The 115343-nt window shown below is 41.9% G+C and carries 99 protein-coding genes, 9 pseudogenes and 1 riboswitch (1 of these 109 cut by a window edge); of the genes and pseudogenes, 70 read left to right on the plus strand and 38 right to left on the minus strand.

The window, feature by feature from the left end; genetic code table 11:
* The first annotated feature begins 305 nt into the window (after nt 1-305).
* The 5 genes and pseudogenes from tnpA to AC1S8V_RS16160 all read left to right on the plus strand — a co-directional run bounded on the left by tnpA (nt 306) and on the right by AC1S8V_RS16160 (nt 7372).
* A pseudogene (gene tnpA / locus AC1S8V_RS16140) lies at nt 306-739 on the plus strand (IS200/IS605 family transposase).
* A 494-nt stretch (nt 740-1233) separates the two neighbouring features.
* The gene (gene licT, locus AC1S8V_RS16145) at nt 1234-2073 is read left to right on the plus strand and encodes a BglG family transcription antiterminator LicT (RefSeq protein ID WP_145325385.1); all 840 of its coding nucleotides are present in this window, start codon (nt 1234-1236) and stop codon (nt 2071-2073) included.
* A gap of 146 nt (nt 2074-2219) precedes the next feature.
* Entirely contained in the window at nt 2220-4085 is a 1866-nt protein-coding gene (locus AC1S8V_RS16150) for a beta-glucoside-specific PTS transporter subunit IIABC (RefSeq protein WP_482069890.1), read from the plus strand.
* Nucleotides 4086-4201: 116 nt separating this feature from the next.
* Nucleotides 4202-5500 carry an IS110 family RNA-guided transposase gene (locus AC1S8V_RS16155; protein ID WP_482069891.1) on the plus strand — a complete coding sequence of 433 codons (1299 nt, stop codon included), beginning with the start codon at nt 4202-4204 and terminating at the stop codon, nt 5498-5500.
* Between the two features lie 411 nt (nt 5501-5911).
* The gene (locus tag AC1S8V_RS16160) at nt 5912-7372 is read left to right on the plus strand and encodes a glycoside hydrolase family 1 protein (RefSeq protein WP_482069892.1); all 1461 of its coding nucleotides are present in this window, start codon (nt 5912-5914) and stop codon (nt 7370-7372) included.
* A 177-nt stretch (nt 7373-7549) separates the two neighbouring features.
* On the opposite strand, the gene AC1S8V_RS16165 is transcribed toward AC1S8V_RS16160, so the two are convergent.
* Nucleotides 7550-7807, minus strand: a complete 258-nt coding sequence (locus AC1S8V_RS16165; RefSeq protein ID WP_074095306.1) for a GlsB/YeaQ/YmgE family stress response membrane protein — start codon at nt 7805-7807, stop codon at nt 7550-7552.
* A gap of 199 nt (nt 7808-8006) precedes the next feature.
* On the opposite strand from AC1S8V_RS16165, the gene AC1S8V_RS16170 reads away from it, so the two are divergent.
* From AC1S8V_RS16170 to AC1S8V_RS16210, 9 genes are all read left to right on the plus strand, one after another.
* Nucleotides 8007-9659, plus strand: coding sequence for an extracellular solute-binding protein (locus AC1S8V_RS16170; protein ID WP_482069893.1), 1653 nt, complete (start codon nt 8007-8009; stop codon nt 9657-9659).
* 74 nt (nt 9660-9733) lie between these two features.
* Nucleotides 9734-11572, plus strand: coding sequence for a sensor histidine kinase (locus tag AC1S8V_RS16175; RefSeq protein WP_482069894.1), 1839 nt, complete (start codon nt 9734-9736; stop codon nt 11570-11572).
* A gap of 3 nt (nt 11573-11575) precedes the next feature.
* Complete coding sequence (locus AC1S8V_RS16180; RefSeq protein ID WP_482069895.1) at nt 11576-13135, plus strand: response regulator; 1560 nt, start codon at nt 11576-11578, stop codon at nt 13133-13135.
* Between the two features lie 213 nt (nt 13136-13348).
* A complete protein-coding gene (locus tag AC1S8V_RS16185) occupies nt 13349-15397 on the plus strand; it encodes a glycoside hydrolase family 16 protein (RefSeq protein WP_482069896.1) in 2049 nt (682 codons plus the stop codon).
* 263 nt (nt 15398-15660) lie between these two features.
* Entirely contained in the window at nt 15661-16431 is a 771-nt protein-coding gene (locus AC1S8V_RS16190) for an AAA family ATPase (protein WP_482074500.1), read from the plus strand.
* A 156-nt stretch (nt 16432-16587) separates the two neighbouring features.
* Complete coding sequence (locus AC1S8V_RS16195; protein ID WP_482069897.1) at nt 16588-16848, plus strand: hypothetical protein; 261 nt, start codon at nt 16588-16590, stop codon at nt 16846-16848.
* A 787-nt stretch (nt 16849-17635) separates the two neighbouring features.
* Nucleotides 17636-17875, plus strand: a complete 240-nt coding sequence (locus AC1S8V_RS16200; RefSeq protein ID WP_482069898.1) for an Imm26 family immunity protein — start codon at nt 17636-17638, stop codon at nt 17873-17875.
* A gap of 510 nt (nt 17876-18385) precedes the next feature.
* Nucleotides 18386-19189, plus strand: a complete 804-nt coding sequence (locus AC1S8V_RS16205; protein ID WP_482069899.1) for an undecaprenyl-diphosphate phosphatase — start codon at nt 18386-18388, stop codon at nt 19187-19189.
* A 252-nt stretch (nt 19190-19441) separates the two neighbouring features.
* Nucleotides 19442-19804 (plus strand): GNAT family N-acetyltransferase, encoded by a 363-nt coding sequence (locus tag AC1S8V_RS16210; RefSeq protein WP_482069900.1) that lies wholly within the window; start codon nt 19442-19444, stop codon nt 19802-19804.
* Here AC1S8V_RS16210 and AC1S8V_RS16215 read toward each other — a convergent pair.
* Complete coding sequence (locus AC1S8V_RS16215) at nt 19775-21136, minus strand: TolB family protein (RefSeq protein WP_482069901.1); 1362 nt, start codon at nt 21134-21136, stop codon at nt 19775-19777. The genes AC1S8V_RS16210 and AC1S8V_RS16215 overlap by 30 nt on opposite strands.
* A gap of 21 nt (nt 21137-21157) precedes the next feature.
* On the opposite strand from AC1S8V_RS16215, the gene AC1S8V_RS16220 reads away from it, so the two are divergent.
* The 7 genes and pseudogenes from AC1S8V_RS16220 to AC1S8V_RS16250 all read left to right on the plus strand — a co-directional run bounded on the left by AC1S8V_RS16220 (nt 21158) and on the right by AC1S8V_RS16250 (nt 28144).
* Nucleotides 21158-22219, plus strand: a complete 1062-nt coding sequence (locus AC1S8V_RS16220) for a stalk domain-containing protein (protein ID WP_482069902.1) — start codon at nt 21158-21160, stop codon at nt 22217-22219.
* A gap of 447 nt (nt 22220-22666) precedes the next feature.
* Nucleotides 22667-23089, plus strand: coding sequence for a VOC family protein (locus tag AC1S8V_RS16225; RefSeq protein ID WP_482069903.1), 423 nt, complete (start codon nt 22667-22669; stop codon nt 23087-23089).
* 186 nt (nt 23090-23275) lie between these two features.
* Nucleotides 23276-23587, plus strand: coding sequence for an ArsR/SmtB family transcription factor (locus AC1S8V_RS16230; RefSeq protein WP_482069904.1), 312 nt, complete (start codon nt 23276-23278; stop codon nt 23585-23587).
* A 101-nt stretch (nt 23588-23688) separates the two neighbouring features.
* A complete protein-coding gene (locus tag AC1S8V_RS16235) occupies nt 23689-24870 on the plus strand; it encodes an MFS transporter (RefSeq protein ID WP_482069905.1) in 1182 nt (393 codons plus the stop codon).
* Nucleotides 24871-25086: 216 nt separating this feature from the next.
* A pseudogene (locus AC1S8V_RS16240) lies at nt 25087-25410 on the plus strand (flavoprotein); the annotation flags it as partial.
* Nucleotides 25411-25956: 546 nt separating this feature from the next.
* Nucleotides 25957-27147 (plus strand): glycine C-acetyltransferase, encoded by a 1191-nt coding sequence (locus AC1S8V_RS16245; RefSeq protein WP_482069906.1) that lies wholly within the window; start codon nt 25957-25959, stop codon nt 27145-27147.
* 37 nt (nt 27148-27184) lie between these two features.
* The gene (locus tag AC1S8V_RS16250) at nt 27185-28144 is read left to right on the plus strand and encodes an L-threonine 3-dehydrogenase (protein ID WP_482069907.1); all 960 of its coding nucleotides are present in this window, start codon (nt 27185-27187) and stop codon (nt 28142-28144) included.
* Between the two features lie 105 nt (nt 28145-28249).
* On the opposite strand, the pseudogene AC1S8V_RS16255 reads toward AC1S8V_RS16250, so the two are convergent.
* Nucleotides 28250-28413 (minus strand): annotated as a pseudogene (locus AC1S8V_RS16255) (transposase); the annotation flags it as partial.
* A 589-nt stretch (nt 28414-29002) separates the two neighbouring features.
* On the opposite strand from AC1S8V_RS16255, the gene AC1S8V_RS16260 reads away from it, so the two are divergent.
* On the plus strand, nt 29003-31678 hold the full coding sequence (locus AC1S8V_RS16260) for a hypothetical protein (protein ID WP_482069908.1): 2676 nt from the start codon (nt 29003-29005) through the stop codon (nt 31676-31678).
* 629 nt (nt 31679-32307) lie between these two features.
* On the opposite strand, the gene AC1S8V_RS16265 is transcribed toward AC1S8V_RS16260, so the two are convergent.
* A complete protein-coding gene (locus AC1S8V_RS16265; RefSeq protein ID WP_482069909.1) occupies nt 32308-32490 on the minus strand; it encodes a hypothetical protein in 183 nt (60 codons plus the stop codon).
* A gap of 194 nt (nt 32491-32684) precedes the next feature.
* On the opposite strand from AC1S8V_RS16265, the gene AC1S8V_RS16270 reads away from it, so the two are divergent.
* The 13 genes and pseudogenes from AC1S8V_RS16270 (at nt 32685) to AC1S8V_RS16330 (ending at nt 43767) form a co-directional block, all read left to right on the plus strand.
* Nucleotides 32685-32945: an AbrB/MazE/SpoVT family DNA-binding domain-containing protein gene (locus AC1S8V_RS16270; protein ID WP_482069910.1), complete on the plus strand. Its 261-nt coding sequence runs from the start codon at nt 32685-32687 to the stop codon at nt 32943-32945.
* A gap of 579 nt (nt 32946-33524) precedes the next feature.
* Nucleotides 33525-33674 (plus strand): LexA family protein, encoded by a 150-nt coding sequence (locus AC1S8V_RS16275; protein WP_482074501.1) that lies wholly within the window; start codon nt 33525-33527, stop codon nt 33672-33674.
* A gap of 95 nt (nt 33675-33769) precedes the next feature.
* A pseudogene (locus AC1S8V_RS16280) lies at nt 33770-34169 on the plus strand (recombinase family protein); the annotation flags it as partial.
* Nucleotides 34170-34406: 237 nt separating this feature from the next.
* On the plus strand, nt 34407-34832 hold the full coding sequence (locus AC1S8V_RS16285; protein WP_482069911.1) for a MarR family winged helix-turn-helix transcriptional regulator: 426 nt from the start codon (nt 34407-34409) through the stop codon (nt 34830-34832).
* 525 nt (nt 34833-35357) lie between these two features.
* On the plus strand, nt 35358-36326 hold the full coding sequence (locus tag AC1S8V_RS16290; RefSeq protein ID WP_482069912.1) for an NAD(P)H-dependent flavin oxidoreductase: 969 nt from the start codon (nt 35358-35360) through the stop codon (nt 36324-36326).
* A gap of 72 nt (nt 36327-36398) precedes the next feature.
* Nucleotides 36399-36728 (plus strand): serine aminopeptidase domain-containing protein, encoded by a 330-nt coding sequence (locus tag AC1S8V_RS16295; RefSeq protein ID WP_482074502.1) that lies wholly within the window; start codon nt 36399-36401, stop codon nt 36726-36728.
* Nucleotides 36713-38071 (plus strand): NtaA/DmoA family FMN-dependent monooxygenase, encoded by a 1359-nt coding sequence (locus AC1S8V_RS16300; RefSeq protein ID WP_482069913.1) that lies wholly within the window; start codon nt 36713-36715, stop codon nt 38069-38071. The genes AC1S8V_RS16295 and AC1S8V_RS16300 overlap by 16 nt, the downstream gene beginning before the upstream one ends.
* A gap of 862 nt (nt 38072-38933) precedes the next feature.
* The gene (locus AC1S8V_RS16305) at nt 38934-39104 is read left to right on the plus strand and encodes a hypothetical protein (protein ID WP_482069914.1); all 171 of its coding nucleotides are present in this window, start codon (nt 38934-38936) and stop codon (nt 39102-39104) included.
* Nucleotides 39105-39119: 15 nt separating this feature from the next.
* A pseudogene (locus AC1S8V_RS16310) lies at nt 39120-39359 on the plus strand (MarR family winged helix-turn-helix transcriptional regulator); the annotation flags it as partial.
* 394 nt (nt 39360-39753) lie between these two features.
* Complete coding sequence (locus AC1S8V_RS16315) at nt 39754-40887, plus strand: NtaA/DmoA family FMN-dependent monooxygenase (RefSeq protein ID WP_482069915.1); 1134 nt, start codon at nt 39754-39756, stop codon at nt 40885-40887.
* A gap of 44 nt (nt 40888-40931) precedes the next feature.
* Nucleotides 40932-41117 carry a DUF896 domain-containing protein gene (locus AC1S8V_RS16320; protein ID WP_482074503.1) on the plus strand — a complete coding sequence of 62 codons (186 nt, stop codon included), beginning with the start codon at nt 40932-40934 and terminating at the stop codon, nt 41115-41117.
* Nucleotides 41113-42576, plus strand: a complete 1464-nt coding sequence (locus tag AC1S8V_RS16325) for a DHA2 family efflux MFS transporter permease subunit (protein WP_482074504.1) — start codon at nt 41113-41115, stop codon at nt 42574-42576. The genes AC1S8V_RS16320 and AC1S8V_RS16325 overlap by 5 nt, the downstream gene beginning before the upstream one ends.
* Nucleotides 42577-42735: 159 nt before the next feature.
* Nucleotides 42736-43767 (plus strand): aldo/keto reductase, encoded by a 1032-nt coding sequence (locus tag AC1S8V_RS16330; protein ID WP_482069916.1) that lies wholly within the window; start codon nt 42736-42738, stop codon nt 43765-43767.
* A gap of 494 nt (nt 43768-44261) precedes the next feature.
* On the opposite strand, the gene AC1S8V_RS16335 is transcribed toward AC1S8V_RS16330, so the two are convergent.
* On the minus strand, nt 44262-44672 hold the full coding sequence (locus AC1S8V_RS16335) for a TetR/AcrR family transcriptional regulator (RefSeq protein WP_482069917.1): 411 nt from the start codon (nt 44670-44672) through the stop codon (nt 44262-44264).
* A 235-nt stretch (nt 44673-44907) separates the two neighbouring features.
* Between AC1S8V_RS16335 and AC1S8V_RS16340 the strand changes: the two genes are divergently transcribed.
* Together AC1S8V_RS16340 and AC1S8V_RS16345 are read left to right on the plus strand one after the other, a co-directional pair.
* Nucleotides 44908-45669 carry an SDR family oxidoreductase gene (locus AC1S8V_RS16340; RefSeq protein ID WP_482069918.1) on the plus strand — a complete coding sequence of 254 codons (762 nt, stop codon included), beginning with the start codon at nt 44908-44910 and terminating at the stop codon, nt 45667-45669.
* Between the two features lie 248 nt (nt 45670-45917).
* Nucleotides 45918-46769, plus strand: a complete 852-nt coding sequence (locus AC1S8V_RS16345; RefSeq protein ID WP_482069919.1) for an aldo/keto reductase — start codon at nt 45918-45920, stop codon at nt 46767-46769.
* A gap of 609 nt (nt 46770-47378) precedes the next feature.
* Here AC1S8V_RS16345 and AC1S8V_RS16350 read toward each other — a convergent pair.
* From AC1S8V_RS16350 to AC1S8V_RS16365, 4 genes are all read right to left on the minus strand, one after another.
* Entirely contained in the window at nt 47379-48242 is an 864-nt protein-coding gene (locus tag AC1S8V_RS16350; protein ID WP_482069920.1) for an IS3 family transposase, read from the minus strand.
* Nucleotides 48243-48253: 11 nt separating this feature from the next.
* Nucleotides 48254-48571 (minus strand): transposase, encoded by a 318-nt coding sequence (locus AC1S8V_RS16355; protein ID WP_482069921.1) that lies wholly within the window; start codon nt 48569-48571, stop codon nt 48254-48256.
* Nucleotides 48572-48676: 105 nt separating this feature from the next.
* Complete coding sequence (locus AC1S8V_RS16360; RefSeq protein WP_482069922.1) at nt 48677-48973, minus strand: DDE-type integrase/transposase/recombinase; 297 nt, start codon at nt 48971-48973, stop codon at nt 48677-48679.
* 401 nt (nt 48974-49374) lie between these two features.
* Nucleotides 49375-50526 carry a glycosyltransferase family 2 protein gene (locus AC1S8V_RS16365; RefSeq protein ID WP_482069923.1) on the minus strand — a complete coding sequence of 384 codons (1152 nt, stop codon included), beginning with the start codon at nt 50524-50526 and terminating at the stop codon, nt 49375-49377.
* A gap of 335 nt (nt 50527-50861) precedes the next feature.
* On the opposite strand from AC1S8V_RS16365, the gene AC1S8V_RS16370 reads away from it, so the two are divergent.
* The 12 genes from AC1S8V_RS16370 to AC1S8V_RS16425 all read left to right on the plus strand — a co-directional run bounded on the left by AC1S8V_RS16370 (nt 50862) and on the right by AC1S8V_RS16425 (nt 61195).
* Nucleotides 50862-51323 carry a hypothetical protein gene (locus AC1S8V_RS16370; RefSeq protein WP_482069924.1) on the plus strand — a complete coding sequence of 154 codons (462 nt, stop codon included), beginning with the start codon at nt 50862-50864 and terminating at the stop codon, nt 51321-51323.
* Between the two features lie 147 nt (nt 51324-51470).
* Nucleotides 51471-51860: an MFS transporter gene (locus tag AC1S8V_RS16375; protein WP_482069925.1), complete on the plus strand. Its 390-nt coding sequence runs from the start codon at nt 51471-51473 to the stop codon at nt 51858-51860.
* Between the two features lie 940 nt (nt 51861-52800).
* Nucleotides 52801-53067: a CD3324 family protein gene (locus AC1S8V_RS16380; RefSeq protein ID WP_482069926.1), complete on the plus strand. Its 267-nt coding sequence runs from the start codon at nt 52801-52803 to the stop codon at nt 53065-53067.
* Nucleotides 53068-53192: 125 nt separating this feature from the next.
* On the plus strand, nt 53193-54167 hold the full coding sequence (locus AC1S8V_RS16385) for a phosphotransferase enzyme family protein (RefSeq protein WP_482069927.1): 975 nt from the start codon (nt 53193-53195) through the stop codon (nt 54165-54167).
* Between the two features lie 281 nt (nt 54168-54448).
* Nucleotides 54449-54592: a hypothetical protein gene (locus tag AC1S8V_RS16390; RefSeq protein WP_482069928.1), complete on the plus strand. Its 144-nt coding sequence runs from the start codon at nt 54449-54451 to the stop codon at nt 54590-54592.
* A 582-nt stretch (nt 54593-55174) separates the two neighbouring features.
* A complete protein-coding gene (locus AC1S8V_RS16395; protein ID WP_482069929.1) occupies nt 55175-55429 on the plus strand; it encodes a hypothetical protein in 255 nt (84 codons plus the stop codon).
* A 754-nt stretch (nt 55430-56183) separates the two neighbouring features.
* Nucleotides 56184-57467: a gluzincin family metallopeptidase gene (locus AC1S8V_RS16400; protein ID WP_482069930.1), complete on the plus strand. Its 1284-nt coding sequence runs from the start codon at nt 56184-56186 to the stop codon at nt 57465-57467.
* Nucleotides 57464-58072, plus strand: coding sequence for a histidine phosphatase family protein (locus tag AC1S8V_RS16405; protein WP_482069931.1), 609 nt, complete (start codon nt 57464-57466; stop codon nt 58070-58072). The genes AC1S8V_RS16400 and AC1S8V_RS16405 overlap by 4 nt, the downstream gene beginning before the upstream one ends.
* 449 nt (nt 58073-58521) lie before the next feature.
* Nucleotides 58522-58917: a VOC family protein gene (locus tag AC1S8V_RS16410; protein ID WP_482069932.1), complete on the plus strand. Its 396-nt coding sequence runs from the start codon at nt 58522-58524 to the stop codon at nt 58915-58917.
* A 29-nt stretch (nt 58918-58946) separates the two neighbouring features.
* Nucleotides 58947-59480 carry a DinB family protein gene (locus AC1S8V_RS16415; RefSeq protein ID WP_482069933.1) on the plus strand — a complete coding sequence of 178 codons (534 nt, stop codon included), beginning with the start codon at nt 58947-58949 and terminating at the stop codon, nt 59478-59480.
* Between the two features lie 153 nt (nt 59481-59633).
* Nucleotides 59634-60206, plus strand: a complete 573-nt coding sequence (locus AC1S8V_RS16420; RefSeq protein WP_482069934.1) for a histidine phosphatase family protein — start codon at nt 59634-59636, stop codon at nt 60204-60206.
* A 230-nt stretch (nt 60207-60436) separates the two neighbouring features.
* Nucleotides 60437-61195, plus strand: a complete 759-nt coding sequence (locus AC1S8V_RS16425) for a formylglycine-generating enzyme family protein (RefSeq protein WP_482069935.1) — start codon at nt 60437-60439, stop codon at nt 61193-61195.
* Between the two features lie 1933 nt (nt 61196-63128).
* Here AC1S8V_RS16425 and AC1S8V_RS16430 read toward each other — a convergent pair.
* Nucleotides 63129-63992 (minus strand): LysR family transcriptional regulator, encoded by an 864-nt coding sequence (locus AC1S8V_RS16430; RefSeq protein ID WP_482069936.1) that lies wholly within the window; start codon nt 63990-63992, stop codon nt 63129-63131.
* 114 nt (nt 63993-64106) lie between these two features.
* On the opposite strand from AC1S8V_RS16430, the gene AC1S8V_RS16435 reads away from it, so the two are divergent.
* The 6 genes and pseudogenes from AC1S8V_RS16435 to AC1S8V_RS16460 all read left to right on the plus strand — a co-directional run bounded on the left by AC1S8V_RS16435 (nt 64107) and on the right by AC1S8V_RS16460 (nt 67988).
* Nucleotides 64107-64421 (plus strand): PhzF family phenazine biosynthesis isomerase, encoded by a 315-nt coding sequence (locus tag AC1S8V_RS16435; RefSeq protein ID WP_482069937.1) that lies wholly within the window; start codon nt 64107-64109, stop codon nt 64419-64421.
* Nucleotides 64414-64947, plus strand: coding sequence for a DUF1572 family protein (locus tag AC1S8V_RS16440; RefSeq protein ID WP_482069938.1), 534 nt, complete (start codon nt 64414-64416; stop codon nt 64945-64947). The genes AC1S8V_RS16435 and AC1S8V_RS16440 overlap by 8 nt, the downstream gene beginning before the upstream one ends.
* A gap of 16 nt (nt 64948-64963) precedes the next feature.
* Nucleotides 64964-65476: pseudogene (locus tag AC1S8V_RS16445) on the plus strand (GNAT family N-acetyltransferase).
* 495 nt (nt 65477-65971) lie between these two features.
* Nucleotides 65972-66548, plus strand: a pseudogene (locus AC1S8V_RS16450) (helix-turn-helix transcriptional regulator); the annotation flags it as partial.
* A gap of 122 nt (nt 66549-66670) precedes the next feature.
* Complete coding sequence (locus AC1S8V_RS16455) at nt 66671-66850, plus strand: hypothetical protein (protein ID WP_482069939.1); 180 nt, start codon at nt 66671-66673, stop codon at nt 66848-66850.
* 226 nt (nt 66851-67076) lie between these two features.
* Nucleotides 67077-67988: a patatin-like phospholipase family protein gene (locus AC1S8V_RS16460; RefSeq protein ID WP_482074505.1), complete on the plus strand. Its 912-nt coding sequence runs from the start codon at nt 67077-67079 to the stop codon at nt 67986-67988.
* A gap of 157 nt (nt 67989-68145) precedes the next feature.
* On the opposite strand, the gene AC1S8V_RS16465 is transcribed toward AC1S8V_RS16460, so the two are convergent.
* From AC1S8V_RS16465 to AC1S8V_RS16475, 3 genes are all read right to left on the minus strand, one after another.
* Entirely contained in the window at nt 68146-68475 is a 330-nt protein-coding gene (locus AC1S8V_RS16465) for a hypothetical protein (RefSeq protein WP_482069940.1), read from the minus strand.
* A gap of 404 nt (nt 68476-68879) precedes the next feature.
* Nucleotides 68880-69335 carry a zinc metalloprotease gene (locus tag AC1S8V_RS16470; protein WP_482069941.1) on the minus strand — a complete coding sequence of 152 codons (456 nt, stop codon included), beginning with the start codon at nt 69333-69335 and terminating at the stop codon, nt 68880-68882.
* Nucleotides 69256-69492 (minus strand): hypothetical protein, encoded by a 237-nt coding sequence (locus AC1S8V_RS16475; protein ID WP_482069942.1) that lies wholly within the window; start codon nt 69490-69492, stop codon nt 69256-69258. Before AC1S8V_RS16475 ends, AC1S8V_RS16470 begins: the two co-directional genes overlap by 80 nt.
* Before the next feature lie 208 nt (nt 69493-69700).
* Here AC1S8V_RS16475 and AC1S8V_RS16480 point away from each other — a divergent pair, with 208 nt between their 5' ends.
* The 11 genes from AC1S8V_RS16480 (at nt 69701) to AC1S8V_RS16530 (ending at nt 85457) form a co-directional block, all read left to right on the plus strand.
* Complete coding sequence (locus tag AC1S8V_RS16480; protein WP_482069943.1) at nt 69701-70696, plus strand: S8 family peptidase; 996 nt, start codon at nt 69701-69703, stop codon at nt 70694-70696.
* Nucleotides 70697-70759: 63 nt separating this feature from the next.
* Nucleotides 70760-71671, plus strand: a complete 912-nt coding sequence (locus AC1S8V_RS16485) for a trypsin-like serine peptidase (RefSeq protein ID WP_482069944.1) — start codon at nt 70760-70762, stop codon at nt 71669-71671.
* Nucleotides 71668-73167, plus strand: coding sequence for a S8 family serine peptidase (locus AC1S8V_RS16490; protein ID WP_482069945.1), 1500 nt, complete (start codon nt 71668-71670; stop codon nt 73165-73167). The genes AC1S8V_RS16485 and AC1S8V_RS16490 overlap by 4 nt, the downstream gene beginning before the upstream one ends.
* A gap of 57 nt (nt 73168-73224) precedes the next feature.
* Nucleotides 73225-74460, plus strand: coding sequence for a histidine phosphatase family protein (locus AC1S8V_RS16495; RefSeq protein WP_482069946.1), 1236 nt, complete (start codon nt 73225-73227; stop codon nt 74458-74460).
* A 498-nt stretch (nt 74461-74958) separates the two neighbouring features.
* Nucleotides 74959-77355, plus strand: a complete 2397-nt coding sequence (locus AC1S8V_RS16500) for a hypothetical protein (protein WP_482069947.1) — start codon at nt 74959-74961, stop codon at nt 77353-77355.
* Nucleotides 77342-78397: an NAD(P)/FAD-dependent oxidoreductase gene (locus AC1S8V_RS16505; protein WP_482069948.1), complete on the plus strand. Its 1056-nt coding sequence runs from the start codon at nt 77342-77344 to the stop codon at nt 78395-78397. The genes AC1S8V_RS16500 and AC1S8V_RS16505 overlap by 14 nt, the downstream gene beginning before the upstream one ends.
* A 47-nt stretch (nt 78398-78444) precedes the next feature.
* The gene (locus AC1S8V_RS16510) at nt 78445-79350 is read left to right on the plus strand and encodes a DNA/RNA non-specific endonuclease (RefSeq protein ID WP_482069949.1); all 906 of its coding nucleotides are present in this window, start codon (nt 78445-78447) and stop codon (nt 79348-79350) included.
* 419 nt (nt 79351-79769) lie between these two features.
* Nucleotides 79770-80924, plus strand: a complete 1155-nt coding sequence (locus AC1S8V_RS16515; RefSeq protein ID WP_482069950.1) for a hypothetical protein — start codon at nt 79770-79772, stop codon at nt 80922-80924.
* 12 nt (nt 80925-80936) lie between these two features.
* Nucleotides 80937-82631, plus strand: coding sequence for a Dyp-type peroxidase (locus tag AC1S8V_RS16520; protein ID WP_482069951.1), 1695 nt, complete (start codon nt 80937-80939; stop codon nt 82629-82631).
* A gap of 46 nt (nt 82632-82677) precedes the next feature.
* Nucleotides 82678-83985 carry a S8 family serine peptidase gene (locus AC1S8V_RS16525; RefSeq protein ID WP_482069952.1) on the plus strand — a complete coding sequence of 436 codons (1308 nt, stop codon included), beginning with the start codon at nt 82678-82680 and terminating at the stop codon, nt 83983-83985.
* Nucleotides 83982-85457, plus strand: coding sequence for a hypothetical protein (locus tag AC1S8V_RS16530; RefSeq protein ID WP_482069953.1), 1476 nt, complete (start codon nt 83982-83984; stop codon nt 85455-85457). Before AC1S8V_RS16525 ends, AC1S8V_RS16530 begins: the two co-directional genes overlap by 4 nt.
* Nucleotides 85458-85563: 106 nt before the next feature.
* On the opposite strand, the gene AC1S8V_RS16535 is transcribed toward AC1S8V_RS16530, so the two are convergent.
* From AC1S8V_RS16535 to AC1S8V_RS16570, 8 genes and pseudogenes are all read right to left on the minus strand, one after another.
* Nucleotides 85564-87885 carry a heavy metal translocating P-type ATPase gene (locus AC1S8V_RS16535; RefSeq protein WP_482069954.1) on the minus strand — a complete coding sequence of 774 codons (2322 nt, stop codon included), beginning with the start codon at nt 87883-87885 and terminating at the stop codon, nt 85564-85566.
* A gap of 19 nt (nt 87886-87904) precedes the next feature.
* On the minus strand, nt 87905-88102 hold the full coding sequence (locus AC1S8V_RS16540) for a cation transporter (protein ID WP_482069955.1): 198 nt from the start codon (nt 88100-88102) through the stop codon (nt 87905-87907).
* Between the two features lie 251 nt (nt 88103-88353).
* Nucleotides 88354-88683 (minus strand): four-helix bundle copper-binding protein, encoded by a 330-nt coding sequence (locus tag AC1S8V_RS16545; RefSeq protein ID WP_110821631.1) that lies wholly within the window; start codon nt 88681-88683, stop codon nt 88354-88356.
* 242 nt (nt 88684-88925) lie between these two features.
* A complete protein-coding gene (locus AC1S8V_RS16550) occupies nt 88926-89162 on the minus strand; it encodes a glutaredoxin family protein (RefSeq protein WP_079350240.1) in 237 nt (78 codons plus the stop codon).
* A gap of 57 nt (nt 89163-89219) precedes the next feature.
* Nucleotides 89220-89423: a cation transporter gene (locus AC1S8V_RS16555; protein WP_482069956.1), complete on the minus strand. Its 204-nt coding sequence runs from the start codon at nt 89421-89423 to the stop codon at nt 89220-89222.
* A gap of 70 nt (nt 89424-89493) precedes the next feature.
* A pseudogene (locus AC1S8V_RS16560) lies at nt 89494-89592 on the minus strand (metal-sensitive transcriptional regulator); the annotation flags it as partial.
* A 149-nt stretch (nt 89593-89741) separates the two neighbouring features.
* Nucleotides 89742-90882 (minus strand): IS630 family transposase gene (locus AC1S8V_RS16565; RefSeq protein ID WP_482069957.1). Its coding sequence is split into 2 segments (ribosomal slippage): nt 89742-90435 and nt 90434-90882, totalling 1143 coding nucleotides; the frame shifts between segments, so codons are not numbered across the junction.
* A gap of 207 nt (nt 90883-91089) precedes the next feature.
* Entirely contained in the window at nt 91090-91410 is a 321-nt protein-coding gene (locus AC1S8V_RS16570; RefSeq protein ID WP_079350242.1) for a metal-sensitive transcriptional regulator, read from the minus strand.
* Between the two features lie 148 nt (nt 91411-91558).
* Here AC1S8V_RS16570 and AC1S8V_RS16575 point away from each other — a divergent pair, with 148 nt between their 5' ends.
* Entirely contained in the window at nt 91559-93157 is a 1599-nt protein-coding gene (locus AC1S8V_RS16575; RefSeq protein WP_482069958.1) for a multicopper oxidase family protein, read from the plus strand.
* 558 nt (nt 93158-93715) lie between these two features.
* Here the strand turns inward: AC1S8V_RS16575 and asnB are convergent.
* The 15 genes from asnB to AC1S8V_RS16650 form a co-directional block, all read right to left on the minus strand.
* Nucleotides 93716-95611 carry an asparagine synthase (glutamine-hydrolyzing) gene (asnB, locus tag AC1S8V_RS16580; protein WP_482069959.1) on the minus strand — a complete coding sequence of 632 codons (1896 nt, stop codon included), beginning with the start codon at nt 95609-95611 and terminating at the stop codon, nt 93716-93718.
* A gap of 208 nt (nt 95612-95819) precedes the next feature.
* Nucleotides 95820-96293, minus strand: coding sequence for a C40 family peptidase (locus AC1S8V_RS16585; protein ID WP_482069960.1), 474 nt, complete (start codon nt 96291-96293; stop codon nt 95820-95822).
* A gap of 5 nt (nt 96294-96298) precedes the next feature.
* Nucleotides 96299-96432: riboswitch (cyclic di-AMP (ydaO/yuaA leader) on the minus strand.
* A gap of 169 nt (nt 96433-96601) precedes the next feature.
* A complete protein-coding gene (locus AC1S8V_RS16590; protein WP_482069961.1) occupies nt 96602-97309 on the minus strand; it encodes a response regulator transcription factor in 708 nt (235 codons plus the stop codon).
* Between the two features lie 89 nt (nt 97310-97398).
* A complete protein-coding gene (locus tag AC1S8V_RS16595; RefSeq protein WP_482069962.1) occupies nt 97399-98790 on the minus strand; it encodes a sensor histidine kinase in 1392 nt (463 codons plus the stop codon).
* Between the two features lie 184 nt (nt 98791-98974).
* Nucleotides 98975-99595 carry a nitrite reductase gene (locus AC1S8V_RS16600; RefSeq protein ID WP_482069963.1) on the minus strand — a complete coding sequence of 207 codons (621 nt, stop codon included), beginning with the start codon at nt 99593-99595 and terminating at the stop codon, nt 98975-98977.
* 232 nt (nt 99596-99827) lie between these two features.
* Complete coding sequence (locus AC1S8V_RS16605) at nt 99828-100742, minus strand: WD40/YVTN/BNR-like repeat-containing protein (RefSeq protein WP_482069964.1); 915 nt, start codon at nt 100740-100742, stop codon at nt 99828-99830.
* Between the two features lie 245 nt (nt 100743-100987).
* Nucleotides 100988-101980: a stage II sporulation protein P gene (gene spoIIP / locus AC1S8V_RS16610; RefSeq protein ID WP_482069965.1), complete on the minus strand. Its 993-nt coding sequence runs from the start codon at nt 101978-101980 to the stop codon at nt 100988-100990.
* Between the two features lie 411 nt (nt 101981-102391).
* The gene (locus AC1S8V_RS16615) at nt 102392-102949 is read right to left on the minus strand and encodes a YdhK family protein (protein ID WP_482069966.1); all 558 of its coding nucleotides are present in this window, start codon (nt 102947-102949) and stop codon (nt 102392-102394) included.
* Nucleotides 102950-103284: 335 nt separating this feature from the next.
* A complete protein-coding gene (locus tag AC1S8V_RS16620; protein WP_482069967.1) occupies nt 103285-103728 on the minus strand; it encodes a protein-tyrosine phosphatase family protein in 444 nt (147 codons plus the stop codon).
* A 1-nt stretch (nt 103729) separates the two neighbouring features.
* Nucleotides 103730-104155, minus strand: a complete 426-nt coding sequence (arsC, locus tag AC1S8V_RS16625) for an arsenate reductase (thioredoxin) (protein WP_482069968.1) — start codon at nt 104153-104155, stop codon at nt 103730-103732.
* A gap of 2 nt (nt 104156-104157) precedes the next feature.
* Entirely contained in the window at nt 104158-105603 is a 1446-nt protein-coding gene (locus tag AC1S8V_RS16630) for an arsenic transporter (protein ID WP_482069969.1), read from the minus strand.
* Nucleotides 105600-105929: an ArsR/SmtB family transcription factor gene (locus AC1S8V_RS16635; RefSeq protein WP_482069970.1), complete on the minus strand. Its 330-nt coding sequence runs from the start codon at nt 105927-105929 to the stop codon at nt 105600-105602. Before AC1S8V_RS16635 ends, AC1S8V_RS16630 begins: the two co-directional genes overlap by 4 nt.
* Before the next feature lie 95 nt (nt 105930-106024).
* On the minus strand, nt 106025-107053 hold the full coding sequence (locus AC1S8V_RS16640) for a flavin-containing monooxygenase (RefSeq protein WP_482074506.1): 1029 nt from the start codon (nt 107051-107053) through the stop codon (nt 106025-106027).
* 77 nt (nt 107054-107130) lie between these two features.
* Nucleotides 107131-108543 (minus strand): NAD(P)-binding domain-containing protein, encoded by a 1413-nt coding sequence (locus tag AC1S8V_RS16645; RefSeq protein WP_482069971.1) that lies wholly within the window; start codon nt 108541-108543, stop codon nt 107131-107133.
* 68 nt (nt 108544-108611) lie between these two features.
* Complete coding sequence (locus AC1S8V_RS16650; protein WP_260871138.1) at nt 108612-109028, minus strand: MarR family winged helix-turn-helix transcriptional regulator; 417 nt, start codon at nt 109026-109028, stop codon at nt 108612-108614.
* Nucleotides 109029-109200: 172 nt separating this feature from the next.
* Between AC1S8V_RS16650 and AC1S8V_RS16655 the strand changes: the two genes are divergently transcribed.
* Complete coding sequence (locus AC1S8V_RS16655) at nt 109201-109689, plus strand: arsinothricin resistance N-acetyltransferase ArsN1 family A (protein ID WP_482069972.1); 489 nt, start codon at nt 109201-109203, stop codon at nt 109687-109689.
* A 191-nt stretch (nt 109690-109880) separates the two neighbouring features.
* On the opposite strand, the gene AC1S8V_RS16660 is transcribed toward AC1S8V_RS16655, so the two are convergent.
* Nucleotides 109881-110210, minus strand: coding sequence for an ArsR/SmtB family transcription factor (locus tag AC1S8V_RS16660; RefSeq protein WP_482069973.1), 330 nt, complete (start codon nt 110208-110210; stop codon nt 109881-109883).
* Nucleotides 110211-110490: 280 nt separating this feature from the next.
* Nucleotides 110491-113143 (minus strand): annotated as a pseudogene (locus AC1S8V_RS16665) (heavy metal translocating P-type ATPase).
* A 207-nt stretch (nt 113144-113350) separates the two neighbouring features.
* On the opposite strand from AC1S8V_RS16665, the gene AC1S8V_RS16670 reads away from it, so the two are divergent.
* Nucleotides 113351-114388, plus strand: coding sequence for a flavin-containing monooxygenase (locus tag AC1S8V_RS16670; protein ID WP_482074507.1), 1038 nt, complete (start codon nt 113351-113353; stop codon nt 114386-114388).
* Nucleotides 114389-114702: 314 nt separating this feature from the next.
* On the plus strand, nt 114703-115343 hold the 5' portion of the coding sequence (locus AC1S8V_RS16675) for a cupredoxin domain-containing protein (RefSeq protein ID WP_482069974.1). Its footprint extends 223 nt past the window's final position; 641 of the gene's 864 nt are visible here — the first part of the coding sequence; its start codon is at nt 114703-114705; its stop codon lies off the right edge, out of view.

The raw sequence follows: 115343 nt of genomic DNA on the forward strand, positions 1-115343 counted from the left end.
GGTACCTCTTGTTGTATTCAGGCAAATGCCCCATCAAGGTTAATTTTATTAGGGTTAGTGATGGAAAGAATGTCAGGAACAAGAATATGCTCCCGTTGAGTCGCTATTATAGCGGCTTTTTTTATTTTATGGCTTTAGCCAGTTGAGTGCGTGTAACACGCGAAACAAAAAAACCCCGCTATGCGGGTGGAGGGACCTGAGGTTTGAGCACCAAGACCGTTCCGATAAAATTAGATGTTCAGGCTGGGTGAAAGGAATGGTCTAGGGTGGCAAACAAGAGCTGCAGCCTAGCTCACACAAAGTGGATGTGCAAATACCACATTGTATTCACCCCGAAGTATAGACGGAAAGAAATCTATAATCAAGTCAGAAAAGATTTAATTGAAATATTCAAACGTCTATGCAAGTACAAGGGAGTAGAAATTATAGAAGGTCATATGATGCCCGATCATGTCCACATGCTGGTAGCGATTCCACCGAAGATTGCAGTCTCAACATTTATGGGCTATCTAAAGGAGAAAAGTTCGCTCATGATCTTCGAAAAGCATGCCCAGCTCAAGTATAAATACGGGAATCGAAAGTTTTGGGCAGAAGGATACTATGTAAGTACAGTGGGGTTAAATGAGCTACGGTAAAGAAGTATATTCGAGAGCAAGAAGCACATGATCAAGCGTTAGATAAGCTGAGTGTAAAAGAATACGAAGATCCATTCAGCAGTAATCGGAGTAAAAAGAAGTAAAACCAGTTTAACTGGTAAGTGAAAGTGACAAATAACACTGAGCCTGAACAGCCCTGTTGTCAGGCTAGCTTCTTTAGGCGCAGTTTGGCAACAGGGGGTTATATCCCAAGAGCAAACCACCCGTTGGACGGGTGGTTCTGATTATTTATTGACAAACACATGTAGTTAAAACTTGAATAGGCAGCATTGGAAGAGACCAAGCCTGCGAGTTAGTCCAGGTGCGAGCGGATTTCCACACTAACGTCAATATTTGGGTGATATAGCATCGTTTTGAGTTATAGAAAGTACTCTAAATGACTATATTGACAAATTTAACGCCTTCCACTAAGATAATCGTACAAGTAAATAATGAATATAATCAGGATTGTTACTGATCAGCAGGCAAGACCGATTAATATGCAAACATGTAGAGTATAAATACCATGTGTGCACTATTAATGGTCTTTTTTTATTTGCTAAATTCTGTTAACGTTTCATTTTAAAAGGAGATTCGTATGAAAATCACGCGAATTATTAATAATAATGTCGTCTGCGCTGTAAATGAAAGACGTCAGGAGATGATGCTTCTAGGAAGTGGCATTGGTTTTCAGAAGAAAAAAGGAGACGATGTGGACACAGAGAAGATTGAGAAAGAATTTTTCCTGAAGTCCAAAAATGTAACTGGCAAATTATATGCCCTGCTCGCGCAGATTCCGATGGAGTACATCCGTGTGTCCGATAGTATTATTCAATATGCCAAGCAGTCCTTGGATAAAGAGCTGAATGAAAATATATATTTGACGCTAACAGACCATATTAACTTCGCCGTATCACGCTATAAACAGGGAATGAACTTCAACAATGCGTTATTGTCTGAAATTAAAGCATTCTACGCCAATGAGTATCGAGTGGCTTTGAAGGCTTTGGATATGATTAATCAAGAATTCAACATTACGTTGCCTGAAGATGAGGCCGGCTTTATTGCGCTTCATATTGTCAATGCAGAACTCGGATCTGAAATGGAAGATACCATGAAGATCACGCAATTGATTCAAAAGGTCTTAAATATTATTCGTTATCAGTTCAAAATTCACTTTAACGAAAGCTCCCTTCACTACTCCAGACTGATCACGCATCTAAAGTTTTTTGCCTATCGTCTGTTTAACAATACGGTGATGAAAAGTAATGATAGCGATTTCCTCAATATTATTAAAGAAAAATATAAGCTAGAGTACCAATGTAGTCTAAGAATTGCGCAGTTGATTCGGGTAGACTATGGGAAAGAATTAACCGAAGACGAATTGGTATATTTAACTGTTCATATCAAAAGGGTGACTGATGAAGAAAGGGATTGACCCATCATCGCTCCATAATGACTATACTAGGATTGTTACTGGTGATGCAGGCAAGACCTAGAGTTCCATCGTGTATAGAGCATATCTATATTCGATAGAACTCTAGGTCTTTTTTTGTAAAAGAATACTTTGAAGGGGGAACAAAAATGAAACATGAACAAACGGCTACCGACATTCTAAAACTTGTTGGTGGTGAAAAAAACATTGAAAGTGTTACACACTGTGCTACCAGGCTGCGCTTTAACTTAAAAGACGAGTCGATTGCAAACAACGAAGCACTGAAAAACGTACAAGGAGTTGTGGGCGTTGCCAGTAGTGGAGGTCAGTATCAAGTAATTATTGGTAATGAGGTCAACAACGTCTATAAAGCCCTTGCGCAACTAGGGAACTTTACAAGCAAGAATGATGCTCCAACTGTGAAAAAAGGAAAAGTCTCCACTGTCCTGGACACGATTTCCGGAATCTTCACACCCATCCTACCGGCGATGATCGGTTGCGCCATGATTAAGGCAGTTCTTCTTATTTTGAAAACCTTTGATCTCGTTGACCTTGACGGTCAATTTAATACGATTATGACTTTCGTCGGGGATGCGGCTTATTACTTCTTGCCAATGCTGCTCGCTTGGAGTGCTGCTGTTAAACTTAAAGCTAATGTGGGCTTTGCGTTAACAATTGCGGGTATCTTGTTACATCCTAGCTTTTCGGCGTTGATGTCTGCGGGTGAGCCTGTTACGTTCTTCGGTCTGCCTGTCACACAAGCGACGTATTCTTCTTCCGTTATTCCAATTATTCTAGCTGTATGGATCCTGTCATATGTGGAACGATTTGCTGAAAAGTATTCTCCTTCCGTGATCAAATCCATTTTGAAACCTTTAGTTGTAATACTTGTTATGGCACCTCTAACATTAATTATTCTAGGACCATTGGGTGCGATTGCCGGTAACTACCTTGCTTCTGCTGTATCCTATGTCAATACACACGCAGGATGGTTAGTGTCTGGTATTATTGGCGGCGCATTCCCTTTCCTGATTCTGACGGGGATGCACTATAGTTTGGGACCCGTTGTCCTCACTGCTTATGCACAAACAAAAACCGATGGCATTGTTGGCCCAGGTATGCTCGTACACAATATTGCTCAAGGTGCAGCTGCGCTCGCGGTCGCATTAAGAACCAAAAATAAAGCGTTTAAACAAGTTGCTTACTCTACTAGCGTAACTGCGCTGTTAGGAATTAGCGAACCTGCATTGTTTGGTGTAAATCTACGGTTAAAAAAACCACTGATCGCTGTTGTCATTGGTGGTATTGTAGGCGGAATATACGTTGGCTTGTTCGGTGTAGCTCGATCTGCTCTAGGCATTGCCGGCTTGGCTACGTTACCAGCATTTATCACAGATAATCCATGGAACCTAATCCATGCAGCAATTGGTCTGGTCATTGGCTTTGTTGTTACCTGCTTGATGACGCTTATTTTAGGATTTGAAGATGTGCCTGAGGATGGAGAGGATCAACGAACACCAGCCAATTCATCTTCAACAAACCGTGTGCCTGTTGTTAGTGTTTCTGAACATGTACTCACAGCACCAATGACTGGTCGAGTTCTAGAGTTATCAACAATAAAGGACGAAGCCTTTGCAACTGGAGCTATGGGAAAAGGGATCGCCATTGAACCTACAGTTGGAAAGCTTGTTTCACCAGCCGATGGTGTAATATCCGCAGTATTCCCTACCTTCCACGCAATCGGTATTAGCTCGAATAATGGCGCTGAACTCCTTGTTCATATCGGCATGAACACGGTGAAGCTGAAAGGTGAACATTTCAAGGTGCATGTACAAGAAGGTGATGAAGTAAAAGCTGGGGATTTACTTATCGAATTCGATACAGATGCAATAGCCGCCAAAGGTTATGATCTGACTACACCTATTATTGTTACGAATTCAGATGACTTTACAGATGTAATTGGTATAGACAAACCATCGATTACGATCGGGGAAAAACTAATTAAGATCATATAAGGAGCCATTCCTGTAATGAAGTAATTTGAGCTTTGAATGAAAAATGCGCCTTTAGTATACTGGGAATCGTTGTTCCGACCAAAGAACAATACCCACATACGAAAAGAGGCGCACAAATGAAGTATAAGATGAAACAGAAACAGAATCAACGTATTACGCGAATTACAGAAGATACGCTAGTCATTGGAGCAGACATTGCCAAAAAGATTCACGTAGCTAGAGCGGTAGATTTCCGTGGCATTGAATTAGGAAAAGACTGCGTGTTCTACAACGATCAGGAAGGGTTAACTAGGCTAGTAACATGGATGAAAGAACTTCAGGAGGTTCATCTGAAAACGGACATTGTTTTCGGAATCGAGCCTACCGGGCACTACTGGTTTCCGCTAGCCGCTTTTCTGGAAGCTCGAGATATCAAGATCGTCATTGTGAACCCGCATCACGTAAACAAGAGCAAGGAACTTGAGGATAACTCGCCGACGAAGAGTGACTATAAGGATGCCAAAGTCATTGCAGATCTCATTCGAAACGGGAAGTACTCGGAGCCCAAATTGCCGGCGATGGAATATGCCGAACTACGCATCCTCATGAATTTCCGTGAGAAGGTTATGGTGAGTTTAAACCAAGTCAAGGCGCGTGTGCATAACTGGTTCGACCGCTATTTTCCAGAGTATTTGAGCGTGTTTAAAGATTGGGAAGGCAAAACTTCCTTGATGACAATACGCCAGTTTCCGACACCGGAAGAGATCGTCTCTACAGGCGCCAGAGGCGTTCTCGCACACTGGAAAACGGAAGTGAAGCGTGGAGTCGGTATTAAGAGAGCGGAAAAGCTCTTTGCGACAGCCGGGATATCCATCGGGCTTACCGAAGGGTTACGAGCTGCGAGACTGGAGCTTCTGAGCTTGCTCGACCAGTATGAGCTTTTCTCTAAACAGGTGGAAACGACCATGAAACAGGTCATGGACATCTTGAGTGAGATACCGGGAACGACGCAGATGTTAAGTATCCCAGGCGTTGGCGCGGTTACCGTTGCAGGATTTCTGGCTGAGGTTGGCGATCTGAGTCATTACGACCACGGGCAACAAATCATCCGGTTGGCGGGCTTGAATCTAAAAGAAAATAGTTCTGGTAAGCGTAAGGGTAAAACTGGCATTACCAAGCGTGGACGATCTCGACTAAGAGCCCTATTGTTCCGTTGCGTCATGCCAATGGTAGCTAAGAATGAGGAGTTCAAGGCCCTTCACAAGTATTTCACAACACGAAGTCAAAATCCGCTGAAGAAAAAACAGTCGCTAATCGCGCTCTGCGGCAAACTGATACGCGTCCTGCACACGCTGGGGACGAAGGAAATAGAGTACAACGCAAACGAAGTTCTTGGTCCTGTACGACAAGCGCAGTTACAACAGATTGCAGCTTAGTTCAAAGAATCAATAGCCTGAAATCTCGACTCGTTCACAGATGTATAACGAGACAATTGAAGCACCGGAGAAGCCGAAGAATACCATTCCATAAGGGCAACGACCCCGTTTAGGAGCAAGAATCGGCCTCCACCCCTTGGCAGGTAGAACGAAGGAATGTAAGGGCAATGACCCCGCGTGACATGGGAGGGTGAACCCCGAGGGAGATGTGGAGATCCACTGTGCGATCATAAGCATGACCACAGTTTGGATAAAAAATGGAGTCCAAGCTCTGTTCCCGTCACCGGTCATTACAGCAAAATCTGGTTCTGAACCAATATTCCTCCATCAAGCCAAGATGTCGAAGTTGTAAATCTACGAATGGACGAGAAAACAGGCGAAAACATTACTTTATAGTGGGAGGAATTTCCAATGAAGAACACAACTGTATTCCCAGACTCTTTTATGTGGGGCGGCGCAACAGCGGCGAATCAATACGAGGGTGCCTGGAACATTGATGGTAAAAAGGCAAGTACAGCAGATATGATGACGGGTGGAACGCATACTACTCCAAGACGGATCACTAAACACATTGAGGAGGGCGTAAACTATCCTTCCCATGAGGCAGTAGACTTTTACCATCATTACAAAGAAGATATCCGTCTGTTTGCAGAGATGGGCTTTCGATGCTTCAGAATGTCCATTGCTTGGTCCAGAATATTCCCCAACGGGGACGATGTAACGCCAAATGAAGCAGGACTTCAATTTTACGACAAGGTGTTCAGTGAACTGAAAAAGTATAATATTGAACCCATCGTTACGATCTCACATTACGAAGCTCCGTTTGCGCTAACTGAGAAATTCAATGCTTGGGCTTCCAGAGAAATGATCGACTGCTACGTACGGTATTGTGAGACCATTTTCACCCGTTACAAGGATGTCGTGAAGTACTGGATTACATTTAATGAGATCAATAGTTTAATTGTTCCAGCAGGTGCATATATAGCAGGGGCATTATTAGTTGATGATAGTGGTGTATTTAACAATACGGTTGTGGATAGTACGCAATTAAGATTCCAGGCTTTACATCATCAATTTATAGCAAGTGCAAAAGCTGTCAAGCTTGCTCATGAGATTAATCCTACGTTCCAAATCGGTTGTATGATTAATTATAGTCATGGTTACGGAAGTACATGTAAACCGGAAGATATGTTGAAGGCTCTGAGAATGGATCAGATTAACAATATGCTGAGCAGCGATGTGCAAGTTAGAGGGGAATACCCTGACTTTGCCAAGAGATATTTTAATGAGAACAATATTCAGATTGAGATGGCAGAAGAAGACGTAGAGGTGCTAAAACAAGGCTGTGTTGATTTCTATAGCTTCAGCTACTACAAATCTCATGTAGTGGGTACCCGCCCAGAGGGTGATGAGACCCAGGGGAATGTCTTTGGTGGATTCAAAAATCCTTATTTGAAGGCAAATGATTGGGGATGGCAAATCGATCCAGTTGGACTTCGTTACGTACTCAATCATGTGTACGATCGGTATGGAATCCCTATAATGATCGTTGAAAATGGTCTGGGAGCGGTTGATGTCATCGAAGAGGATGGCTCTATTAATGATACGTATAGGATCAATTTCCTGCGAGATCATATCGAACAAATGAGAGAAGCTATCCTCGATGGCGTTAATCTTATCGGCTACACGGCTTGGGGTTGCATCGACATCGTTAGTGCCTCAACTGGCGAAATGGAGAAACGCTACGGATTCATTTATGTAGATAAGGATAACGAGGGCAGTGGTACCCTGAAAAGAAGTAAAAAGAACAGTTTCCACTGGTATAAAAAGGTGATTGAATCCAACGGGGAAAGATTGAATTTGGAAATATAAGGTCTGTTTGAATTCGTTTTAACAGACCAAGACAGAAGGATATGCGCCATGAACATTCGAGGAGGCCGCCGATCAACAGGATCGGCGGCTTTATTCGACTACCGGGCAGTAAAGTTTAGCGTAATCAACTTGTATCACCACAAAATAAAGTTTACTTGGTAAAGTCGTCTCCGCCTGTTAACGTCTTCGGAACGCTCCACCGCGCGCCAGAGCATAGAAAATCAAGAGAGCAATGATCGACCCGACGATCGCGGGTATGATATGAAATCCACCCACCACCGGCCCCCTCGGTCCCAACAGTTCATACCCTAACCACGATCCAACAAAGCCAGCAATGATATTTCCGAGTACGCCTCCCGGCACGTCCCGTCCAATCAGATTTCCACTTAACCAGCCAATTAGCCCACCGACAATAAGTATCCAGATTAGATACACGAATTAGTCTTCCTTCCATTGATTTATTACAAGTTATGTTTCGTTAGGGGGAATGTTGCGGATCATCTGCGAATCGACCATTAAACCATTTTCATTTTAATCCAAGGGTAGTAAAATCGGTTGTACCACCACTAGTATGAATGCTGATGCAGATGGGGATTGGAGATCGCCAGTATAGAAAGGAGGCGCTTAGGTGTTCATGTTTCGAAGTCTTTTTATTTTAGCCTTGTTGATGATATGTCTGATGTCAGGCTTGGCTGCTTGTTCTGAGTCAGAGCAATCGGAAGATAGGAGTGCTTCGACAAGGGCTGACTTCACGGAGCAGATACAGAGCCTTAATCTGAATCTGGAAGAACCGTCATGGAAGCTGGATACTACCCCCGTGAATCTAACGTGGTTCGTTGGAGCCGAATGGTACGGGCACACTTGGGGTGAGAGCCTGTCTTCCAAATATGTCACCCAAAAAACAGGGGTCAATATCGAATTTGAAGTATCAACTGGTGAACCAAGCGAGATGTTATCACGGATGTTGACGACCGGTAGTCTGCCGGATTTGATAACCATCGGCTCCTGGGAGAGTGCGGTTAACAAACTTCGGGAGAGTAATCTCATCTATGCCCTGGATGAGTTAGCCAATCAGTATGATCCTTACTTTTACAAGGTAGCAGGTGATGGTGCTCTACAATGGTATCGGCAGGAAGACGGCCATACCTATGTCATCCCCAATGATGCGTACAGTCCCGAACAGATGCGTTCAACCGGCTTGACGGGAGCGAACCAAACCTTTCTCGTACGTAAAGATCTGTATGAGTCGATGGGCAAACCGGACCTTACCTCACCGAAAGGTTTTCTAAATGCATTGCAATTGCTGAAGAATCAATATTCTGTTTATAAAGGCAAGCTGATCAGTCCGTTTTGGGCACAGGGGAATGCATCCTATGGGATGACCGAATATTTGCAAAATCTGCTTGCGATCCCCCATGAACAGAACGGTAAAGTATACGACCGAATGACAGATCCCGATTATATTGAGTGGCTGAAAACATTTCGTATCGCTTACGAGCAGGGCCTGATTAATGTTGATTTTCTGGTCGACTCCAGTGCACAGGTGCAGGAAAAAACCAACCATGCCCAATATTTTATGATGATTCGGGAATGGACAGACATATCGGACCTCAATTCGAAATTGGAAGTCCTTACGAATCAGAGTTCATACTATATTGCTGTAGATGGACCCCGGAGCAGCAGGGGAGAATCCGCCAAACTGTTTCCTGGCAGCATGGATGGCTGGATGGTCACGATGATTAGCAGATCCACGGAAAACCCTGAACGGGCCATCCGATTTTTGACCTATCTGGCCAGCGAAGAAGGCCAAAGGGATTTATTTTTGGGCAAAGAAGGTGAAACCTGGGCGATGAAGAACGGCAAACCGCAGTTGACGGCGGCAATGGTCCAGTTGCATGACACGGATCGGGAGCGGCTGGAAAAGGAATATGGCATTATGGATACCTACTGGATGCTGCGAAACCCTGCTTTCGTTAACAAGTGGAGACCAGAGAATGCCCCATCCATTAAGCAAATGGAGGAGTTCGCCAACCAACAGGCCGATCTGGACAGCGGCATCTATAAGGGACTAGATCCTATAGGGGATTCCGATATAGCGTTAGCCTGGTCACGTATTTCTCAGAATTGGGAAGAAGTGCTGCCAGAACTGATTACAGCGAAGGATGAAGCTGCCTTTGACAAAATTTTCGAAAATTTTCTGATACGTCGTGTAAACTACGGCTTTAACCAGGTGATGGAATATCGCCAGGCTGAACTGGAACTGCGGAAAGCCAAGATAGCCAGATAACCACTCCCTACTACATTGTTAACTATTGGCTAACTAGTGATATATGGTATAACAAAGGTGGTGAATACTTCAGAATGAAATACCTGCTAACGAGATTGAGGAAGCTTTATCGCAATGCCCGTATATCCCAAAAGCTGTTTCTGGCATTTAGCCTGATGATTGCCATACCTGTTATTTTGATATCCTTTGTATATATCCGCATGCAAGAAACCCAGCTATATAAGGATGCTATGGCAACGGGCAACAGCCACGTTACATGGCTGAATGAACAATTGCGCAGAAGAATGGACATGATTGAGAACGCTTCCAATACAGCCCTCACTCAAAAGTCATTTGTGGATTTTATTCATTCCAATATGCTTGTGGATGGACTGCGTCTGGTGAAGTTTAAGCAAAACCAGTTTGAGCAAATGCTTAATATCATTCAAAGCAATGCGATGATCAGTGAGCTTAGCTTTTACGTCGATAACCCAAACTTGTACGAAATCTGGCCGGAAATCTATCATTATAAGAAATTTTGGCCGCAGGATTATTGGGTAAAGCTTCGGGACGAAGGTGGTGCGGCTTACCGTTTATTTTCTTTTAGGGATGGTGAACACACATTATCCTACTATCGTCTGGTTCGCCTTCAAGGGCAGGAACAAAAACGCCCTAGTATTATGGAAGTGCGAGTCCCGCACAGCATGTTTTTCAGCGATTTGCTCCAGGAGAGCAAGGGGGACTTCTTTTCGGTGTTGATGAACGCAAGCGATCCTCCCGAGTATGTTTACAATCCCCAGCATGAGTTTTCTGAGAAGTACGGGCAGAGAATGGAGGAAATCCTTGGCAGTATTCACCGCCAGCTAGATATATTGCCGCAGGAAAGCCCGCTTCAGGTTAAGGTGGGAGATCAGAGCTTCTATGCATTGTATCGATACATCGCCCCGTTGAACACTTATGTGGTTGATATTGCTTCCCATCAGGCATTGATGAAGGGGCCGCGCAGTTGGTATGCATTTGTGGTAACGATTACAATATGTGTATTGCTGCTGATTATGTTACTCGTATCCCAAACGACGCGGCGTATTTTCCGGCGGTTGGACAGCGTACTGGTATCCATGCGTCAGGTACGGAAAGGCGAGCTGGATGCAATGATTGATACAGGCCTTGATGAGAACGAAAGAGGGGATGAAATCGATGAGGTGGCGGTGAATTACAATAAAATGTTACATGAGGTCAAACGTCTAATGACACAGGTCGTGGATAAGCAGTTAATTGCCAAAAACGCACAGTTGCACTCCTTGCATTCGCAGATTAATTCTCATTTTTTATATAACGCCCTGGAATCGATCCGTATGGTGGCAGAGGTACAGAGGCAGCCTGCTATAGCCAATTCATTGGTGTCGTTGGGCTCCCAACTACGTTACAGCATGCAGTGGCGTAGCGATACCGTTGCTTTTCGTGAGGAGCTTGCCAATATCCAAAGTTATATTGAATTTATCAACTTTATGGAAGGCGGCAGTATCGTTATGACGGCGGATCTTCCTCAGGAGATACTTCGCTACGCCATTCCCAAGATGTGTATGCAGCCCATCGTTGAAAATGCAGTTCATCACGGGGCACCTTCAGGCGGCAGGGTAACTATAGAGATTACCTTTTCTGTGGAGAATGACAGTCTGCTTTTCATTAACATAAGAGATGACGGAAAGGGGTTAGAGCATGAGATGTTACACCGTCTTCAGGCAGTACTGCGGAGCGAATCGGATACACCGATGGTTACTAGCAGGAGCGGACTTGGTTTGGAAAACGTGAATAAGCGATTGCAGCTTCATTATGGCCAGAATTGCGGTCTTTGGATTGATAGTGTGCAAGGTGCATATACCTGCGTAACGATACGTTTGCCTTGGGAAAATGGAAATCTTGGAGGGTGGTAGAGCATGATTAATATCCTGATTGTGGACGATCAAAAACACATTCGTGACGGCCTGCAGGCCATGCTGCATCAATTTCCTCTGGAGCTGAACAACATATACTCTGCCGCGAGTGGGATTGAGGCGCTGTCCCTATTGCGGCAGCATTGCATTCACATCGTTATTACCGATATTATGATGCCCGATATGGATGGGTTGACACTCATGGCTCAAACCAAAGAGGAATACATGGATGTGGAATACCTCATTATCAGCGGTTATAGTGATTTTACATATGCCCAAAAAGCTATCGGGCTTGGTGCAAAGGGCTACTTGCTAAAACCTTTGAAGCGAGAGGATCTGCAACATTCCCTGGAGCATGTATGGCAAGAGATCCAGACACGACAGGCACTTACGCATAATATGCAGCGTGTATCCCGTCTCGCCCAAGAGACCGATCGTAAAGAATTAAGAATGTTTATGCAAGGTGCGTTAAGTGATGACGCATGGATTTTTCAGATTGAGGAACAAAATGATGCGTTATGGCGTAATTATCGCCTAGCTCTGCTGCGGGAAGAAGTTTGCATGAACCAGCCCGGAGCCAGCAGCGCCCATAGCATGGAAGCCATTGCTTATCGTGTGTTTGGCAGACAAGGTTGTATTTGCCTGCAACATCGCCCATACCTGATCCTTGCGGTGGATGCGTCCATAGATCCAAGTGTTTTGCCTGCAGCGCTCAAGGAAGGAAAGATCGATGCCATAACGGCCATGACTAACCCGATTCAGGGGTTAAAAGAACTACCAGACAGCTATACCCAAGTGCTTGAGCTCTATCGCCACAGTTACCTGTTTCCTGATCAGTATAGTATCTTCCCAGCACATATTGAGCATATGGAACAGCAATGGCAACTTCCCTATGAAGACTTATATGAACTGTTCCAGTCGGTTGGAACAGATAACAGCGGAACAATTACTCAGGGTATTTCTGCAATATTTCACAAAAAGGTGCTGCAACGCTATCCTATTCGCTATACCCAACAGCTCTGCGCCGCCACCGTTCAGATGATGGAGGAATACGAACGAGTTATCCACCCTTATATGGGGGAAGAAGTGCTGGACCTTGAATCATTGCGTAATCTCTTTGATTATCAAGGGATGCGTGATTATATACAAGCACTGCAACAGCAGCTGCTTCGGCTGAATCAGTTATATTATGACTATAAGTGCAGCTATCGCAATTCGCAGGATCTAAATGAAGCCATTCGTTTTATACACGAGAGTTACCACAAACCGCTGGACCTCGCGATGGTATCCAATCATGTATCGCTTAATTATGCTTATTTTTCAAATCTGTTTAAGAAGAATATTGGTAAAGGTTTTGCTGAATACCTACGAGATGTGCGTCTGGATAAAGCGCGCAAGCTTCTCGCCGAAACCGATCATAAAATTGTTGAGGTGGCTGCTATGGTTGGATATGAAAGCTACAAAAGCTTTACACGCGCGTTCCGACTTGTGATGCAGATCCAACCCACAGAGTACCGACAGATGATGCGGCAGAAGGCAGAGGCACGAAGCTCATTACTATAACGCTATACCATGAAACAGCATAACCAAACGGACAATCTCCCTTGTTAAATATGCCAATTGAATCAAAAGCCAAAAAAATGGGATACCACAAAAACAATTGTACCTTTTCAGCAAATTAACCTATTCGATAGAATAAAGATATCCCCTATGTAAGCGATTTCCTTAATGCGCATGGATTGGGAGAAGCTATTATTCTATTAAAGGAGGGCAATTATGAAACCATCTCACTTTACGGCGAAACGGTTTATGAAAAAGGTACTCGGTATGTTCCTTGTGGTTGTGATGCTGGCTAGTATTGGCATACTGCCAGCTTCAAAGGTTCAGGCAGCGGGAACTACCATAACCTCAATGGAGTACTTCTCACCCGCAGACGGGCCTGTTATTTCAAAATCAGGGGTTGGCAAGGCCAGCTACGGATTTGTTATGCCTAAGTTCAATGGAGGCTCCGCGACATGGAATGATGTTTACAGTGATGTGGGCGTTAATGTAAAAGTAGGCAACAACTGGGTTGATATCGACCAGGCAGGCGGTTATATCTATAACCAAAACTGGGGGCACTGGAGCGATGGCGGCTTCAATGGCTATTGGTTCACCCTCTCCGCAACAACCGAGATTCAACTGTACTCCAAAGCGAATGGTGTTAAGCTGGAGTATCAACTTGTATTCCAAAACATCAACAAAACAACCATCACAGCGATGAATCCGACACAAGGTCCACAAATCACAGCAAGTTTCACAGGCGGTGCAGGCTTTACATATCCAACGTTCAACAATAATCCTGCGGTCACTTATGAAGCTGTTGCGGATGATTTGAAGGTGTATGTCAAACCTGTAAACAGCAGCACCTGGATTGATATTGACAATAACGCAGCCAGCGGCTGGATCTACGATCACAATTTTGGCCAATTCACTGATGGCGGCGGTGGGTACTGGTTTAACGTAACGGAGTCGATCAATGTCAAATTGGAATCAAAGACTTCTTCGGCTAATCTTGTTTATACGATTACGTTTAATGAACCTACAAGAAATTCATATGTCATTACGCCATACGAAGGAACAACCTTCACAGCAGATGCGAATGGTTCCATTGGGGTTCCACTTCCGAAAATTGATGGGGGGGCGCCAATCGCCAAGGAACTGGGCAATTTTGTATACCAAATTAACATCAATGGGCAATGGGTTGATTTGAGTAACTCCAGCCAGAGCAAATTTGCATACTCCGGTAATGGGTACAATAATATGTCCGATGCCAACCAGTGGGGATACTGGGCCGATTATATCTATGGCCTTTGGTTCCAGCCGATCCAAGAGAATATGCAGATTCGTATCGGCTATCCACTGAACGGTCAGGCGGGTGGGAATATTGGCAACAACTTCGTCAACTATACCTTCATCGGCAATCCAAATGCCCCGCGTCCAGATGTATCCGACCAAGAGGATATCTCAATCGGAACGCCAACCGACCCGGCAATCGCGGGCATGAACCTCATCTGGCAGGATGAGTTTAACGGAACTACGCTGGATACAAGCAAATGGAACTATGAAACAGGATATTATCTCAACAACGATCCCGCTACTTGGGGATGGGGAAATGCAGAACTGCAGCACTACACAAACAGCACTCAAAATGTATATGTACAGGACGGAAAGCTGAATATCAAAGCCATGAACGACAGCAAATCTTTCCCGCAAGACCCGAATCGGTATGCACAGTATTCTTCTGGAAAGATTAACACCAAGGATAAACTGTCCTTGAAGTACGGCAGAGTCGATTTTCGTGCCAAGCTTCCTACCGGTGATGGTATATGGCCAGCACTGTGGATGCTTCCACAAGACTCGGTATACGGCACTTGGGCTGCATCAGGTGAAATTGATGTTATGGAAGCGAGAGGCCGTCTGCCTGGATCAGTAAGCGGTACCATACACTTTGGTGGACAATGGCCCGTGAACCAGTCTTCGGGCGGCGATTATCACTTCCCGGAGGGGCAAACTTTTGCCAATGATTATCATGTATACTCGGTAGTCTGGGAAGAGGACAACATTAAATGGTATGTAGACGGCAAGTTTTTCTATAAAGTCACTAACCAGCAGTGGTATTCCGCAGCTGCACCGAATAATCCGAATGCACCTTTCGATGAGCCGTTCTACCTCATTATGAACTTGGCAGTCGGCGGAAACTTTGACGGCGGCCGTACTCCAAACGCCTCCGATATCCCGGCGACTATGCAAGTGGATTATGTACGCGTGTATAAAGAACAGTAATTTGCGATTTCGGATAGAGCGAATGAAGATCAGATGGAACAGACCCTGGGCAAACCGGAGAACCTGAAATCTCATACTCTAAAATAGGCTTACGACCGATTCCCAATATTTCTACCTGGGAATCGGTCGTTTAAATTTAGACTTGATAATTTAGTTCATCGGTTGCAACTCTTGTCGAAAGACAGGAACATGGTCCCGTTTCCGATTAGGTGTATATTTAAAGGTAAGCATAACGATCAAAGGCTTAAAAGGGAGTGAACTATATTAATATACTGCATCCCTATTTACGACAAATTCAGCTTAATCGGCAAAAAGTACCAACCTATAATCGTTACCCCTTTGATTTGGCGGTCATTCGAAACCTGAACACTCTTGATTTCCACCCCAAAGTAACCTACATCGTAGGTGAAAATGGGATGGGCAAATCAACACTGATGGAGTCCATTGCTATCGCATGGGGATTTAACCCGGAGGGTGGGACGGTCAACTTTTCCTTTTCAACCCAGGCTACTCACTCGAGCTTATATGAATATATACAATTGATCAGAGGTCCGCGACGCCCGAGGGATGGCTTCTTCTTCCGGGCAGAAAGTTATTATAATTTAGCCACGACGATCGATGAGTTGGACAGCCAGCCTTCATTCGGTCGCCCTATTCGCCCTATTAAAGATTCGTACGGTGGCAAGTCCTTGCATGAGCAATCGCACGGAGAGTCGTTCTTTTCCACTTTCATTCATCGGTTCGGGGAGAATGGATTATATATACTGGATGAGCCTGAGGCTGCACTGTCTCCCCTTCGCCAAATGGCGATGCTGACACGAATCCATGAACTTGTTTTGCAAAACTCTCAATTTATAATTGCGACCCATTCCCCAATCCTTATGGCATATCCAGATTCGATTATTTACAATCTAAAGCCGGATGGTATCGAAGTCCAAGTATTGGAAGAAACCGATCATTATATGATTATGAAAGAGTTTGTGAATAACAAGGATCGGATGCTCAGAGAGTTATTCGAAGAAGCTCAAGATTAAGCTAACGGGAAACGTTAGCCCAATAAAACCAAGGAGACAGCCGGCCATAGTTTGCTGCTGCTTTTGTTAAAGTAACGGGCAGGTTAGTTCAACTTTTATTGTTATATAATATAGCGACGGAGAGCTATATTAGTCAGTACGAATGGAGGACTTTTAATGAAGAAGGTATTAATAGGTGGAATATTATTGTTTACGGGGTCATTGATATCTTTAGCTATTATACTGGCTGCTGCTTTATATGTACCAAGTATCACTGCTTGGAGTGGATCAAAGTTATGGTATGCAATCTTCGGTGCAAAACAGTATGGAAACGAAGTGGTACAGAGTTTATCTTTGGGTTTCCCGTTCATTGTGGGTGTTATATTGTTTGTTATTGGCTTGATAGTGTTGGTAAATGAGTACTTTATTAAGGATTAATGACAAGTCAGAGTACAACTCGTTACGCTAACGGGAAACGTTAGCTTAATCAAAACAAGAAGGCAGCTGATCAATGTGATCGGCTGTTTTTATTATGCCGAAAATCAATAGCATACAATGGTTAGACTGATTGCCTTGTCCATTCATTAAAACACTGAAGTGCTAATCACGTATTGGAAGCATAAGTTTGCCATAAGTCGAAAGGGCAGGTTAGTTTAATGAATGATATCAAAAATATCACCAAAGAACCGTTTTATATTTTGCCGAAAAGCTTGCTAAAGTGTTCAGCCCGCCAGCTGATTTTTGGCTGGAGCTAGATAAGAACTACCATGATTCTCTAAAAAATGTAGGAACTCAGTGATTAGTCTTTTCATAAAAGGTGTTGGATTGGAAAAAACCACTCTACACCTTTTTGCTAATGATGTTGGAGTCTTAGCCAAAAGGCAGCTAGCAATGACAATAAATTACTGCTCGTTTACGTTGCGTAGAGTTACTTGGAATATGGATGAATCTTGTACTTTAATTAGATATACATCTAATTAATTCATATAGAAAGTCAGGTTTTATAATAACAATGGGATAAAATACCTATTTATAATCTGTAGTACAAGGTAAAATATTCTTACTATTTCCAAGTTTGTTTGAGATTTAGGATTTGTTAGACCTATGCAAAGAAAAAGATACTGGGAAGTGATAGTGAGAAACGAAGTACATATGGAAAGCAGAGGGATTTAGATAATGAAGAAACTGTTATTAACAGTATTAGCAAGTATATTGACTGTAAAGCATGATAGGTACGGGAAACGTAGCAGTTGCAGCTGCAAGCACTCCGAAGCAAGATACGAAACGTAAACGAATTAAATTGGGTGATATCTACGCTATCCCTTTGCCTAACGGTAAGTTTGCCTTTGGGAGAAGGCTTAAAGATGCCAGCATTGCAATCTACGATCGTATAAGTGACTCTATAGAGGAGTTACCGAAGAAGAGGAATATCAGTTTATCGTGGGCGTGTATGATGATGTTCTGAAATCAGAAAATTGGCCAGTCGTTGAGAATCGTCCTTTTCTGGATGAAAATGAGGCTTGGCCCCCCTGCATGCATTATTGCTAGGATATCAGGAGAGTATTCAATATATCATTTGGGAGAGATTAGACCTTCTGATCGCAAAGAATGTGAGGGATTAGAGATGGCGGCTGCTTGGGATGCTCATCATATTGTTGATAGAATAATGGGAGATGATAAGTTGCACCGAGACCCGAATAAATAGTGTAAGAGTATATTGTCGAGGGATAAGAACATGGTCCGCTTACCGATTAGACATATAACTAATCGATTCTTTTCCTTGTTAATTCATAAGCTAACGGGCAGGTTAGTTTAACAAGATACATCAATATGATCTGTATATCATTTAAATGATGTGACAATAATGTCACACTGAAATGAATATTGTTATGCTAATCGATGGGAATATATAGTCATTTACTCTTATACTTGAACTTGTTAAGCGAGTTTATTTTCGTAAAGGGGATATCTTCTAATGACTGATGTAATAAAAGCAATAATACTTGGCATAATAGAAGGCTTAACTGAATTCTTACCAGTATCGTCTACTGGACATCTTATTTTAGCAGGCAATTTACTTAACTTTGAGGGAGACGCGGCAATAACCTTTAAAATTGTTATACAGTTGGGTGCAGTGATGGCAGTTCTAATTCTTTATTGGAAAAGGTATATGGAGATTGGGTCAAACTTAATTAAAATGGATTTTTCAAAAAGTAAAGGATTAAACGTAATACATATGATTTTGGCTATGTTACCAGCATTAATCGTATATCTTCTACTAAAGGAGACTATAAAAAGTCAATTATTCGGCCCTACACCTGTCTTAATTGGTTTAGTTGCTGGTGGTTTGTTAATGATCATCGCAGCACAGAGTAAGATAGCTACCAGCGTTGATACAATTGATATGATTAGTTACAAACAAGCTTTTGGGATTGGCTTATTCCAATGTCTAGCTTTGTGGCCAGGTTTTTCGAGATCGGGTTCGACGATTTCAGGTGGCCTTTTGCTCGGTACTAGCCAAAAAGCTGCCGCAGATTTTACGTTCATTATTTCTGTACCTGTTATGTTTGGTGCTACCTTGTTGGACTTATATGATAGCCGCGATTTACTTAGTTTAGACGATTTTTATCTAATGTTAATTGGCTTTATGACATCCTTTCTTGTGGCTATGATTGCGGTAGTAACGTTTATTAGACTGATCAAGCGACTTCGATTGGAGTGGTTTGCTCTATACCGTTTTGGATTAGCAGCCCTTTTCTATTTAATCGTCATACTGTAACTGTAAACTATAATTTATAAACTCTCATTTCAACTAACGGGCAGGTTAGTTGAATACAATTAAAAGTGGGCGCAGGAAACTTTATTTAACAGATATCTGGAGAATATGGTTTAAGCTAACGGAAAACGATAACTCAATAAACCAAGAAGACAGCCGACCAACATGATCGGCTGTTTTTGTTAAAGGGCAGGATATCTTCATCAATTGTCGAACCCTATCTTTGCGAGTGTTTTTTACAAACGGAGGTAGGGTATGGGAATTAAGGTGCGAGAAATTGTATCAAAAGATTATACTGAAGTTGTTATCTTATGGAACGATGTACTGGGCGTAAGTACTGTTACAGGTGAGAACTTTCGCGTTACGATGGACCAGATGATCAGAGCCGGCAATTACAAAACGTTTGTAGCGTTATTTGAGAATCATGTTGTTGGTTTCATATCTATAGTCCATGCATTAGCTGTAGGGTCTGCGAATGGTTATCTGCATATAACCGGACTTGCTGTTCACAATGATTTTCAACGTCATATTAACTCTCAGGTAATCTTATCATCTCATAGCCCAGCGATCATTAAGAGAATAGACCCCTTAAATAAAAGTAAGTGTCTTTCCCAGTGAAATCAAGTGATTTTGATCAGCCCATAAGATGAAATATGAATACGTATTTCCTTGAATCTCAACAGGAGCAGGATATTTTACAATAAGTGCCGCCTGATTTCTCATTTCCATGGGTTGGTCTTCCGAAGGAAATATGAAACAGGCTTCTTGTGCTTGAATAAAAGCAGGGAAAATTCGGGGGTTTGCCCCATAGGGTTTCAACATATGAAAAGCTTCCGCTCTGCATACCTCGTGAATTCCTTCCTCAGAAGAGATCGCGGATATCTGAAAAAATCCGTCCGCTCCTTCGAATCGTTCTTCGGTAACTTTGTGCCAGCTTCGCGGATAATAGAAAGATACCTTGTATACCTGATTGAGATATAATCCATACGGATGAACATCATGCACTCGTGGGGACCATCTAAGAGCTGTAATCCACCGTGCTTCAACAATTTTGATCGGATTATTAGGGTTTCTTATATCAATAATCCAAATTTCAGTTGCTTGTTCTTGATTATTGCACCCTGATAAGTAAGCGATTCGGTTCCCATCCGGCGACCAACTTAAAGGGGTAAAGAAGCAGGAGGAGACCGCCCATGTTTTTTGTTGCCCTCCAACTCGGCTGTCGGTCTGGATTAAAGAAACATATTGATTATCCACGAAGTCGGTGGCACTGTATGCGATGAGGGAAGAGTCCGGGGACCATTCGGGGAAATAGTTTTTCGCCTGAGGGCCACCATTAAGTTGGTAGCTCGCTCCTGTTGTCAGGTTCACCGTAGTGATCAACGAAATGCTGGCTCCCGGGGATGTATATAGGACAAACTCTCCGTTAGGTGATATTCTGACATTGTGGAGAGGCCCCTCAGTATTTTGAGTTAATTGCTGTTTGTTCATTCCATCTCGGTTAATTTTATATAGTTGGGTATTGCCTGCTTCATCCGGAGCTGCAAACAGGAGAGCCTCTCCTGAAGGAAACCACTGGACATCGGTGGCTCCTTGTTGAACGATTGAACCGCTGGCATGGGAGTTGATATTGTAGATCACAATCCGTCCGTTTTTTACATAACTCAAGTATAGACTATCCGGCGACCAGCTCAGTAAAGTATAAGGGTCTATCTGATCAATTTGTGCCCATGCCCTGCTGTTTAGATTGAATACATACACGATATTTTTCTTGCCGATAAAGGCGATGTTCCGGACATCTGGCGACCAATATGGAATTGTAAATGCCTCACCAAGATCCTGGGTTAGCTTAATGGTCTGACCTGTTAAAGGTTGATATAGCCAAATGTCGTACGAACCACCCCCAACATTTGAAGTAAAAAGGATCGCTTCACGATCAGCAAAATTCATATTTGATGCCGCCCTTCAGGTTTGATTTCACTACAATGTATTCAAGAAAAGGAGATAGGCGAATTATTCGTAAAATTCCTATCAGAAAGTATTTATTCTGCCGATAATGAAGGAGCATATATTTTTTTACTTCAGGAGGAATCTTCAATGAAAAAAACAGTCATCTTGCTAACCAGTCTGGCGCTAATGCTTGGTACCGCCGCAGGCACAACCTCAGCCAAACCGGGAAACACTCCAGCCGGACAATCAGGTAAAGAGGTATCGTCAAAAGCACCCAAAGACAAAGAAACTCAAATTGAGGAGAAACAGACCGAGAAAGTCGAGTCTGCTGACACGGTCAGCACTGATGAAGACAAAGTTAAGGATCCCTCAACATCGGAGACAGAGAATACAACCAACAATACAACCGATCCAACCGAATCCAAGAAAAAAGGCTCCAAAGGATACAAAGGTTTGCTAAATGCTATTCAACATGTGGAAGATAAACCGGCAGGTGCTGTACTAGCCGATATTTTGCTTACAAAATATGCGACTGAGCTGACGGACGAACAAATCAAAGAACTTGAAGCCATCATTGAAAAGGACAAGGCGTTGGAAACTGCAGCAGAAATGCTCGAAAAAAACGGTAGTGTGACTGACGCGGTGTATTTGCAGGAAGAGGCCATTAAAGCCAATTTTAAAAACCTGGACCTGTACAAAACAATGGGAAAACTCAATGAAAAGGCGGGTAAAAAGAATGGGGTGAAGCTGTATGTGAACGGGGAAGCTTCTGACTCCGAACCTTTTGTCAAAAAGGGCAACACGTTTGTTCCTTTTCGCGCCATAGCTGAGTCTTTGAAAGCCGAAGTGGCATGGAATCCCGAAGAACACTCCATCATTGTCACGAAGGATGGGGTGAGCATTAAACTTGTGGTTGACAGTAAGACTGCAACAGTTAATGGCAAAAACGTCTCTTTGGATGCGCCAGCCACTATTACAAAAGGCAGTACTTATGTACCCGTACGTTTCATAAGTGAGGCATTGGATGCAACCGTGCAATGGGAAGAAGAAAGTAAAACCGTCGTTGTTTATGAAGAAGAATAATATTGGATGATTGTATTAAAATTCGACCAGAGAATCATATACGCTTAAGAAGCCGCCAAAATGGCGGCTTTATTTTATCGGTACATGTTCTTGTCCCAAGCTAAGGACAAAAACATTGTGTCATTTCGGATTAGGTAATTATCTAAATAGTACCATGATGGAGATCATGTGGCTAAATAAAAGCATATGAATATAAGATTTGGCTTAGATAACGTTTTTTTGTTTCACGAACTAGATTTTTTCTCCCAAATGCAAAGAAATAGTTCATTGTTGAAAAGATTAAGAATATGGTACCAAGGTTGATAAGATTCTTTATCGGTTTCATTAAGCTAACGGGAAACGATAACTCAGTAATACAAAGAAAGCAGTTGATCAAAGTGATAGGTTTATCAAATGTAATAGAATGTTAGGTGTAACAATCCAGTTCAAATTTTAAGGAGGAACTACATGAAACCAAGAATTAATGTTATTACGCTGGGGGTAGACGACTTGGAGAGATCTTTGGAATTCTATCGAGATGGTCTTGGATTTACGACTGAAGGCATTATTGGAAAGGAATATGAACATGGTGCCGTCGCCTTTTTTGACATGGTAGGAGGCTTAAGGCTTGCCATTTTTGAACGTAATAATTTAGCACTTGACGCAAATATTTATCAGAACCAACCTAATCCTGCTGAATTTACTCTAGGTCATAATGTAAGTAGTAGGGAAGAAGTTGATAAGGTGATGAAAGAAGTGAAGAATGCTGGGGCCTATATCACAGTACCGGCACATGATACTTTTTGGGGTGGTTATTCTGGCTACTTCCAAGATCCCGATGGTCATACATGGGAAGTTGTTTGGAACCCGCAATGGGAAACCAATGAGTAATCGTCACAGTCTAGTCTCTCGCCGTTTTGTAAAACCCGTAGTATTGCCCTCTTACTTAAACAATTCAGATCGACAGGTAGTACAAACAGATTAAGAACACAGACAACTTAGGCAATAGCAGTGAGCCTGATAATTAATACATGTCAGAAGGTTGAAATATCTAAATAAATAGATATAATGATACGTATGGAGAAACTACTACTTTTCAAAGCGTTATCAAATGAAACTCGTTTGCAAATTTTAGAATGGCTTAAAGAACCGGAAGCAAATTTTGGGCCTCAATTGTATTTGCCGCCGGATGCTGATTTTAAAGGAGGAATATGTGTCGGAAGCATTCAGGAAAAGACGGGAATGGCTCAATCCGTGATTTCCAATTACTTAATTCTGATGAAAAAAGCTGGACTTCTTGAATCCAGACGATTCGGTCAATGGACGTACTACCGACGAAACGAGGAAACGATCAGACAATTGGCCGATTTGATTAAAACTGAATTGTGAAGTAGGCAATCGTAAGCATAAGGATTGCCTACTTATCTCATTTAAATATCTACAATTACAGATATTTATATAATCATAAAAAGGGATGGGAGTGAAGTCATTTGAAAAAAAGCGGTTCTCTATTTTTTATTGCACTCGGCATATTTGGAATTATTAATACTGAGCTTGGTGTAGTTGGTCTGCTTCCAGCTATTATGGAGAAGTATGGTGTATCTGCTCCCCAAGCTGGTATGCTTGTCAGTTCATTCGCTCTCGTTATTGCTCTCTTTGGACCATTGATGACACTGCTAGTGTCCAAATGGGATCGAAAAAAAGTGCTGATAGCTATTCTCTTGCTGTTTACTCTCTCCAACCTGGCTTCAGCTTTTGCGCCGCTCTTTCCTATACTCCTGGTATCTCGGGTCATTCCCGCCTTCTTTCATCCGGTATACTTCTCGCTCGCTTTCGTGTTAGCTGCTTTATTATCGGAGAAAGATAGTACCGCACAAGCCAGCGCAAAAGTATTTCTTGGAGTTAGTATGGGGATGGTGCTTGGTATTCCGATAACATCCTATATTGCCAGTCAGTTTTCTCTTGAGACTGCCTTTGTCTTCTCCGCAATTGTGAATGGGATTGCTTGCATTGGGATTATTTTGAGGTTGCCTCCTGTAGAGAATAATCAGAATTCTACTACGATTAGATCGCAGCTAAGTGTATTGCGCAGGCCCACCGTATGGCTGAACATTGCAACAACTTGCTTCATTTTCGCTACAATGTTTGTCGTGTACAGCTATTTTGCCGAATATATGGGGCAACATCTGAGCATAAACGAAAAAATCGTGAGCTTACTTCTGGTCGTATTCGGTCTTAGCGGTGTAGCGGGCAACTGGTATGCCGGCAAATTATTGGACAGACGCCTGACCAGAACCACTCTGTTATACCCAGTTGCGTTGGCGTTATGCTATCTTGTCCTTCAATATACAAGCGCGTCACTCATTTGGATTATCGGAATTGTGGTATTATGGGGCGCCGTACACACAAGTGGACTTATCGTCGGCCAGCTCTGGCTAACAACGGAAATTCCAGAGGTACCAGAATTTGCAAACAGTCTGTATGTTTCCTTTTCCAATCTCGGGGTTACAATCGGTACGGCTATAGGTGGTCTACTTATCACCCATTCAGGAACTGGAGAAATCGTATGGGGAGGATATTTGTTTGCCGTTATGGCCTTGATCTGCATATCCGTAAGTTCCATATTACAAGCAAAATTGAAGTCACCATCCGTAATGAACAGTAAACAGTGAGAAAAGTATAGTTGAATTTAAAAAATCCTGGAGGATTCACTTCCACATAATTTCCAAATTCACAAGACTTTCGCACGTATGTTCCTTACCAGTACTGTGCTGTGGCAACATGCATTATGGTGAACAGATGCAGGTTTCCGGAACCATTCGAAATGAAAAAGTGTTTATTGATCACATCAATGAAATTGTAGGTAACACAGGTTCTTGTCTTGACGTACAGTACGACCACATGGTGAAAAAGAACTGCGTCAACCTGAAGAGGACTTTTATATCGTGGGTGCCAAAAGTTATGGAAGAGCGCCAACCTTCTTAATGGCAACGGGATATGAGCAAGTCAGATCCATCGCAGCAGCTCTAGTGGGAGATATTGAGTCAGCACAAAAAGTAGAGCTGGAACTGCCGGAGACGGGGGTTTGCAGTCTTGGTGCTAATGGCAAGGACAGCTGCTGTGACCCAGTTCAAGTGGAGGAAGCATCTTCGGATTGCTGCTCTCCTTCAAAAACGGAAAAGGCAGCATCAAATTCTTGCTGCGGATGCTAAGGACTGATGCCGATTAGAATAAGGTTAACTTCAATAGCTCCTAAAGAAAAAGGAACTGGAAGAAAACGATCCATTCGGATAAGAACTTGTACCAATAACCGAAATGGACAAGAACATAGTCCGATTACCGATTAGATATTTATCTAAAAAAATGAGTGCATTGCACATAAAACCTCACTAGGGAGAGCCTAACCTCGGCAAGCGCTTCCTTACGGGGTCATCGCATTGCGTTTGCCGTGGAAGAATCCCGTTTGAAGCGAGGTAAATCGATTGATTTAAAGGAATAAGCAAAAGAAATAATGGCTGCACAAGAAGTTACCGAGCAGCAAAAGATATAAGCAAAGTTTTAGTAGCGATTGCTTCCGGGAATGGGGGAAGTAATCGCTATGTTTTTTTGCGGATATTTTTATTTTTTGTCCGCCACATGTGTACAATAAATACAAAAGATGATACATTGAAATTAAATTAATTCCTTTTATAACAGGGTTTTTTGGAGAATACTATGTCTCCTGTACGAGGACATACGTATATCGAGGAGGGAATGGAATGTCAAGTCAAGCATTGGACCAATTTTTAAGTTCGAACATCGAAGATCTAAAGACTAAAGGTCTATATAACGTCATCGATACGCTGCAGGGTGCAAATGGTCCTGTTATTCGTATCGACGGAAAGTCCCTAATCAATTTGTCTTCCAATAACTATTTGGGACTGGCAACAGATTACCGCCTGATTGATGCTTCAGTTAAGGCGTCGCAGACATACGGGGCAGGCGCAGGGGCTGTGAGAACAATTAATGGTACGATGGATCTTCATATTGAGCTTGAAGAAAAACTGGCCCGTTTCAAAAAAACGGAAGCCGTTATCGTGTATCAATCGGGATTTAACTGCAATATGGCTGCTATATCCGCGGTAATGGACCAGCATGATGCGATTTTATCAGATGAGCTGAACCACGCTTCGATTATTGATGGCTGCCGCCTGTCGAGAGCCAAGGTGATTCGCTTTAAGCATTCGGATATGAATGATTTAAGACAGCAGGCGAAAGATGCCAAGGAATCCGGTCAGTACCATAAAATTATGGTCATCACCGACGGGGTTTTCTCCATGGATGGTGATATAGCAAAGCTGCCCGAAATCGTGAAAATAGCAGAAGAATTCGATCTGATTACTTATGTGGATGATGCCCACGGTTCGGGCGTTCTCGGAGCAGGTGCGGGAACCGTGAAGCATTTTGGATTGTCCGACCGCATTGACTTTCAAATTGGTACTCTTTCCAAGGCGATCGGCGTTGTCGGCGGTTATGTGGCGGGTAAAAAACAACTGATCGAATGGTTGAAGCTGAGAAGCCGTCCGTTTCTGTTCTCGACATCGCTGCCTCCGGCTGCAATCGCTTCTTGCAGCGCTTCTGTCGACATTTTGATGAATGACAAAGAGCTGATCGAGAAGCTGTGGGAGAACGGCAATGATTTGAAAAATGGCTTGAGCCGGCTTGGATATGATGTAGGCCAAAGCGAAACGCCGATCACACCTTGTATCATTGGCGATGAAGTAACTACCCAACAGTTCAGCAAACGGCTCTATGAAGAAGGCGTTTACGCCAAGGCAATCCTGTTTCCGACGGTTCCGAAAGGAACCGGAAGAATACGCAACATGCCGACAGCTGCCCATACCAAGGAGATGCTCGACCAGGTGATCTCCGTTTATGAGAAAGTTGGCAAGGAAATGAAGCTGATTTAGCTGCATTCGCGGGAGTATATTTCGGGAGGAATGTCTTATGAACAAGATTTTGGTGACCGGAGCACTGGGCCAAATCGGTTCTGAGTTAGTTGTTAAATTACGTGAAATTTATGGTGCGGATCACGTCGTTGCTACGGATCTCAGGTCATCAGCCCACGAAATTACCCGATCCGGGCCATTCGAGCTGCTGGACGTGACGAATGATAAGGCGATGTTCGAAATCGCCAAGCGGTACGAAGTTGATACCGTCATCCATTTGGCTGCGCTGCTGTCGGCTACCGCAGAGGAGAAACCGCTGCTTGCCTGGAATTTGAATATGGGCGGATTGATGAATGCACTTGAAATATCCAGGGAGCTCGGCTGCCAATTTTTCACTCCAAGCTCCATTGGATCTTTTGGTCCTTCGACTCCGAAAGACAATACCCCGCAGGATACGATCCAGAGGCCCAATACGATGTACGGCGTGAACAAAGTGTCCGGCGAACTGCTTTGTGATTATTATTTTCACAAATACGGCCTGGATACTAGGGGGCTGCGATTCCCGGGTTTGATATCTTATATGACGCCTCCCGGCGGAGGAACGACGGATTACGCGGTGGAAATTTATTACGCAGCCGTGACGGCTGGCCGGTATACATCTTATATCGCCAAGGACTCAAACATGGACATGATGTATATGCCGGATGCCCTGAACGCTATCATCGAATTGATGGAAGCGGATTCTTCCCGGTTGATGCACCGAAATTCATTTAATGTCACCGCAATGAGCGTGGATCCGGAGGCGATCGCTGCAGCGATTCGGGATGAGTTTCCCGGCTTTATCCTCGATTATGACGTTGATCCGAAGAGACAGGCGATTGCCGATAGCTGGCCGCATTCCATTGATGCGACGGCAGCGAAAACAGAATGGGGATTTCATGCCCGCTACGACCTGAAGGCCATGACGAAGGATATGCTTTTACAGCTAAGCGAGAGACAAATGCTTCGCAAGGCTTAAAGTTATTATGAATTCGCTGTGCAAAGCGAGTAGAAATACAAAAGAAGCTGCATCAAGAGGTTTGGCGTTACCCGGACCTTTTGTTGCAGCTTCTTTTTTCATCCTCCAGTCCAGACATTTCCGTGGTCTGTGGCTTATCAGATAAAGAACACGGCATAAAGCTTCGTCTGTCATTTGAGCGAAATCCGTGCCTTTAGGAAAGAATTCTCGCAAAAGACCATTGGCATTCTCATTTGAGCCTGTTGCCAGGAGGAATAGGGGCTGCAAAATACACCGTATAACTGTCGAGGGACAAGAACATGGTCCCATCGAAAGTCGCTAAAATAACGGCTTTTTTTGTTTTATCGGTACAAGTTCTTGTCCCGATTGCCGTATTGGACAAGAACATAGTTCGATTACCGATTAGATGAATATCTAAGGAATTCCCAATGCTACTTCATTAAGCTAACTGACAGGATATTTCAATAATTTTGCGATATATATGGGGTTTTTATGAAGTTAGTAGATAAGATGCAGTCAATTTTATAAAATAATTGGATTTGAAAAAATGGCCTACGTAAAATGAGGGCACTGAAAAACTACCTCTATTTCGAAAACACCAAAACTTTAGGGGGTCAAATATGACTCCCTGAACGCGAAACGAGCCTTAGAAGCGATTCTAGAGGCTCGTTTTTTTTGACGTTTTTTTAAAGGAGACTTTTTCAGCGGCCTGACGTAAAATGGGCCATTTTCTTTTGGTTACTTCATAAACGCAAACAGCATGTTATTATTCGTTCACTACCCCTTAATCGGAAAATTTCGAAATAAATTGTGATTAATTGGGTATATTAAGATCAAAAACATGAGTGGGGTTTCAACATGAATGATTACAAGCTGTTGGCTAGAAACGAGTTGGTAAGACAAGGCACTGGCATATGCTTTAGAGATCATTATGGGTTTGTGGTCGATTATAACGAAGAAACCAAAGGAAAACTCACTCCAACAACTCTTGGGGAGGCCTGTTTACATACAGCAATAGCAGGCATTGCAATTGCCACAGGAAACTACAGCCAGGATGAATGGGAAAAAGCAAACGCTAATCAACTCCTTATCGAATTGCTCAATACCTTGCTTGATCATGGATGGGGAAATAAAGACAATCTTGGCCGTGAGCAACCGATCCGGCATCCGGATTGGCTCGATTTTAATAAAGAAGGGGTGGCTTTTCGAAGAAGACCACTATCTCGGGATAGTTTTGCACCCATAATTGCTGCAATTTATTATGCGTTTAAATGCCCGAACAGTAATGAAGAAGTAAGATCCGTCGCTCGTAAGTTGGCAATAAAATGGGCAGAGTATTTGGTTCAGTTCCAATGGAAGTTACACTCACTTTATATCGAAGGTGAATTCGATGAAGATGGCGATCACTTCAAGAATATCTTCAGTGATGAGAAGCAAGCACCGACAATGTATCTTGGTCCCGATGCCTTCTTATTGTGGCCGCATGATATTTTCGCCTTTCAAAACGTAGCTTCGGCGATCGGAATTCCCGCCGTAGGTTGGCAGCCTTGGGCGAATCTAACGAAAGAGATCGAAAGTCTTTTCGTGGATTTTGTAGCCCCATATTTGGGGGATTTGGCTAAACAAAGCATGGAAGGGTTTTTGGATCTATTGGATATGTCCATCCCTTACAGAATCCCTTTGGGTACAGAGGACTGGAATTTAGGGATTATCAAAGGAAGCCTAGATATATCCATTCCAGAGGAAATGCGTAAACAGATCTCAGATCAAACGTATGAAGTTGTAACGCCGGTGCTTCGTGAGATATACAGGTTGCGATCGTACTTTAATGATCAAGCGAATGACATTATAGCGCTAATTATCAATCGTATACTTGACCAGTTACCCGAAGTTCTCGGGAAGGACACGTGGCGAACCATATTTACCGATGCTTTACAAAAGGTCGTCCCGTGGTTAACGGGAACGATTTGGGCCGAAGCGGGAACGTTTCTCGTAGCTTTAGTTGTAGTAAAAAAACAGGAAGTCAGTGCGATAAGCTATACGTGCTGGGCTACTGCAGCCGAGTGTGAGACAAGAATAGAGGTTAGGGAGTTAATACGACCGGCTATTGAGAAATTTTTCAATGAAATTAGTCAAGATGGGAATCCAAACGGCTTATGGGCGTGGCTTGCAGAGGCTACTGAGGCTGCAGGTGAGCAACTTGAGCTTTTTGAATCCAATGATCATCGACACTGGGATAGTTTTGCCTATGGGTCAACGACATTTGATAAATGGGCAAAGGAATCCAATGACCAGAGTTCGAAAAAATCCCCACGAATCGATTATTTGGTCATTGATGGTCTCTTGGAAAAAGGATCACCACCAGGACTAGCGGAGGTTGCAGAAGATTGGTTAGAAAAAATCAAACAGTTTATTATTGAGGGGATTATTAATAAGGCAAAGGACGAGTTCAATAACCTCGGATACTATACCATTGAGACGTTAAACGAAGCCGGCGAACTCTTACGCAAGACATGGACTAAAGCCTTGGATTATACCGAAGACCTTCTCAAGGACGGGAAAATCGTTGATCAAAAGGTTTTCAATCAAGCTGGTAAAGCGATATCTCACTGGGCTGAAAGCAACGGTCAGACGGTCCAGGAGTATTGGAACCGATCAACAGAGAAGTATTGGAAAGGTGTATGGAAAGACGTGGGAGATGCGTCTGAAATGATAGAGCGAAAGATTACAGGTCTAGATGATCTCGTCACCGAAGAATACTGGAACCGAGTCAATGAAAAGTATTGGAAGGGTACATGGAGAAAAGTCGGTGAAGAGTTTGAGATGATATCACGAAGTATAACTGGCCTCGACGACCTCCTAACAGAAGAGTATTGGAACCGGGCCAGTGAAAAACATTGGAAGGGCACATGGAAAAAGGTAGGTGAAGGCTTTGAGCTCATTGAGCGTGAAATTAAGGGATTGGATGATCTGTTAACACAAGAATTCTGGAATCGTGCAAACGAGAAATACTCGAAGACGATCTGGAAACAAATTGGCAATGAGTATGAGAAGCTTGAGCGTACCGCTAAGGGGCTCGATGATCTGTTGACCGAGGAATACTGGAACCGTGCCAATGAAAAGTACTGGAAGGGTACGTGGAAGAAGGTTGCGGATGGGTATGATATGATCGAACGAAAAATCACTAAGTTAGACGATGTACTAACAGAAGAATACTGGAATCGCGGGGCTGAAAAGTATTGGAAGGGTACGTGGAAGAAAGTTGCGAATGAGTACAAAATGATCGAACGCGTCATAAGACTTGATGATCAATCAGTGAAAGAAGTGTGGAACGACGCTGGGGAATGGGGGAAGAAAGTATTCGATAAAGCGGGTAAGATCATTGAGGAATCTGGCATTTTCAAACCGAGCATTGATTTGCCGGATTGGTTACCGAATCTCCCTATATCTGGCCTGCCTAAAATTGATTCGCCGGTCATTAAGATGCCAGAGGTTAAAACACCGAAAATTAAGATGCCTAAATCTCCTTTCTAAGGTTTCAAATTACTCGACTTCGGCACGGGGAAACGACAGTGTTTCGGCAGTTCACCTAGGTCCTGGCCCCCACGATGTTAACCAAGTGGGTTCGATTACCTAATAATCCCCCCACTTCAGGCGTTAGTTAGGTGGGGGATTATTCAAAACTATAAAAATAATTGTGTCGGGGGACAAGAACATAATCCCATTGAAGTTGCTATTATAGCGGCTTTTTTGTTTTATCGGTACAAGTTCTTGTCCCGAGCCAAGGACAAGAACATGTTCCTATTGCCGATTAGGCGGATATCTAATCGGTATCTTGCCCTTCGATTCACTAAACTAACGGGCAGGATACTCTAAGATCAATCGTGGTGAACCTTATCATAAGTAAGGCCATTTTTTTTGTTTGGAGCTACTGTAGAGAGTGCTGAAGACCGCCCGATTCGGATGTTGGAAGAAACAAGAACAAGCTCGCCTAGGAGTTGCTGTCCATCAACAAAACTGAGGCTCAAGTGGATGAGATTGTCGTATATTCAAGCTGGTCAACAAAAAATTGCTATACGAAAAAAAGCACCGGCCGTCTATAGGCCGGTGCTTATACAACATTTCCGCTTATTGCTTAACCGTCGTTTCCTCCGCGAGTTGGGCTAGGCGTTCAGCCGAGCCGTCTGCAGATCAGGCGTATAAGCATGCAGGAACTGCCCGCTTCCGTTCTGAACTGGCAAGACAAGCGTTGACAGGTTCAGCAATCCAGCCCGCGGATGCGTAATCGCTTGCGGGTGCTTGCTCGTGCAACGAACCTCGTAGTTCAATTTATGCTCCGTCGCCAACTTCTACGCAGATGATCATGACCCCCTCCTTAGTTTAAATACTAAGATTATTAGGGCTGAGGAGGAGTTTTGTATACGAGCTTATCTTTTAAATCACACCTCTGGAATATCCCTTTTAATAAGGTGATTGTTGTAATACTGAATAATCTTTCTTACAATAAACAATAAATCTAATATTGTTGGGGTAACCTCTGATGAAACGAACCGGAATGAAGAGAGCATTAGACCGACTTGGACGTATTGTTCTTCCCAAAGAAATGAGGGACACTATGGATATTCATATTGGTGATCCACTCGAGTTCTTTATTGAAGGTAAAGAGTTGATACTAAGAAGGTACAAGTCAACAATGTGTGTGTTTTGTGGTGATCCAGGTACAAAAATGTATTTCAAAGAGCAATTTATATGCCAGGCTTGTGCACTTGAATTAAAGCATCTAATTGACATTCCTCAATAGTTCCCCCCTCAGCAAGAAGAGTCTCCTGCACCTGAGGACCTTTCCGTTCCTAATACTAACGATACTAACGAAGAAAAGGCATTTGAAGAGAGAGCTAAGGCACAGTATCCAAAATTCAATACAAAAACTGCCAGTAAACTATTAATATTAAAAGAAATTACCGAGCAGCAGCCATTTCTTTCACAACAACAAATTGCAGAAAAACTGGGCATTAGTTAAGGCCGTGTCTCTCAGCTAAAAAAGCTACTTTGATGTTAAATCTTTAGACGTTCATAAATAAAAAAAATCCTTTGAATAAGTAGAATTTATGATTCACGAAATACTTTTTCAGACAATATTCTTTTTTAAGAACATAATGCTCTGCGATCCATATTAATATCTACAACTGCAAGAATTATTGTAGACAGGAATAACGGGCTTGTTCATTGTTATGGTTATTGATATAAGAAATGGATATCGTTTATAATACAAACAAACATTCTTAGTGAGTTTGTTCATTACTTAAGGGGGATTAAAGAATGAATCAGCTTACTACTAGAGAAGAGGAAGCCTTGCAAGCCATCAAAGTTTACTTTCAAGATACGTTATCCTCCAACAACGCGTGAGCTCGGTGATATGATGGGTCTGGCCTCATCTTCCACTGCATACAGTTATTTAGATCGACTTGAGAAAAAGGGTTTTATTACTCTACAAGAAAGCATCCCACGTAGTATAAAAATCCTGGGATAGATTTTTACGCTATTAGATTCTACTCATAGGGGTCCCGTCGGGAAAATGCGGATTTACAACGCTAAGCCTATTTTCCAGACGATTCTCCAGTTTTTCAAAAAATGTTAGAGGATTTACAGGAAGGTGACATTATTTATGTTACAGATTTAACTCGGATCACTCGAAGTACGCAAGATTTATTTGAATTGATTGATTTAATACGAAATAAAAAGGCAAGCTTAAAATCACATAAGGATTACATGGCTAGATTCATCAGAAGATAATCCATACAGCCAATTCTTCATTACGGTAATGGCTAGTGTTAATCAATTAGAGCGAGACCTTATTCGTATGCGTCAGCGTGAAGGAATTGAGCTCGCAAAGAAAGAAGGGAAGTTTAAAGGACGGTTAAAGAAATATTATATAAATCACGCAGGAATGAATTATGCAGTAAAGCTATATAAAGAAGGAAATATGACTGTAAATCAAATTTGTGAAATTACAAATGTATCTTGAGCTTCATTATATAGAAAGCTGTCAGAAGTGAATAATTAGTCAATCCTTATTCCATATAAGGCCCCGATTGTGGAGTTCTCTAATTACGTAGCAGACTAAATACTGTGCAGCAATCAAAAAAAAACTGTAATCTAAAATTTACGATTGTGAGGAGGTATGTTTAATAAATTGACAACTAGATTTAAACCGTGATATAGTTAGCTTGCTAAATACATTTTAGTGGGTGGAGGAATATCTATGAATGATAAGGTTGATTGCGATATTCGTCAGTCGCTAGATAAAATTTCATTTCAAATGCGTCGAGATTATAGTGAAAGTCTAAGAGAACTTAATCTTTATGTAGGCCAAGATAATTTACTCTCTCGTCTGTGGTCAGGTGATGGGGTAACACAAATGCAACTATGTGAACATTTAAAATGTGAACCGCCTACGGTCACAAATATGGTTAAATCATTGGAGCAAAACGGTTTTATTTACCGTCAACGTGACAAACAAGATGCAAGGGTTATGCGAATTTATCTAACGCACAAAGGCAAAAAATTAGAGGAACCGGTTGAGTTCATATGGAAACAACAGCGAGAAAAACTACTCCATTCAATCTTACCGGAAGAACGTTTATTATTGAGGGATCTTATGAAGCGCATGGAGAGAAACTTGCTCTAGGTTTTCTCTGTTCAAATATTTAGTATACTAAATAACTAATTTCAACCTAAATATATTAAATAGTTATAATATCGTTTATCAAAGGGATTTCTAAAGGCGCATTGAACCCTTCTTTACAACTAATATTTATTTAAACCATGAGGATACTAGTAGTATTCGAGATATTAGAAATAAAAAGAAGAACTGTCAGAAGATAAACCTCCATCAATTAGTTAGTAGGCTAAATATCACCTCCCATTTGTTTAAAGGGATTCAACCCAGGTTCTTTTAGTTACTTGGAGAAATAAAGGAGAAGAGATACATGGAGAATAGAAAAGAGATGCAATTAGCACTACAAATGGTTTCGTTTCTGGATACGGAGCTGAATTCAGCGCTTGGAGGATGCCTGGGACCGACCTAGCAGCACAAATACGGATAGTTATGTGGAGCGGGCTAAATTAGCTGAAAAGGAAAACTTTCAAATGATCTTTATCGCCGATACTCCAGCATTAACCGTTATTCTATAATAGAAAGTGAGGAAACGCAATGAAAAATCGTGTAACAGACATTTTAGGGATTGAAAAACCTATTATTCAAGGACCAATGAGCTGGCTAACAGACGGTAAGTTTGTAGGAGCTATTAGTAAAGCTGGAGGACTGGGTGTGCTTGGCATCAATGCTGGACAATCAGAACCTGCCAAGACCGTTGAAGAAACGGTGGAGAATATGCGCCGTGAGGTTCGTATTGCTAGAAGTATCACCTCAAATCCTATAGGAATCAATGTTATTCCTACGGTGGCAGGTTTTGACCTCTATACACAACCCATGCTAGACATGATGGTAGAAGAGGGGGTCGAAGTGGCTGTGATGGTAGGGGCATTTTCAAAGGAATGGACTCAAAAATTTAAGGCCAACAATATCAAAGTCATTTATCGAGGGGCACCAACTGTTGAAGTGACAGAGGAAGCTATCAAAGGTGGTGTGGATATTCTGGTTGCCACAGGTTTTGATGAAGGGGGACAAGTTCCAGCAAACGTTATTGGTACCTTTTCTATTGTGCCCATGGTGGTAGACGCTGCAAAAGGTCGTGTGCCAGTATTAGCCGCTGGCGGGATTACAGATGAACGCACTGCCAAAGCTGCAATGGCTCTAGGAGCGGAAGGGGTGTTTGTCGGGACTGCCTTTCTTGCCTCAAAAGAGTCTCGTATGGCTGATAATATTAAAGATGCTTTAATTAAATCAGATGCTAATGATATGTTGCTTTATCGCACGCAACCTGCCTATTACCGTTCTCTACCGGGGGAACTCCCAAATAAATTGGCAGAAATGGATCGCAATTTAGCCACAAATGAAGAGATTTACCAAGCATCGAATCCAGCATCAGGGATGAGAAATGGCATGCTATACGGTGATTTATCAAAAGGTTTCGCCTCATTGGGGCTTGGCATTTCAATGATCCATCAAATTGATTCGGTTGAAATCATTATCGATCGTTTAATGAGTGGCATTGAGTGAAAATATATTCTGGTAGATGCTTTAAGATAAGAAAGGACGATTTAAAATGAACAACAGAGAAATACTACAGAACTGGTTGCAGGATATGATGGTTTAAACCTTTATCTAACCAGAGATTATGGTGTTAAAGAAGGCGCGCAATACCTCAAAGCTAATGCTGACAAATTTATCGCACCTGTTTTACTGGTAAGCGGTTGTGATGATGTTTATGTTGTGTCTAAAGATGCCATTGATTTTTATCAAGAAACGGCTTCAAAAGATAAAAGTTTGAGACTTTATAGCGGACTTGGACATTATTTGATGTTTGAACCAAACGGAGATGTAGTAGTTGATGATATTGTGGGATGGATCAATCAGAGAGTGAAAAAAAATAAAGGAGGAAAACGATGCACGACTATTTAGATAATTCAAACAAGCAAATCAAGCTGGCCATCATGTTTGTAACAGGCTATGGTGGTGAGGGTTATTCTTGGCGATTTAATGATAGTAATCCAAAGGCTTACACCGACATCAATGCCTATATTGAGCTTGCCAAACTTGCTGAACAGGGTAAAATTCACACGCTGTTTATTGCGGATACACCTGGGATGGTGGGAGCTGGGGTAAATGGTGATATGGCTCGAAAATCACCGATGTTTGTAATGGAACCGATGACGATGCTAGCTGCTGTTGCCACGCATACCCAGAAAATCGGTTTGGTAGCAACCTATTCTACCACTTACAACTTACCGTATAATTTGGCTCGCCAACTTAAAACGCTGGACCTCATAAGTGGTGGGCGTGTCGGTTGGAATGCGGTAACAACAGGAACTCGTGAGGTTGCTTATAATTTTGGAGCTAGTCCTCTGCCTGACACTACCACTCGTTATGAAATGGCAGATGAAATGGTAGAAGCAGTGCAGTCTCTTTGGGGAAGTTTTGGCGAAAATGCCTACATTACAGACCAACAAACTGGCGAATTTATCAAACTGGATCAATTAACCCCTGCCAATTTCAATGGTCAATACTACCAGACCCGAGGCCCACTTCCCCTTCCACCAAGTCCGCAAGGGCAACCGCCTATTTTTCAGGCAGGTCCAAGTTTTGAAGGGGTGGAAATGGCAGGTAAATTTGCCAGCGGTGTTTATGCTAACCCTTTTACGATTGAAGAAGCTCGTCATTACCGTAATTTGTTAAAACAAAGTGCGATAAAATACGGTAGAAACCCTGATGAAATCAATATGTTTTCTGGTTTTATGGTTACGGTGGGCGATACTTATGAAGAAGCACTTGCCCGCCGTCATCAGTTACTGGATTTTATGGGAAAAGATGCATTTGAAGGACAAATTCGCTATTTATCAGCGATGATTGGCGTAAATTTACATGACTTGAATTTGAATGAACCTCTACCAAAATCTTTACAATATCAAGCCACGCCGAATCCAGTCGACCCACGCTCACTAAGAGCAGTAGAGCTAATCAAACAAGGGCTAAGTCCAAGAGATGTATTGGCAAACGGAATCATCAACTATCACCCTGTAGTGGTTGGCACGCCTGACGATGTGGCGGATTTCATTGAAGAATGGTTTAAAGCAGGGGCAACGGACGGTTTTTCCATTGTGCCAGAAAGTCAAAAAGGTGTAAAAGATTTTGTGGAAAAAGTTGTGCCCGTGTTGCAAAAACGAGGCTTATATCATCTTGATTATGAGGGAAATACTTTGCGTGAGCACTTGGGTGTGCCGAAGCAATATGGAGTGAGAAAGTAGATTAATTTCTTGATACTGCTGATAATTATTCAGAAGGTGAAAGTGAAATTATTCTTGGACAATCCTTCCGATCATTTGTCACCTAAATAACGAATCATATGTTTTACTTGGATCTCAAGGCAAGCGTTTGTCCATGAGGCTGAGATCTGATGACTGTGAACGATTATCCAAATTTGCTTATTCACTTGATGTTTTAGTTCAGGGAGCAGCATCCGCATCGATCATAACCGAATTGCTCAAATAAAGAAGGTTATGATTACGTCATGGCTCAACTGATAAGAGTAACCTGGATGAAACGTCAGAAGGACAGATACGGAGATTAGCAAGCCACATCGATGCAAAGAGTCCATACGACTATGTTACCTTGAGCATGGTCTTGGGCTAAGCATTAGGAAAGATCATAGAAGAGCAGAAGAAGGTACGGATGGTGTTAGAGGGATGGAAGAGAAGCCTGAGAGTATAAAGGAGTGCTTTGAATAAAACCGTTCACAAATAAACCGGCTGAAAGCCAGTTCCTTGTTAGTTGGCTAGTTTGATGTTTGAAACATGGACTAAGACCTAGACTGTCGCTGTTTCATTGACTAACGCGCTTCCATTCTGCGGATCGTACGGATACATCTATACTCTTTCGAAAATACGATATGTTACACTGTAACCTCCATTCAGATAGTTAACTCAATCCAAAAACACCTTATACCTGCTAAAAATTATAATGAATAGTCGGAACTACAAGAAAGGACAATAATATATAGATAATGGGTATGACTTTCTCTTACGGACGAACGATAAGTTGACGGCTGAATAAACCCGTGATATATTTAGCTTGCTAAACAATTTCAATAATAAAGGTTGGGAGAGCAACATGGAGAAAGAAATTGACTGTGAGATCCGTGAGCTGTTCGATAAACTTTCGGCAAGAATGAGACGAGATTACGGCGAAAGTCTTAGGGAACTAAACCTGCATGTCGGACAAGATAATCTGCTCTACCGTTTATTCTTAGATGATGGAGTAACACAAATGCATCTAAGTTAACAATTAAACTGTGAACCTCCCACTATAACCAACATGGTTAAATCACTTGAACAAAACGGATTCATCTATCGTAAGCGTGATGAAAAAGATGCACGAGTCATGCGGATTTATTTAACCGATAAAGGAAAGGAACTTGAGGAGCCCGTTCGTATTATATGGAAAAAGCATCAAGAAAAGTTGCTAAAATCGATCTCAATGGATGAACGACTCCTCTTACGACGGCTTATGAAGCAAATGGAGAGTAATTTGTTTTAAGCACTCTCCACTTTCTGAATATTATTTAGCAGGCTAAATTAATATTTAGCACACTAAATAATTTTATGTTTGAAAGTTTATCTAATTGGTTAGTGGGCTAATGATCTATGTCTCTTTCATACAAACGGACAAAGGAGATATATTCATGACGACTTGAGCGGCCATTAGCAGCATCCCATGTGTATTCATATGAAGAAGAAAGAGCCAAGGAATTCAACCGTGAACGATTTGTTATCGGAAGTATTGTAAATGTGGCCAAAAGACTAAGAGAAAAAGCAAATGAAGCCTGGGTGGATGAAATTATGATTCCGATTTTTAACCCGAAAAGGCTACGAGATTAAAAGCCATTGGGTTATTGGCTAGAGAGTTTGATCTTACAGAAAGAGGAGCAAAAATGAAAAGTAAAAAACAGCTTAAGATCGGCGTTATAGTTGAAGGGGTTGGTTGGAGTTACTGGGCATGGCGCCACCCTAATATGCCTGCCAATGCAAGCGAAAGTGTAGATTTCTATGTCAAGATGGCGAAACGAGCAGAAGAGGGCAAGTTCGATATGGTTTTTTTAGCAGATGTAAGCCATATAGGGCCTGGAAATATCCCGCATTTTCTAAGCATGTTTGAAGGTGTAACGATACTATCCGCATTAAGCATGGCCACTAGCCACATCGGGCTTGCTGCGACTATAGCCACGTCTTACGCTGATCCATTTACAGTGGCTAGACAGATGGCCTCTCTCGATAAAATTAGTAACGGGCGAGCGGCATGGAACGCTGTTACATCTAATTCTGGGGGGTTGGCTAACTACAGCAGAAGGCATTTGTCTAAAGAAGATTTATACCCTTTGAATAAAGAGTTCATCGAAATTGTAGAAGGCCTGTGGGATTCCTATGAAGATGATGCTTTTGTTCGTGATAAAGAGAGTGGTATCTTCCTCAATCCAAGAAAGATGCACCAACTGAATTACAGAGGCAAGTACTTTTCTGTTGACGGTCCGCTTAATATTAGTCGTTCTCCACAAGGAAGACCCGTCATCTTTCAAGCGGGTACGTCTGAAGCGTTTATGAATATCGCATCCAAACATGCTGAAGGTGTGTTCATAAATGGGGATGATTACAATTACGCCAAGCAATTTAGTGAGGAATTGAGAAGAAGAGCAGTCCTTGCTGGACGAGCTCCGGAAGACCTGTTGATTATGCCGTCACAACACATCATCGTTGGAAGAACAGAAACGGAGGCGAATGAAAAGTTTCTGGAGTTACAAAGGTTATCGCCCCCAGGATACCGTACTCCTAAACCCCCATTTTTCGGATCCGCAGAGACCGTAGCCGATAGGATTGAACATTGGCATCAAACGGGCACAATGGACGTATTGCTTCTAAGACAAGAACATCCTTCGGGAATTGATGATTTTATTGATTTGGTCGTACCGATCCTGCAGGAAAAAGGAATATTCCGAAGTGAATATGAATCCCGCACGTTGAGAGGTAATTTAGGTCTTCCTTTCCCGGAAAATAGGTATGCAAAAGTATAATAAACAACAGTGGAGATGACAATAGGATTCCTTTTCTCGATAGAATAAACGAACTGAGAAGGAAACAAGCCAAAGAAGGACTGACTGATAACGAGAAAACAAAACAGTTGAAACTACGGCAAGTTTATTTGAAGTTGATTCGTGGACAGTTTCTAACAACGATGTTAGGGATCTCCGTAGTAGATTCGAAAATGATGCAGGTAGGGCAAAAAAATAAACGATTATATTGATTTTGAAGGAGATAGTGAAATGAAGAAGCAATACAATACACGTGCCATCTTGGCATCGCTGCTTATCTGCGGTTTTGTTGGCATGTTTAGCGAGACCGCTCTAAACATAGCAATAACTAATTTAATGGAAGTATTCCAAATTAATGCCGCTACAGCGCAATGGTTGACAACAGGTTACTTACTAACACTTGGTATTCTAATGCCGTTCACTGGTCTATTATTGCAAATGTATACAACAAGACAACTTTTTATCGTGTCAACAGCTGGTTTAACGGCAGGTACATTCTTAGCGGCTGTATCCTTAAACTTTGAAATGCTCATGTTTGCACGTGTTATACAGGCAATTGGTATGGGGTTATTATTACCGCTCATGTTTAACACATTGCTTGTGATTTTTCCTCCAGAAAAGCGAGGCGCAGCGATGGGCTATATGGGGTTAGTCTTATCGTTTGCACCCGCACTGGGGCCAGCGATTAGTGGGATGATAATCCAGTATTTATCTTGGCACTTTATTTTCTGGCTCTTACTACCATTCATAGTGATTGGTATGTTGTTTGGGATGAAGTATTTAGAAAATGTAACAGAAGTAAGTAAGCAACGTATTGATGTTCTTTCAGCAGTTTTATCAACGATTGGTTTCGGAGGTATCGTATTTGGTTTTGGTCAAGCTGGTGAAGGAGGCCATGGGGGGGGGAGTTCCGTCGCTCTGACGTTGATTATTGTTGGTGTGATTGCACTTATCTTGTTTGTATTGCGACAAAATAAGGATCAGCCGTTACTAAATTTACGTGTATTCAAATATCCGATGTTCGTTATCGGGGTTTTCCTTGTGATGATGTGTATAGTAATTTTTATGACGACAATGATTGTGTTGCCAATGTTCTTGCAAACAGGGGCAGGGCTATCTGTATTTGTTACAGGCTTGATATTATTGCCGGGTAGTGCGCTAAATGGTATTTTCCAGATGGTTGCAGGGCGCTTATCCGATAAGTATGGACCGAAATGGGTTATAATGCCAGGTTTAGTCATTATAATGTTGGTTTTATGGTTCTTCACAACATTAACTCCAGCTTCATCAGTTGGATTAATTATTGCATTGCATATGGTTCTAGCGGGAGGGATTGGACTCATTTGGCCAGCCTCACAAACAAATGCCTTAAACTCACTGCCACCTGAATTATATCCACACGGTTCAGCTGCCCTGAACACGTTGATGCAAGTCGTTGGGGCTATGGGAACAGCTGTAGCGATTAGTATTTTAACAGGTGGAAAGAATAAGTATTTAGCTACCTCATCTACACCAACAATGCCGAATGAAATCGCAAATGCGATAACTGCGGGGGTGCAAAACGTGTTTTGGATTTTGCTTTTAATTGCTGTTATTGGCTTTATTATTGGCTTGTTCGTGCGCCGCTCCGTTATCAACCGCGGAACAGTAGAGAGCATGAATATGCATTAAATATGAAAGTTCATTTACACGTATTCACCATGCTTTTATGACTATCTATAAAAAAGAAGAGGCACATAATAACGGATGTAGCGGACAGTTACATGCTGATTGCAAAGCGAGTATGATTGTCATGCTATAAAATGCCCAATATTAAGGAGGATATACAGAATGAAGTATAAGCAGCTTGGAAATACAGGACTTTTAGTTTCACAACTTGCGTTAGGCACAATGACGTTCACGAGTGGAAAGGATAACCATAAAATTCTCGGTTTAGTTGGGCAGGAAGAAGCCGACAAGATGATAAAAAAGAGTGTCGATATCGGAATTAATTTCTTTGATACTGCTGATAATTATGCAGAAGGTGAAAGTGAAATTATTCTTGGACAATCCTTCCGCAATCTTGGTATTGCGCGGGAGGAAGTTGTAATTGCTAGCAAAGCCGCCGGACGAACAGGTATGGGACGTAACGATGTCGGTGCTTCAAGAGGACATATTATGAATGCAGTGGAAGCAAGTTTACAGAGATTGAAGATGGATTATATCGATTTGTATCAGATTCACGCCGATGATTTCTTGACACCTGTAGAAGAAACTTTAGGTGCTTTAAATGATCTGGTAACACAGGGTAAGGTACGATATATTGGCGTATCGAACTGGCATGCTTGGAAAATTGCTGATGCTCTTGGTATTTCTGAACGCAAAAATCTGGCTCGCTTTGAAACGGTTCAGGGGTATTATTCTCTTGCCAGCCGCGATGTTGAACGAGAGTTGGCGCCTTTGATGGAAGCAAAGAAGATGGGACTTCTGGTGTGGGGTCCGCTTGCTGGCGGTCTGCTGTCAGGGCGTTACGATCGACACAATCAAAAGGCAGAGGATTCGCGCCGCTCAGCGGTTGATTTCCCGATTGTAGATAAAGAGCGAGCTTGGAATATCATTGATAAGATAAAACCGATCGCTGAAGCACATGGGACAAGTATAGCAAGTGTGGCGCTCGCTTGGCTGATGACAAGACCAGTTGTAACCTCTGTTCTTGTTGGCGCGAAACGATTGGAACAGTTGGAAGAAAATCTGGAAGCCGCAAATTTAGAACTGACGGATGATGAAATTCAGCAACTTGACGAAGTGAGTACACTGCCTCCTGAATACCCAGGTTGGATGGTTGACTATCAGAAAAGAGATCGCCTGGAACCGCTTTTTTGACAGAATATTCAGTCCAGAGTATCGTGAGCTTAGGTTATAACGAAGGAATGTAAAGGCAATGAACCGTTGAGATATGGGATGGTGAACCCCAAGGGAATTAGTGGAGTATGTGCAGAAGAAGTAAACTGGGGAAATTTTTCTAGCTATTCCAGATGCCCAGCCCAGCCTCTTTAGCAAAGGAAAATTTCAAATGATATTCATCGCTGATACTCCAGCTTGATGGTTCTCAGGACCACAGTCTCCTATGTTCCCTCTATGGATCCTATGTTGGCACTATTGGCTGTGCAAGAGAAACGAAACATAATGGGCTTGTTGCTGCACTCTCAAGCAGCTGTTACCTAACTATGGCTCACTTTTTCGATTAGTCCAGGTTCATCATTTGAACAATATGCTCTGCTATACTTTGTTCTGTTAGTTTAATTTGTTCAGCAGTATGCAAAGTAACTGCTTCATTAATCATGTTGGCATAGATTTGTACGTACAAAGTACGTTCATCAGAGGATATTTCCTGTATACAAAGATTCAAATAATGCTTTAGTGCATTGACATTTTGAAGAGAGTAGAGGAATAATTCTGTTATAGTTACGGCGACATTTCTTTTTGACTTGTTGATGATACTCAAATGCTGCGAATACTAATTGCATCATATTATCTTTTGTAAAAGTACACACACCATTAGTATGTTGTTGAATAAGTTCTTCCGCTGATTTTTTTATAATCTCATCCAACAATTCATATTTATCTTGGAAATGAGCATAGAAAGTTGCCCGATTGATTTGGGCCCGTTCCGTTAAATTTTGTATTGTTATTTTATCAAAATCTTTTTCTTCCATCAGTTCAAAAAGTGACTCAAAAATGGATTCTCTTGTTCGAGTTGTACGAATATTTCTTACTTTAAGTCCCATGGATCTAACTCCTTTTTTTAAACCAACAAATGGCCCGCATTGTTGGTTGTTCCTCAATGATGTTCCGGATACAATTGAACTACTAAAGCAACTATTGTTGTAATAGTATACTGCTTAGAAGGTGGTTAGTCCATTTTGAAACCTTAAAGTGCAAGATTAATAGTTAATACCGATTTCATCGAACAATGTAATACAATTTCAAAATAATTATAACCAAATATTGGAGGGATTTAAAATGAAACTTACAGGAAACACGATCTTCATTACAGGTGGCGGTTCAGGAATTGGACGTGCATTGGCAGAAGCTCTACACAACCTTGGAAACAAAGTAATCATCTCGGGTAGAAGAAAAGAACGTCTGGAGGAAGTGATTAGTGCTAATCCCGGAATGTCTGCAGTTGAACTGGACATACAGGATCTTTCCAGTATTGAGGCAACCGCTAAGCAACTTATTCAGGACTTTCCTGATTTGAATGTCTTATTTAATAACGCCGGCATCATGCTTTTCGATGAGGCTGCGGGTGTGATTGACGAAGAGATTCTGGTTTCAACGGTCTCAACAAACTTGCTTGGACCAATTCGAATGACGTCTTCATTAATTGAACATTTGAAGTCTAAAGAAGAAGCTGTGATCATTAATACGACTTCTTCAGTCGGGTTTATTCCGTACGCAGCGACTGCGGTGTATTCGGCGACCAAAGCAGCGCTCCATTCCTATACCTTATCACAACGTTATTTGTTTAAAGATACAACAGTAAAAGTATTAGAAATCATACCACCTGGGGTTCAAACGGAACTCATGGGAGATATTAGTAACAATCCGCATGCGATGCCACTTGAAGCATTCATTGAAGAAACAATAAGATTACTCGGTACGGATGCTGAAGAGGTTCTCGTGGAACAAGCGAAAATGATTCGTGATCATCAAGGTCCGAATGAAGGAGCTTTTGTAACCCAACTTAACGATATGGCGAGCCAAGCGCCAACAGACCATTAATTTCATCCATCTATGACTATCGGTTCCATTGTTACCAAGCTATGCCTCATTTAAAGTCTATAGCAAATAAAAATATCGTTGGGAGAGAGTCAATGCAGAACAGCAATGACCCTTGAATTCGTGTAACACGAAGGCGGTAGGCTTATTATAATGCAAATCGGACGTAAGTGGACTCCCTGCTTCAGTGCCCGGTTCCAGGGATACGCGCCGTTTGCCTTTTATACAGTTAAACACTGGGAGGAATTACAATGCAAACCGTAACATTGAACAATGGTGTGAAAATGCCGATCATCGGCTTTGGTGTCTTTCAAGTGCCGGATGCTGAAGAATGCGAGAACGCCGTATATGAAGCGCTGATGGCTGGTTATCGCCTGATCGACACCGCGGCTGGTTATCTCAACGAGGAAGCAGTAGGACGCGCGATCAAGCGTAGCGGCGTACCACGCGCAGAGCTGTTCATCACGACCAAGCTTTGGGTTCAGGATGCCGGTTACGAGAGTGCCAAGCTGGCGTTTGCCAAATCTTTGAAAAAGCTGCAGCTCGACTATCTCGATCTATACCTTATTCACCTGCCGTTCGGCGATTACTACGGCGCTTGGCGTGCGATGGAAGACCTGTACCGCGAAGGCAAGATCAAGGCGATCGGTGTCAGCAACTTCCTGCCCGACCGTCTGATGGACCTCATCGTGCATAACGAAATTGTGCCCGCAGTCAACCAGATCGAAACGCACCCGTTCTACCAGCAGACTGAGAACGCCGCTTTTATGAAAGAGCAGAGAGTGCAGCACCAGTCGTGGGCGCCGTTCGCTGAAGGACTGGGCAACATGTTCGGCAACGAAGTACTGGCTTCCATCGCAGAAAAACACAACAAGTCCGTCGCCCAGGTCGTGCTGCGCTGGCTTGTTCAGCGTGAAGTCGTTGTAATTCCAAAATCGGTGAGAAAAGAGCGGATCATCGAAAACATCGACATTTTCGATTTCGAATTGAGTGCAGACGATATCGAACAAATCTCCACCCTTGATACGCGGGAGAGTTTATTCTTATCCTTCCACGATCCGAAATCTGCCAAGATGCTGGGCACCTCGAGAGTCGAGCTGTAATCCTTGATCCAACAGTAAACTCATCACGCGTTTATCCTCATCTATTAGAAAGGACAGGGTGCCCCTGTCCTTTCTTTACTTGAACATCGAATTCTATTGTAGAATGACATAAAGTCGCCAACCAAGAAACCTCTAATAAATCAAGGGGTTTTAACGTAAAATAATATCAGCTGTCGAGGGACAAGAACATGGTCCCATTGAAGTCGCTTATTTAGCGGTTTTTTTGTTTTAAGGAACTAAGTTCTTGTCCCTTGTTGAGGACAAGAACATTGTACCATTGCCGAAAAGGACAAAAACATTGTGTCATTCCCGATTAGGTAAGTATCTAAATTGTTTCAAGGCTGGAAATTATGTCGCGGGACAAAAGCAAAGAACATAAAACGTCGCGTAAATAGCGTTTTATTTAAGGAACCAAGCTTATTTCCCGAACTGAGGATAAGGACATCGTGTCATAGTCGATTAGACAAATAGGTAATTATAATATAATATCTGCTTCATTAAGCTATACCAGCTAATAGCTTGTCAACATTACCAGCAAAACAACTCGAGAACTTGTGTTATATTATTAATGAGCATGCCAAACTGGACCTCTGTCAAGAAAGTAGACACTTACGCTACGGATTTTTTCGTAAATTGCTTCGCAAAGCGGACAGGGGAAAGGTACCCCAGCGCGCCATGCATTCGCTTGCGGTTGTAATAGAATTCAATGTATTGGTAGATGGCTGTATAGGCCTCTTCCGGTGTTTTGAAGCGGGGGTTACAGTAAATGAGTTCCTTTTTCAAAATGCTGTGCCAAGACTCGATACAGGCGTTATCGTAGCAGTTTCCCCGGCGGCTCATGCTGGATTCCATACCGTAAGCCTTCAATTGCTCCACATACTCTTTCGAGGTGTATTGAGACCCGCGATCCGAGTGATGCAGCAATCCCTGACCAGGTCGTTTGGCGGTGTAAGCAGACTTCAATGCATCCAGCACTAAGCTGGTTTCCATGTGGTTGTACAGACGCCAGCCCACAATTTCACGCGTACACAAATCCAGGACACTTGCGAGATACAAACGCCCTCCTCGGCATGGAATGTAAGTGATGTCGGTAACCCATACGGTGTTAGGTTTGAGCGTTTTAAACTGTTGATTCAGCGTGTTGGGCGCAATCGGATGGCTATGCCTGGAGTCGGTGGTCTGGACACGATACGTCCGACTAACGACGGAGCGGAGCTTCATTTGGCGCATGTATACACTCACCGTGCGTGCAGTGATCCTAAAACCTTCCAGATGGAGCAAGCGGGTTATTTTGGGACTGCCATATCGCATGTTATGGTCAAAAAAATGGTACCGAATTCGCTTCATGATCTGGGCTTTCCGAATCTGTTGTGTGCTTGTTTTGTTCATCCGCCATTTGTAATATCCGCTCCGTGAGACTTGCAGGGTTTCGCACATCTTCTCCAAGGGAAACTCGGAGCGATGGTTTTTCACAAACAGAAATCTTAGTTCTTTGGTTTGCTGAAGATGTGCACCGCTTTTTTTACAATGGCCAGTTCCTCTTCCGTATCGGCAAGTTTATGTTCTTTCTCTTGGAGCATACGACGCATCTCTTTCAGCTCTGTTTCGAGTTCCCTTACTCGATCCATACTGGCTACTGGCTCGTTTTTGAGCTCACGATATTGGCTCATCCATTGATGTAACGTACTTTTCGGGATGTTGAGCTCTTCTGCCAGATCACTGAGTGTCTTCGTCTGTTCTTGAATAAACTTGACCGTTTGCTTTTTAAATTCTTCGTTGTACCGTTGCCGTTGTTCTCCCATGTGGACACCTCCGTTAGTCTTATTATCCTTCTGTCCGTTAACGGGTGTCCACTTTTTATTCTAGCTGCACTTGCTGCTCATCCTCCGCTTTGTTTGCTGCCTCATTCAAGTATTATTATCTCGGTCTTTAAATGAGAGAAGAAAGACTGGATACAGGCATTGTCCATGCAATCCCCACACCTGGAGATGACTTCCTAGCATGCCGAGTTGTTCCAGTTTACGGTTAAATGGCTTCGTGGTGTATTGAAATCCTGGATCCGAGTGTAGGATTACGCCACTCAGATCCGTGTGCTGATTGAGTCTATCCAGCGTTTCATGAACCAAAGCGAGATCATTTCGTTCGGAAAGATGCCAAGCTACAATCTCGTTAATATACAAATCCTGAATGACTAACAGATACACAAACTGTTCTCACGGGGACGTCCCTTCAGTGGATTCGGGATACTGTTTTTTCGCTCATCGAACGCTTCCCCGTTTTTCCACTTTTTCACCCACACTTTCAGTTGTGAACAGTTTCGAATCCCCTCGCGCTCAGCAATCACCTTGTAACTTAAAGAACCTTCGACATATGATTAACTGTATTCAATTTAAATTCTTCGGTATACGTCTGAAATGTTTGCCCTTTTTTCGACATAAAAATATCCCCTCGAAGTGTCACTTGACCCCCATGATAACATGAAAGTTTTTTTAAGTGTCTAAAGGGGATAATACCACAAAGATGTAGATAGGGGGCTTTTTGTTGTATTAAAAAGTGAATGCAATTGGAGCAGGAGTAGTATGGGCGAAGTTATTGATACAGCTAACTACTCCACCAGTTTTTCAGACCTCTGCGCCATATCCTGTAAAACGCGAGCCACCCGACTTTTTCTGCCTTTTGCTTTTCTCTGTATTCTTGCGAGAGATTTTTTATATGCTTCCACATCTGTTTGAAGCACGAAGTGTTTGGCGGCAATCCGTAATGTTTTTTTTAACAATCGTGCGGAAGAACGTGTTGTTCTGGACCGGAAGCCTCTGCGCAAGATTCGCAGCGTTTTTTTGTAGGTTTCGAGGTCAGCTGATGGTGGTACAACGCAGAATAAATTGAGTGCGGAATCATTGAATCCATAGGTTTCGAGCATGATTTTCAGATTCTCTGTATTGAGCACTTCCCCTCGGAAATGAGTGGGATGTTCCTGATGATAACCTACGACCTCTTTCATACAGTAGAAGGGCACTTTCAAACGATGCAGCCTGTAGCCCAGATCCCAGTCTTCAAGCCCATAGAGTACAAACCGTTCATTGAAACCACCGACCCGATTCAATAGGTTACGCCGGATGGATACACACCGAGTAACAAGCAACATCCAGGGAGCAACATCGGTGCTGGCAAATTGCTTGCTGACACCAGGCGGTATTTTGGTTGGGAAAATCACTTTGGACAATGCATCTGTCTGATGAATGATATCTTCCGTTGTGACCAGTGGAATAATTTCATTCGCTGCATCAAAATCAGGATGCCATAAGTTTGAAGGGGTAAGGATCGAACAGCAATGTTCTTTTTCTGATGGCGAGAAGTCTGGATAGTAGTGGGTATAAGCATCGGCAAAAGAATGCGGAAAACCCGAAACGACGGCTCTGGGATTTTTACGATGATATTGACGCACTGTTCGGATAAATTCGGGTAATGCCAGAAAGTCAGCATCACAGAAGATAATATACAGACCTTTGGCATGCCGAAGCCCCAAATTCCGAATCGCTGACCTGCCACGTTGCTCCGTTTGGGATACGTAGGTCAAAGAATATGAAGACTGGAATGCCTGGACCTGTTCTTTCGTTCCATCAGTGGAACCATCATCAGCTACGATGACTTCGAAAAGGTGCTTCGGATAGGTTTGTGTCTCAAGGGCTGCCAGTGTAAGCGATAACTGATGGGCCCGATTATAGGTTGGAATAATGACGCTGTAGCGAATTGCCATTCCTGTTTCCTCCTTCACGTTGTTGGACGCTCCTTATGAAAAAGATCGAACACGTTCAAGTAAGAAGTGATATTAGTTTATTCCATATATGTAGCAGCGACTGGTCAAACACCCTATGATTTCGGAAACGGGCTTGATCGATCTCCTTCTTTTGCTTACCGTTCAATCTGGAAAGGGGATCCTGATCTCTTGCATGGATGTGCAAATTCTGTGCTGCGCAAGGGAATATCAAATTTTGGATATATAGGGCAATAATGAAGGATAGCCATTATAACGAGCAAGCGGTAATTTTATGAGGAGCGATGACAAAGTTGCTTTTCAATGATACGAATTAAATGGGGCGACGTGAGGCGATGAAACGGTCATGGAGAAAACGACTGACAATTGGAATCTGCCTGATGATGGGCATTACTGCTCTTGCAGGTGTTCAGGAGATAACGGTAGTAACGATTAAGGAATGGGAAAAGAAAACCAATACCAAAATCGAATTCCAGCATCCCACTATGGGTGCCGAGACCGAACAGTTCAATGTCATGATTGCCTCGAGTCAGCTGCCTGATGCAATGTTTGTAAATGGAGATTACGCCAAGCTATTCAATGATGGTATCATCATTCGATTTAACGAACTCATTGATGAATACGCTCCCAATTTGAAAAAGATCCTAGAGGAGAATCCCGAGGTTGCCAAACAGTTAAAAGCCGACAGTGGGGATATCTATGCGATACGCATCTGCGTCTGGGGGAATACAAGACCTTCGGCGGCACGTTCATCCGTCAGGATTGGCTTGATGAGCTGAAGCTGGAGAAACCGGAAACGATTGAGGAGTGGGAATGTTCAGTAATTTTTTTCATTAAATCCTTCAATTGGGCAGTAATCTGAATATGAAAATCGATATATATAGTTTTTTCGTAGCATCCTTGACTAAACTAACGGGAAACGATAATTGGACAACAGCAGCGGCCGTCTAAGACTCTCCTCTCGGTCTTGTTGGATCGATTTTGCAATCCTTTGGTATCGTTCCGCTAATGATTGTACTCATGCCACTGATAACAGATACGATGAGTACGGGGAATGGAAATACGGACAGCGTATTGTAGGTCACACGAATAGTATCAATAGCTTTGAACAGAAGATTGGTACTGTGATCGGAACTGCCTTACTTGGTTGGATGTTGGCATGGGGGAACTACAGGGAAGGCGCAGCTGAACAAGGTCACTCAGCCATACAAATGATCATTGGTTTTAACATTTATATTCTGATTGTTATATATTCTTATAGCTATTCTTCTACTCAACTTCTCGCTGGACAAACAATATGTTCAAATTTTAAATGATTTGGAGAAAAGAAGAGACCCTAAGGTCTAAATCTGTTAATGAAGGGATTTTTCGTCTTTGTCGTTTTAAGGCCAGCCAATAGGCTGGCCTTTCTGAGGTTTTGTCGAGGGACAAGAACATTGTTCCATTCAAAGTCGCTAATTTAGCGGCTTTTTTGTTTTAAGGAACCAAGTTCTTGTCCCAGGCTGAGGACAAGAACATAGTACCATTGCCGAAAAGGACAAGAACATTGTGTCATTGCGGATTAGATGGTGAACTAAATATAATCTCAATTTAAAGCAGCTTCTAATATGTAGAAAGCAAATTCTTATCCTGAGTAAGGATTAGAACTTGTTCTACAACCAATTCGATCTCTTTGTATATTGATGTCACCGGCAGTGATTGACATGTAATTTGGGAAAGCTTAGTGCGTGGCCTGCATACGTTCATCGAGACGAGCGGCATTTGCCTCTTATATTGATCAGTCTTCATCAGAAGCTGCTGGGCGTGTTGGAAAAGGGCAGATCCGCATGATGCAAAATGACAATGTACTGCTTCGTTTTGATGATTCTCAATCTACCTACCTCCTGAAAAAGAAAATAACCCCTCGAAGAAGGGGGCGTAGTTCTAGGTCACGAATATAGTATATGTCCCAAAGTTCCCCTGAACCGGTTTTGAGTTATCGGGGTATTTGTGCGGTGCCGGAAATAGTCGAGAACTAGTAATCACAAATATTTGGGAATGCGTTACATTTATAATTTTGGGAGGGAGGGTTTCAACTGATGGGAAAATCCACAATCTGCTCCATGCAAAGTCTGTTCTATAAACAACGGCGGTTGTTTGTATGGAGCAAGAACGAACGAAATTTAACCGCTGAATCATCTCTGGTATGATGGTTACTGTTTATAGAATGACTTTGCTCCCTTAAATTTTAAAAAAACTTTAAGGAGCAGAGCTATCATGAAATATGTAAATGCAGACAATATCTTTCCGGAAGAGTTGCTAAAAGAAATTCAGAAGTACATTCACGGCCGCATGGTGTATGTCCCGACCCCTGAAAAATTGCACAAAAAATGGGGAGAAAAATCGGGGAGTAGAGAACAGCTAAGTCTAAGAAACGAAACGATCCGTCAAACATATTTCAATGGAAAGTCGATCGATGAACTCTCGAATGAATTCGGTCTTCCCTACGAAAGCATTAAGAAAATCATTTACTCTAGAAAATAGATTCACTTGTAAGTCACATCGTGCTTTCTGATGTGGCTTTTTGTGTAGAATTTGATTCTGAATCAAATTCAGTATATTTTCAATCAGCACCTTTTGTTACCATGAAAATAAAGGGGAGAGGTTATATGGATAAAAAGATTAAACTACTATACACACAAGATATATTGAGACAGTCCGCACAATGTTTTGGAATACGTGAAGACTCAATTTTCGAATTAAATGGATTTCAAAATTTCGTTTATTCCGGGGTAGTTGGAGATCGAAAAGTTATTTTAAGAATTGCCCATGTCACACATCGAAATGAATTATTAACAAGAGCGGAACTAGATTTTATCATGTTCCTGGCTGATTGCGGAATGAAAGTAGCGAGGCCCATTCAGTCTTTATCAGGGGATCTTATTCATATCATTGACGAGTCCTTTGTTGTGACAGCTTTTGAGAAAGCACCCGGCAAAAATGCAGTAATAGCCGAGGAGAGCAATACGTTTTATGGGAATATCGGTCAAATGGTCGGGAAAATACATAAGTTTTCACTTCATTATTCGTCCCAACATTCACGCTATGAATGGAATGATAATGCCCTATTAGCCTCATTTAAGAAGTATTGTCCGTTAGAATTACACGATAACTTTGATCGTTTAATTACTGAAGTTAGCGCTCTAGCCAAGGAAAAAGATACGTACGGTCTTATTCATGGGGATATCAGCCCTGGCAATTATCTTAATGGTGGGGACAATGCCTTTATTATTGATTATGATGATGCGGAATATAGCTGGTTTGTTTCTGATATTGCTACTCCATTATTCTATGAAATCCCTATTCCGTGGGTTGTGTCTGGAGATGTAAGAAAGGAGATTGCAAAGCGTTTCTATTGCAACTTCTTAAACGGCTATTGTAAGGAAAATACTGTGAGTCAAGGTTGGTTAAACAAAATCCCATTATTTATTAATTTAAGGCAAGCTAGAGTTTTAGCCGCGTTCTATAGAAGCAGAGATTTTAACGCTCCTGATTGGAGCGAATGGGATGAGCAAGCCCGACGCTTCTACTATGAAAATTTGTTAAATAACACTCCCTATATTGATATGGACTTTTTGTGTTAACGGGAACGATACTAGAAAAGGAAGGGCCATCCCACAAAGGATGGCCTTTAAACTTGTTGTTGAAGCATATATTTGATATATATATGAACACGCCTTCAGACATAAATGCATGAAAGTAAGGTACTTTGACGTTCTTATTTTAAACAGGAAGAGAAGAGCAAAGCTGACCCGACTCAAGGTATCAAATTTATTTCTGTAATAGAGATGATCCATTAGAAGGAGACGAATATGAGGCAGCAGGTGGAGACGGATACAACGATCCGTTTGAAACGGAGGTTTCATTGGATGCCACTAGCGATCAGGATGAAGAATATCACAAAGAAAGTGATCCTTCAATTGATTATGACCCTAACGAAGAAGATTCAGAAGCGCGCTGGGATAAAATTCTGCGTGACCGCTTGAAAGCAAGTGAGCGGGCAGAATAATGGTTACTTACATGCAGATTCGTGTCCCTCAAGCCAGAAGAAGATGATTATCAAATACTATTGTATAAAAATCTGTCTATGGGGCATAATGTCCCTAGAATGATATAAGAGCGAAGGTATGTATGCGGCAGCACTGAAATATGAGATAAACTCCCAATGATAATTTTTTTATCTGAGATGTATAATTAATCAAATGTCGAGGGACAAGAACATATACCCATTGAAGTCGCTATTTTAGCGGCTTTTTTATTTTATCGGTACAAGTTCTTGTCCCGAGCAAAAGACAAGAACTTGTACCGATTACCGGAATGGACAAGAACATAAACCGATTACCGATTAGATGCATATCTAAACATTAAGCACACCCACTTACAATTTCATTTAATTCCATAATTCATAACAATGTTTAAATAATTAAGGGGAAACTGACCCACGGTTAACGGGAGAAACAAAGCTCTGTTGAAAGTTGATAATTATGTAGCTTTTTAATTCGGAAGAAACTTATCATCCAAATCAAAGATAACAATTTGCTATAAAGCATTATACATTTTTAGTTGAACCTGTACATGAAGGAGCGTTCTTATGGAAATTTGTTTATGTGGAAGTGAAAAAAGTCCTGATCAATGTTGTGTGCCAGTTTATCCTCCAATGCTCATGAAAATCCCCCCGTTTATTCGCTCGTCCAAGATTCCCATTTTTGTGAAACAATACAGAGTAAGATATAGTCTTAAAAGTGGGCCAGGTATCCTAGCACAAGTAGATCCTGTGATTGCCGAAGTACTTGGCTTTGATATGAGTAAATCGCATATTAATAATACAACAGAACGAATCGGTTAAGCTTTATCCAAAGGGAATTATCTAACTTGGTGGAAAGTAAAGCATATGATGCAATGATTGAAGTAATTCAGTGCGAAGATGTGCCTTTACGTTGTGAGTTTGAGGCTTATATATCACGTATAGCATCTTACTTAGACATATGGAAATTTAACGATACTATGATTAGTTATTATATACATAGTGGGCACTATAGGGCAGCTGATTTGGCATATGATCTTTGTATTGAACCTTATTATGTTAACTTTACTATTGATCAATTTCGATCCTTGTTGAAAGGATCTCATTCAAATGAGCAATGTCATGGTAATATGTATTCAAACTCGAGGTACCAGAGGTTATTAGAAGAAGTAACAAGTCACTATGGTAAAATTTGTCGGGGGACAAGAACCTTGTACCATTCCAAGTCGTTATAACAGCGGCTTTTCATATTATCAGGTTATCGTATCTGAAATCTTCGAACGTTAAATGGATAGCTTGATAAAGAAAGAAAGAAATGGTAACCAATATTGCTAGTTACCATTAGAAAACCAAGAGACCTATACATGCCCTAATATTAGTTCGGGTCTTTAAGATATTGCTGAAGGAAGTGAGTTTGTGATCTGAGCTGGTAAGGAAGCCTTTCACACTGTCATTCTAAGGCCCAGAATTTAGCACAGGACAAGTGTAATGGAAAGAGGAATTAAGGGAATAATTTCACAAGCGGTTATTCCTCAAGTGAGTTACCGTGAATACTTAAATAAAGGAGTTATGCACTGTGTCCAGACAATTGGATCGGAAAGTGAGAGAGCAGGGGACTAGATTTCTGGTATATCCGCAATTTAGAGGTATTCAAGGATTTCAGAAGCCTGAGGTTATTTATTTAAATGCTCAACCAGGTTCCATTCAAGCTGGCCCGGAGGATGACCGGCAGTACGTCATTGACGCAATCGGAAAGCGACCTTATCGCAATGGAGAGGGCCCTCCCTATACCGGAAGACGTAATCCGCCGCTTCAGCCGGACGCGCAGGGGCATTTCGATCATGTGCAGCCCGGATCTCGTGAGTTCTCAGCTGCTGCAATGTTTGCTACCATCAGAAGAACGCAGGATATATGGGAAGATTATTTTAAGATTAAAATTACTCCGCCGCAGAAACTACTTCTTATTCCGCTGGTTGATTGGAACAATGCACAGGCCGGCTCCAATTTTCTTGAATTCGGTTACGCAGAGGATGCGGGACAAAGATATCCATATTGTGAGAACTTTGATGTGCTTTCGCATGAAGAAGGCCACTTTATCAAGGATCAAATCATTGGATATCCAAGCAATGGAAATGATACGGAGGACTATCATGGTCATCATGAAGCCTTCGGGGATCTAGTCGCAATCGTGGCTTCGCTGCATTTCAACACTGTGCTCAACGAGCTGCTTGAGCATACAAGCGGCAATCTGTTTACAGAGAATGAATTGTCCAGGCTGGGGGAATTCGGGTTAAACCGCTTTATCCGGCTGGCATTTAATGACCGCAAGCTGTCCGATGTTAGAGAGAGAAGTGAGCACGATCCTTGGAGACGGGAAGAGCATGCATTATCGGAACCTTTTACCGGAGGTGTATTTGATATTCTGGTTGAGGTCTTCCAAATTGCTCTGATCGAGCGGAGTCTGATATCTGCGGATTTGGGCAGACGAAGTTATAATACCCACCACAATCCAAGTGAAGCAGCAGCGATCCAGCAAGAATTTGAACAATTGTATGCGGGCAACGAGGAGCAATTTAAGGACTGCCTGATTGACGCGCGGGACTTCTTGGGCACCTTGATGGCCGAAGCCTGGAAGCAGACTAGCCCGGATGAGTTGACCTATAGTAAAGTGCTGCAGAACATCCTTGATGCTGATCGGAAGATCAGCGGAGGCAAATACCAACAGACCATCATCGGCTGCTTCGATTGGCGGGAGATTCTGGCTCCTACAGTAGCGGCTAACTCACTGGCCTGGACGAAGCCCCATATCATTGAAGAACTGGCTTACGATCCGGCCAAGGTGGGAGTTACATTTCAGTGACTCTGAAAACTTCCATATTAAGACTGTATGTCGTAAGACATGGCGAGAGCATCGCCAATGCAAACGGGATTCTGGAGTCTCGTAATGACTCTCCCCTAAGTGACTTAGGCCGTGAGCAGACAGATAAGCTTGCCGTGAAGCTTAGGGATGTGCAGTGGCGTAAAGTATTTTCCAGCCCCAGTCTCAGAGCACGCTCGACGGCTGAACTTATCGTCGGACCTGTGGCTGTGGAGACCTTGACAGATCTTGCCGAGATGGATGTCCCGTTATGGGAGGGGCTTACTTGGGAGGAAATTAAAGTTAAATTCCCAGCGGATTATGAGACATTCCGTAATGACCCGGAACATTACAAACCCGCCACAGGGGAGACCTTTCAAGAGGTTGCGTTCCGAACAAACAGGCTTTTAGCAAAGATACAAAGGGATTTCGCTGGGGACGGGGGTGACTTTCTGCTCGTAACACATTCTGTTATTGTGAACATGCTACTGATTTCCGCTACACAGAAAAGGATAGACGATATCAAGTTAAGCGAGAAAGTAGGAAACGCCAGCATGAGAATCCTACGTTGGAACGGAGAACAGTTTGAGCGCGAGCAGGAAGTCTAAGTAGTCATTACTCGGATTGTACAGTGACACAAAGCTACAAACTATGAGAACCCTATAATAAGCGAATCGAGACCTTACTATGAAGAAGGTGCGACTCTAGTTAATTTCCATTATATATAAAAAAAGAACTTTGTAACATTAAAGGAACACGCTCCCTTTAAAGTCGCTATTATAGCGGCTTTTTTATTTTATCGGTACAAGTTTGTGTCCCGAGCCAAGGACAAGAACTTGTACCGATTTCCGATTAGGCGTATATCTAATCGGCATCTTGCTCCTCGATTCATTAAACTAACGGGCAGGTTAGTTGAATAAGAACGTCGAAACACATATTGCATACAGAAAGTTCCAACCAAGCGAAATTGAGTTACTGGATGTAGAGTAGAAGGAACGAACAAGCAAACGCCGGAATGATTCGAAAGTTTTCTAATAAATGATAGAAGTGGATGTAGATGGAGATAACTGGCTGGGTGAATAAAATTACCGAAATCACATTATTTGTGGAAGATCTGCAGCGGTCGAAGACGTTTTACCAAGAGTCGTTTCAACTATTAATCCAATACGAAGACGAAAACTGTGCAGTATTTGATTACGGAAATACATGCATAAACCTCTTAAATCAATCAAATGCACGAGAATTGATTGATCCGGCTCAGTTTGGTCGTGTCGAGGATGGTGCAAGGTTCCTGTTTACAATCCAAGTGCCCGACGTTGACCGGGTATGCAACGAGTTGGAAATACGGGGCGTTACATTGTTAAATGGGCCAATAACGCGTCCTTGGGGGCGGCGGAAGGCTTGTTTTGCCGACCCTGACGGGCATATTTGGGAGATAGCGCAGGTGCTTTAACGACTATTATGTGATGGGGTGAAAACCTTATGTTAAAAAATGATTCCGTGGCTATTATCGAGCAATATAAGCGAAACCTGGCTGGATATACGATAGACCAGTTGCGATATAAATTCCAGGAAGACGTTTGGTCGATTGGACAAATGTATATTCACGTGATCGATGTGGCAGAAGAGTACATCGATCATATTCAAACTTGTACGATGGAGACTCAAGAAAAACATGGAGGCAAGACTGAAGTCGGAACGAAGGCGTTTATCGAAAAAGTGTGGCCCGATGTCCGTGTGAAACTTGAGGAACCAGTCAACAGGACCCGTAACCCCAATAGTAAGGAAGAGATCATAACCGGTCTAGAGCAGGTGTTAAAAAAAATGAGATACTGGGAGGAACACGTTCGCGGAACGAATCAGGCTTGCAAGGTGCGTCATGGCTGGTTTGGCTGGCTTAACGCGCGTGATTGGTTTGAGATGATTGGCATGCACAGCAGGCATCATTTGCGCCAAAAGGCAAGACTGGACGAGAAGCTTGTGGAGGCAGGCTTATGTAATAATTCACTAAATTAACGGGAAACGATAGCTCATAAAACCAACAAAGCAGCTGACCAATGTCATCGGCTGCTTTTGTTCAACTAACGGGCAGGTTAGTTCCAGTATGTGGTACTAGGTACTATTTGTTTGGGCAATGATGGGGAAATTGTAGTCATTAAGGGGGCAGGTATGGCGACCACAATAGGTCTTATTAGACATGGGGTTACTGAATGGAATAATCTTAGCAAGGCTCAAGGAATATCTGATATACCGCTAAACGAAGAAGGAATAGAGCAAGCAACTGCACTGGCAAAAAGACTTTCAAGCGAAGAATGGGATGTTATATTCTCCAGTAATCTAACGAGAGCTAGGCAAACTGCCGAAATCATTCAGCAATGTTTAGGAGTACCCGTATTCAATGATGAACGTATTAGAGAGATTAATTGCGGCCTAATTGAGGGCACCACCGAGGAAGAGCGTATCACTCGTTGGGGAGCAAATTGGCGTGAGCAAAATCTTGGTATGGAAGATTTCAAAATGGTCGCAAAGCGAGGTCTAACTTTTCTCGAAAAACTGATTAAAGAATATGTTGATAAAAGAATATTAGTTATAAGTCATGGAGCATTGATTGGGCTGTCATTACAACATCTTTTGCCGCAACATTTCCAAAAAACGTATATAGATAATACTTCTATAACCATTCTTACACACACTAACAACAAGTGGGCATGCCAATTATATAACTGTACTAAACACCTTTAGCTATTGTGGACTAAGCTAACGGGAAACGTTAGCTCAATAAAACAAAAAAAGCAGCCGATCATTGTGATTGGTTGCTTTATTCAACTAACGGATAGGATACTTTCAAGATTAGACGCGGTGAACCACACTAAAAGTATCGACGAGTTTATCGTCGTTAGCAACTATTAAGCAGGATAATACAGTTTCTGGGTCGAATTTGGTTGGCGGTAAGTTAGAATGGGGGATAAGATATGGAAAAGTACGGAAGTGACAAGGCACGTTTTCTAAAAGAAATAATGGATTTGATGGTACTCATAGAAGGCGGATCAATTGAACTACGCGATTTTCTTAATACAGATAAATGGCTTAGTACTGATTACACTTTATCTAACCCAGGAAGTAGTAAAAAGACTATAACGTGGACTGAAGCTATAGAGCCATTCCATGTAATGAAGTATCCAGTAACACAGCAGTTATATCATTTTGTCATGCATGAAGAAGAAATAGAGCCGATTGTGAGTAAGCTACCAATTACGGAAGTTTCGTGGATGGATGCTATTGCTTTCTGTAATGAGTTATCGAGAAAGCTTGGCAGGATGGAATGTTACGCAGTTACAAACGAAAGTGAGAACACAATATATAACAAAATAGCGAATGGATTTCGATTACTGTCAGACGCTGAATGGCAGTATGCGTGCAAAGCAGGATCAACGGGATATCGGTATGCAAGAATTGATCAAATTGCATGGTATCAAGGAAATTCCAATGGATCTGTTCATAAAGTAGGACAGTTGCTTCCTAATCCATGGGGACTTTATGACTTGATCGGTAACGTCTGGGAATGGTGCTGGGATCTATATGATGCTGAACGATATGGGAACTATAGAGTTTTCAGGGGAGGCAGTTGGGCTGAAGTGGAGAACAATTGTGGTTCTACGAGTAGAAGGAAAAGCATGCCCAATTTCAAAATAGATGATCTTGGTTTTAGAGTAGCACTTACAAATCCTTGAGAAAACGACACATCGAGTATGCTCAAGTCGTTGAGCTGACGGTAGGTGTTCAACTATCCGGAAACTATAGCTTACTGATGACCCGAAGGCAGCCGACGACTAAGATCGGCTGCCTTCGCTGCGCTAACGGGGGCAGGGTAATTCAATATCTTTGTCTTCATAATGCTTATCCACTTTAACAAAGATGAGAAAACAGTTTAATGAGTAAATATTGCCAATGCAAGTCGCTAGCCCATTAGGCAATCCTGCACAGATGAGACTTATGAAAAGTAAATTTGAGGTGGGAGATAGTACCATCAGGACATTAGATTATTCACGTTAATTTTTGTTTTAATCTTTTACGACAACTTATGCTAGGATATTGAACTAACGGGAAACGTTAGCACAATAAAACAAAGAATGCAGCTGACTGTTTGTTTTATCGGTGCAAGTTCGTGACCCGAGCCAAGGACAAGAACTTGTACCGATGCAGGAATGGACAGGAACATATTCCTATTAAAGTCGATATTGTAGCGGCTTTTTTGCTTTGATCGCCATCTTTATGGGACGTGATCTATAACCTTAGAGCTCAAACTTAAAATCAGAATGGATTGTAGAATGAGCTTCGTGCTAGTCTAACATGATTTTCTCGTTAACCATTGTATTGATGCAAGAATTCTTTTTTGGATTATTGAAAAATTAGTTATTCAATTCAGCGAAAATTTTTTTAATGCCTGGCTGGAGATAGCAGGGAGGAGAAGTACGGAAATTAGCACGCCTTCTTGGAACGAAGTAAATACAATGAGAGATCGATCTTTTCCAAACGTAGCTTTGAAATACAGCTTTGTTGAGAATACCTCATCAAGTTCCATTGAGTATCACTATTTAGAAAATGAAGAAGTGTCGGCTTTTAAATACGTCTGCCCATATCAACATGAAAGTGCCAAACGTAATATTTATACTATGACGTCCTATATACCCCTCAATCAGTTGCGATACAAGTCAGAAGAAACACCCATGATGTTGTTGAAAAGAAAGCATTACAAAAAAAAATCAGTTGAAGCATATGTGAAGGAATTAAACTTTTAGAACCGTTAAATGATATGATGATTAACGGTTTTTTTGTTGCAGTAAAAAGTATAACTAATAAGTATAGGAGGCTATGGAACAATGTTGGACAAGAATTTGTACCGATTTCCGATTAGAATGCTATCTAAACAGTTGCATGAAAGGAATTATGTCGATTGAAAAGAGCACATTACCATAAAAAGTCGCTAAAATAGAGGGCGTGTGAGCTAAGAACAGATCCCCTAAAAAAACTAATTGTAAAGTAATATTCATTTTTTAAAGTTAACGGGCAGTTTAGTTTAATGAACGATGCTAAAATAAAGAAAATATAAGAATAAATTGAGGTAAGAAATTGAAAACAAAGAAAAGTATGAGACAAATATGCCCAAAATGTGGGTGCGAGAAATGTGTTCCCAAACTGTATATTGATAATCCAAAATATCCTTCTGGTTCGATTCTGAGATGTAAGCAGTGTAAATCACTTTTTTCGCTTAAAAATGGAGGATGGGTCTTTTGGAAGGAATGGGAATAAGCTAACGAGAACCGTTAGCTCAATTAACTCAGGAGCCGTTTCAACTGGAGAAGATTTTGTTCTTCTCCCTCGAAGGTCTTATGGTGGCTACGGCTGTGTCGCATGTGAATAGACGCAAGCGCTGTAAACAATATGGGTAAATAATTTGGAGGAATTGACATTAAGTTTCCAACTAGCCTGAAGGTTATTGTACCAAGCTAAGGACAAGAATTTGTATCGATTACCGGAATGGACAAGAACATAGTCCGATTAGCAGATAGGCTCCTGTTCACCCTATCTCATCTATTATTTACTGCTGCATTCTTAAACGGATTATAGGGAAACGAGAGCCATTCTATCTGCAATTTAGGAGGTTCATGTAAGCAAAATTTGCGTCTCTTTAATAAAGGCCGCGATAGCAGGAGATATTACTTCCAGAGAGGGGACTGCTAATCCTATGACACGGTTAATGGAAGGGGTTAATGGTTTTACCAGGATATTAGCTGGCACAGCCGGTAGAATCATTGAAGGGACGATGGATACCCCAATGCCTGCCTCAACCATGGAAATAATAGTTGAATTCCCCACAACCACCAGTCGCTTATTTAGACTAAGCCTATCGTCTTGAAATGCTCTCATTACAAGTGTTTCGCATCCAGATTTAAGTGATAGAAATGGTTCGTGCGTAAGTTGCTCCATAGAGATGACAGCTTGGTTTCCAAGCGGATGATTCACTGGCAACACAGCGACATATGGATCGCTTATGAGCCGAATGAAATCCAGTCCATCACTTGGAACGGTAAGAAACCCCAGATCAACTGTTCTTGTCCTGATCCAGGAATTAACTTCTGCATAACTTCCTTCAAAGAGCTGTAGTTCAATTCCGGGATAGCGGCTACGAAATACTTGGAAAATATCTGGAATCATGTTAGCCACAAAGCTGGAGAAGGCACCGATGCGCAGGATACCACTCTTAATTCCTTTTGCCTCAGCCACAACTTGATTAATTTTTCCTTTTTGACCCATTATTTCAAAAACATGAGGAAGAATTTGTTCACCAATGTTTGTCAAATTTACCCTGTTGCGATTACGTGTAAATAGAACAATGCCTAGTTCTTTCTCCAGATCAGCAATCGTATGGCTAACACCCGATTGACTAGTATGCAGAAGCTTTCCTGCTCGGGTGAAGCTTTCCGTTTGAACGACGGCTAGAAATACCTCCAATTGGTACAAAGTCATTCTCAGCACCTGACTTTCATGAGTTGATCTTCATGCAGGATATGGTGATTTTTCATTTTACACGTGATTGGACATTTATTATGATGAATTCAATAGAGCAGTTGGAGGTGGGTCATGATGATCAGACAGATTCAAGTGTATCATGTGGATGCTTTTACCCACAGTGCGTTTGAGGTCAATCCTGCTTGGGGAGTGCCGGATGCTAGTAATATAACATTAACTGAAATGCATAAGATTGCCAACCAGTTAAACCTGTCGGAGATGGCATTTTTATTGCCGCCTCCCGAACCGAAGGCTGATTTGCGGGTCCGTTATTTTACACAGCTAGAAAAAATCAACTTCTGTGCTCATGCTACGATCATTCCATTTTCTCCATTTAAGTTGAAGGATTTGTGCCTGCCAGAGAATTGGGGGGAAGCTCATGATTGAACTGAACAGACACGTTATGGAAGACATGAACAAGCAGCTTGACCGCATCGAGAAGTGCTTGAACTTGCTGAACGATGAACTCATTTGGATAAGAATAAAGGGCTCCATGAATAGCATCGGTAACCTCTGTTTGCATTTGGCAGGAAACGAATATCAGAATTTCGTTAGCGCGATCGGTAACAGACCGTTCATCAGAAGGCGTACACATGAATTCACGACGGACGGAGGAATATCGAGAGAAGAGCTAATTCTCCTTCTTCGGGAAACTAGAAAGGAATCGGAAAATGTTATAGCTGCGTTATCGAACGACGATTTGTCCAGAGAGGTTATCATTCGCTATAGCCGTGAGGATTGGAACGGAATGCACCGAACGAATATGTGTACTGAAGAAACCTATGATATAAGAGCAATTGGTCGTCTGCTTATCCAGGTATCGGCACATTATGGATATCACGCAGGACAGATCGTTGTGCTTGCCAAGATGCTGCGAGATACACAAGAACATATCACGGGTCAGTACCATTGAGGAGAGCAGGATGGGCATGATCAGACTTGAGCCGTTTAAACGCACCGACTTTCCACAACTCATCGCTTGGATTAATTCACCCAGGTTTATGATTCAATGAGGAGGGAGGACGTTTAGCTATCCATTAACTGAACAGCAACTAGAGTCTTACATCCGAAGTGATTCGCTGATCTATAAAGTGGTACTAGAAGACAAGTACAAGGTGATCGGGCATATTAATTTAACGGTGGATGGCATCAATAATTCCGGAAGAATAGGCAAAGTGATAATCGGGGATCAAGACTGGAAAGGACAAGGCTTAGGGCATCGGATGATGCAAGAGGTTGTCCATACCGCGTTCGGACAATTAAAATTGCACAAAGTAAGTCTCGGCGTATTCGATTTTAATCTTTCCGCAATTGCATGCTACGAGAAGGCTGGATTTAAAAAAGACGGATTACTTCGAGAAGCGCGAAAGGTTGATGACGAATATTGGAATCTGTGGGAAATGAGTATTTTGGAAAAAGAGTGGCTAAAACAACAAAATTAAAGACAAAGGTGTCGAGGGACAAGAACATAGTCCCATTGAAGTCGCTAATTTAGCGGCTTTTTTATTTTATCGGTACAAGTTCTTGTCCCGAGCCAAGGACAAGAACTTGTACCGATTGCCGGAATGGACAAGATCATAAGCCGATTACCGATTAGATGGGGATCTAACATTGATCACATGCACTTAAAGATTCATTAAGTACCATAATACATGAAAATGTTCACAATGTTATGTGACAACTGAGAAGATGAGAGGTTAAACACGGTTGCTAGGTATTAAAAAGGCGAAATATCGGACTGAAAGTAGCTGCTGAGGACAAAAACTTCTACCGATTACCGTATTGGACAAGAACATGTTCTTAGGAGAACTTAATTAGACAAGATTTGTTGGGATTGGTCTTCAGGGGATGCGAACGATGCTGACAATTTGGTGCAGGAAATGCAAGGAAAGTCTTTTTTATTTACGATAGTATTTAACTCGAAGGGAGGGAGAACGATGGATTGGTTGGAGAGGATGAAAAGTTCAATCGATAATATCGAAACAAATTTGGAGAACAATATCTCATATGATGAAATAGCGCAGATTGCCTGTTGCTCTACCTATCATTTTCAACGAATGTTCCCTTTCATTAAAGGAATCACGTTATCCGAGTACATCCGACGTCGTCGTTTGACATTAGCGGCTTTTGAACTGCAGGCAAACGATGCGAGGGTAATCGATGTTGCTATGAAATATGGATACCAATCGCCGGAAGCGTTCGCACCGGCGTTTAAGAATCTCCTTGGGACTATGCCGATATCTGCGCGCGATAAAGGCGTTTCCTTAAAAGCCTATCCTCGAATGTCCTTTCATATCTCAATAAGAGGAGATGTCGAGATAAATTACTGGATAGAACAAAGAGGAGCTTTCGAGATGTTCGGCGTTTTGTCTTGTGAGTCAGGATTTACAAATGTCATTTACTGATGTTCCTCAGTTCCGTAAGCAATGTGATGAGGACGGCAGTATGGATCTAATGAACGAGTTACTATGGCGGTTTGGTAATACCGTGCTGCATGCTGCCTTATATGACCATATGTTAAACGTTAACGGTATTGATCTTGCTTATGACAGTTATAGCGATGAAAAGCATGAAACCATGCTCCTGATTGCCGGCCGGGAACACAAATGATCCGATGGACTGTTCCATTTTGTGAGATGCTGGCGGCAAAAGGATACAGGGGGATTCATTTTGATAATCGGGACACAAACTTATCTACCTATTTTAGCCATCACACTACACTGGATTTTGAAGCCCTCGCCAGAACACTTATGTCAGGACAACGCCCGAAAATTCCTTATACGCTTGAGGATATGTCTGCCATCACAGCTGTTTGAAGCCGTTGGGGAGGAATTGAACGGATCGCTCTGCACAAGGGTTAACCGATTGAAGGGGGAAGCAAGCATAACAAACATATCCTCAACGTGAATAGTTTAATTTACAAAGCTAATAATAACCAGGAAATATTTCATTTTGTAAGGAGGAAATTCAGGTGAAGGCAGATGCAGTCTTTGAAGGCGGGGGGGGGTCAAGGGAATTGCTTTTGTGGGAGCCATAGAGGTGATGGAGGCTAGAGGCTATACTTGGAACAAAATTGCAGGGACTTCAGCTGGAGCGATTGTTGCGACATTGTTAGCCTGCGGTTACAACAGTGCTGAAATTCGGAATTTGATGAGCTCGCTAGATTATACGAAGCTGCTCGGACGGACAGGAATAAGCAGGTTGCCTCTGTTTAACAAGACCCTTCCATTCATATTTGATTCTGGAATCTATAGCAATCACATTTTAGAGCAAGTGATGACAGATTGGCTGAAACGTAAGAACATTGTAACGTTTGGAGATCTTCCAGAAGGAAAGCTTTCCATTATCGCCTCGAATATAAGCAATGGTAAGATCGTCGTTTTTCCTAATGATTTGCCTCATTACGGACTGAAAGCATCTGAATTTCCAATTGCTGCAGCTGTGCGAATGAGCACAACACTGCCTTTCTTTTTTAAACCTTATCTATGGCATACGCCATTACAGAAGAAACCGTATTATATGCTGGATGGAGGCATGCTCAGTAACTTTCCGATCTGGCTCTTTGATGTGGAGGGGATTCCACAGTGGCCGACCTTTGGCTTCCGGCTGTCAGAAAAGCGTACGTATGCCCAATCTATGGATATCAACGGTCCGGTTTCTTTACTCAAAGGAATATTCAAAACGATGTTACAGGCCCACGATCAAAGACATGTAGATGAACATACGGAAGAACGAACGATGTTTATTCCTACTGGAAAAGTAACAACGACGAAGTTCAATTTGACGGAAGAAGACCAGCGTTTCTTACTGTCATCAGGACATGTTACAGCAACGAAATTTCTGGAAAGTTGGGATTTTGAAACGTACAAGAATAAATTCAGACAAAATCATGCAATCACACCGATGGAACTTTACTTTGCAGAACAGCAGGAGGGACATAAAATTTACCAATAACTATGATTTTCCCATGATGTATAAGCATAAAGAAACCTTCATGACCACTCGGTGAACGGGTGGTCATGATGACTTAACATTGCCTATATCCTGCCTATTTAGAATAACGGATAGGGGGGGCATCCAATATCATAGATCCCTTTTTACTTAATTCAAACTAACAGCCTTCTTTATTACCCAGTGTACATTGATCCTCTTTAGTTTGCTTCGCAATAACTGTACTAGCTAGACGCTCTTCAAGTTCCTCTATATTCATCGTCGCGCCTAATGCAATAAACTCATTTCCATCACGGAGAAGAAGTGTCGGGTAGCTGTTTACTCCAAGGCGGTGTACTTGGGCAAACTCTGCGTGTGCCTCGGCAATTGCCGCTGGATCATTCAGTATTTTCATCACTTCATCAGCATCAAGGTCTTTCTGCAGCGCAATTTTATAGTACGTCTGTGGATTGCTAAGGCTTAAGCCATCATAATAAAATGCCTTTTGCATCGCAGAAGCGAGATCGATTGCGCGGTCAGGGGCCAGTGAACGCAGAGCATTAAATCCGATTGCTGCAATCTCGGAGTCCAGAACCAGGCTACCTTCGTTTAGAAGCTCCTCATAAGCAGGCCCAAACTCCGCCCCTGTAATTTGACTAATCCGTTTGTTGGCCTCGGGAATATGAGGGAAGGCCGCGATGGAAATTGTGAGGCTCAGTCCTTACCGGGATAATGTGGTGTTCACACATATCCTTTCTCGAAAGCTTAACACAATAACCCCAAGGCCCTTTAGAACAAGATAAAGGGTCTTGGGGTTATTTACATAAAATAAAACAGCTTAATGATGGGGATGTTTCTACAATGCCGGAGTCTTCAGAACAGGTTCATCTGATTTACTGATCCAAGTGTGAATTATCAGCCCATGACCGGCTCCGGTGCGGGCGTGGCTACGCCCGGATACATTTGACGCATGAAGTTTTTATCCGTTTCCGACAGGGTGGTGTTGAACGGCGTACCTCTTCCGTCGCAGGTCAATTCACCCGGGAAAGGATACAGCATGATTGAATTGCGGTCAAATTCAGTGAAGTTTGTATTTAAGGGGTTTTCTTTATCCAATACATTGTGTCTTGTTGTTTCCTCGTCCCATCCCCTTCTCCTGAAATATTCCAGAACGACTTGTTCGTTCCAGCAGATACCAGCCGATGGACTCTGGTGCTCATGAATACATCCCAAGGCATGGCCGAATTCATGCATGACGGTTTTTTCGAACTCCGACTCCTCGGTATCCTGGTCAAACCAGCCGAAAGCGTAGCCTTCTGCCGTTTCGCCACAGTTTTCGGACCATAACGGCCATCTCGGGGTCGACTTCATTGCGGGCGGTCATGTTCTCCAAGGCGTCGGCTTCCAGTTCAAGCGGGACGGCATTATCTGCCCGTTCTTTTATTGCGATGGACACCGCTTCGTTGTTTTTGTCAGCAGGGGGTTTCAAGATGACACAAATCTTCAATGCCTTCTGCGGTTCGGTCATTGACGTTGCTCCTTTTCGTGATGAGTATTTTTTAACCAAACTATATTCTGAACCAAGGGTCTCACGGTATCCATATTAACTTTTGGAAAATCAGCAAATGCACTTCAGTGGCTTAACACGTTAACAAAAAAAGGAGGGGATGATATTAAAAGATGATCAAATAATAACCACGCAGCTAAAAGCTGAAATTTGTTACAAGAGGTGAATCATGTCAACGTTAGTAAGCAATGCAGATGACGTACAGCTGCCTCCAGTCGAAACGGTAAGTGTGCGGCAGCATGTGAAAGAAATCCCGAAAGGCGTGCAGATGATCCAGGCCCCGCAATACTGGGAACAAGGGAATTATGGCAAGGGAGTTATGATCGCAGTCCTGGATACTGGCTGTGATGCCGAACATCCAGATTTACGCGAGCGGATTATGGGCGGTAAGAACTTCACCGATGATGACGATGGAATTCCTCGCGTGTACAAGGACTACAACGGACATGGAACGCATGTGGCCGGGATTATCGCTGCGACGAAGAATGGGGACGGCGTGGTAGGCATTGCTCCCGAAGCGGGGCTGCTGATTCTGAAAGTTCTCAACCGTCAAGGGCGTGGAAGACCGGAATGGATTTCCCAGGCGATTCATTATGCGATTGACCAAAATGTACAGATCATCTCGATGTCATTGTCTTTTGCAACTGACCACAAAGGGATTCATGATGCCGTTAAGCGTGCAGTGGACAACGATATTATAGTCGTGTGTGCAGCCGGAAATACGGGAAAAGAAGAGTTTCGTTATCCGGCCGGGTTCAATGAATCGACTTCAGTGGGAGCCATTAATTTCAACTCTGATTCGGCACCATTCCTGACGATGAACAATGAAATTGATCTGCTAGCTCCGGGTGTGGAGATCAAGTCGACGTATCCGCTGGAGCTGGCGGAGGATAAATCCATCCCCTACAAAATTCTTTCCGGCACTTCGATGGCTGCCCCGCATGTAGCCGGGGCATTGGCGCTGCTGATCAATAGCTGCCAAAGTGCGGAACAGTTTAACCGGCAGTTAACCGAGCCGGAGCTTTACGCCCAATTGACGAAGCGGACGATCCCGCTGGGAAGGTCTAAATCCGTTGAAGGCAACGGTCTGTTGTATCTTACCGCCGACAAGCTGCTGGAGGAACATTTACGGCAACACCCGGTCAATGTCAGTGAATATGCCTAATCTAGAAGAACAAAAATGCTGGATAATTAGAATATGTACAAATAGTCGTAAGGAGTGATTTAGATGGCTGATACATTGCATAATATGGTGAACGGTAAAGGAGAAGTTTTAGCCGCCGCTGCCAATACAGCGGCTGATTCGGCGCAGACCGAAGCTTTTCAAGGAACAGGTACCCTCTCCAATCGGGGGACAGCGGAAACAGATATCAAAGATAAACAGCTTCCATCCATTGAGTCGTTGCTATTTGTGAATAAAGAGGAAGTCTGCCAGCTTGATGACAGGCTTAGAGTAATGGATACAGCGAAATTCTCCTGGTCCGCGGTCTGCCGGTTAATTATTACACTGGATGATGGACGTGAGGGCGTTGGAACGGGGTGGCTATGTGGTCCGGGTACTGTGATTACTGCGGGGCATTGTGTATTTGACAGCGAAACTAGAAAATGGCATAAATCGATAGTTGTCATTCCGGGTAAAGATGAAAGACGCGAACCTTATGGACGTTTCACGGTTACTACCGAGCATTTCTGGTCCGTCAACGGCTGGGTTCAAGAAGGGAATCAGGAGTATGACTACGGGGCAATCATTCTAAATTCTACCATAGGCAACAACACTGGCTATTTTGGCTTCAGGTATGATCCTAATGACACTATCAATCAAAAGCCTATATTGAATTCAGGCTATCCTTCCGATAAAAACGGCACACAGTGGTACATGAAGGGGATTGTCGATAACGTGCAGGCGCAAAAAGTATATTACAAACTGGACACAATGGAAGGTAACAGCGGAGGTCCGGTATGTCTAGGCGAGACTAATCAAGTCATTTGTATTCACGCTTACGGCGGTTGTGCAGCCACCGGCAGCAACTCCGGTACCCGGATTAACCGTGATGTATACGCCAATGTGCTGAAATGGAAGGAAGCTGGCGCATCTCCGCAAGCATCCGCAGAATCCGAACACGAAATGGTAAAGGTATGAGTCGGGCATCGGCGGCTGGGCACAAGCCTGAGAACAGGCGCGAGCTGATTGTTATATCAGACCCCGGTGCATTAAATCCTCCAGAGAGCTCCTTGATTCAGCCGCTGCCTACAGTCCACACGCTATTGTCGGAATTGTCTGCGGAGATGGGAGAATCCTTTCAACTGCTTCCTTTATTTGCACGGGAACAGGAAGCTGAAGCTGAGACTGTTGAAATGACCGCTGAGATGGCCGAGGCCAGAGCAGGATTGCACATCTTCTACAGGGTCGACGCTCCCGATGATAAATTGGATCAGATCGCCGAGAAATTACGTCAAGACAGCCGAATTCAAGGTGCTTATGTGCGGCCTGAACCGGAAATTCCCCGCCCAGTTGCTTTGGAAGCGGAGGAGGAAGTATCCCCCTTGCCGTCAGCTACTCCGGATTTCGGCGAACGGCAAGGTTATTTAAATGCGGCACCGACAGGGATTGATGCGTATTATGCCTGGACCCTGCCCGGCGGTTATGGTAACAGAGTGCGGATCATTGATCTTGAAACCGGATGGAACTTTTCACATGAGGATTTGCAGGTCAATGAGCAAGGTATCATTGGTACGGAGAATGACTATAACGATCACGGAACTGCCGTGCTTGGGGTGATGGGCGGGGATCACGATGCCAAAGGGATTAAAGGGATTTGCCCCGAAGCGCGCATAGCGGGCATCGCCTGGAATGAAAGCTGCGCGTCCGCAGGTGACAGCCCTGACGTGCTGCTGGATTCCATCCGGATTTGCGCCCCGGAAGCGATACGCAAAGCGGCCGATCAATTGCGGACCGGCGATATTTTGCTGCTGGAAATGCATGTCCCCGGTCCGCACTATAATTATGTCTGGCGTCCCGATCAACGGGGATACATTGCCATTGAATGGTACCCCGATATGTTGGCTGCGATAAAATATGCTGTTGCTAAAGGGATTCTTGTTGTGGAGGCGGCGGGGAACGGCGGCGAAAATCTGGATGCTCCGATGTACGATCAGCCCAAAGATGGTTTTCCTCCCAACTGGAGCAATCCCTTCCGCAGACAAGGAAGGGATTCCGGAGCCATTCTTGTCGGAGCAGGCGCTCCCCCGAAAGGAACCCATGGACGAAATCACGGTCCCGCACGATCCAGACTGGACTTCTCCAATTATGGATCGGCGATTGACGCGCAAGGTTGGGGAAGGGAAGTGACAACTACCGGTTATGGCGATCTATCACGGGGCAGCGGCGAGAATTCGTGGTATACCGACCAGTTCAGCGGTACCTCCAGCGCATCTCCAATTGTTGTCGGGGCTCTGGCATGCTTGCAGAGTATTCATCTGACCCGCGGTGGAAGGCAACTGCCCTACGCAATACTGCGGGAGATGCTGCGCACAACGGGCAGTCCGCAGCAGGACTCGCCAGGCAGACCTGCCAGCCAACGGATTGGCAATCTACCCGATTTGAGGGCACTGATCTCGCGTTTGAACGGTTTTTAGGGAACAAATTTACCGACATGTGGATTTTGTGAACATATGAAAGGAGTGGGTTTTGCATTGAGTAATGTAGACACGCAGTATGAAATCAAGTTTCTGCTCGATGCCAACCAGGTGCTTACGGATGAGCATACATTGCGCACAGAGCTTGTGCATTTAGATCAATCGGAGGGGCAACAGATCGATATCCGTTTCATAGATACGCCAGAACAGGATTTCTTCCGCGATAATTGGATATTACGTGCCCGGCTGAAACCGAATAAAGATCAATGGGAAATCACCTATAAGAAGAGGTTTAACTTTTCTGAGGGTCAAGATCTGCAGCAGGTAATGGATCATGCAAAGGAGCTTGGATTTGATCTTGAGGACCCCGCCTGCAAACAAGAGGTTGATTGGAGCGGAGCTGACCTTACGTTTGATCTTTCCTATGAAGTAAAAGCAAAGATCGTCCAAGAGGATAACTTGGATGAGTGGAGAGGCATTCTGAATGAAAATGCCCCGCCAATGCTGAAGACTCAAAAATGGGGAGAACGCGACTTTAGCGCCATTTTGACAGAAACCAGGGTGTTAGGCCCAATAACTGCTCTAAAGTATAAGGGGCAAAAGGATGGATTTCAAGAGAGTGTGGAAATCTGGACGGTGGCCGGCAATTCCATCGTGGAGATATCGACAGAGGCGACAGGATTAGAGGCGGCCGAGAGCAGCCACCGGACAATGGAGAGTCTGCTGGCCCAGCAGAACTTGCTCCCGATCCAGCATAAAACTTCAAAAACTGGATGGGCTATGGATATGCTTCAGCATCCGGCGAAAAGAGAGGATCCCTTTTCGCTGTTGCTTCAGGGTGGCTTTAATCTGTACTTTCGCCATGCCCGGCCTGTTGGGGGCAATGGTGATGAAGACCCTTTAAGCGAGTTGGGGAAAACACAGGCGCGGCAGTTAGGGGAAATTTTGAGGAATAAAAAAATCCCGTTGCAAATACCGGTTTTTTCCAGTCCGGTTATACGTGCGCTGCAGACGGCTGTCTTGGCTTTTCCGAATGAGGGTGAGGTGAAAACTGATGAACGCCTGCCCAGGGTAGATGAATTACAGCAAGTGCTGGAGATGAAGCCGGCGCTCGGAACCAATCAGGTTTTGGTTGCGCACTATCACACGTTCAAGAATCAGCTCCAGGAGTTTCTGGATCATCTAGGTTTGGTCATCCTCCAACCCCTAGGAACAGAGCAAGGATATCGGATCATCCGACAACTGGATATCTTGCAAGCATCGCTTGTGAAGTATGGTAGCGGGAGTTATTGAACCTGCTGCCTCCAATGACAACCATTGAATAGGGGAGTGAAAAAGGGACGGCAAATTCGCCGTCCTTTTCACATGTAGACACTTCCTATGCAGCAAGTATTCCAGTCAAGGATGCCGCTTTCTGGCATAAACTTGATTGCAAATTGTTCCATTCAAATTCGCCTTTATTAGCGGCTTTGAATGGAAAATCGGTACTAGTTCTCTCTTCTACGCGGACAGAACATGTTCCGATTTAAATGTTTCTTTCCAAATTCTCCTTATTGATGGATTCTGAAATAGTTTTATCCGTTAAATGGCGTATATCTAATTCGTTAATGGAGAGGCAATGGAATAACAAAAGAAGGTTATCCTAAATCGATCGTTGTAAATTCTTTGTTATTCCATAGGTCCAAGTGTTTTAATTTGGAATTAATTGTTTTATTAGGATGAAAAGAGAATTTTTTGTCGAAATTACGCCCATACTGAAAGTAAGTCATACAAACAAATGAAAGGATGTATATGATGGTTTTATTAACAAAACAGGTCGAACAAATATGTAAACGGCTTGCTCCGCACGGGTGGAGAGATTTACTTCTGATACATGGAGTAGATATCACTGCACCGGATTTGCAGGGAGAGCTGAGTAAAGAATTAAAGATTGATCGTACGATAAAAGGTTTTGAAGATTTCTCAATTGAAGGAAATCGGGGTATTGAACCTGGCTACCCAGCTAGAAGCTTGCTTTATCACGCCTTAGCTTCACCGAATGTCAATCTGGGGCTTAATGGTTTACCACTGTCTGTATTTCCAACGTTAGCTGAGCTTGATGTCGTCGAGAATTATGTTTATGGCATCAAGCCACCATGCTTATCTGAACTGCACCAGCGTGCAGGTGGAGATCTAGCCATTGTAGTGTTTTCGACGGAATATCGCCCTTCACCAGAAACAGTTCATCGAAAACATGCTGATGTTTGTTTCTCACGCACTGGGGTAGCACGAGTTGGGACGAAGGAGCCCCTTTACAACCCCGAAACCCGAGGGTTTCTTCCCTTTTTTGAAGGCGATGATTTTGCATTTAGAGTCCTACCCGCGCGGTACTCAGCTTACTTAGCAGTCCAAAAAAAAGGGGATTCAGGGAATTTTGGACCAATGAGTATCGCTGAGGTTGCAGAAGAGGATAAAGATAGAATGTTTTGGGTACCTATTCACAAGATTTTTACCGGTTCGGAATGTTTAAAAGACGATAAAGGTAATCCATTGAAGTTAACTTTAGAGCTTAAGGCGACTCTTGTTAACGAGAAAATTCGTCGTATACATCAGGTTTTAAATGATAAAGAATATGTGGGTGAAAAAACTTATGATACCGGCTGGAAAGAACCAGATATTCATGAGCCGCCGTTTTATTTCACTGAGGGAATAGCTGCATGGTCCGGTAATCCTGATTTTGGACCTCACGTGCTTGTCCCTGATGTACATCCAGCACTTATTGAAAAAGCAGAATATAACAATAAGTTACTGACCTTCATTGTTCCTGAAAGCAGTGATTTAGAGGAAGGGACTATTTCAGGTTTAGATATTCGGCCCTTTTCCTCAAGTTTACAATTTCGTTTCTATAAAGAGCAGCAGAGCCTTGAGGAAACAAAGAATGTTATTTTCGGAAGACCAGTGCCTGAATATGTACATGTACGTCATGAACTCTTAGACAATGGAAGCCAACAGAACCTCAACAATATGACAGTGGAAGAGATGATAAAAAAGGTAAGGAGAGGAGGCTACCAAGCCATTCATTATAAAGACTATACAGGGGATGGATGGATAGAAGCAGTCTGTCCAGAAATAACGGATATACAATATTACCCTGCCTATTCTATGGTAACAGCCCCAGACTTCTTCCCGAACTGTGACCAGAGAGAGCTAATGGAATGGTACGAGAAGGAAGTGAATGAAACTATAAAAATTTATGTTTGGGAAAACAAAGATGACTTGCCTTACACGCTATCTGATATAAGATACCCTGTAAATATAAAATTAACTAATGAAGGGTCATCAGTGTTTAGTCTAAACGATGACACGACAACGGCAATCGTATCGACATTGTATGAGCAAATTCCAGATGAAACAACGTTACGTGTCCCTTTTACAACGAGACATTCCTATTTGCCGGATGCGGCTTCTGGAGTTTTCGCACCAGGTTGGGACGTAAGCTACGATCTCAGCAAGGAAGGACAAGAATTTATTGCGGGTTATGGTCTAGGAAGTCCATTCCCTGAAGATGCCAAGCTGTGTGCAGCCTTGAGTACATTTTGGCCCGCAGTTGCCCCGGATGCTGCAAGGACGTTTGAAACAACATATCCTACGGTATGCCCGTTAACCGATGAGGAGCTTGGCATTGTGGAGGGTTTACCTTGGGATGGTGTTCCAGGTCCAATTTTAGATCAAACCAAAGGTGAAGTTGAATACACTCGCTTATCTCATGCAGACTATGTTGAAAATGCTTTGAACAATAAATTCACTTTGTCTCTTACCGGAAAAATAGATGTTACGGAGTATAAGCAAAGGCTTTTAACGATGGCTTATGTTTATAAAGCGTTAGGATTGGCTCCAAACCCTGAGAGCAGCTTAGTTAGACAAAAAAGTGAATGGAGAGTTTTATCTTTTCAAGTAGTTGCAGGTTATAATGAAGAGCTGAAAAGAGCCCAGTTGCAAACGAGAACTGAATTTGCAGGTAATATCTATCGATTTGATGTGTATAAGTCAGGAGATGCTATTACACAAAGTAATAGTAAAAGTAATAGTAAAAAGATCCGATTAACAATCAAAGAAAGAGTCATCCTATTTGTAAGTGGGCCGAATATTTTACTTCGTTACGTAACATGTGAAGATGAAGTGTGGACATATAAGAATGGGAATGAATGAAAAGTACGATGTCATTGTTATTGGATGTGGACCAGCTGGGGCAGCAACTGCAATCACTTGCGCAAGTAAGGGACTCAAAGTTGCCATGATCGATGGGGAGTCTTTCCCACGACAAAAACCGGGAGAAACATTACATCCAGGTATTGAGCCTGTATTGCACCGTTTAGGTGTTGCACAGATCGTCCACCAAGCAGGTTTTTTACGTCATAAGGGACACTGGATTACATGGGAGCAAGATCGTCAATTTGTCCCGTTTGGTGCTGATGAAACAGGCGTTTGGTATGGATACCAGGCACGACGTGCCGAATTTGATTCCATTTTGCTCGAGCGTGCGATGTCTTTGGGCGTAGAGGTTTATCTTCGGCATCGTGCGCTGAGACCGATTATACAAAATAATCGTGTGGTAGGCGTCGTTACAGCAGGAGGTCAATTGATGTCCTCGTTTCTAATCGATGGTACTGGCCGTCATCACTGGTTAGCAAAAAAGTTGCAATTACCAATGGATACGTATTCACCTCAACTTATTGCACGATATGGGTATGTACAAGGAGAATGCCATCTCCATGATGATGAACCTGCTATTGTTGCCGATCATGAAGGATGGACATGGACAGCAAAGATCGGAGCTGGCATGTACCAGTGGACACGCCTATCTTTCAACAATGTTCCACTGAAAAATGGGTGGCTTCCAAAAGAATATCAGGAATTAACTCCAATAGGCAAAACTCTCGGAGCAGATATGACTTGGAGAGCAGTTCGACAACCTGCTGGTCCAGGCTACTATTTAGTTGGTGATGCTGCTTCTGTGCTGGATCCTGCCTCATCACACGGTGTCTTAAAAGCAATCATGTCAGGTATGATGGTGGGTCATTTGATTGACAAAGTAAACATGACTGGTTGTAAAGAGCATCTTGGGAGTGAGGAGTATTGTAAATGGATAAGGAAGTGGTTTCAACATGATGTAAAAAAATTAAAGGAGCTCTATGTGCTATTACCGATCAATCGTTCAAAGGGATGGTTAGAAACTGATACTTCTGTCTAAGACGACAATAAAGCGCGTTTTGTGATGATGAGAAAGAGGTGTACACGATGGGATTAAATGAAGGGTTTAATGAGACTTTTCTGGGGGAGCAATACCCCATTCCTTTTCCTCAGTTAAGGGAAGATATTGTTCAGACAGCAATAGAGGAAGGAAAAATATTTCCTTTCACTCATTTTTCAATCGTTATGAATAAGGACAGGAAATTTGCAATTTACGGAGCAAACAATACGGATCTAGAACAAGATTTGCGAATTGACAGATGTAATGACTGGCATTTTGATGACCGAATCGGTGAGGGAAATCAAGTAGGAGACTGGCTTTACGCCGGAGGCCAAGTAGATTTGTGGGATCGAGGTCATCTAGTCAGAAGAAACGATGTAGGCTGGGGAGAAGACGTAGAGGGTAATGATGCAGATTGTGATTCCTTTTGCTTTGCGAATATCGTGCCCCAACATAAGAAATTTCACGCTACAAAATGGGGGGACATTGAGAGGTGGATAATTGAAAGAACAGAAAGTAAAAACAAAAAGCTTTCTATTTTCACAGGACCAATATATACAGAGAGTGATCGAGAATATTGTGGATTTAGAAAACCCCTAGGCTGTGGAATTAAAATACCGGCTGGTTTCTGGAAAGTCGCATTTTATATTGGAACCGATGATAAACTACATTCCACCGCTTTCAAAATATTACAAGATGACTATTGGAGAAATGAGGAGGAATTCCATACTTCAAGCTCATTCGGGTTTCTAGAAAGGATGGAAACCTTAACGATGTATCAAGTTTCCTTAACAGCTATTACAGAAGTTACAGGTATTGTATTTGAAGAACACCTATACGAGACCAATCCACTATTATTTAATCCGAATACATTTACGGAGAGCTTGAATATAGTTACACCAGAAATGCACGTTATTCGATCTCGAGCAGATCTAATATTGGATCGGACCTAGTGAGTGAGGGGAGCAAAATTTAAAATTTGCTCCCTTAGTTAGTTTGGTTCAAAGGGGGCTCGGTTTTAATAGTTGAATTATAAATCATTTAATGTAAAGTAAAGTCTCCGATTCGTTGTTTAAAATGTAGCCTAATCGTATTTATTTATTGTGTTTCATGCAGGAATATGACGTATTTGATATCACAGTTGCTATTTCCTTTTCTAATGTAAAACAACCCCATGGCAGCAGCATTTTTATGAGTTCAGTTGCTCGTTACGTATCTCGTATCCTTCTCTTCAAGTTCTTTTATAATGTATTTAAATTCAGGCTCTAATGAATTTAAAAATTATCCTCTTTTTTATTTATTATGAATATTTTACAAATAATTATCAGATACTTAGTTGGCATAAACACATTTCAAGAGAAGGAGTATGAAAATGCCTACTAAAATTGATCGGTTTCACACCCCAGCAAATATTAAGGATTTTGAATCAATCCCAAATCAGATTGAAGGTTGGCATGAAACTATATCTCATATGTTCAATCAAAACCTTGATGCACTTCAAGAAGATCTTAGGGATACGAACGGTACCCCACAATTTTATAATCCGTCCATGACTGAAACTGCGGATGACATGCAAACACTTGACATTACATGGAATGCATTTCCACGAGTCATTCAAATTAAAAATCACAATAACCCTGATCTTTATCTCCCAGATGCGGATAAACTCGCTGCCAATGGAATCCGCAAACATGACGAATACTGCGAGTGGCATACTGAACGTGATCAGGAAGGAAAAGTGACTCGCGTTACTTTTACATGTGAAGGACCTGAATACTGGCAAGCATTAGCAGACGGTTATCCACTTGAGTATACTGGTCCGAAATCTGCTGGTGCAAAAGGGAGTAAAGAAGTATTACTTGCCTTATATCAAAAATACATTAGTCCAGAAGTTAAATTGGAGGATCTGCTCCGGGACGGAACATATAATCCGAATAACAAATGGAACACTACGCATGGTGCTATGCATCTCAACCAACCAAACAATACGTTAAACGCTGAAATTAATATTGCTGCTCGTTCAACGGTCTTAAGGAAGGATCAGAACGGACAAATGATTGACGAAGCTACTGCCCTTGTCAATTGTTCCAGATTTGGTGTACCTGAACGGTTTAGTGATCCGACCATAGGAATTCAAGTGAATCGTTTAGCACAGCAAGGGTTCTCGATCACTTTGCTTGATCCTATTGGTTTGTATATTTCAGATCTAGATACGAGCGGTTTTGATGCTAACGACCATGACCCAAAACAATTCTGGACAATTTTGCGCGGAAAGAAGGGGCAAATTCTTCGGGCTGTATATGAAGTTCCGTCTTCAATGGGATTTAAAGTCGGGGATATAACCATCGGTGGGCGTTCTATTGAGTTTGGTGGACAAATAGCTGAAAATATTACGATGAAATTAACTGGAGTAGCCTGCAGAAAAGATTCGATTAAAAACTCACTTAGTTCTTGTCTAGGAGCAGATAATCTGAATTTAGTACAAGTTAATAACTTGGAGACTATGACAACTCGATTCGTAAAGTAAAGGAGTATCTTAATGACATTAAAAAAGAATAGCATTCAGGAAACAAATAGCTCTGTCTCTTTAGAAAATGAGCCATTACTGGATGTTGAACAGATACAAGGAAATGTAATAGGGGGGTTCAATAAAAGCTTCCAGGAATTTCTCTTTTATGAGATAGTTGACCCAGTAAAAGCAAAACAATGGATTCAAACAATAATACCTCAGATTAAAGTCTCTAGCGCAAAAGAGGTCGTAACATTTAACCGCTTATATCAAACAATGATGTCAAAAAATGGGATAGAACCTTCGGGGCTTATCGCCACATGGGTGAATATTGTGTTCTCTTATACAGGGTTGAAAAAATTAGTTTCAGAAGAATTAATGAGAGATTTCTCGAATAAGGGGCCTTTTGCCTCTGGTATGAAAGAAAGGGCAAAACTACTTGGAGATCCGATTGATGAAAGTGCTGAAGGAAATCCAAAAAACTGGGTACTCGGGGGAGAACAAAATTCTCCTGAAGTTCTTGTTATCGTTGCTAGTGACTCGGAAGAGGAACTTAATAAGAAAATTCGTGAAATAAAATTAAGCGTAGAAGATTCGAGGACACTTTTTGATAACGGATTGAAATTTGTATTTAAGGAAAGTGGGAGAGTTCGTAGCGACCTGCCTGGACATGAGCATTTTGGTTTTCGTGACGGAGTTTCCCAACCAGGGGTTCGTGGCCTTTTCTCAGAAACACCAGGAGATACTATTACAAAAAGATGGATTAATCCCTCTGATAAAGCCTTTCAGACAGATGCTGAGCCTGGAGAAAAACTGATCTGGCCAGGAGAATTTGTTTTTGGTTATCCTAGTCAAAGTGATCTTTCTCTAGATCCGATACCCGTTGAAGAGTCCGAATTACCAAAAATCTATAATGTTCCAACATGGGCAAAAAACGGCTCTTTTCTTGTCGTTCGTAGACTCCGTCAGGATGTTGAGGGATTTTGGAAATTCCTTTTGGAGAAGTCAGCTGAGGTGAATTTGTCACCTACATTATTAGGAGCAAAAATGGTCGGGCGCTGGCCAAGTGGTGCACCGATTATGCGTTCTCCAGAGGCGGATAATACCATATTAGGCAAGGACGATCACGCGAATAATAACTTTAACTATGAAAGCGACACACCAGAAGTAACACTAAAGACGGATTTAAACTATACCGATGAATTTCCAAAAGCCAAACGTGACTTCTTTGGAAATGTATGTCCATTGTCTGCGCATATTCGTAAAGTCAACCCAAGGGACGCTGCCACGGATGTCGGCTCTAGTCAGGTTCGCCGAATTATACGTCGCGGGATTCCATTTGGTCCCCCGTTGAAAATCGATACTGGGAATCTGTCGACACCTTTTCCGAAAGATGAGGTTAATGGTAACAGAGGATTGATGTTTCTATGTTATCAAACAAGAATAGAATTTCAGTTTGAGTTTTTGTCTCAAAAATGGGCTAATTCAATAGAACAACCCAGTGGAAAAAGGTGTATCGGTTCAGACGAGACTTGTGAGAACAAAGAACCAGGGCAGGATCCTATTATTGGACAAAATGATGAACAAAACCGAGCACGTCACTTCATGTATGAACCAAACAAATCCATTGACATTATGAAGGAATTTGTTGTGCCCACAGGAGGTGAATATTATTTCCAACCATCAATTCAAGCACTAGAAACTATAATTAGTCCTCTTAATTGAGCAGAGTATTTATTAAAGGTCAAAAAACAGTTAGTCTAGATATGTCATGGGACAAGAACATATTCCCATTGAAGTCGCTAATTTAGCGGCTTTTTTATTTTATCGGTACAAGTACTTACCGATTACCGTATTGGACAAAGAACATGATCTCATTTCACGAAACTTTTCGACGTTTACCCTTAAAGCGATGTCTGAGGAAACTACGTATCCGGTGTTTGAAACGGATGACTCGACTTTAATTGCAACGGATGAGTTGATTGTTAAGTTCAAGCCGGAAACGACTCAGGAAGAAATGGATACCTTAAATTCTAAGTATGCTGTGAGAGTTAAAGAAAAGATCGAATGGGAGCCTAATGCTTACATTCTTACCACTCAGGTAGGATCTCAGAGTAATGCCTTAGAAACATCGAACCGTTATATAGATTCAGGAAAGACTGTTTTTGCCCATCCGAATTTTATTCGCTTGTTTGCCCCGAGTAAGATATCCGATGATACACTTTCTGATCAGCAATGGGCACTAAATAACACGGGACAGACTGGTGGGATTGTTGACCAAGATATTCGAGTATTAGAAGCATGGGAAATTACGAAAGGGCATAAGGATATTACGATCGCGATATTGGATGAGGGCGTAGATTACCAACATCCTGATTTTCAATGTACAAACAAATTAGTGACAGGCTTCGATGCTGTCACGGGAAGTGATGATCCTGCACCTCAAAATAATGATGCTCACGGGACTGCATGTGCAGGCATTGCAGCTGGCTGCATTAATAACCAAACTGGTATATCAGGAGTGGCACCAGGATGCATAATTATGGGTATCCGTATTGCCCTTAGCATCGGGGATCGTTGGGAAACTAATGATCAGCAAATCGCATCTGGTATTCATACTGCTTTTGTTCGAGGAGCAGATATTTTGAGTAATAGTTGGGGGGGAGGCACCCCCTCAGATTTAATCACAAGTTCGATTAGACGAGCGAAGCTAGAAGGTCGGAACGGTAAGGGGTGTGTCGTTTGCTTCGCAGCAGGAAATGATAATAGCCGGGTGTCCTATCCTACCCAATACTTTTTTCCGGAAGCATATGCTAATGGGCAGCGTCTAGAGAAAGATGCTGATATTATTTATCGACAATTTATGGACCTTCGCAAGCAACATGGTGTAACATCAAAGCTTGAAATTCCTATGGAGTATTTTACTTATGCCGTGGAAAACGCTCTGAAAATTTACGGAGCACACGGGGATAAGTTTGAATGGATTACTTCACAACAATGGTTGCAGGCCATTAAAATAACGGGTTATATCGAATCTGAAATCTATATGGCTTTAGCACTTAAGGAAGGTACAGAATGAATATCGTGTGGAGAAAGGAATGGATCTATGAATACGAATCACCTTGGTCAATATTTGAAAAAGTTTCTTTAGCTAATCTCGTAGGTCGAAACGAGATATTACATGTATTCGGCAAGCCTCAAGTTAAAGGTATTAAACAACATATTGGTGACGTTCACAGAGAACTTATGAGCTTGACTGGATTTAATTTAGATCTACTAGATGAAATACTTGGTTTTAATTTAAAGGAGCACAATCAGAAAATTATTCAGTCGTTGATCTCACCATTTCATGCTTATTTTAATAGTCCAGATCCATGGTTCTATAAAGATTTACATTGGTGTTCAAAGTGTTTGGAGGGGGGATTTCATTCTTGGTTACACCAGTTCAAGTTACTAGATGAATGCGTATTTCATAAGCTTAAATTGAACAATATATGTCCAAATTGCAAAGAAGGGATACCTTTTCTTTTGTCCAATAAAAGATTAGACTGTGCTTTTCAATGTAAGTGCGGCCACAGGCTTGCTATATTTCATGAATCTAGTTGGAACGAATGGATGGGGGCAGAACATATAAACCAGGCAGTTCTGCGTTGGATTCAATCGAACATGAATCAAGAAAACTTGGAGACAAAATGGATTGTCCATCCTAATCATTGTAATCTAAAAATGTTAATTGAAGAAGAACCTGAAGAAATTAAACATATTGTTTCAAGCGAGCCTATTCAGCAGAATTATTTTCACTCGAATCTCTTTCGAAAAGAACAATTAAAAATCTGCTCAAAAACTTTCCAGAAAATTGAGAAGAATTTACTTCAAGGAATTCTTCGGAACCATCATCATTGCATCCATCAACTATTGGAACTTAAAAAGAAGGATGACTTAGCGGAATTCCCTTTAATTTGTCCCTATGCATATGCTTATGTTTTTTGGAGAAAATCTTTATTGAAGGAAGTGCTTTTCTATGGGTTTGATCCTACCAGAGATGACCTAACATCGAATACTGTTCCTATGTTAATTGAAGATCACATAGAATATTTCGTAACACAACTTATAACTTTTCAAAAATTGACATATGGAACTATTGATAGAAATATTATATTTTGGTTTCTTGAGAAACCGGTTAGTGAATTTAGTGAGAGTTTCTTCAGAGCTTGGTTTGAAATAGCAGGGAAGAGAAGTGAGAAAATCAATGTTCCTAAATGGGGAGAAATTCTTGAGATGAGAGATAAAGCATTTCCGAAAGTAGCTCTCAAGTGTAGCATTAACAAGCAAATAAATTATATTGAGTATCATCTTTCAAAAAATAATGAGTCTATATCGATTAATTCCGATTGTCCTAACCAAAATGAGACTGCTCGTAGCAACATTAAAGCAATGAACTCGTATACACCACATACGGTTGCACTGATGGTCAGAGGAAGCAAACCAGATCTTGTTAAGAAGGTGAGAAAGAGGAACTTAAGCCTAAGGAACAATGTTCTTGTCTTTTAAGGAACAATGTTCTTGTCCTCAGACATCAGACATGCATCTAGAGATTAACGCCAATCCTAATATATACATATGTACAAAATACGAGTTTTGTGAAATAGTACTAAGTTTAAAAAGGCTGCACATGATTTTTACAGTAGTCCGTTGAAGTTAAGCTTATTGCATTAGCCATAGTTTTACGACTCATATAGATGGCATCAGGGATACTTGATAGATCGCCACGCATCAAAGTTACATCAGCAGCTTCCATAGCCACGTCCGTCCCCGTGCCAATAGCCATCCCGATGTCTGCCATAGCAAGGGCCGGAGCATCGTTGATACCATCTCCTACCATCGCTACCTTTTTACCTTGAGCTTGCAATTTTTTTACTTCTTCCGCTTTACCTTCAGGAAGAACTTCAGCGAGGACGTGATCAATGCCAACTTGAGCCGCTATCGCTTTTGCCGTCCGTTCGTTGTCTCCTGTAATCATAATGACCTGGATACCCATTTCCTTCAAACGGCTGACGGCAGCCTGCGAGGTTTCTTTGATGGTATCTGCCACAGCAACCATCCCCGCATACTCTTTATCAATAGCGACAAGCATAGCTGTTTTCCCAGATTCCTCTAAAGTAGACATCATGTTGTAAGCTTGTTTTGCTTCTACATCGAATTTATCCATAAGGCGACGGGTACCAATTAATAACTCTTTACCATCCACAACAGCCTTGATTCCAAAACCTGGAATGGCTTCAAAGGATTCCGTCCCGGGCAGTTCAATATTTCTTCCCATAATGCCCGTAACTATAGCCTCAGCTAATGGATGTTCTGAATTTTTCTCTGCTGCCCCCACAAGTTTAAGGAAATCTGTTTCATCGCCTTCGACCAAAACATCGGTAAGTTCAGGTTTACCTTTTGTTACTGTACCTGTTTTATCGAGAATAATTGCATCAATTTTATGGGTCTGTTCCAGATGTTCTCCACCTTTAAATAAGATTCCAAGTTCAGCTGCGCGACCAGAACCAGCCATAATGGAGGTTGGTGTAGCAAGCCCTAGAGCACAAGGACAAGCAATAACCAGAATTGCAATTGCTTTTTCTAAAGAACCTGCAAAGTCACCAGGTGTAACTATAAAGTACCATACCAAGAATGCCACTACAGCGACACCTACAACAATAGGTACAAAGATCCCGGAGATGACGTCGGCTACCCGTTGAATAGGAGCTTTTGAACCTTGCGCTTCCTCGACCACTTTAATAATTTGTGCAAGAGCAGTTTCTTTACCTACTTTTGTTGCTTTAATTCGAAGCACACCGTTTTTGTTAATGGTGGCTCCAATAACAGCATCCCCAGCTTTTTTTTCAACAGGGAGGCTTTCGCCTGTAAGCATCGATTCATCCACAGATGATAGGCCTTCCAGAACTTCCCCATCGACAGGCACTTTACTACCTGGGCGAACAATTACAACATCACCTGCAATCACTTCTTCCACGGGAATGGTCAATTCTTGACCTTCTCGGACAACTATTGCTGTCTTGGCTTGAAGTCCCATTAGTGATTTAATGGCTTCAGACGTACGTCCTTTTGCCAGGGATTCAAACAGTTTCCCCATTACCACTAATGTAATCAACACGGCACTTGTTTCATAGTACATCGCTGGGCCATGATGTACGCTACCGCCTTCAAACGCCCACACAACGGTTAGATATAGACTGTAAAAGTAGGCTGCTGAGGTCCCTAATGAAACGAGAACGTCCATGTTCGCACTACCATTACGTAATGCTTTATATGCACCAATATAGAAGGGTCTTCCGATATAAAATTGAACAGGAGTTGCTAAAATCAATTGGAACCATGGATTCATAAAGAGATCTGGCAGCCATACCCACGAAGTGAATGAAAAGTGACTTACCATCGCCCAGAGCAGGGGAAATGATAAAATAGCAGAAATAAGAAGTTTTCGTTTTTGTTTTGATAATTCTTTTTGTCGACGTTCCGCCGGGTCGCTTTGTTCCTGTTTGGGTACAGCTTGATATCCGAGTTTCTCTACTCTCTTTTGCATATCAGTCACAGAAACATCTGCCGGATTATATTCGACATGAGCAACTTCCATGGCGAAATTAACGGTGGCCGTGCTTACGCCGGGTAACTTATTCAGAGTCTTCTCGATTTTCAAGGCACAAGCCGCACAAGTCATTCCGACAAGTTCCAAGTCAACAGCTTCCTTAACTGTACTGTAGCCAAGCTTCTCAATGCTTGCTTCCATCTTACCGATGTCGACTTTACTCGGGTCATACGTTACTGTCGCCTTTTCCATCGCAAAGTTTACGTTAGCTTCTGATACACCTTCCAGCTTGTTCAGAACCTTTTCAATTTTTAAAGCACAAGCGGCACAAGTCATACCTGTGAGTTGAAGTGATGTTTGTGCTTTTTTCTCTTCGATTGTTGACACTACATATACACCTCACCTTTTAGACTTCGTATCCTTGCTCTTCAATAGTCTCTTTAATGCGCTCTAGAGTCACTTTATTTTCATCATATACTACGGTAACAGTGCCATTTTCAAGATTAACATCCCCTTGAACACCGAGTGATTTTAAAGCACCTTCGATCGAGTTGACACAATGTCCACAAGACATGCCTTTCACATTTAACACTACATTTTGCATAATTCATTACTCCTTTTATTCGAGATTTCTATTTCGTAAGATTTGCTTGACTCTATATACATACAATACTCCCCTACCCTATATTATGTCAAGCAAGACTCAATAATTTTCAGCCCATTTTATTGTTGATATGTATTATGTTAATCCCTTTATATAAATCGATTGTTTCTTAGGAATTCGTTAAAGAAGGGATTTTCTCGGAATTTAAGAACTGATTCTGAGAAAACCCCTTAGGTGTTACTTGTCTTTTATTAAGCGGCCATTTCACGACAGATTTTTGCACAAGCAAAGCATGCTTCTGCGCATTGCTGACAATGCTCAAGATCATGTTTTTTACATTCGTTTCCACACGCTTCACAAGCTTCTGCGCAAACCAGACATATAGCTTTAGCATATTTACTATTGATCGACATCGCATGAGCGGCAAATTCGCAGATATCCGCACATTCACGATCCAAGCGAATACATTCCTTCATCATTCCCACATGCTCCTCATCCAAACAAGAAACATAACAATGATTACATGCGACCATACATTTTAAACACTCTTCAATACACTCTTTGTACTTTTGATGTGACATTAATAAATCTCCTTTATATATAAATTTAGGGTAGTCCCCTATTCTATATATACCCCATATAAAAATATTCTATTCATGGAGCATTTCAGAAGATAATCAACTACTCTAGAGTATAAGGGATTCATGTGTAATCTGTTTTAATGGTTTAGAAATTTTAATCCCATATGCTCTAATTTCATCTTAGTGAGTTGGCAGAAATAACCTATACCTTAGGTTAGTAAATCGATTTTATATATCCTTTCCTAATCAAGAAGTTTTTGCTCAATTTCTTGACGATTGAAGACAAATCCGAAATAAACTTCATTATCAATGAAAATTGTAGGTACCAAGTTTTTACCTGTTCGTTCACGAAGTATAACAGCATTTTCTGGATTATCAGCTATACTAAACTCTGTATACGGTATTTGATGATCATTTAAGAATTTTTTGAAATTTTTGCAATCTTCACAAGTTGGTGTTGTATATACCTCGACATTCATACGCTTCACCTTCTTCTATGTGATCTTACAGTTCAGGAAGATCGACTAAAAACGTTGTTATTCAACTATGTCGTAACCTTGATTTTCTATCGCTTCTTTAATAGCCGAGAGCTTAAGTTTTGTTTCATCAAATTTCACTTCAACTTTTTCGTCGGCAAGAATCACTTTTGCGTCAGCTCCTATCTGATTCAGAGCCCCTTCTATTGAGTTTACACAATGTCCACACGACATTCCTTTAACTTTCATCGTAACATTTTCCATTTTCGAATACCCTCCCCTTTTAATTGTGATTTCAATATATGTTATTTTATTATGGATTGAATTGTTTTCATTAATTCATTCCCACTTCAGTATCGCCTTGTTGAATCCGATCCACCACACAGTCCTGAATATGCCCTCTCAAAAGAACGTTGCTGATACCATTTAGCGCTGCCTCAGCAGCCTAAATTTGATTCAATCTTGATCAAGTAGTTATCTTTCTCAATAAGACCCTTGAATCCCCTTATCTGCCCTTCAATAAAGTTTAGACGAGTAGGCATATGATTCCGATTGTATTTGGATGAATAACCTAGTGTTCCATCAGTCTTTAAAAAGTGGATATAATCGTTTGAGTTTAATTCGGGCATCCTCGGTAGTGAATTGCCAATCCACTCCCTTTTGAGATGCGTTACGCTCGTTTTCCCATGCCGAAAGTTCGCGAGCCAGTTCGGTTTCTGAGGGGATTCGGCAACCCAGGCACTGACGGGTCATTACACTGAGTTCAATCTCTGCGACGTTCAGCCAACTTCCATGTTTTGGGGTATAGTGAATGTCCAAACGTTTCGCTAGTCGTAAAGCCTCTTCCGGTTCAAATGCCTGATATAACGATGCAATGGCATGGGTATTCAGATTATCCATCACCAAGCGGACTTTCGGGGCATCGGGATAATGGACGTCAAGTAACTCGCGGATTTCTTCGGCCCATTCGATTCTCGTGCGCCGGGATCGCACACTCACATGACGCCATCCTCCAAGCGGTTCGATAAAGATGAAGATGCTACACGTTCCCTTGCGTACATATTCGGCATCTTCTTTCAACGGTTTGGCAGGCTTCATCGGGATAGGATTTCGTGCTTCGTCCACGAGCTGGTAGGGTTTTTCATCCATACAAATCACCGGACAATTCGAATCGTAAGGCAAGCGATAGACTTCGAGCACATCCTCCATCGCTGCCACAAATGCGGCATTTTGTTGGGGTGGAATACACCAGCTTTTACGAAGGTGAGGCTTGAGTTCGTTTTTTTAAAATTTTATCCACGGTATCGTAAGAAAGGCTTTCAATATAATTCAGTTCAACCGCTTTGTCTGCGAGCATCCGTAAAGACCAACGACTTTTCCCGGCAGGAGGTTCGCTGCAACTGAGCGCGATAATCCGGGCTTCCAGTTCACCGGTCACCTTGGGTGGATTCGGAGGTGTCAAACGCTTTTTTCGCTCCAACGCAGGTTGAAGTCCCTGCTCGGCAAAGCGCTTGCGAACGAGATGCACGGTATTGGTGTGTATCTGCAAACGCTCGGCGATTTCTACATCCGAAAGTCTGCCATTTGAGCGATTTTCATCAGCCCACAGAAGGATTTGGGCTCGCCCCAAAAAACGCGCTGTGTAAGTCCCTGCACTGCAGATCTGTTTCAATTCTTGTTGTTGTTCAGGAGATAAGCTAACGATATAGTCTCGACTTTTCATGAAATAACCTCGTTTTACTTTGACTATATCAGATGTTCCAAAAATTAACTATATTTAGACTGATGGAACACTAGTTCTATATTGTCCAATGGAATGTCATTCAAGGTACACACCTCCTTTTTTCTAGGTTACCCCCCTACCGTATATTTGTCAAAATATTTTCTGTAAACAAAAAAGGGTTGCAAGAACCCTCTTTTGTTTACAACACTATTTGATTAATTTATTTATAGTAACTAATAATTCATCAATAACTTCGTTTTCACCTTCCTGAATGCGTTCCATTACACAGCTTTTCATGTGATGCTCTAACAAAAGTTTACCTACCCCGTTCAATGCTGCTTGGACTGAAGAGATTTGATTCAGCACATTATCACAATAAGTGTCCTTTTCTATTAATCCCTTTAGTCCTCTAACTTGTCCCTCAATTCTGTTAAGCCGGCTAATCAAATTATTCTTTGTTTTCTCAGAATGATGGCTTCTACGTTCTTCCGTGTTACATGACTCCTGCTCTTGAATTAAATCCCCCATGTTCCGATCACTCCTTTTCTATATACGTTTATTATACTATAGCCCCCCTATACTATACAAAATGAAAATCAACTACATTATTTCTACATAAATTATCTATACTATTATTGTTATTACCAAACAAATACAAAACATGGAGGAAAGATATATGAAAAAATCTATGCTTGTAAAGAGAATTATCGTAATTAGTTCTTTTGCTATTTTTGCTACGGGATGTGCAAATGCTATTAAAAACAATGAAATGGAAGAAATGGATCACTCAAACATGAATAATCCTACAACGGTTAATTCCAGTCCTAATGCCGTGAAATTCACATCTGCTACTCCAGTGGTAAACGGTAAAGAATTCACGATCACTGCCCAAGAGAGCAATCTTGAAGTTTCCAAAGGTAAGATATTACCAGTTTGGACATTCAACAATTCTGTCCCCGGACCTCAAATCCGTGTAAAAGTTGGAGATAACGTAAAAATCAATTTAAAAAATGAATTGAATCAGCCTGTCTCCATTCATTGGCACGGCTACCCGGTTCCCAATAATATGGATGGCATTCCTGGCGTCACACAAGATGCTGTTGAACCAGGTAAAACATTTACGTATGTTTTCAAAGCCAATGTACCCGGTACCTATTGGTACCATTCTCACCAAGACAGTGTAAACCAAGTGGATAAAGGCTTGTATGGTTCGCTTGTTGTTGAAGAACTCAAAAATGACTATGACCGGGACTACACTCTTATGTTAGATGAATGGATGAGTTCTGGCGACATGAGTATGGGTGATTCCGACAGCATGGATATGAAAGATATGGATCATAATGAAATGAATATGTCCGATTCGGATAAGAATATGGACGAGGACACGTTGAGTATGGGCGGACATGATATGAGCATGTATGACCTATACACGGTAAACGGAAAAACAGGTCCTGCCATTGAGAAGCTAGCTGTGAAAGAAGGAGATAAAGTTAGAATTCGCCTAATTAATGCAGGATTTATCAGTCATCAAATGCACTTACATGGCCACAATTTTAAAGTAATTGCTTCGGATGGTCAGCCTATTAATGAAGCCGGGGTGATTAAAGATCAAATACTTTCTATTGCTCCTGGAGAACGTTATGATATTGAATTTACAGCGGACAATCCAGGCTCCTGGCTACTTGAGGAACACGGAACTGAAACACCGATACAAAATATGAAAGTCGTTATCCAATATGAAGGTTCAAAAGTTCAAAATGACATTTCTAATACTTCTGTCACGCTTCCCCTGTTTGATTTAGAGAAATACGGTAACATTTCAAATCCTAAATTTTCTTTGAATCAAACATTTGATCAGAACGTGACTATGAATTTATATACGGAGATGAAAGACGGAGAAATGGTTTACACAATCAACGGAAAGGTGTTTCCGGATACAGATGTCATACAAGTCAAGAAAGGTGACAAGGTCAAAGTTACTTTTGTAAATCAGTCCAAGACGGATGACCATCCCATGCATCTCCATGGTCAATTTTTCCAAGTACTAAGTAAAAATGGTCAACCCTATCAGGGGTCAACGATCATGAAGGATACCCTAAATGTTAAACCAGGGGAAACCTACGTTGTTGCTTTTGAAGCCGATAACCCAGGAGATTGGATGTTCCATTGCCATGATTTGCACCATGCTTCCGCGGGAATGGTAACGGAAGTAGTGTATACAGATTATGAAAGTAACTATACACCTGATCCGAATGTAGATAACGTGGCTGAATAAGGATAATTAATGAGAAGCATTTTCCACGCTCTATTATAATCTGCTGATACAAATGTCAAGTCTAGTCAATGAGATACTAAAAAACAGAAGAATCCATTATGCGGCGATCTTCTCCGGAATCCAACCGAGGAGTGACGCCGCATTTGTTTTGGAAATGCCCTGATTGTAAAACAAGCGATACTGACAAAATGTAGGCCCTACTGCTACAAATTAAGTGTCTCTCTAGATTTAGTTCCTCAACAGTAACAAAAATGAGGATTTTTGCGTTCTATCTCCTGATTTGGTCCAAGCTCTTGATCTTAAACTTCACTTTCATTCGTTTGTTGATCTGTCCCTCTTTCACCAGCAGACGAACCGTCCTATTGCTTATCGCTTTCCCCTATTTGGGTGGCATACGAAAATCCCCCCGGTATAATGAGCTCATTTTAACATGATCTCTATCTCGAGGGGTTGATACCATCAGCTTTTCAATAATGTTGGTCATTTTTGTTCAGCACAGTAACGTTTTTCGTTTTTGTTTTCTCATCTCCTTTGGAGAACTTTGTTAAAGATAAAGGATTACAAAATCATTCTTTTGGAAGAAGGAACGGAAAAGGAATACACACGATCTTCAATATATATTTGATGCCATAAGATAAATACAAGGATGGTCCACAATTTACGGCTTGCATCCAATTTCCCTTCCTTATGGATCTCAAGTAGCTGTAGGACATACGTTTTATTGATCCATTGATCTACGTCTGCCGTCATAATCAGATTTTTAGCCCATGTGTACCATTCACTTTTCAACCATACCCTGGTAGGCACAGGAAAACCTAATTTTTTTCGGTGCTGTACATCAGGTGGAACCACACCTTTCATAGCTTCACGGAGCAATAATTTGGTTGCTGTAGGTGTAACTTTATACTTTGTGGGAATTGTAGCAGCTAATTCAAATACTTTTGTGTCTACAAAGGGAACCCGAAGTTCCAAGGAATTAGCCATAGACATTTTATCTGCTTTCATTAGGATGTTTCCACGCAGCCAAGTATGAATATCAATATACTGCATCTGCGTGACTTCATCATATAACTTCGCTTGGTTATAAAGCGGCTTAGTCACCTGAAGAGTCGGTTCACATACCCCCTGCTCCGTTAACCATGGTGCTAATACCTTATCTTTTTCATGATCCATAAAAATTTTCGCATTCCCAAAGTAACGTTCTTGTAGAATAAGACTACCTCTTTCCAAAAATCCCTTGCCTTTCATGCCATCGGGCATTAACCTTCCAAGATGTCCTGCAAGACTTCTCAATCTTCCTGGAAGATCCTGAAACATACGGAGAGCATATGGTTCCTGATAAATGTTGTAGCCTCCAAAAAATTCATCCGCGCCCTCTCCTGAGAAGGCCATTTTAACATGCTGACTAGCCAACCTCGATACAAAGTAGAGACCCACGGCTGAGGGGTCTGCTACTGGCTCATCCATATGCCATATTAGAGAAGGTAGTATATCTATATAGTCGCGGGCATTAATCCGAATTTCATGATGCTCAGTCCCAAAATAAGCGGCTGTCTTTCTGGCATCATCCAATTCACTATATCCCGGCATATCGAATCCAACGCTGAATGTTTGGGTTGGTTCCAATTGATGAAGTAATCCAACTAAACTGCTTGAATCAATACCGCCCGATAAGAATGCGCCCCTGGGGACATCTGAGTTCTTGTGAATACACACCGATTCCGTTATTACCGATCGAGTCTCCTCTACTAAATCGGAATAGGACCTGTTTTCATTTGGCTCAAACTTCACTTCGTAATACGGTTTAATGATCAATTCATTATCCTGTACAATCAAATAATGGCCGGCTTTCAATTTATGGATTCCTTTGAACATGGTTGAAGGTTCAGGTACATATTGAAATGTAAGATAATGATATAGTGCATTCTCATCTACTTCCCGATCAATCCTACCTGAAGCCAGTATCGATTTAATTTCAGAACCAATCATGTATCCAAAGGCGGTTTCACTGAAATATACAGGCTTTATCCCGAAATGATCCCTTGCCGCAAATAAAAGATCTTTTTTTCGATCCCATATGGTGAAACCAAACATGCCCCGTAAATAGCTGACACATTTAATTCCAACGTCTTCATAAAGCCTCAGCAGCACTTCAGTATCCGAATCTGTATAAAATGTATGACCTTTTTGGCTTAACCAATCCTTCAACTCTTTATAATTATAAATCTCCCCATTGAATACAAGCCAAATATCTTTGGTCTCATTGGTCATGGGCTGTGCCCCGTGCTCGATATCCAGTATACTTAGTCTCCTAAAACCCAGACCGATATGATCATGGATATACATCCCTTCATCATCTGGGCCACGATGAGCTATGGAGTCTGTCATATGTTGCAGAATATTTGCATCTACTGGCATACGATACTTGTTATATAAACTTACAAATCCACACATTGGGCTATTCTCCTCTAATCGATATAAGATTAGTTTAGCTTTTATGTATGTGGAATCTGTGAAAGGTTAATGTCCACATCATAAATCACAGTTTGTTAAGTTATTTACTTATTTATTGGTTTAGTTCACTGAGAATGGCTTTATCTGTTCGAGGCAAGTTGCTAAACAAAATGGAAAAACCCGTGAATTACCCACGGGCTTGTCCATTTTAATGACTATCGTCAACCATTTTAAGATAGTTCTGCTCGCTAACCACTCGACGAGCTGTAACATATTTGGTTTTATAATAACTTTCAGATAAGCTACTAATTCGAACACCCTTACTGCTTGATGAATGTGCAAATTGATTGTCACCTACATAAATACCTGCATGGGAAATGCTGCGACCATTCGTATTAAAGAAAACGAGATCCCCTGGGCGTAGTTCTTCTTTCTCTACAAACGATCCCTTTGTTGCTTGCATACTAGAAGTGCGCGGCAAATCTAGTTTAAACTTATTAAAAACATACAGGATAAAACCGGAACAATCAAAACCAGATGTTGTTGTCCCACCATAAAGGTATGGCGTTCCAACCACTTCTTTTATTTCTTCTGTTAGTTTTGCCTGACTAGCAAATGCCCCTGTTGCTGTGGAGGTAAATAAAACTGCTGCTCCAAGCACCGATAAAATAACTTTCTTCAAACTTTTGTTCCTCCCTTAGATGCCTACGGAGTTAGCTTAAGGATTCGGTTAAAGGCTCCCTATATTCTTTTCTTGCAAGAATAATTCACCCAACAAATGGTTCCCCCGTTTTCAATACGAAATTCGGCAAAAATAGTTAAATATTTGTAACCTATAGAATATTATATTGTTAAATTGTGTGGATTTAATGTGGAATTCTCGTATATCTTATACTAAAAAAGAAAAGAAACGACCGTCTCCTGCTAAACTTAGGGAGGATCGCTTCTTAGCACAAGTTCTTTTTGTATTGCCGAATTCTAGTTATAAGTTCAAGGCTCCTCTACACTATACAACCACTTATACCCTATGCCCCAAACCGTTTGAATGGGATTCTGTTCCAAGCCAGCCAACTGCAACTTCTCCCGGATATTTTTCACATGGGTGTCTACGACTCGGTTATCCCCAAAAAAGTCACTTCCCCAGAGACGTTCTATGATTTCATCTCTAGAGAAAACTCTTTGTGGATGCTCGGCCAATATAAGCAATATATCAAGTTCTTTTTGGGTCAAATCCAAATTTGTGTCAAGTACCATAACCTGTCTTCGATCTGGATAAATAATCATGTCTGTATACATGATTTTTTTACCGATTTCTTTGAGGCTTAGAGACTGTGAAGATCGTCGAATAAGCGCAAACAAGCGAGCAATGAGTTCATCTGAATTTACAGGTTTCACCATATAATCATCAGCACCGGCACCTAACCCATGTACCTTATCCTTCACATCCCCTCGAGCTGTAAGCATCAATATAGGTGTTTCACTAAACGATCTGATTTTTTCACAAAGATGCCATCCATCCATATCGGGCATCATAACGTCTAATAAAATGACATGATACGAATTTTTCTGAAGATAGGACAGTCCTTCGGTTCCATTATGAGCTTCCGTAATATCAAAACCCTCTTTAGTTAAATAAATTCGCAACAGATTTCTCATATTCCATTCGTCATCAATAACTAATGCTTTCAACTTATTCATATGGTCATCCCATCCATTTCATTAATCTTTAGCAATATGCGGTTTCTGACCGTAAATGTCAACTATCATTAGCTCATTTGTTTTACATATTATATTTTGAAGCTGTGTGATTTTAATGAAGAAGATGTGATGGACGGGAAAATTACTTTAAATCGCGTCCCCTCTCCAATTTTACTTTCCACATGTATTGTTCCTCCTTGTTGTAAAACAAGACTTTGAACAATGGAAAGCCCCAATCCTGTTCCTCCATACGCCCGAGATCTCGATTTCTCAACTCGGTAAAAACGTTCAAATATATTTGGAAGTTCTTCTGCTGAAATTCCGGGCCCCGTATCGCAAATGCTTATCACTACCGCGCCTATTTCAGAAGTTAAAGAAACTTGAATGTACCCCTCGGCTGTGTAACGAATGGCATTATCCAATAGATTTAAAATAATCTGTTCCAGTCGGTTAGAATCTACAAAAATATGAGGTACAGGACTCAACTTACTTCGAATCGTAAGATCTTTTTCTTTGGCTTTTAATTGAACCTTATCTATAGACCTTTGAATAATCGAAGTGGGTTCGACAGACATTAGTTTTAAGTCAATTTTACCTTCTTCCATCTTAGACAATTCAAAGAGATCATTTATGATTACATTTAAACGTCGTGCTTCCTCAGAGATGATTTGTAGATATTTTTTCTTTTCTTCATCATTTTCCACAAGATCTTTAGCCAATATGTCTGCATACCCTTCCATATAAGTAATTGGTGTTTTCAATTCATGGGAGACGTTGGCAAAGAACTCCGAACGATTATCTCGATATTGTTTTAATTCTTTAGCGAGGTCGTTTATGGCTTGTGACAATGAACCAATCTCATCTTTAGTTTCCACAGGAATTTCAAGATTCAGTTCTCCTTTGGCAATTTGGCGAGTTGCACTTTCAATTTTTAATAATGGATTCGATAATCTTTTGGATAGAAAAAAGATGCAACCCAACGCCAATAACAGTGCTCCAAATCCAGTGATAAACAGTAAATTTCTAATCGTTTGGATCGAATCCTTCATATTTTCTAGAGAACTAATCACGTAAATCCCTTTTACCGTTGGATTAGTGGTTACAGGGATACCGTGAAGCAGATAAAGTTCGTTATTAAAAGTAAATTCTCTTTCCACCTTCTTCCCCTCTAACAATTTGCGATTATCCCAGATATAGTTAGGATAAATGGAGGCGTCTGAAGTCTTTGATTCAATGAATCTTCCTTGTGAACTCAAGATGTACATCTGGACGCCTGTAAAATCGGCCATTTGTTCCGCACTGTTACCTTGCTCCTCAAGCATAGTAGACAAATGTGCTGCTAACTCATTGGCTTCATCGTGTACCTTTGATGACAAAAAATTCGTGAATATAAGGTTAAGTACAATGCTTAGCAAAATTAAAATCCCAATAAACAAGCTGAAAATGGTAAAGCTGAGTTTTAAATGAATTTTATTCCACACCGAATATATCACCTTTTGAAATCATATTAGGAAAACAAAACAGTCGCCATTATGGCGACTAATAAAATTTTGACTCAGAAAGGACGAATTGTTTTTCACGTTGCACAGTACTATGCACTTCATTTGGTATTAGACGGTTCCCACTTGCAGTGCTTTAATTTTATTTTTGCCAATTACTATAGAATTAAAGCATTCTCTTTAATTCTTCAGCAGTGATTCTCTTCAAAAACTTACTGAATTTTTCTTTACCTTTTGCATGAATTTTGTAATAATCGATTATTTTCATTACCGTTTTTGTTACTTCCGTTTCCGTTAAACCAACTAGAAAAAGTTCAGCCAAAGAAGCTTTGATTCCCTTTGGATCTCCACCTATATATATATCGAATTTGTCTTTCATTTTAACGATTCCGATATCTCTCAAGAGGGGTTCACTAGTCCCGAGCGCACAGCCAGCATATCCGATCTTCAGAGGTGTCGGTGTCAATATCCCAGCTATAGCTTGATTTAACTTTTGAGCAATGTCTAGTCCGGAATCTTCAGGTCCTCTACAGAAATTGCAAGCGATCAGGGCCTTAGTTGCATAACCTGCAGGGTTTACCTCAAGTCCAATGCTTCGAAGATTCTCAGTTACGACGCCTTCCGATTCAGCCGATACTTCAATATAAAATTGTTTAAACGGAGTCATCTCGGTCTTTTGCTCTGGACCCATAAGTTTACTGATAGCTGAAAGTTGCACTGCAGTAAACAAGCTTCCTCCTACTTGAACCGGTGGGGAAACTGCAATCATCAATCTTTCATTGTTCACTTGTTTTTCTCCTTTAATCTATTGAATGTTATGAAGAATACGTTTTGTTTAAAGCCCTCTTCATGTATTTCATATGACTGATTCATTTAAGCAACTCTTACTTAAGTCCACCGTTTGATGAATTTAGAATACCCCCCTATAGTATAAATTTCAAGCTTTTTTGTTTATATATACAATCGATTTAAGTTGTTTGTCATGATAAAGGAGATACCTAGGTTTATTCTTTCATCTTTCACGATTCCCTTAAAGACCAATTCTCTCCACCATCATTGCTTTCAAAAACCGAATACTGATCTGTCACAATGATAAGCCGATTGGGATCTTTTTTTGAACTTTTGATCCCCAAAGGCATCTCACCATTTAAGTCTACGTCAAGCTCAGACCACATTTCCAAATCAGTAGATTTCAAAAATCCACTTTCTGTCATGATAATCGTTCCTCCATCGAACAAAGACAGTACTCCATATGCCGGCTCGTTTGTAATCTGGATCTGTTCCAAATCTCTGCCATTGACATTATAGCGAACCAGCCCTGTTTCCGTTGCTGCCAAAATGGTCTCTTTAGTCGAAGGAAGTATAGAAATCGAATATGCCCCTTGGGGGATACTTCCGATTTTGTTCCACTGTTTCCCACCATCCTTTGTTTCATACACATTGTTGTCAGCACTAGCCAACAACGCAATTAATCGACTTGAATTCCTTGGGTCCATCGCTAAGTAGTGCACATCCGGCTCATTGGGTTTTGCTTTATTTGGAAGTCCATTCTCTGTAGTTTCCCAGGTCTCCCCTCCATCATTAGAACGTTTCAGGAAACCATGACCCGCGACAAAGATGTTCATGGGATTATTGGGATTCGTTTCAATTGCCATTACATCACTTGTCATAAGTTCTGTACTAGTTCGCAGCCATTTTTGGTCTATAAATTCATATATACCATTATGAGTTCCCATCCATATGGTTGTATCATCATCTGCAAAACTAAAGATATGCGGATGTGTGGTGGACTGAGGTGTTAATAGATCCAAATTTGCAGCCCTGTCTTCTCTACTCTCCCCCCAGAAAATAAAACCGACAATCACTATTAATGATAATGCGAGATAAAATCCAACACCCAGGGATAGCCTTTTTTTCTTTTTGGCACGGGTCATTCTCCTTGTCTAAAATAATTTTAGGTCAGTATAGAGAAAAATTGTGAAGATTCTGCGTGTATTGACGAAAATATACAGGAGGACACTCTATATCTACAAAATGTAATGATTAATATGCAAGCGCCATCAGTAGCCAATGGTCAACACGATTCCTCATGTATCAGCCCATGATTAGCTTTTAGTGGGGGAAAATCAATAAAAAACCCAATCAGCAAGAGCTAATTAGGGTGAGTGTATATTTTCTATTATGAGAGGGTTGAGCCATGGTCTTCATGCCAGATTTGATGGATTACATCGGCCAAGATTGAAATCGTTCTATAATTTTCTTCAAGTACATTTTCTACACCACCGATTTCGATTAGGGCACTAGAGTCAGCAAGCGATTGGTTGTATTGTCCATTACCGCTAGAATGATCTTTTGAGTATATCCCCTTTGATATTCCGGGTATCTTCTTATTTAATTTATTTTGTAATTTGGTGGCAAACTCCATCGTTTCTTGCCAATTGGGATTTTCTTTTCCTACGACAAAATATAATTGTGCATAGTTAAGTTTATCAAACTCTATGGTCGTCTGCTCTTTGGGTTGTGAGTCACGATGGATATCAAACACATAGTCAATTGATTTATGATTAGACAATTCCTGACTCAATGTATCCTTCGAATAACTATACGATTTAGCGTAATCGAAGTTCTTGACTATACTTGGATAATCATCAGTAGATTGAATCACATTCATCCCCTTCGCTATTAGTTTTTTAGTGAGGTCCTCTCCTAGTAAGGTGACATTAATATTAGAGTCAAATGCTTCATCTGCAGAGGTTTTGCCTTGCAGCTCGGGTAACCAAGATTCACGGTTATGAGTATGATAAATAAGAATTTGTGGTTGTGTAGATCTAGAACCACTTTTTTGCTGGTCTGTGTTTTTCGTTACGGTTATGTTATTTGGCTTCTTAGTCACATGCTCATGGTTTGTATTTTCATTTTCTGTTTTAGTCGTTGGGTTGGTTATCTTATCTTTAGAAGTCTGATTATCCTTACTCAGTTTGGTTACTTCTTTAGATTTTATTCCAACTGTTTGATCTGAAGTAATGTTGTTCACCTTTACCTGGTTGCGTGGAAGTAGGCTTTCCTCTTCAGGAATGAAGTCAATGTACATAGGGATAACCTTCAAGGAGATTATGAAAGATGCTAGAAAAGTAAAAACGACTAACTTACTCCTTCTTTTTCTTCGAGCCATTTCGTTCCTCACTTCCTTTTCGTATTGTCTCTACCATTTCTATTCGCTTTTTTCATAGAATAGAACAAATGCCCTCCCCTTACCGGCAATAGAAATAGAAAGGTCTTTGAAAGCCTTCCTATTTTTATATATCGATCTTATTGAATTAATTGCCTGTTCTCTAACGCAATTTTTTACTTTTTCTTTTCATGTGTATACCAACGATGGTTAGCGACTAAGGGGCTAGAACTTCTGAAAGATATGCTACTTCGAAACCTTCAAGTCACATATCTTCTCCTCACATTAAAAACTAGATATATACATTTGAGGTCTTGAACATGACTATCTATAAAGTATGTAGTTTAACTTTGCTATACATATTGCAGCATAAGAAAGAATGACGTCATTTCTGACGTCATTCATCATAAAGAGCTATTTTGTAGAAAGTTCACTTTCTACTAACCATTGGTGATTTTTAACCGGGTTTCCACCGGTTGCTGGTGTATAATCGACCATATAAACCGTTGTTCTCTCAGCTGAGTCAATAGTGGCCTCAGCACCCATCATGCCTTCCATATGATCAGCTTCAAGGGTAACCTTGTCCCCTTCTTTTAAGGGCTCACTGCCTGCATCTTTGATTTCTTCTTGAATAACCCACTTGTGATCTGGTATTGGGTCTCCTCCAGTAGTCGGAGTAAAAGTTACTGTGTATGCTACCGTATCATATGCGCCTACTACTGTGGCCTTTGCTCCGTTCATGCCCTCCATGTGATCAGCTTGAATGACGACTTCGTCTCCAACTTTATAAGTCGGATTCTCGGCATCCTTTATGCCCTCCGGAACCTCACCCGATCCTGAATGATCCATCTCACCCATATTCGAGTGCTCGCTTTCTGTAGCCGCGTTGGAATTGTTGTTGTTTTCCTTGTTCCCACAAGCACTCAACACCAATATAACTGCCAAGCTAAGTAAAATAAGTGATTTTTTCACTACTTTCACACACCTTCACTTTTATTTTTTTTGTTCTTATGGGTGGGTTTAATCGATTCCTATAACATTTTACCCAAAAACTTTGAAGATATTGTGAAGATCCTCCAATTGATTTGAGCTTTTTAACAACTTCTTTTCTAGAATGTACACTAGGAACAAATTTCAACCTCTAGTTTTTTGGTGATATTCTACCCTTGTTTAATTCAACTATCCTGCCCGTTAGTTGAACAAAAGCAGCCGATCACATTGGTCAGCTGCTTCCTTGGATTTAGTGAGCTATCGTTCCCCGAAAGCAAAATCCGGACGATATTGTTTCCTAATTCACTTTATCAAATCTATTTAGAATATATTTTTTGTAATAATTCCTTTTGCATAGGCTTAATATTGATGATACTTCTGATGCTTTTTGCCTTGATCTCAGCAGCTTCAAATGTATTCGCCAACCCTAGTTCTAACAATATCCCGGCTGCAACGGTCCCTGTTCTGCCCTTGCCTCCTCCACAGTGAAAGGCAACTTTCTTGCCGGCGTTATAGGCTCCAACAACCTCATCGATCGCATGTTTAAAAAGCTCGGCTTCATTTTCTTTTGTGTTGTCATCAAGCGGAACTTTCACCCATTTCACATGATCTGCAGGATACGCACACTCTGTTGCTTCTTCCCGCAGATCCACCACGACTTCAATGCCTTCGTTAAGAACCATTGCCTCCACGTCTGCAGCTCCGCCCATAAAGATTTTGTCAGCAATGAGTGCATGGTACTCCTTTTTGGCATGATTCATTTTACTTACCTTCTTTCAAAAACTGCTCTATACGAGCTTTGATTGAATCACGAACCTCAGCGAAAGTAGCTGAGATTTCTTCCTCTTTACCTGTAGCCTTGGCTGGATCATCGAAGCCCCAGTGCCATCTTTCAGCTTTGTCATTACGTACAACTGGACAATTATCGTTGGCATGACCGCAAAGCGTGATGATGTAATCTGCTTGTTTTAATATTTCAGGATCAATGACATCCGATGTATGATTTGAAATATCGATTTCAGCTTCTTTCATCGTTTGAACAGCACGAGGATTTAAGCCATGCGCCTCTAACCCTGCACTTCTCACCTCGTATTTATCACTACCGAGTGCCTTCAAAAATCCATCGGCGATTTGGCTCCTGCAAGAGTTTCCTGTACACAAAAAGTAAACAAGTGGTTTGTTATTCAAAATTATTGATCTCCTTTATCTTCGGGTTGGCTTATTTTTATTTTCGCTACGCCCATTTTTGGATTAATCAAAGCTTTAAAGCTCATAGCGATAACAACCAATACTACTGTGATTACGGCAATCATTAACCACACGTTTATGTTTGTTGAATGAATCAAGTGTAGCCACAAATACAGTCCTGTTAACGTGATAAAGAGCGTTGGGATGGTGAGCACAATCCCAATTTTGAAATAACTTCCCCACGTAATTTTTACATCCTTACGGGACAGTACGTGCAACCATAAAAGTGTTGCAAGTGAACCGATCGGAGTGATTTTAGGACCCAAGTCACTGCCGATAATATTGGCATAAATCAGGGATTCTCGAATGACACCTTGTGTATTGGTCCCATCAATAGCAAGCGCATCAATCATCACTGTGGGCATATTGTTCATGACCGAAGACAATATAGCAGCTAGGAATCCCATGCCGATTGTGGAGATGTAGAGCCCCTTGTCGGCAATAGCTTGAATGACCTTCCCAAGTTCATCCGTTAATCCTACATTTCGTAGTCCATAAACGACGACGACGTACATACCAATGGAGAAAATCACGACTGCCCATGGAGCCCCTTTGATGAGCTTCCACGTTTGTATTGCCTGACTGCGGCGTGCGGCCAAAATAAACAAGATTGCAATAACCCCAGCGATGACTGAAACCGGCACTTGAATAAATTCACTCATCAGGTACGCGACAAGTAGCACAGCTAAAATCACCCAAGAGAATTTGAACAGCTTCTTGTCTTTGATTGCATCAACTGGCTTTTTGAGCTGACTGACTTCGTAGTTCCCAGGAATACTTTTTCTGAAGAACAAGAACAAGAACAAGACCAGAAGACTCGCTAATATGGAAAAGAAATTAGGGATAATCATCCGACTGGCATACTCCACAAAACCAATACCAAAGTAATCAGCTGAAACAATATTGACAAGATTGCTGACTATAAGTGGGAGCGAAGTTGTGTCTGCAATAAAACCACTTGCAATAATAAAAGGCAAAATCATCTTTTGATCAAACTTGAGCGCTCGGACCATGGCAAGCACAATAGGCGTTAATATCAGTGCGGCACCGTCATTCGCAAAGAACGCTGCTACCCCTGCACCAAGAAGAACAACATAAACGAACATCAGCTTACCATTTCCTCTTGCGAGCCTTGCCATGTGTAGTGCAGCCCATTCAAAAAAGCCGATTTCATCTAGAATAAGTGAAATCAGAATAATGGCCACGAAAGCAAGCGTCGCATTCCATACTATCCCTGTAACCGTACCCACATCGGATAGACTTACGACTCCAAATAGGAGAGCGAGAACAGCTCCAGCAGATGCTGACCACCCGATATTAAGCCCCTTTGGTTGCCATATTACAAAAGTGAGTGTAAGCAAAAAGATTAAAATCGCGATGATGGTCATGCTTCCTCCTGAGGGCCGCAGCAGTTTTTCAATCCTGCTATTTTTTCTTTCATGGAAGGCAGGTACGGATACACACACTGAACATATGCTTCTGCTTCTGGATTAAGGGAATAGTACACCCACTGCCCTTTTTTCTTCTCATTAAGAAAACCGGCGGACTTTAGTTTCCGGAGATGTTGACTGGCGTTTGGTTGAGACATCCCAATAATGTCCGTAATATCACATACACAAAGTTCCTGTTCTTTCAGCAATGCAACGATGGTTAACCGCGTTTTATCAGCTAATAGCTTATATGCTTCAGCTATCTCCTGAATTTGTTGTTCCATATGTACCTCCCCTGTGCTTATCTTCGTTGACTTCATTTAGTGATATAATCATATAATGAATCACTTATATAATCAACCACGAATATATTGTGTGCTTACAATTTTTTCATAAGCGATCGCACAGCTTCTTTCGCATCTTTCCCTGCACCTCGAATCGTCGCCGAAGCAAATGACGTCTGCCAGGGTATACCTACAAAATGAATATTTTCAGTAGATTGCTTTAAAGGAATACCCGAAGAATTAAGAACATTTAATCCGCTAAGATATTCAAAATTCGGAATATAACCTGTAGCAAAAATAACTGCATCCACATCTTCACGAGTATGATCTGCCCACTCTATTCCATTTTCCGTAAAGGCTTTAAACATAGGTTTGGCATCAGGCTTACCTTGATCGATGGCATTTTTGTAGATGCCAGTATCAAGGATTCCATCACTACTTTTTTGCAATAGCCGTTTTCCCCAAGTGGATTGATCCAGTCTAAGTATGGTTAGCCAAAAGTGAATATCTTTCCCCGCAATGACCTGCGGCTTAAATTTGATTGGACTTCTGGATGCAATCGTAACATGAGCCGTCCTAGCAAGTTCAACGGCTATTTGGACAGCTGAATTCCCTCCTCCCACAACAACGATCCGTTTGTTTTTAAACTCGCCCTCATTTCGGTAGTCCTTGGCATGAAGTATTTCCCCCTTAAATTGATCCATTCCAGGAATGACTGGAGTATGAGGATTCACAAATGCCTCACTTGCGCAAATGATGGACCTGGTACCAAACTGTTCTCCGCTCAAAGTATGGACCGTATAGATATTTCCTTCCTTATCCACCTTGATAACTTCTTGCCCTGAGTATATTGGAAACTTAAATGTAGCCGCATAAGACTTTAAGTATTGCACAACTTCATCCCTGCGCGGATAAACATTTGCACCGCCTGGAAATGCAAGTCCTGGCAATGAGGAGTACGCTGCGGGTGAGAACAAGGTTAAGCTATCATAATAATTTGCCCATGATCCTAAATGCTCATCGCTTTTTTCAAGTAAGATAAAACTCCGTTTAGCTTGCTGTAAGTAATATGCTGCTGCCAAACCGGATTGACCACCACCAATAACGATGCAATCATAAATCATGTTGTTCAATTGTTCTCCCTCCTTCTATAAAGAGCTACTGCATCACGTTACGGATGCAGTAGCTCTGAGTTCTTGTTTTATCCGCAGCAAGAATTTAATCCTGCTTTTTCGGTTTTTGAAGGAGAGCAGCAATTCGAAGATGCTACCTCTACTTGAACGGGTTCACAGCAGCTGTCTGCACCACTAGCACCAAGACTGCATACACCTGTCTCCGGCAGTTCCAGCTCTACTTTTTGTGCTGACTCCATATCTCCCACTAAAGCTGCTACAATGGATCTGACTTGCTCATATCCTGTTGCCATTAAGAAGGTTGGCGCTCTTCCATAACTTTTGGCACCCACGATATAAAAGTCCTTTTCAAGTTGACGTAGTTCCTTTTCGCCATGAGGTCTAACTGTACCGCAGCTGTGTATATTGGGATCAATTAATGGAGCGAGCTCATAAACGCAGTCTAGGCTTGGGTCGGTAAGTACCCTTACTTCGCGGACAATCGATAAGTCAGGACGAGAACCTGTGTTACCTACAATTTCATCGATGTGATCAATAACCACTTTTTCATTTCGAATGGTTCCAGAAACCTTTATCTTTCCACCCTGTTGTTTAAGTTCTTCAATATGAAATGCTGTCATGACTTTTACTGCACCGGATTCAACCACCTTTTGAATTCTGGTACCTAGCTCTCCTCTTGCCTGTAGCCCATCTAATTCTCGACCGCCATACACATCTTCAATATTCGCCTTACGAATTGCCCAAACAATCTCAGTTCCCGATTCCTCTTTTTGAAGCTCTGCAAGTTCAAGCAAAGTGTTGATCGCAGAATGTCCGCTTCCTACAACAAGAACTTTCTTGCCTTTATAACGATTTTTCTCTTTCCCTAATACAGCAGGAATACCGTATGAAATGTGGCTTTCCATCGCTTTTTCTTCTTCTGAAAAGATACCGTCTGAACGAAGCGGGTTTGGATTGGACCATGTTCCGGAAGCATCGATAACTGCCCGCGCCTCATAAATAAACGGGGATCCGTTTTGTTCAACATGGATGACAAACGGAAGTTTCTCGCGTCCACTTGTTTTCACTTTGCTTAACCCTTTACGACTGATCGCAGTAACTTTCGTATTCAAATGCATGTATGGACTTACTTCAGGTAGTGCAGCCAAAGGTTTTAGATAATGCTCAACAATCTCCTTACCCGTTGGGATGGTTCCGTTTTGAGGAGCGACCCAATTCGAGGAAAGCAGCAATTGTTTAGCAGCTTTATCGATGTTATATTCCCAAGGTGAGAACAGACGTACATGTTCCCATTTTCTAATGTTCGCCCCTACTTCATCTCCAGCTTCAAACAACACAAATGGCTCACCTTTTGAAATGAGTTGTGCTGCTGCCGCAAGACCAACCGGTCCAGCTCCAATGATCGCAACAGGTAATTTGTTTGTTTCTTTTACTGGTGATTCGCAGCAGTTCACTTGGTTAACAGGGATACTTTTAAGCATGATAGTTTCCTCCTCGGAATTAATTGCATTTTGCAAGTATTATATTAAGTAAATGGGATAAGTAATTATTATCCCAGTGGTGTACAGCATACGCTAGATTTCGCCATACTCTCGTTTAGTAGTTTGACAGCATTGATCACCATATCACGTTCAAACTCAGACATATGCGAAAAGACTTCTTTTAAATAATCATTCATCTGCTCATCAATGACCGTAGCGACAAATTTACCTTGTGTAGTCAAGGATAATATGTAAATCCGCCGATCTTCTGGTAATGGCGTTTTTTGAACCAATCCCAACTTCACGAGACTTTGAACCTGACGGCTAAACGTTGTGATGTCAATGGAAAGTGCATCTGCCACCTGCTGAATGGAGGGATTATGTTTACGATCAATTTCATAAATGATATGACTTTGAACGAGTGAAATATCCAACCCTCCTGCGGTGCAACAGTTTTTATCCAATAATCCAAAACGCCGTGTCATGATCTGAAACATCTCTCTTAAGTTGTTTTCCAATTCCCTCACCTCTTGTTATAGTTATACCTTTATTATTTGCAAAATGCAAATGTTTTTTTTGTTTTCCCTCTACCCCTTCCCATTTCAAATTACATTATGGTATAAAAACCTGTAAAGAACAAAACGTAGGAGGATCATCATGGTAATATTGCGACAAGCTACCGAAGTGGATCTGGGGAGCATTTTGACTATTTATAACCAAGGTATTGAAGACCGCGTTGCCACGCTAGAAACCGAGTTAAAAGATGAGGTGTATATGTATGAATGGTTTAAAAAACACCAGGGACGCTACACCGTACTCGTCGCTGAACTGAACAAATACGTTATCGGATGGGCTTCCATTAACGTATACAATCCTAGAAGCGCTTATAACGGTGTCGGTGACCTTTCGCTTTATATTCATCGTGATCATCGCGGCAAAGGGATAGGCAAACAGTTGCTTGGGAAATTAGAGGAAATCGGTAAGCAGAATAACTTTTATAAGTTTGTTCTTTTCACTTTTCCATTTAATACGCTAGGTCAGAGCTTATATCATAGAACTGGATACCGAGAAGTAGGTGTATTTCAGAATCAAGGCGTTCTAGAGGGGAATTTTGTAGATGTGATGGCAATGGAGAAGTTACTTTAAGCATCGTATCGTATATGTATTGTTCAATAACCAGTCATAATGTTCTTCTACGAAAACCTTCGAATGCTTAGAGTACAATTCAGCAAAAATTGCACCTCGGTAAATAATCCTGCTACCAGCGACAAGAAGCCGATTCCTGAAGGAATCAGCTTCTTAGGTTATTTTCTGTCAAAAGTACATGACAGTTAAATTTATAGGTTCAACGCTTCATTTCTATCGCATGAGGCTACTTCATTCTCCACTTGTGCATACACATCATCCATGACTTGCAATAGGTTTCTGATCTGTTCATTTCTTAAGGAATAATAGATGTACTTTCCTTCCTGTCTGCTTATGATAATTCCACATCCTTTTAAACAGGCGAGATGCTGCGAAATGTTGGATTGGTTGCCCCCAAGCTCTTCTACAATTTGCGAAACCGTTTTTTCTTCCTGATGTATGGAATCTAGAATTAGCAACCTCGTTTTGTCGCTGAATCCTCTCAGAAACTTGGCTTTTACCTCACAGCCGGTTGTATTCAATTTTTATCCCCCCAAACCTTACACTATTGATACTAATTTAAATTTAGCATGTTGCCATAGAAGATTCAATTCAACCGTTGTACTTCAAGGTTTAAGGCTTATGAGCTTCAAACAACTACTCGTGGAATTCCCAAATTACAGGGTTGATCTGGGAGTAGTCATATATGATTTATCCTACTCTCCGCAATAACGCACTCAGTAACGTAGCAATGATCAAGTTTCGCGAATGCTGAGCTTCTTGTTTCAGAACTTTACCTCGTCTCTAAATAACGTTCTGATCTTAGCTTCTCATTCGCAGCAATCTCATGCTGTTCAAAATCACCAGCAATGCTGCTCCTGTGTCACTCATCACGGCTGCCCATAAGGTTAACCAGCCAGGGAAAATGAAAGAAAGAGCAACGACTTTTACCAACAGCGAAAACCAGATATTTTGCTTAATGATTCGAAGCGCTTTGCGGCTAAGTTTCATCGTATGAGGAAGTTTTTCCAAATTATCGGCCATCAGGACAATGTCTGCTGTTTCCATGGCCGTATCCGTGCCGGCTCCTCCCATTGCAATACCCAAGTTGGCTGTAGCCAGCGCAGGAGCATCATTAATCCCATCTCCTACCATGGCCACAAGCTTGCCTTCTTTTTGAAGCTGCTCTACTGCGGAGACCTTGTCTTCTGGAAGCAATTCGGCGAAATAACGATCAAGTCCAGCTTCCCTTGCTATTTTGCGTGCCGTGCCCTCATTGTCTCCGGTAAGCATCACGACTTGCTCGATGCCCGATTGTTTCAGCGCCTGCATCGTGGTTATTGTAGTCTCCCGAATTGCATCAGACACGGCTATCATGCCGAGCAGATTGGATTGCGTACCGACAAGGATCAAGGTGTTTCCTTCCTGTTGGAGTCGGGAAGCCTGCTCTTCCAGGTGCACCATCGGTACGCCCATTTCTTGAAATAGCTTTGGATTACCAGCGAAATATTCGGTGCCTTGAATGGTTGCATACGCACCTTTACCCACGAGAGCTCCGTATTGTTCACCTTGGAGCGGGGATAGTTCCCGCTGCTTCGCGTACTCCACGATGGCTGATGCGATTGGATGTTGCGAATGCTCTTCAATCGTTAACGCAATGCGAAGTAATTCTTCTTCGGAGACCTTTTGCGTAAATAACGCAGATACCTGGGGTTTACCCACAGTCAGTGTTCCTGTTTTATCAAAGGCAATCGCCTTGATCGAACCGGCAACCTCTAGGAACGTTCCGCCTTTGATCAGCACGCCGTTTCTGGCTGCGTTCCCGATGGCAGACACGATGGCGACCGGTGTGGAGATGACCAATGCACAAGGACACGCCACGACAAGCAACTCAAGCCCCCGGTAGAACCAATCGCCCCAAGTGCCCCATCCAAACAGAGGAGGGATTACCATTATTAAAAGAGCGATAGCAAATGTAATCGGGGAATAAATTCGTGCAAAACGGTCTACGAAGGCTTGCGAAGGGGCTTTTTTCTCTTGTGCTTCCTCCACCAGATGAATGATTCTCGCAATCGTGGTATCTTCCACCAATTTTGTGACGCTTACCTCAAGAGAACCACTTTCGTTTACCGAGCCTGCATAAACAATACTTCTAGGTTCCTTCTCTACAGGGATGGATTCACCGGTAATTGGAGCCTGATTGACCACAGAGTGACCCCTTGTAACTTCACCGTCCAGCGGTATTTTTTCACCCGGCTTGATGACGATGACATCCCCGATATGAATGTCTTCTACGGGTGTGCGCACCAATTGTTGCCCTTGTTTGACCCATGCTTCCGGAGGAGCCAAGTTCATTAGACCACGAATGGATTTTCTTGTTTTTTCGATCGCTCTATTCTGCAGGGTGTTCCCTAACGAGAACAGGAAAACGACCGTGGCGCCTTCGAACCATTCGCCAATCAGTGCGGCGCCCACAGCCGCAACGGTCATCAATACGTTCATGTCGAGTGAAACGCTTCGTACTGCATAATAGGCACTTCGGGCAGGTTTGTATCCACCTATACCGATAGCCAGGGCATAGAGCAATGTGAGGAGCATTTCCGATACATTGCCGTACGAGCCCACAAATCCCATAACCAAAAATATGCCGGAGTACAAGGTTGCTGGTATTGGCTTCTTCGATTTCTCTTCCACCGTATCAGATGAAGACCGACTATTGTTAGGCAACAACGCCCTGAACCCCGCTTTGGATACCTCTTCCTTCACTTTATCATTCGTTAAATCATGATCGATCCGCATCTTTCCCGTCGAGAAGTTTACGTTAACTTCACGGACTTCAGGAAACTTGAGCATATGTTTTTCCAAGGTTACGGCACAAGCCCCGCAATCCATGTCTTCAATGACATAGATCTGACCGGTTTGTTTAGGAGCAATCGGTTCATGGAATACCCAATTTTTTAACTTGTGATTCAATTCGATTTCCGATGGATGGATTGGAGACGGCAACACTCATCTTGGCCGTGCTGAAATTCACTTGAACCTCTCCTGTACCTTCCATGCGGGAGATGCTCTTTTGAATCGTTTCAGCACAAGAAGAACAATCCATGCCCAGAACACGATATTGAAGCATCTGTCCTGTAACTAATTTCAATTCGGACTCAGAGACCCTTGGAACGGAAGCTTCAGAGCTGGAACAACAAGAGTCTTCTTTGCTTTTTTCTTGCCCCGCACTGCAACAGTCTTTTTCATCCGCACAGCGGTCACTTTTTTTCGTTGGTTTGGAAGTTACCGTGAACTGAATCTGCTGTTTAAACGTAGTGCCTGGTTTGACGCTGGGTTGAATGGAATCGGTGCAGGAATGGCTTGAGCAACAACTTTCCTGCTGAACTTCTTGTTGTGGCTCCGGTTGTTTTGCTGATGAGTTGCATCCTTCCGTTTCAGAACAACAGGAATTCGGATGATTTTGTTCAGACATGGCCAATCACTCCGTTTCTTTACTTCACATCATTGTACGGTAAAGTATTGCATTATATATTAGTTTCTATTAATATGTTAATCATATTAGCATTCACTAATGTATACGTCAATGCTCAACCACATCTTTGTTCGTAGGTGTAGATTACCTTCATTCAGTTATGCAATAAGAGATTGAAATAAATGGACTTTAAGGGAGAGAGCCAGGATAAAACGATACGATGTCATTGTTATTGGTGCGGGACAGGCTGGTCTTGCCGCAGCATATTTTTTAAAGAATCGAAACCTTCGGTTTTTATTAATTGACAAGTCTAATCGCATAGGGGAATCATGGAGACAACGTTATGATAGTTTAACGTTGTTTACACCAAGATCGTACAGTTCGCTACCAGGCTTGCCGCTAGAAGGCGATCCGAACGGATATGCAACCAAGAATGAAATTTCGACTTACTTGGAGAATTATGCTACTACCTTTACATTGCCAATTCAGCTATCTACGGAAGTGATTTCGCTTAAAGCAGCCGAGCAAAGTTTCGATGTATATACAAGCAAGGGGATGTTAAAAGCAACTAATGTCATTGTAGCCACGGGCCCGTTTCAGTCACCTTACATACCTTTAGCTACTGATCAATTCCATGAAAGCGTATTTCAAATTCACACTTCGGCGTACTCCCATCCCAAACGATTGAACAAAGGAACTGTTATCGTCATTGGTGCCGGAAATTCAGGAGCACAAATTGCGGTGGAGTTGGCCAAGGATCGGGACGTTTTTTTATCCGTTGGCCGTCCATTACACTTCATGCCTTTGCAAGTCATGGGAACGAGTATTTTTTCTTGGTTCAGAAGATTGGGGATCATGAATGTCAGTGCTGAAAGCAAATTGGGCAAGTTTATTCAAAAGAAAGCCGACCCTATTTTCGGTAAAGACCTTAAAAAGATGATCCGTAATAAAAAAATCAAACTTGTACCACGGGCGGTTCAAGTTATGGATCGACATGTGCAGTTCGAAGATGGCAGCAAATTGCAGGTTGATAATGTGATATGGGCTACCGGTTTTCGTACAGACTACACCTGGATCAAAGAAAAAACGCTATTTAATGAAAAAGGCGGGGTGCGGCATCAAAGAGGCGTAAGTGATGTTCAGGGGTTGTTTTTTCTAGGAATCCCTTGGCAGTCATCCAGAGGCTCGGCTCTGATCGGAGGCGTTGGAGCAGATGCGGAGTATATTGTGAGCCAAATAAAATAAACAAAAAGCCCTCGCCCATGTTTTATAGCCGGCCCGATACCGGGCCGGCTTATGATGTGCTACTACACATTTTTCGTATAATCCTCATTGCTCATCAAACATCCTGATTTTTCGCTTACAGACCAATTTCGCCATAAATGTATGAACAATTATTGAATTATTGAAATTTGATCTATTGTAATTTCAATAATTGCACTACAATTCGTAGTACAGAACTATATAAAATTTTATATATTATCAGATCGATCTTTACATTGAATAGAAACTACAATCTTCACTCTATCTCAGTCACCAGATGTTAAGGGGGTAAAAATGTGATATTAACCATATTAAGCATAGTTATGATTATATTATTCACTGGATACATTGGTTTAGTTACCTATAAACGAAAAGAGAAACTTGCAGGTATGGCTGGTATGATGATTGCAATGACCGTTGGTATGATATCTAGTCTTGCACTCGGTTTTCAATTAGGAATAGTGTTTCAACACAGTTTAGAAGTCCCATCAATAATCGCCATTTTGTTTGGTTTGGGAGCGGGATACTTCATTGGAAAACCTGTAAGCCTATTGGCTGCTTTGGATGGGATGCTTGCAGGAATCATGGGTGGATTGATGGGTGCAATGCTTGGGGCCATGGTGAGTTTTTCTTATATAATGGTGTTATTTATTGACATCCTTTTTATTTTTATTTTGAGCGTTGTTCTCCAATTGGCCAATCAAGAAACGAGCCAAACTCATGAAACCAAGAAAAATGGCATTAGTTTACCATTTATTTCGGGTGTACTTATGGTTGGTTTTGGAACCCTTTCGATCGGGATACTACTGTTTTTCCAGTTATACGATAACCAAACCACTGCAATTCAATCACAAAACTCACAATCAAGTGATCAAAGTACCGTTCAAGAAAATGCAGGGTATCAAATCGTTTCAGTTGATGTAACATCTAAAGGCTT

The organism is Paenibacillus sp. B46(2026), from assembly GCF_056786355.1.

Bases quoted from the DNA above. Each gene is read 5' to 3' on its own strand.
- licT (WP_145325385.1), top strand. From the start codon at position 1,234: ATGAAAATCACGCGAATTATTAATAATAATGTCGTCTGCGCTGTAAAT.
- AC1S8V_RS16150 (WP_482069890.1), top strand. From the start codon at position 2,220: ATGAAACATGAACAAACGGCTACCGACATTCTAAAACTTGTTGGTGGT.
- AC1S8V_RS16155 (WP_482069891.1), top strand. From the start codon at position 4,202: ATGAAGTATAAGATGAAACAGAAACAGAATCAACGTATTACGCGAATT.
- AC1S8V_RS16160 (WP_482069892.1), top strand. From the start codon at position 5,912: ATGAAGAACACAACTGTATTCCCAGACTCTTTTATGTGGGGCGGCGCA.
- AC1S8V_RS16170 (WP_482069893.1), top strand. From the start codon at position 8,007: ATGTTTCGAAGTCTTTTTATTTTAGCCTTGTTGATGATATGTCTGATG.
- AC1S8V_RS16175 (WP_482069894.1), top strand. From the start codon at position 9,734: ATGAAATACCTGCTAACGAGATTGAGGAAGCTTTATCGCAATGCCCGT.
- AC1S8V_RS16180 (WP_482069895.1), top strand. From the start codon at position 11,576: ATGATTAATATCCTGATTGTGGACGATCAAAAACACATTCGTGACGGC.
- AC1S8V_RS16185 (WP_482069896.1), top strand. From the start codon at position 13,349: ATGAAACCATCTCACTTTACGGCGAAACGGTTTATGAAAAAGGTACTC.
- AC1S8V_RS16195 (WP_482069897.1), top strand. From the start codon at position 16,588: ATGAAGAAGGTATTAATAGGTGGAATATTATTGTTTACGGGGTCATTG.
- AC1S8V_RS16200 (WP_482069898.1), top strand. From the start codon at position 17,636: ATGATAGGTACGGGAAACGTAGCAGTTGCAGCTGCAAGCACTCCGAAG.
- AC1S8V_RS16205 (WP_482069899.1), top strand. From the start codon at position 18,386: ATGACTGATGTAATAAAAGCAATAATACTTGGCATAATAGAAGGCTTA.
- AC1S8V_RS16210 (WP_482069900.1), top strand. From the start codon at position 19,442: ATGGGAATTAAGGTGCGAGAAATTGTATCAAAAGATTATACTGAAGTT.
- AC1S8V_RS16215 (WP_482069901.1), bottom strand. From the start codon at position 21,136: ATGAATTTTGCTGATCGTGAAGCGATCCTTTTTACTTCAAATGTTGGG.
- AC1S8V_RS16225 (WP_482069903.1), top strand. From the start codon at position 22,667: ATGAAACCAAGAATTAATGTTATTACGCTGGGGGTAGACGACTTGGAG.
- AC1S8V_RS16230 (WP_482069904.1), top strand. From the start codon at position 23,276: ATGGAGAAACTACTACTTTTCAAAGCGTTATCAAATGAAACTCGTTTG.
- AC1S8V_RS16245 (WP_482069906.1), top strand. From the start codon at position 25,957: ATGTCAAGTCAAGCATTGGACCAATTTTTAAGTTCGAACATCGAAGAT.
- AC1S8V_RS16250 (WP_482069907.1), top strand. From the start codon at position 27,185: ATGAACAAGATTTTGGTGACCGGAGCACTGGGCCAAATCGGTTCTGAG.
- AC1S8V_RS16260 (WP_482069908.1), top strand. From the start codon at position 29,003: ATGAATGATTACAAGCTGTTGGCTAGAAACGAGTTGGTAAGACAAGGC.
- AC1S8V_RS16270 (WP_482069910.1), top strand. From the start codon at position 32,685: ATGAAACGAACCGGAATGAAGAGAGCATTAGACCGACTTGGACGTATT.
- AC1S8V_RS16285 (WP_482069911.1), top strand. From the start codon at position 34,407: ATGAATGATAAGGTTGATTGCGATATTCGTCAGTCGCTAGATAAAATT.
- AC1S8V_RS16290 (WP_482069912.1), top strand. From the start codon at position 35,358: ATGAAAAATCGTGTAACAGACATTTTAGGGATTGAAAAACCTATTATT.
- AC1S8V_RS16300 (WP_482069913.1), top strand. From the start codon at position 36,713: ATGCACGACTATTTAGATAATTCAAACAAGCAAATCAAGCTGGCCATC.
- AC1S8V_RS16305 (WP_482069914.1), top strand. From the start codon at position 38,934: ATGGAGAAAGAAATTGACTGTGAGATCCGTGAGCTGTTCGATAAACTT.
- AC1S8V_RS16315 (WP_482069915.1), top strand. From the start codon at position 39,754: ATGAAAAGTAAAAAACAGCTTAAGATCGGCGTTATAGTTGAAGGGGTT.
- AC1S8V_RS16330 (WP_482069916.1), top strand. From the start codon at position 42,736: ATGAAGTATAAGCAGCTTGGAAATACAGGACTTTTAGTTTCACAACTT.
- AC1S8V_RS16335 (WP_482069917.1), bottom strand. From the start codon at position 44,672: ATGGGACTTAAAGTAAGAAATATTCGTACAACTCGAACAAGAGAATCC.
- AC1S8V_RS16340 (WP_482069918.1), top strand. From the start codon at position 44,908: ATGAAACTTACAGGAAACACGATCTTCATTACAGGTGGCGGTTCAGGA.
- AC1S8V_RS16345 (WP_482069919.1), top strand. From the start codon at position 45,918: ATGCAAACCGTAACATTGAACAATGGTGTGAAAATGCCGATCATCGGC.
- AC1S8V_RS16355 (WP_482069921.1), bottom strand. From the start codon at position 48,571: ATGGGAGAACAACGGCAACGGTACAACGAAGAATTTAAAAAGCAAACG.
- AC1S8V_RS16365 (WP_482069923.1), bottom strand. From the start codon at position 50,526: ATGGCAATTCGCTACAGCGTCATTATTCCAACCTATAATCGGGCCCAT.
- AC1S8V_RS16370 (WP_482069924.1), top strand. From the start codon at position 50,862: ATGGGGCGACGTGAGGCGATGAAACGGTCATGGAGAAAACGACTGACA.
- AC1S8V_RS16380 (WP_482069926.1), top strand. From the start codon at position 52,801: ATGAAATATGTAAATGCAGACAATATCTTTCCGGAAGAGTTGCTAAAA.
- AC1S8V_RS16385 (WP_482069927.1), top strand. From the start codon at position 53,193: ATGGATAAAAAGATTAAACTACTATACACACAAGATATATTGAGACAG.
- AC1S8V_RS16395 (WP_482069929.1), top strand. From the start codon at position 55,175: ATGGAAATTTGTTTATGTGGAAGTGAAAAAAGTCCTGATCAATGTTGT.
- AC1S8V_RS16410 (WP_482069932.1), top strand. From the start codon at position 58,522: ATGGAGATAACTGGCTGGGTGAATAAAATTACCGAAATCACATTATTT.
- AC1S8V_RS16415 (WP_482069933.1), top strand. From the start codon at position 58,947: ATGTTAAAAAATGATTCCGTGGCTATTATCGAGCAATATAAGCGAAAC.
- AC1S8V_RS16420 (WP_482069934.1), top strand. From the start codon at position 59,634: ATGGCGACCACAATAGGTCTTATTAGACATGGGGTTACTGAATGGAAT.
- AC1S8V_RS16425 (WP_482069935.1), top strand. From the start codon at position 60,437: ATGGAAAAGTACGGAAGTGACAAGGCACGTTTTCTAAAAGAAATAATG.
- AC1S8V_RS16430 (WP_482069936.1), bottom strand. From the start codon at position 63,992: ATGACTTTGTACCAATTGGAGGTATTTCTAGCCGTCGTTCAAACGGAA.
- AC1S8V_RS16435 (WP_482069937.1), top strand. From the start codon at position 64,107: ATGATGATCAGACAGATTCAAGTGTATCATGTGGATGCTTTTACCCAC.
- AC1S8V_RS16440 (WP_482069938.1), top strand. From the start codon at position 64,414: ATGATTGAACTGAACAGACACGTTATGGAAGACATGAACAAGCAGCTT.
- AC1S8V_RS16455 (WP_482069939.1), top strand. From the start codon at position 66,671: ATGCTGGCGGCAAAAGGATACAGGGGGATTCATTTTGATAATCGGGAC.
- AC1S8V_RS16460 (WP_482074505.1), top strand. From the start codon at position 67,077: ATGGAGGCTAGAGGCTATACTTGGAACAAAATTGCAGGGACTTCAGCT.
- AC1S8V_RS16465 (WP_482069940.1), bottom strand. From the start codon at position 68,475: ATGCAAAAGGCATTTTATTATGATGGCTTAAGCCTTAGCAATCCACAG.
- AC1S8V_RS16470 (WP_482069941.1), bottom strand. From the start codon at position 69,335: ATGAAGTCGACCCCGAGATGGCCGTTATGGTCCGAAAACTGTGGCGAA.
- AC1S8V_RS16475 (WP_482069942.1), bottom strand. From the start codon at position 69,492: ATGACCGAACCGCAGAAGGCATTGAAGATTTGTGTCATCTTGAAACCC.
- AC1S8V_RS16480 (WP_482069943.1), top strand. From the start codon at position 69,701: ATGTCAACGTTAGTAAGCAATGCAGATGACGTACAGCTGCCTCCAGTC.
- AC1S8V_RS16485 (WP_482069944.1), top strand. From the start codon at position 70,760: ATGGCTGATACATTGCATAATATGGTGAACGGTAAAGGAGAAGTTTTA.
- AC1S8V_RS16490 (WP_482069945.1), top strand. From the start codon at position 71,668: ATGAGTCGGGCATCGGCGGCTGGGCACAAGCCTGAGAACAGGCGCGAG.
- AC1S8V_RS16500 (WP_482069947.1), top strand. From the start codon at position 74,959: ATGATGGTTTTATTAACAAAACAGGTCGAACAAATATGTAAACGGCTT.
- AC1S8V_RS16505 (WP_482069948.1), top strand. From the start codon at position 77,342: ATGGGAATGAATGAAAAGTACGATGTCATTGTTATTGGATGTGGACCA.
- AC1S8V_RS16510 (WP_482069949.1), top strand. From the start codon at position 78,445: ATGGGATTAAATGAAGGGTTTAATGAGACTTTTCTGGGGGAGCAATAC.
- AC1S8V_RS16515 (WP_482069950.1), top strand. From the start codon at position 79,770: ATGCCTACTAAAATTGATCGGTTTCACACCCCAGCAAATATTAAGGAT.
- AC1S8V_RS16520 (WP_482069951.1), top strand. From the start codon at position 80,937: ATGACATTAAAAAAGAATAGCATTCAGGAAACAAATAGCTCTGTCTCT.
- AC1S8V_RS16525 (WP_482069952.1), top strand. From the start codon at position 82,678: ATGGGACAAGAACATATTCCCATTGAAGTCGCTAATTTAGCGGCTTTT.
- AC1S8V_RS16530 (WP_482069953.1), top strand. From the start codon at position 83,982: ATGAATATCGTGTGGAGAAAGGAATGGATCTATGAATACGAATCACCT.
- AC1S8V_RS16540 (WP_482069955.1), bottom strand. From the start codon at position 88,102: ATGCAAAATGTAGTGTTAAATGTGAAAGGCATGTCTTGTGGACATTGT.
- AC1S8V_RS16545 (WP_110821631.1), bottom strand. From the start codon at position 88,683: ATGTCACATCAAAAGTACAAAGAGTGTATTGAAGAGTGTTTAAAATGT.
- AC1S8V_RS16550 (WP_079350240.1), bottom strand. From the start codon at position 89,162: ATGAATGTCGAGGTATATACAACACCAACTTGTGAAGATTGCAAAAAT.
- AC1S8V_RS16555 (WP_482069956.1), bottom strand. From the start codon at position 89,423: ATGGAAAATGTTACGATGAAAGTTAAAGGAATGTCGTGTGGACATTGT.
- AC1S8V_RS16570 (WP_079350242.1), bottom strand. From the start codon at position 91,410: ATGGGGGATTTAATTCAAGAGCAGGAGTCATGTAACACGGAAGAACGT.
- AC1S8V_RS16575 (WP_482069958.1), top strand. From the start codon at position 91,559: ATGAAAAAATCTATGCTTGTAAAGAGAATTATCGTAATTAGTTCTTTT.
- asnB (WP_482069959.1), bottom strand. From the start codon at position 95,611: ATGTGTGGATTTGTAAGTTTATATAACAAGTATCGTATGCCAGTAGAT.
- AC1S8V_RS16590 (WP_482069961.1), bottom strand. From the start codon at position 97,309: ATGAATAAGTTGAAAGCATTAGTTATTGATGACGAATGGAATATGAGA.
- AC1S8V_RS16605 (WP_482069964.1), bottom strand. From the start codon at position 100,742: ATGACCCGTGCCAAAAAGAAAAAAAGGCTATCCCTGGGTGTTGGATTT.
- spoIIP (WP_482069965.1), bottom strand. From the start codon at position 101,980: ATGGCTCGAAGAAAAAGAAGGAGTAAGTTAGTCGTTTTTACTTTTCTA.
- AC1S8V_RS16620 (WP_482069967.1), bottom strand. From the start codon at position 103,728: ATGAATCATGCCAAAAAGGAGTACCATGCACTCATTGCTGACAAAATC.
- AC1S8V_RS16630 (WP_482069969.1), bottom strand. From the start codon at position 105,603: ATGACCATCATCGCGATTTTAATCTTTTTGCTTACACTCACTTTTGTA.
- AC1S8V_RS16635 (WP_482069970.1), bottom strand. From the start codon at position 105,929: ATGGAACAACAAATTCAGGAGATAGCTGAAGCATATAAGCTATTAGCT.
- AC1S8V_RS16640 (WP_482074506.1), bottom strand. From the start codon at position 107,053: ATGATTTATGATTGCATCGTTATTGGTGGTGGTCAATCCGGTTTGGCA.
- AC1S8V_RS16645 (WP_482069971.1), bottom strand. From the start codon at position 108,543: ATGCTTAAAAGTATCCCTGTTAACCAAGTGAACTGCTGCGAATCACCA.
- AC1S8V_RS16650 (WP_260871138.1), bottom strand. From the start codon at position 109,028: ATGACACGGCGTTTTGGATTATTGGATAAAAACTGTTGCACCGCAGGA.
- AC1S8V_RS16655 (WP_482069972.1), top strand. From the start codon at position 109,201: ATGGTAATATTGCGACAAGCTACCGAAGTGGATCTGGGGAGCATTTTG.